Consider the following 91,235-nt stretch of genomic DNA (forward strand, 5'->3'; position numbering starts at 1 on the left):
CTTCGGGAACGAGATCGCGGCCATCGAAGTCACCTCGCGCAGCGGCAGCGCCTCGGTTGCCGCCGATGAACAGCCCGGCCAGGCCCGCCCGGACAAGATCCCGCAGCTCAAGCCTGCCTTCCGCGCGGGGGGGACGGTCACGGCGGCGAACTCTTCTTCCATTTCTGACGGCGCGGCGGCGCTTGTCCTCGCTTCGGAAGAGGCGGCAGAGGCCCAGGGCCTCAACATCCGGGCGCGTATCCTTGGCCATGCCAGCCACGCCCAGGCACCCGGTCTCTTTACCACTGCGCCTGTCCCGGCAGCGCAGAAACTGCTGGACCGCATCGGCTGGAAAAAAGAAGATGTGGACCTTTGGGAGGTGAATGAAGCCTTCGCCGTGGTGCCCATGGCTTTCATGCATGAAATGGGGATCGACCATGAGATCGTGAATGTGAACGGCGGTGCCTGCGCCCTGGGGCACCCCATTGGCGCCTCCGGCGCGCGGATCATGGTCACGTTGCTGAACGCCCTGGAAAAACGCAATCTGCGTCGCGGCATCGCCGCCATCTGTATCGGTGGTGGCGAAGGCACCGCCATTGCCATTGAACGCCTCTGATTTCTTTTTGCCAAAAATACTCGCGGGGGGTCCGGGGGGCAGACGGCCCCCCGGGTGCGCCCAATCAGGACGGATCCTATGCAAGTTGATTACCACAGTCTCGCGCAGACAATCTTTGCCCTGACCGAAGGCGAGGACGATGCCGTCGCCCTGATGGCCACCGTCGCCTGCGAGGTGCATCATGCCGACGACAGGTTCGACTGGACCGGCTTCTATCGCGTCGTGGCGCCTCAACTGCTCAAGATCGGGCCGTACCAGGGCGGGCACGGTTGCCTCGTCATCCCGTTTTCCCGCGGGGTCTGCGGTGCGGCGGCGCGCACGGGCGATGTTCAGCTCGTGCCGGATGTCGATGCCTTTCCCGGCCACATTGCCTGCGCCTCTTCCACCCGATCCGAGCTGGTGCTGCCGGTAACGGACGGGAAGGGTGGCTTGATCGCTGTCTTCGACATCGACAGCGACCAGCCCGATGCCTTCAGCCAGACGGATGCAAAGGCACTGGCCGGCATTCTCGGAACGGTTTTTGCCAACGTGAAATAGCACTGGATATTTTCATGCGCCGTGATAGCGTGAAAATTAGCGCGCAATTTTCACCGAGACAGCGATGCAGCACAGCCACCCCGACCTTCCCCCATCGCTTGGTGCGGACCTGCGCGCCCTGCGCAAGGGCCGGGATCTGACCCTGGCGGACATGGCCGCTGCGCTGGACCGTTCCGTCGGTTGGCTCAGCCAGGTCGAGAGGGGGATATCGGAACCGTCGATCACCGATCTGCGTCACATGGCGGCCTTTCTCGGCGTCTCTGTGTCGATGCTCTTCCGTCACGCCGCCCCCCCCTGCGCACGAGGCGGGGCACGTGGTGCGCCGCGGTGCGCGGCGGACCATCGGCTCGAACATGGCTGGATTGGTGGAGGAGTTGCTTTCGCCCGATCTGACCGACGATTTCGAGGTGGTCCATTCTACTTTCCAACCCCACAGCCGCATCACCGACAGTGTTATCCGACCCACGCAGGAGGTCGGCTATCTTGTCTCGGGGCAGCTTGAGGTCGAGATTGAAGGCACAACACACCTGCTGACCCCCGGTGACAGTTTCCGCGTCCGGGGCGAGGCATTCCGTTGGGCAAACCCGTTCGACACCCCCGCCGTGGCGATCTGGGTGATCGCACCACCGGTGTATTAGGAGCTGTCATGACCTTCGAAGCCTGGAGCGTCTTCGCTGTGTTCTGGGTGGTCCTGGTCATCACGCCGGGGCCGAATGCGGTCAATTGCATCACCAACGGCATGACCGTCGGTTTCCGGCGCGGACTGATCGCTGTGTTGGCGATCCTGACACAGGCCACGCTGTTTCTGCTGCTGTCGGCGCTTGGGGTCACGGCGTTGCTTGCCGCGTCAGAGACGGCATTCACGGTGGCAAAGTGGATCGGCGCGGGCTTTCTGATCTATCTCGGGGTACGCGGCTGGGTAATGGCCGGAACCCCGGTGACGGTGCCGGACCGGCCTGCGGCGTCGATCTATCTCAGGTCGCTTGCCATCGCCACGATAAACCCCAAGTCGGTCGCGGGTTATCTCGCAGCTTTTTCCCAGTTCGTGCAGCCTGATGTCCCGATCTGGCAGCAGATGGTGGTCATCCTGCCGACCGCACTGACGTTGACGGCCCTCAGCTATACGACCTTCACCGCGCTTGGTGCCGGTATCGGACGGGCGGCGCTCGGGGCTGTCTTCAACATCTGGGTGCGGCGCGTCCTCGCGCTTTGTTTCGTCCTCTACGGCGTCCTGTTGGGCGTCGTCACCACACCAGTCAGGAGTTGATCATGCTCAAAGGAAGCTGCCTGTGCGGTAAGATTACGTTCTCCGCAACCGATCTTGCCCGCGCCCCCGCGGCCTGCCATTGCAGCCAGTGCCGCAAGCAATCCGGCCATTACTGGGCCTCCGTGAATGTCTGGATGAAGGGATTCAGCATGAAGGGACCCGTGCGCTGGTATGAAGCATCAGACAGCGCCAGGCGCGGTTTCTGCCCCACGTGCGGATCCTTCCTGTTCTGGAAAAGCAATGACGAGGATGAAATCGGCGTGGCTCTGGGGGCGTTGGACGGGGACACCGGGCTGCATCTGGAACGGCACATCTTCACCGCCGACAAGGGCGATTACTACGAAATTCCGGGCGTCGGCCATCAGGAGATTCAGGCGGATGAGTGAGTTCCCGACGACCTCCCGCGGGGTGATCATCGGCGGCGGGGCGATGGGCGCAGCGACCGATGCGATGCCACCGATCCGGGATGCCCTACTGCGTGCAGGTGTGAAACCCTGTGGCAGGTGGGCATTGACCGCCAAGCGGATCGAAAAGGGCTATCGCGCGTGGAAGGGCGGCCTTTCCGGCAGGGCGGCTTTGCTGGTCGAGCAACAATCGGGCGTAAAGAAACGATACGTCACCACGCCCGTCGCGGCGGACGGCCAGGCCGCGCCCTACGTGCCCACGGTGTGCCACCGGGGCAAGGCCGTGGGCGAAACCACCAGCGACAACTGGGGCGACCGGATCGGAAAATCAATTGCGCTGGGAACCATCCACGCCGCGCTTGCCAAACCCGGCACACAGGTGCAGATCAACATCTTCGACAAACTCCGCCCGTCGGTTGTCCAACCGGACCAACCGATTTGGAACCCTGACAACGAAAGGCTGCGCGCATGAGCGTTGAGACATATCTGATCTATCTGGGGGTACTGGCCGCGTTTTTCCTGACGCCACCGGACACGAGCCAGCTGCTGATCATCTCGAATTCCCTGCGCCACGGGCTGCGGCGCAGTGTGGCCACGATCACGGGCGATCTGTCGGCCAATGCGCTGCAAATGATGGCTGCTGCTTTTGGGCTGACAGCCATCATCGCGGCTTCTGCCGATGCGATCTGGTTCATCAAATGGGGCGGTGTGGCCTACCTCGTTTGGATCGGATTGCGCCTGATGATGACAAGGGGCGGCGGGGCCGAACCAGGTGCCGCCCGTGAAGCCCGCGCAGGAGCCCTGTTCCGGCAAGGTTTCGTCACCTCCTCCGCCAACCCCTATGCGGTTGTCTTCTTTGGCGCGCTGTTTCCGCAGTTCATAGACCCGGCACAAGCCGTCCTGCCGCAGCTGCTGATCCTCGGCGTCACGTACCTGGTTGTCGATGGTGCGGTGCTGCTGCTTTGGGGGTGGACCGCGACACGGACACTGGGCCGCCTGCGCGCGTTAAGCGGGGTCTGGGTGAACCGGATTTCCGGCGCGCTGATGATCATTGCCGCAGGCTTGCTGGCCTCCCGCGACCTGAGCGCCGAGGCACAGCGATGACTGACATAACTTTGCTGGATGGTGGCATGGGCCAGGAACTGATCCACCGTTCCGGCGACAACCCGACGCCGTTGTGGTCGACCCAGGTGATGATCGACAATCCCGGCATGGTCGCGGACGTTCACCGCGATTTCGCGCAGGCCGGGGCGACGCTGGCCACCGCCAATACCTACGCCATTCACCGCGACAGGCTGGCTGGCACCCCGCTGCAGGACCGGTTCGAGGAATTGCACGCGCTTGCCTTGGCCGAGGTCCGGGCAAGCGGCGCGACACGCGTCGCGGGCAGCATCGGACCACTGGGGGCGTCGTATCGCCCCGACCTGCATCCGGACATTGATACGGGTGCGGCCCTCTATGCTGAGGTGGCCGGGTTGCTGGCGGGCCACTGCGATCTGCTGATCTGCGAATCGACCGCCTCGCTGCTCCATGCCGCCAGCGTCCTGAAAGGTGCCGCTTCTGTGAAAAAGCCCGTTTGGCTTGCGGTGACTGTGGACGATCTGGATGGCACCCGGCTCCGCTCGGGCGAGCCGCTGGCAGAGGTCCTGCCGCTGGCGAGGGATGGCGCGCAGGCGATCCTCGTGAATTGCGCCACCCCCGAGGCGATTTCGGCGGCAATGCCCATATTGACGCAGTCCGGCCTTCCCTTCGGTGGCTACGCCAATGGCTTCGAGAAGATCAGCGACGGCTTTCTGGAGGACAAGCCGACCGTGGACAGCCTGACCTTGCGTCGCGATCTGACCCCGGAACGCTACGCCGATCACGTCATGCGCTGGGTCGATGCCGGGGCGACCCTCGTTGGCGGCTGCTGCGAGGTCAGCCCCGCCCATATCGCGGAAATCGCCCAACGCCTGCGCAAGGCGGGCCACGCCATCGTCTGAGGTTTCCTGATATGGCTGCCATCCCCACCCAGGCCCGCGTCGTCATCATCGGCGGCGGTGTTATCGGCTGTTCGGTTGCCTATCATCTGACCAAGCTGGGGTGGCAGGACGTGGTGCTCTTGGAACGCAAGCAGCTGACCTCGGGCACCACCTGGCACGCGGCGGGGCTGATCGCCCAGCTGCGCGCCAGTGCCAACATGACGAAGCTCGCGAAATACTCGCAGGAGCTTTACGGCAATCTGCAGGAAGAAACCGGTGTTGCGACGGGCTTCAGGCGCTGCGGTTCCATCACCGTCGCCCTGACCGAAGACCGCCGCGAGGAAATCAACCGTCAGGCTGCCATGGCCCGCGCCTTTGGCGTGGATGTGGAGGAGATCAGTGCGACGGAGGTTAAAGAGAAATATCCGCACCTCAACATCGCGGATGTGACGGGGGCGGTATATCTCGACAAGGACGGGCAGGGCGACCCGGCCAATATCGCGCTGGCGCTGGCCAAGGGCGCGCGACAGCGCGGCGGGCAGATGTTCGAGCGGACCCGCGCCATCGGTGTGACCCGGCTGGGCCGTCGTATCACCGGTGTCGATTGGGCGCAGGACGGCGACAGCGGGCATATCGCCTGCGATCATGTGGTGAACTGCGCCGGCATGTGGGGCCGCGAGGTGGGGCAGATGCTGGGCGTGAACGTCCCGCTGCAGGCCTGCGAACATTTCTACATCGTGACGGAGGCGATTGCAGGCCTCGGCCAGCTGCCTGTCCTGCGGGTGCCGGACGAATGCGCCTATTACAAGGAAGACGCGGGCAAGATCCTGCTGGGTGCTTTTGAACCTAATGCCAAACCCTGGGCGTTGGGCGGTATTCCTGCGGATTTCGAATTTGACCAGCTGCCGGAGGATTTCGACCATTTCGAACCGATCCTCGAAGCAGCGGTGAACCGGATGCCGATGCTGGCGGAGGCGGGGATACATACGTTTTTCAACGGACCGGAAAGCTTTACCCCCGACGATGCCTATCACCTTGGCCTTGCGCCGGAGATGGACAACGTCTGGGTCGCGGCCGGGTTCAACTCCATCGGGATCCAGTCGGCAGGCGGGGCGGGCATGGCGCTGGCGCAATGGATGGATACCGGCGAGAAACCCTTCGACCTTGGCGATGTGGACATCAGCCGGATGCAGCCGTTTCAGGGCAACCGCCGCTACCTGGCAGAGCGGTCCACCGAAACGCTGGGCCTGCTATACGCGGATCATTACCCCTATCGGCAAAAGGCCACCGCGCGCGGCGTCCGGCGCAGCCCGTTCCATGCCCAGCTGCTGGAGCGCGGCGCCGTCATGGGCGAACTGGCAGGCTGGGAGCGCGCCAACTGGTTCGCCGAACCGGGACAGGACCGCGCCTATCGCTACAGCTGGAAGCGGCAGAACTTCTTTGCCAACGTGGCCGCCGAACACATGGCGGTGCGCGAGAATGTCGGCATGTACGACATGTCCTCTTTCGGCAAGATCCGGGTGGAAGGCCGCGATGCCTGCGCCTTCCTCAACCATATCGGCGGCGGGCAGTATGACGTCCCGGCGGGCAGGATCGTCTATACCCAGTTTCTGAACCCAAGGGGCGGGATCGAGGCGGATGTGACAGTCACCCGCCTGTCGGAAACCGCCTATCTGGTGGTGACACCCGCCGCGACCCGGCTGGCGGATGAAACCTGGATGCGCCGCCATCAAGGTGATTTCAACGTGGTGATCACCGATGTCACCGCCGCAGAAGGCGTGCTGGCGGTGATGGGGCCGCGGGCGCGCGACCTGCTGCAGGCTGTATCGCCGAACGACTTTTCCAATGCGGTGAACCCCTTTGGCACTGCGCAGGAAATCGAGATCGGCATGGGGCTCGCCCGCGTCCACAGGGTGACTTATGTGGGTGAATTGGGGTGGGAGATCTACGTCAGCGCCGATCAATCCGCACATGTCTTCGATGCCCTGGCAGAGGCCGGGCAGGCCATGGACCTGCGGCTGTGCGGCATGCACATGATGGACAGCTGTCGCATCGAAAAGGGGTTCCGCCACTTCGGCCACGACATCACCTCGGAGGACCATGTGCTGGAGGCGGGGCTCGGCTTTGCCGTCAAGACCGACAAGCCCGATTTCATCGGGCGCGATGCCGTGCTGCGCAAACGCGATGCGGGGCTGGATCGCCGGATGATGCAATTCCGCCTGACCGACCCCGATCCGTTGCTGTATCATAACGAACCGGTTCTGCGGGATGGCCGGATCGTCGGCTTCCTCAGCTCGGGCGCTTTCGGGCATGCGCTGGGCGGGGCGGTGGGCATGGGATACGTGCCCTGCCGGGGTGAAACACCGGTCGACCTGCTGCAGTCCACTTACGAGATCGACGTGGCAGGCACGCGGGTGCGCGCGGAGGCATCGCTGAAACCGATGTACGATCCAACCGGCGCGCGGACAAAAATGTAACTGGTACAAAGTTGGCCTTCCCTCATCCGGCCGCTTTGCCTACGGCTGGGGCAAGAGGAGATCCACGGATGCGCAACGCCGATACCCTGCCCCCCACCGGCAACGAAGACACGCCGCAGGGCCTTGCCCTTGCCATAACGGCTTATGCGCTTTGGGGGTTTCTGCCGCTTTACATGAAGCTCTTGTCCCATGTTCCACCTGCAGAGGTGGTGGCGCACCGCATCCTTTGGTCGCTGCCCATAGCCGCCGGCGTTCTGATCGTGCTGGGCCGCACCGCCACCCTGCGCGAGGCGCTGCGCAATCCCCGGATGCTGGGCATGGGCTGCGTGACCGCGGCCCTGATTTCGATCAACTGGGGCATTTACGTCTGGGCGATCAACTCTGGCCACGCGCTGGATGCGGCGCTGGGGTATTACATCAATCCGCTGTTCAGCATCTTTCTGGCCGCCATGCTGCTGGGGGAGCGATTGAACCGCGCGCAGGTGCTCGCCATCGGGCTGGCCGCCTGCGCGGTTCTGGTGCTGACGGTGGATGCGGGCCGTGTGCCCTGGGCGGCGCTGGGCCTGACGGTATCCTGGGGGTTCTACGCCCTGTGCAAGAAAAGCCTGCCTATCGGGCCGAACCAGGGCTTCTTGCTGGAGGTGTTGATCCTGATCGTGCCCGCGGTCGGTTATCTGGGCTACCTTGCCGCAACGGGCAACTCGCATTTCAAATTCGATGGGGGGCGTGATTTCTGGTTGCTGTTCGGCTGCGGCGTGGTCACGGCGGTGCCGCTGATGATCTATGCCAACGGGGCCAAGCTGCTGCGGCTGTCGACGATCGGCATCCTGCAATACATCGCGCCGACGATGATCTTTCTCTGTGCGGTACTGGCCTTCGAGGAACCGTTTGGCCGTGCCCGCGCCATCGCCTTCCCGATGATCTGGGCGGCGCTGGTGATCTACTCCACCGCGATGCTGCGGCAGATGCGTGCGGCCCGGTTGGGGTAGAGGCCGGAAACGGAAAAACCCCCGGATCGCGGCGGACCCGGGGGCATGGCACTGTTGCGACCTGAAAGCGTGGCGTCAGCCCGGCATCTTGGTGGTGCGCAGGTAAGGCAGAACGGTGGTGAATTCGCCGAACTTGGTCTTCGCGTCTTCGTCCGAGACAGTCGCCGGAATGATCACGTCATCGCCCACGTTCCAGTTCGCGGGTGTGGCCACCCCCTTGCCGGTCGAGGTCTGAAGCCCATCGAGCGCGCGCAGCACCTCGGCGAAATTGCGGCCCACTGTCATCGGGTAGGTCATCGAGAGCTTGAGCTTCTTGTCGGGCCCGATGATGAAGACGGAGCGCACGGTGGCGCTGTCATTCGGTGTGCGGCCATCGGGCATGTAGGCTTCGGCGGGCAGCATGTCGAAGGCTTTGGACACCTCCAGCCCCGCATCCGCGATGATCGGAAAGCCCGCCGTTGTTCCCGCGACCTTTTCGATGTCGCCTTTCCACTTCTTGTGGTCCTCGACGCCGTCGACGCTGACGCCCAGAACCTTGGTGCCGCGCTTTTCCCATTCATCGGACAGTTGTGCCACCGCGCCGAATTCGGTCGTGCAGACGGGCGTGAAATCCTTGGGATGCGAAAAAAGGATCATCCAGTTGTCGCCGACGAAGTCGTGCAGCGAGAGGGTGCCCTGATCGGTTTCGACGGTCAGATCGGGAATCGTGTCGTTGATGCGCAAGCCCATGATATCCTCCGGGTGATGTTCTGCTTTCCCCTAACCTAAGGATTAATTCCGGAGTTTCCATCCCCTCTCTTGCAGCCCTTCGCGCGCCCTGACACAGTAGCGCCGAACCGGGCAGGGCTGCCCTCGTCCGCCAGAACAACAAGGAGTTTTCCAATGCTCGAGAAACGTGAATTCTACATCAACGGCGAATGGGTCGCTCCCGCCAAGCAGAACGACCACCACGTCATCGACCCCTCTACCGAGGAGCCTTGCGCGGTGATCTCGCTGGGCGGGCAGGAAGACACCGACAAGGCCGTCGCCGCGGCCAAGGCCGCGCTGCCGGGCTGGATGGCAACCCCACCGGAAGAGCGTATCGCATACCTGGAAAAGCTGGTCGAAGTCTACAATGCCCGGGGCGAGGATCTGGCCAGTGCGATCAGCTCCGAGATGGGCGCGCCCATCGACATGGCGCGCTCCAGCCAGGTCGGGGCCGGCACCTACCACCTGAGCAACTTCATCAAAGCGGCAAAGGCGTTCCCGTTCGAGGCACCCTTGGGTGATCATGCGCCGAACGACCGGATCATCCGCGAGGCCGTGGGCGTCGCCGGGCTGATCACGCCCTGGAACTGGCCGATGAACCAGATCACGCTGAAGGTCGGCGCAGCCGTCGTGGCGGGCTGCACCATGGTGCTGAAACCCTCCGAGGAAAGCCCGCTGGACGCGATGATCTTCGCCGAGCTGATGCACGAGGCCGGGTTCCCCAAAGGGGTGTTCAACCTGGTCAACGGCGACGGCGCTGGCGTCGGCACGCAGCTGTCGGCGCACGAGGACGTGGACATGATCAGTTTCACCGGCTCGACCCGCGCGGGCACCGCGATTTCCAAGAACGCGGCGGACACGCTCAAGAAGGTGCACCTGGAACTGGGCGGCAAGGGGGCCAACATCATCTTTGCGGACGCGGACGAAAAGGCGGTCAAGCGCGGCGTCATTCACATGATGAACAACACCGGTCAGTCCTGCAACGCACCCAGCCGGATGTTGGTCGAGGCCAGCATCTACGACAAGACGGTCGAAGAGGCCGGAGAGGTCGCCAGCAAAGTCACCGTGGGCCCGGCCTCCGAAGAGGGCCGGCACATCGGCCCCGTCGTCAACGAAGTCCAGTTCAACAAGATTCAGGACCTGATCCAGAAGGGCATCGACGAAGGTGCGCGGCTGGTTGCCGGTGGCACGGGCCGACCGGACGGATTGAACCGGGGTTTCTTTGTCAAACCAACGGTCTTTGCCGACGTTACCCCCGACATGACCATCGCGCGCGAAGAGATATTCGGCCCGGTGCTGTCGATCATGAAGTTCGAAACAGAGGAACAGGCCGTCGAGATCGCCAATGACACGGTTTACGGCCTGACAAACTATGTCCAGAGCACCGATGGCGACCGCCGCAACCGGCTGGCGCGTCAGCTGCGGTCGGGCATGGTCGAGATGAACGGCCAGAGTCGTGCGGCGGGCTCCCCCTTTGGCGGGATGAAGCGGTCCGGCAATGGCCGCGAGGGTGGTCTTTACGGGATCGAGGACTTTACCGAGATCAAGGCGGTGTCCGGCTGGGCTGCCGAATAAGCCCGGCTGCGCCGGAGATCAGGGGCCGCCTTCGGGCGGCCCTTTTTCGTCGCGGCCAATGGCTCAGGCGTTCTTGCGCACCCATTCCTCCCAGATGAAGGGGTATTCCCAGACACAGTGATGAGTCCGCGCGAGGTCCGTGCGGATCGCGTCGCGTTGTGCGTCCTGCGCGGGGCCGTAGCGGTGGAACTGAACGGTCAGCCGGTCGATGCGCGGCATCAGTCCCGCGTCGATCAGCGCGGGCAGCAGATCGTATTCCCCGCCCTCGATGTTCATCTTGGCGCAGGCGATCCGGTTCAGGCCCAGGGTCTCGAAAACCTCAGACACCGGGCGCACCTCGCCCTTGACGGCGCTGCCCGATGCGACCAGTGCGGACGACGCATTCTCGTCGTCAGACAGCTCCAGAACGCCTGCGGACCGGCCCATCGCGTAGCCTTCGACCGCCACATCCTTGCGTCCGTCGAACCGTTCCTGAAGGTGACTGATAAACCTCGGATGCGGCTCGAAACAATGGACCTTAACACCGTAGAGCGCCGTCATACGCTCGGCCCAGTCGCCCCGGTACCCGCCAATGTCGAGGACGGTATCGCCGGGCTTCAGCCTCTCATACCGCTCCGGCGTGCCGCGCCCGTGCGCGGCATAGAAAGCCCTGATCTGACGCTTGTAAGCCCGGAAACCGGGATCGGTGGCCAGCTTCCACATCTTGTGCAGTTCGCTTGAGATCGACATGACAGCTGTTCCTTTGCATCTGGCGCAGAAGGCAATCTTTCGCATAGAAAGCGTCAAGGCAATGGCGAAAGGCACCCATGATCTATACCCGGCTGCACGGATTCCTCGGCAATCAGATGTTTCAATACGCCGCGGCGGCGCAGTTGGCGGCGCGGTTGGGGGTGCCGGTGGCGCTGGACCCGCGCCGGGCAGAGGCCAAGGGCCAGGGCAACCTGATCCGTATCTTCGACCTGCCGGTGGTGCCGCCCGCCCATCTGCCACCGGACCGCAGACGCCGACCCTTCGCCTATGCCCTTTGGCGTTATCTGGGCCGGCCCCCGCATCTGCACCGGGAAGAGGGTCTGGGATACGATCCCGATTTCGAGACCTGGGGCGACGAAAGCTACCTGCATGGTTACTGGCAAAGCGAGAAATACTTTGCCGGAATCAAGGACCACCTGCGTGAGGTTTTCACTGTGGTCCCGCAAATGTCGACCGCCAACGCCGCGATGGCCGATCGGATCGCCGGTGGGCCATCCGTGGCGCTACACGTCCGGCGCGGCGATTACGTGGCGCTGGGGGCGACGGCAGTCTGCGACCAGGCCTATTACGACGCGGCCCTGGCGGCGGTGACAGAGGGGCTGCCCAAGGCGCCGACCGTCTTTGTCTTTTCCGATGATCCCGACTGGGCACGCGATAACCTGTCGGTCCCTTTCGAAAAGGTGGTTGTGGACCTCAATGGCCGCGCCACGGCGCATGAAGATATGCGCCTGATGTCGCTGTGCCAGCATAACGTGATCGCAAATTCCACTTTCAGCTGGTGGTCTGCGTGGCTGAACGCCCATCCTGGCCGCCGCGTGGCCGCCCCGGCCCGCTGGTTCGCAAACGACCACCAGCACAATCCCGATATCCTGCCGGAAGACTGGATCGCGATCGGGTGATGCGCGGCGGTGTGTTCGAGGATTCCGGTGCGAATTGTCCGAAACATCTCAGCGCGCCACTAAGCAATGTGGTGCCTAGAAAGGGGCCTTTGCCCGAACCCTGGTCGATTTTCCGCCCTGGGGATGATTGAACCGCAGCTCTTCGGAATGCAGCATCAGGCGGGGAAAGGCACGTGCCGGACCTGTCGCATAGAACGGGTCGCCGAGGATGGGATGCCCGATGCTCAGCATGTGGACCCTCAACTGGTGGCTGCGCCCGGTCTTGGGAAACATCCGCACGCGGGCGGTGTCGCCCTCATCCTTGATCCGTTTCCAATCGGTCTGCGCAGGTTTGCCGGTGTCGTGGCAGACCTTTTGCAGCGGCCGGTTCGGCCAGTCCACGATCAGCGGCAGGTCGATGGTGCCGGCAGGATCTGACGGCACACCCCAGACCCGCGCGATGTAGGTTTTCCGCGTCATGCGTTTTTCGAACTGCAACCCCAGGTGCCGTTGCGCGTGGGGGGTCATGGCAAAGATCATTACGCCCGAGGTGTCCCTGTCCAGCCGGTGAACCAGCAAGGCTTCGGGAAACACCTGCTGTACCCGCGTCAGCAGACAGTCGGCCAGATGCGGACCCTTGCCAGGCACGCTGAGCAGACCGCTGGGTTTGTCCACCAGCAGCACCTCGGCGTCCTCGTGCAGGATCACCAGCGGGTCTTGCGGCGGGTCATAATGCGTTTCCATCCTTTCCCGTCTCAGATGTAGGGTTGGTTTACAACCCTATTGCGCCTGAGAGGTCCCCATGCACCCCACGATCGAGAAAATGCAGACTGTCGTTACCTCTGGCGACCATACCGCGATTGCGCCGCTCCTGGCGGCTGACGTGACGTTTCAGCCGCCCACCTACTGGAAGACCTGGACCGGCCGCGATGCGGTGGCCGCCGTTCTGGGGCATGTGGGCCAGGTCTTTTCCGATTTCCGGTATCGCCGGATCATGGGGGAGGGGCAGGATTGGGCGTTGGAGTTCCAGTGCAAGATCGGCGAACTGGACGCGGTCGGTGTCGATCTGATCAGATTGGACGACTCCGGGCTGATTTCGCATTTTGAAGTGGCGATGCGCCCACACAAGTCAATCGGCGCACTGCGCGATGCGATGAACGCCCGTGTCATGCGGGATCCGGCCTTTCTGAAATTCAAGGACGCGCTGTCCTGACCGAGGCGCTGCTCAGGCGCGCTGCGGCCTGGCCCTGACCCGCGCCCGATAGATCGCGCGCTGCAGTTCGCGTTTCAGTTTGCTGCCCGTGCCGGTCTTTTTCTGGATGGTTGACGCGCCGGGCAGCTCGCCCACACCACTGGGCCAGACAGTATGCACCGGCTGACCTGTGACCCAATGCATTTGCAGCGTCGTGTCGACCGGACGGTCCATCGGGTCTGTCGCCGCCAGCAGCCGCCGCGCCGCTGCCCGCCCCACAACCTGGCAGACCGTTTGCAATCCGATCACGCGAGGCAGGTACAGCGCGGCATGTCCATCCTGTGCAACGACGGCGGTACGGGCCTCGCGGTTCTTGGCGGGCAGGCGGATGAAGCTTTGCTCGGTCGCATGCCCCGCGACCAGCGCCAGCGCATGAGCCCATTGGGCCGGGTCAAGCGTCAGGTCGTCTTCGGCGATCAGCGCATAGGGGGCTGTGCCCTCCGCAATCTCCTGCCAGCATTTGCGATGACTGAGAAAGCAACCGACTTCGCCCGCGGCCATGGGAAACGGATAGGGGGGCGCGTGGCGGTCGCCACTGCGGACGTCGATGTCGGGCTGCGCCAGTGCCTCACGCCCATCCACGGCAGGCACGACCCGGGCCATCGGCAAGAACTCAAGCAGCCGCGCCACGTTGTCCGCACGCACCCCCGGACCCGGCATATGGATGATCAACGATTGCATCCGGGGAAGCCCTGTGGATCAGTGCAGCACCACCCGCGTGCCGTTGGGGACCCGATTGGCCAGGTCGATTACATGGGCATTGTACATCCGTACGCAGCCGTTCGACACGGCGTGACCCACATTCTCGGGTTGGGGTGTGCCGTGGATGCGCAGCAGTGAATCCCGTCCGCCGTTGTAGAGGTAGAGCGCGCGCGCACCCAACGGGTTGGGGCCGCCACCCGGCATCCCGGCAGCATGTTTGGCGTAGATATGAGGCTCGCGCCGGATCATGTTCTTTGTTGGCGTCCAGCGCGGCCATTCCGCCTTGCGCCCGACGCGGAACGTGCCGGGGTAATACCGCCCCTCTTTGCCGATTCCGACGGGATAGCGGACCGCCTTGCCGCCATCGAGCGTCCAGTAGAGCGCGAACTGGCCAGGATCGACATGAATTTCGCCGGGGGCAAAGCCATCACGGATGCGCACGATCCTGGCCTGCATGTGCTTGGGAATCTGATACCCTTCGGCGGCGGTACCGGCCGCAGGGGCCAGCAGAGCGGCAGCGCCGCTGATCAGAAGGTGGCGGCGGTTCATCAGTGCCATGTGTCGTCCTCACGCGCGGTTCTTAATTTCCCTCAACATAACCTGTTCACGTCACAGGGCAAATGCGGAAATCCTGACTTGAATGATACGCCCCATCCCGCAATGAAAAAGGCCCCCGCGCAGCACGCGGGGGCCTCCGGTTGGTTGGGACAAGGCCCGAGGATCAGTCCTCTGCCTTTTCCTCTTTCTTGATTTCTTCGCCGGTTTCCTGATCGACGACCTTCATCGACAGGCGCACCTTGCCGCGATCGTCAAAGCCCAGAAGCTTCACTTTCACTTCCTGACCTTCTTTCAGCACATCGGACGGATGGTTCAGGCGACGGTTCTCGATCTGGGACACATGCACCAGGCCGTCGCGCTTGCCAAAGAAGTTCACGAAGGCACCGAAGTCCACGATCTTGACCACCGTACCGGTGTAGACCGCGCCTTCTTCGGGCTCTGCCACGATGGAGTGGATCATGTCGTAGGCTTTCTTGATCGCGTCGCCGTTGGGGCTTGCGATCTTGATGATACCTTCGTCATTGATGTCGACCTTGGCACCCGACACTTCCACGATTTCGCGGATGACCTTGCCGCCCGAACCAATGACCTCACGGATTTTATCCGTCGGGATCTGCATGGTTTCGATGCGCGGGGCGTGGACCGAGAAGTCTGCCGCACCCGACAGTGCCTTGTTCATTTCACCAAGGATATGGATGCGGCCATCTTTCGCCTGCGCGAGAGCCTTCTCCATGATCTCGGGCGTGATGCCCGCGACCTTGATGTCCATCTGCAGCGAGGTGATGCCGTTTTCGGTGCCTGCGACCTTGAAATCCATGTCGCCAAGGTGGTCTTCGTCACCCAGGATATCGGACAGGATCGCGTAGGACCCGTCTTCTTCAAGGATCAAGCCCATCGCCACACCGGCCACCGCCGATTTCAGCGGTACGCCTGCGTCCATCATGGACAACGACCCGCCACAGACAGACGCCATGGAGGAGGAGCCGTTGGATTCCGTGATCTCGGAGACAACCCTGATGGTGTAGGGAAAATCAGTCGCCGCAGGCAGTACCGCCTGAAGGGCACGCCATGCCAGCTTGCCGTGGCCGATCTCACGACGGCCCGGAGGGCCAACGCGGCCCACTTCGCCGACCGAATAGGGGGGGAAGTTGTAATGCAGCAGGAAGTTGGATTTGAAGTTGCCGTGCAGCGCGTCGATGAACTGCTCATCGTCGCCGGTGCCCAGCGTGGTCACGACCAGGCCCTGTGTTTCACCACGGGTGAAAAGCGCCGAACCGTGTGTCCGGGGCAGAATACCCGTCTCAGCGACGATGTCGCGGATTTCGTCGGTGCGGCGCCCGTCGATACGCTTGCCGGTCTTGACCACGTCACCGCGCAGGATGGAAGCTTCGAGCCCCTTCATCGCAGAGCCGAGGTTCTTGTCCTCAAGCTGCTCTTCTGTGAGCTTGGACTTGATGGTTTCGCGGACCTCGGCGACAGCGGCGGTGCGCTCCTGCTTGTCGACGATCGCGAAGGCTTTGCGCATCTCATCTTCACCGGCGGCCTTAACGGCTGCAGAAAGGTCCGAATAGTCTTCCGGCTGGAAGTCGAACGGCTCTTTCGCGGCTTCCTCGGCCAGACCAATGATCAGGTCGATCACAGGCTGGATCTGCTCGTGCGCGAATTTCACCGCGCCCAGCATCTCCTCTTCCGACAGCTCATAGGCTTCGGATTCGACCATCATCACCGCTTCCTTGGTGCCTGCGACAACGAGATCAAGACGCTGATCGGGGTTCAGGCGCAGATCCTGCATGTCGTCCACGGTGGGGTTGAGGACGTAATCTCCGTCTTCGAAACCCACACGGCAACCGGCGATCGGGCCCATGAAGGGCGCGCCGGACAGGGTCAGCGCGGCGGAAGCGGCGATCATCGCCACCATGTCGGGGTCATTGACCAGATCGTGCGAGAGCACGGTGCACATCACCAGCACTTCGTTCTTGAAGCCGGGGACGAACAGCGGGCGGATCGGACGGTCGATCAGACGCGCGGTCAGCGTTTCCTTTTCGGTCGGGCGCGCCTCGCGCTTGAAGAAACCGCCCGGCACCTTGCCGGCGGCATAGTATTTTTCCTGGTAGTGCACGGTCAGAGGAAAGAAATCCTGACCGGGTTTTTGCTGACGTGCGAAGGTCACGTTGGCCATCACGCTGGTTTCGCCCAGCGTGGCAATCACGGACCCGTCCGCCTGACGGGCCACTTTTCCTGTTTCGAGCGTGAGCGTTTCCTCGCCCCACTGCATTGATTTCGTCGTTACGTTAAACATCTACGTTTCCTGTATCGGCCCGCGGGCCATTGCATAGAGGGCGAATTCCCTCTGACTCCGTCATCTTCTTTGTCTGGCGCTGGAGTCCGGGCGCCGGCTTTCAGATTTGACGCCCTTACAAGGTTTCGCGCGGGAATGGAAGCAAGAGCTGATGCGCCCTTCCGCGCAACGAACACGCACCCGAAACGGGTCGGCCCCGCCCCGCGCAAGATCGACCCCTGCGGGAAATGGCGGTTGCGCTACCCGCTATAGTTTGCGAAATCTGGAGAAGCCGAGAGGCGGTCGCGGACCCCTCCTGCTGTTTGCAACCCACCCGACGGAGGTGAGCGAAAGTTGTCCCTGTCTTCCGTTAGACGCATTCAGACGGTCTGCTTTGCCCTGTCGCATATCCCGCTTTTGACCCTTGGGGCCGTCATGGGCGCGAATGGGTTCGAGGGTGACGGCCTCATCCTGGGGGCGGCACTGGCCGCCACCGCGATCACTGCGGTGCTTCTGACGGGCTATCTGGGACGGGCGCTCCGTCGGGATTTCGTTCAGACCTGACGCGGTTTCTTCAGCCGCCGAAGATCAGCCACAGCACGCCCGCGATCACCGCCGCTTTCAACGTGATGATCCCGACAAGCAGCCCCCGGTTCTCAGGGGCGATCAGATCCTGCCACAGCGACCGTTCCGGTTCACCGAATACCTGCGCCTTCAGCCTGCGCAATACATCGGGAGAGGGCCGTTCATCTGTCTCGGCGAACATCCGCTGCAGGGACTCCTGCCAGAAACCGACCTCCGCCCGCAGGTCCGCGTCGGCTCTCATCAGGTGAAGGACACGCTGCGTTTCCTCCCGGTCGAGGAGGCCAAGGACGAATTCGCCTGCCAGATATGTGCGTTCTTCCCGGTCCAAAGCGTAATCCATGACGAGTCGGCCCCTTTCAGGCGCTGGTCAGAGTTTGACAAAATGCGTTCCGCTTCGCAACGCGGCACAGGGGCCACGCAAAAGGCCGCACCCTGTAAGGTGCGGCCCTGTAGGGTCGGACGGGTGTGCGTCGCTTAGCGGCGCAGGCCCAGGCGCTTGATCAGGTCCTGATAGCGGGCCTCGTCCTTGTTCTTCACGTAGTCAAGCAACTTGCGGCGCGTTGCCACCATCTTGAGCAGACCACGGCGGCCGTGGTTGTCCTTCTTGTGGGTCTTGAAGTGCTCGGTCAGCGTAGCGATACGCGAGCTGAGCACGGCAACCTGCACCTCGGGCGAACCGGTGTCGCCTTCCTTGGCGCCGAATTCCTTGATCAGGCGTGTCTTTTCTTCAGCAGTGATCGACATCGGGGTCTCCTTCATAAAAAGGGTTGGTCGGAATGGCGCAGGCCGGGATGTCGTCCAGCTCAGGCCCGTGGAGATATCGACCCCGAAGGGAATCGGGGTCGATGGGGGCGTATAGGAAAATCGCCGCGCTTTGGCAAAGGGTTATTCGCACCCGTCCGGGCGGTCAGTTGATAAAGCCCAGGTTCTGCGCGGTGCTCAGCGGGATCAGCGCGATATCGCCGGGGGTTACGCCGCTGTCGGCGCTGACAGTTGCCACCACCTGGCTGCCCATGACGATCTGCATCTGGCTCGTATCCTCGGGGTTGGAGATCACCGAAATTTCCGGTTCACCGGCTTCCTCGGCGCTGTCATCCCAGACGAACAGCAGAGAATCCTCGCGCTGGTCGAAATCCAGCAGTTCGGCCGCGCCGCCGTCGATCCAATCGCCAAGTATCACCTGATCGGCCCCGTCGCCGGCTGTCACGATATCACCTCGGCCTGCGACGATCACGTCGTCGCCGCCACCCCCGTTCAGGTAGTCGGCCACGTCGATATCGTCGGGACCTGCTGTATCCGGGTCGTCCACGATCCCCGACAGGGTGTCGTCGCCCCAGCCGCCGAACAGGGTGTCCTGTCCTGTCCCGCCATGCAGCATGTCGTCGTCCAGCCCGCCCAGAAGCGCGTCGTCCCCCGCTTCGCCATAAAGCACGTCATCCCCGGCGGAGCCTTGCAGGCTGTCATTACCTGCTTCGCCATGAATGACATCATCATCATTGTGGCCCGCGATTTGGTCGTCGTCGGCGCCGCCGAAAATATCGTCAGCGCCATCGTCCCCGTGAAGGGTGTCGTTGCCAGTGCCACCGTCGAGGGTGTCATCGCCCCCGGATCCGTGCAAATCGTCGTTTCCGGCGCCTGCGTCCACCAGATCATCGCCATCGTAAGCCCCGATCTGGTCGTCGCCATCGCCGCCGGTCAACGTATCGTCCCCATCGGTCCCCGACAGGATATCACCTTCGGTTTCGCCACCGACATCCACGTAAACGACGGCGCTGACCGCCATCAAACCCATCAAGCCAGCAAGGAAAAGCATCGGCACACACCATGTCCAGAAAATGGCGCACCGCGCACCACCCCACCGGCATCATCCACAGAACCACAGCCGGGTCAAAAACAAACCGGAATGGTGGTTAATGCGGCGTTTCCGCCAGCACCTCCGGGTGCCATTGAACGGGTTGCCGGGCATAGGCGAGGTATAGAGGGTGTCGTGGATGCCCGTCCTTCGACAGGCCGAGATGATAAAGCGGTACATCCAGCGCCATCAGCATCGCGGCGACCTGCGGCCCCCGCCCCAGGTGCGCGCCGTGTACGCCCCATGCTGCGATCACATGATCGGCCCAACGGGCGCCTTCCGACAGCGTGGCATCGTTGTCGGATCCCACAGGATCGGCGGCGGCGCGCATGTCGCGCGGGTCCGTCGCGCGCCAGGCAAAAATGTTCGTCACGCGGAAGCCACCGTATCCCAGGTGCCGGGCGCGCCGTTCGCAGCGTTCAACTGTCGGATCGTTCTGCACCTCTGTCGCGGTGGACGGATTGAGCATCACAAACATCACGCGGGATGCGCGGCTGTCCCAGACGCGCGTCAGGCTGTAGCGATAGCATTCGCACTCGGAATAGACTGCGGTGGAAGGCGCATCGCCCTTGGTATGGCTGCGGGTGATCATGCGTGCGGTTCGGCCTGCCTCACGAGTCGCCGCTTTGCGATGCGTTAAAGACCCGCGAAGGGTGCAGTTCGCCCGCCTTGAATCGGCCCACGGCAACGGCCTGCCCGTCGAAAGAGGCCCAGCATTCATCGCCGTATTCCACGTCGGTCGCGATCACCATGCCGGGGTTGCCGTTGCGCAGGCGGGTGGCCCCTTCTGCGGTCGCCTTGACCTCTGGCAGGTCGTCCAGCCCGTCTTCCAGCGGCCTCAGATGGGAGTCCAGTTCGGGGGTGCGCGCCAGGTCTTCGATACGGTCCATCGTCAGCCCCTCTGCGGCATCGAACGGTCCTGACCAGATGCGCCTCAGGTCGCGCACATGGCCCAGGCAGCCCAGCTTCTGACCAAGGTCACGGGCGATGGACCTGACGTAGCCGCCTTTGCCACAGACCAGTTCAAGCGTCACGTGATCCGGATCGGGCCGGTCGATCAGCAGCAGACTTTCGACAAAGAGCGGTCGCGCCGCGATATCCATCGTTTCGCCGTCCCGCGCGCGCGTGTAAGCCCGCTGACCGTCGATCTTGACGGCGGAAAACTGCGGCGGAACCTGTTCGATGTCCCCCACGAAATCCGACAGTGCCGCCTTGATCGCATCGTCGTCGGGCCGAAGGTCAGAGGTGCCCAGCACCTCGCCCTCGGCATCGTCGGTGTTGGTTGCGATGCCCAGGCGAACGGTGAATTCATAGGCCTTCAGCGCATCGGTGATGTAGGGCACGGTCTTGGTCGCCTCGCCCAGGGCCACGGCCAGCACGCCTGTCGCCTCCGGATCGAGTGTGCCTGCGTGTCCGGCCTTGCGCGCGTCCAGGGCCCAGCGGACCTTGTTAACCACGGCGGTCGACGTGGGGCCCGCCGGTTTGTCCACCACCAGCCAGCCGGAAATATCTCTGCCCTTGCGTTTGCGCGCCATGTCTCACCTGTCTGTTTCGCGTGGGAGCCTATACAGACAGGCGCCGCCACTGCCCAGCACATTTCCGGGTCTTTCCGGCGGATCAGTTTCCTTCGACCACGCCGACGATCGGGCCGATCGTCGTGAACCCCGCGTCGTCGCGCCCCAATGCGGGCGCACGCAGGCGCGACACGTTCCCATCGAGGTAGAGCGCATTGTCGATGCCCAGACCGTCGCGGAAAAAGCTGCCGAATTCGTGGAAATTCACCGTGTTGTCCGAGATGACGAAGATCGCCCGCTTTCCGTCAGCCGTGGTGCCGACCCCGTTGCGAATATGGCGCGAGGTGCCGTTTTTCAGAAAGCGCGGATGCAATTCGCCGTCGATGACCAGCATCGGTCCCGACTGCGTGGCGGACCGGCAGGCCGGTTTCGATTCGAGGAACGCCTTGGTCTCCACCACGTCCGCGCGCGCGTCGCCGATGCAGAAGATTCCGTTCGGCAGCAGCCCGAAGTTGCCGGGGCCGTCACTGCTGACCACATCCTGAAGCACGCGCCCGTTCTCCAGATAGTAGCCCACCGGCGCGCGGTTGTCGTGATACATGCCCGCATTCATCGCGAAACCGAGCCTGAGGCCCCGCGCCGCGAGCGCCTTGTCGAGGGTGCCGAAATGACCGTAGACACCGCCGCTTTCGTCGGCGAGGAAAAGCTCCAGCCGTTCGCGGGTCAGGTCCACCTCGCAGATGGAATAGCCATTCCCGGCATAGCGTTCCTGACGACATTCCGTCGCCATTGCACTACCGGCAGCCAGGGCAAGGCCAAGCCACATCAGCAATCTCATCCGTCGCTGTCCGCATCTGCGTCCCGGCGCACGACGTCCTGGTTCAGCATGCGCCGCGTCTCGTCCATCCGGTCAAAGGTCTGGTCCAGCCGAAAGCGCAGGTCAGGCGCGAACTTCAGTGTCAGTTTCTTTGCCACCTGGCGTCGCAATTCACCCTTGTTGCGGGCGAGAAGGTCGATCAGCTCGTCCTGACCCTCGCCGCCCAGGGGCAGGACATAGGCGGTTGCGATCTTGAGGTCGGGCGACACCTGCACCTCGCCAACCGTTACCGACATGCGATTCAGGTCGATGTCATGCACATCGCCCCGCGCAAGCACCTCGGACAGCGCGCGACGGATGGTTTCGCCGACGCGCAGCTGGCGTTGTGACGGGCCCGCGCCCTCGTGAAACTTGTTCTTGGCCATGCCCCTCATCTAAGGCGTTGCAAGTGTTTTGCCAAGGCGGCGAATGCAAGGTACACCGGCCCCCGGCAAAGGAGTGCAGATCATGGCAAAACTTCCCGGCGTAACGATTACCGGCGCCTCCGGGCGGATGGGGCAGATGTTGATCCGGCAGGTTCAGGCCTCCGACAGGCTGGCGCTGGTCGGTGTGGTGGAACGCCCCGGTCATTCCTGGGTCGGGCAGGACATCGGCGGTGCCCTGGGTGGCGCCGACATCGGGGTCAGGGTCACAGACGATGCACAAGCGGCGATTTCAGCTGCCGATGCGGTGATCGACTTTACCACGCCCACCGCCACGCTGGTCTTTGCGGAACAAGCCGCTGAAGTCGGGGCGGTCCACGTCATCGGCACCACCGGTATGACCGACGCGGAAATCGCTCGGCTCACATCGGCGGCGGAAAAGACCGTGATCGTCCGCGCTGGCAACATGAGCCTGGGCGTCAACCTGCTGACCCAGCTCACACGGCGCGTGGCGGCGGCGCTCGACGCCGATTACGACATCGAGATTGTCGAGGCGCACCACAACAAGAAGGTCGATTCGCCTTCGGGCACCGCGCTGATGCTGGGCGAGGCGGCGGCGGAGGGGCGGGGCGTCTCTCTGGCCGAGGTCTCGGACCGGGGGCGCGACGGGCTCACTGGTGCCCGCCGGCGCGGCGACATCGGCTTTGCGGCGATACGGGGCGGTGACATCGTAGGTGAGCACGATGTGATGTTTGCCGCCGAGGGGGAGCGCATCATCCTGCGACACGTGGCCTCTGACCGGTCGGTGTTTGCCCGCGGTGCGCTCAAGGCCGCGCTTTGGGGGATTGGCAAGGCGCCGGGCGCCTACGACATGCTGGATGTGCTGGGGCTGAATGATGCGGGCTGAACGGCCCGTTTCGGCGTGCCGGTGAAACTTTTTACTCGATTTCAGCGTGAATGATCTAGATTACGCTGAAAGGAGAGTTTCATGAGACCCCTTGCGATTACTCTTGCCGCAGTCCTGTCCCTGCCGGCGCTGCCAGCTTTCGCCGACTATCAACAGATCACCACGCGCAGCGATTTCCTGGCGCTGGTCGGTGGCAAGACCCTGACCCGTCCGCTGGTGAAAATACAGGTCCTGCCCAGCGGCCGGATCGCCGGTACCGGTGCAGCCTGGGAAGTCACGGGGCAATGGGAGTGGCAGGGCGAATATCTGTGCCGCAGCCTTGAATGGGGCGGCGACGACCTGGGCTACAACTGTCAGGAAGTGAAGGTGGACGGTACGAAAGTCCGCATCACGTCCGACAAGGGCAGAGGGCGTAGTGCGGATTTCAGCCTGCGCTGACGGCGTATCTCAGAAATCGACCGCGATTCCCTTTTTCTCCCAATCGCCATACCGAACAGGTTCGGGCCCATCGCGCCCTCCGAGCTCCGGTGGAAAATGCGGGTCTGCCGCATCTCGGCGACGGGCCTCCGCCTCGGCCAGCGCACGCTGTGCCGCTGGCGGGATCGGGCGAGGGGCCGGATCGGGCTGCGGCGGCAGGTCCGGCTTGGGCGTCGGCGTAGGGTCGTTCGGCGTATCCGGGATCGGCTTGGGCGCCGGTGCGGGGTTCGGAATATCGACGGGCTCTGACATGGCATCCTCTTGAGCGGCTGATACCTTTGATATACGCCGCCCCGAGGGCAGGACAACCCGGCCCCACATCACAAGGGCGATGGCATGGCAGACACCGGCGCAGAGGCGCGCAGAAGCGCGGTTTACCTTCTCGACCAAATTTTGGGAGATGAGCCGAGGCTGATGTCGGAGCTGCTGGCGGCAGGGGCGTTGGACAAGTTGCCGCCAGACGACCGCGCCCGCGCGCAGCGGCTGGCACAGGACACCTTGCGTGGACTGGAACGCGCTGATCGGCTCTTGCAGAAGCACCTGAGGAAACCGCCGCCGCTGACGGTGCGAAATGTTCTGCGTATCGGAACGATGGAACTGTGTCAGGGGGGGGCCGCGCACGGCGTGGTGAACACGATGGTGAACCTCGTTTCCCGTAACCGCAGTCTGAGCCACCTCAAGGGGCTGACAAACGCCGTTCTGCGCAAGGTTGCCGCGGAAGGGCCGGAGGCCTGGGACGCCCTGCGCGCCCCGCGTCTGCCGAAATGGTTGCGCGGCCCGTTGGTGGAAGCCTGGGGCGCAGAGGCGATCGCGGCGATGGAAACGGCGCATTTCGCCGGTGCGCCGCTGGACCTGACGGCCAGGGGGGATACGACGGCGCTGGCCGAGGCAACGGGCGGAGTATTGCTGCCCACCGGTTCGGTCCGGGTTGCGGACGCGGGGCAGGTTTCATTGATGCCGGGCTTTGCTTCGGGCGACTGGTGGGTCCAGGATTCCGCTGCCGCGGTTCCGGTGCGCATCCTGGACCCGCAACCGGCGGAGGTGGTGCTGGACCTCTGTGCGGCACCCGGCGGCAAGACCATGCAACTGGCCGCGGCGGGGGCAGAGGTGACTGCCGTGGATTCATCTGCCGGACGGATGGCGCGGGTTCGGGACAACCTCAGTCGGACGGGGCTGCAGGCAAAGCTGCTGACGCAGGATGCCCGCACCGTCACCGGCACCTATGATGCGATATTGCTTGACGCGCCCTGTTCCGCCACCGGGACTTTGCGCCGCCACCCGGATTTGCCCTATGCAAAGGACGGGTCAGAGTTCGGAGGGCTGATTGATCTGCAGGCCGAGCTGATCGACCACGCCTGGACCCTGCTGAAACCCGGCGGGCGGATGGTGTTCTGTACATGCAGCCTGCTGCCGGACGAAGGCGAGGTGCAGGTGGACGAGGCGCTGGAGCGGCACGGCGACATGCAGGTGGACCGGACCGCGCCCCTTGTGCAGGGGGTGGAAGCCGACTGGCTGACCGCCGAGGGGGGCTTGCGATTGCGCCCGGACTATTGGGCGGACCGGGGCGGTATGGACGGTTTCTATGTCGCCTGCCTGCGCAAGGACGGCTGATACCGGGTCGCAGGGACCGGGCCGTTTTCTTGGCCGCCTCGGAACCGGCGGGCACATTTTTCGAAGCTGAACGGCAGCTTTGGCCGCACCACCTTCTATCTCTGTTTCGCCTGGGGCAAGGTGCAGCCGTTGGTGGCGCAGATCGCTTCCCGCTGTCTCTGCCTTGCGACTGCGATATTCCGATCAACGCAAAAGAAGACATGTCATATTTGACATGTCTTCTTTTGAAGTGGGCCAGGTCAACAGGGCAGTTTCCGGCGCTGGCGCTAGGGCGGCGGTTTTCGCGGTATCACCTGTCTTCGGGCGGTGGGTTCGGGATGGCAAGATAGTCGCGAGAGGGGATGTCGGCCATACCGTTCAGCCCCAGCACCGACCGGTCTGACCTGGACAGCGCCGCCATCCCCTCGACCACCGCGGCGCAGACCGCTTCCCGGTCCATGTCCGCGCCCGTGATATAGGGCAGGCCGGGCGTCGGGGTGGTCCAGGTCAGCACCCGCAACCGGTCCGCAAATGCGTCGTACCGCCGGATCAACCGCCATGTCACCGCGTCCAGCGCCGCGATATCGGCGCGTCCTTCGACAACCGCGCTGGCCGAGTGGCGGTGCCCATGTGTCTGCAGTCGGTCGTCGAACCAGAAGCCCTCGGTCCGTGCCGTGGCGTGCATCGCGGCAAAGCCTGACTGCGATCCCGCCTCGTTGTAGGCGAATCGTGCACCGGCATAGTCGCGCAGCGCCGCCCGGGCATCGTCGGCACGCACCACCACCGCACTGCGGTAATATCCCGGCGCGCACCCGCGCACCCCGAAATCCGGCGTGCCCACCAACGTCACCTGCCCGTGCAGCCGGGTGCGGTACGGCATGCCGCAGGTCTGGCTCAGTACCAGGTCCGGGGCGGTCCAGACCGAAAATACCTCTGCCGTGTTCGACAGTTCATCGGGGGCCGGAATACCGCGCGCCCGCAGCGCCGCTTGCAGGTGCGCCCAGTAGCGCCGGTGAGCCGCCTCGGTCTCGGGTCTGAGGTACATCATCAGGCTTGCGATCATGCCTCCAGGATAGAGATCCGCCTGCACGCCGCATAGCCCGTTTGCGATCTTTCCCGGCGGTGCTGGCGCAACGGGGCAAAAAGCGGTGACACCCGACCGGTCAGACGTTATGCTGTCCGCAAACGCCAGCAGAGCGTCAAGGGCAGCATAACATGATCAGCATCCCCGGCCTGACCGCGCAACGGGCGCGGTTTCTCAACAGGTGGCACGCCCGTGCCGCCACGCGATCCCGCGCGCAGCACCAGGTCAAAGGGTTCGTGTCCTCGCCCGAGCCGCGCACGATCGGGTCTTACGCGCGTGGACGGCAGCTGATCGGGGGCAACTATCTTTTTGCGGGCACCCTGATCAACGCACCGGAGCGCACCCTGTGGGAGCTGGACGTGCCGGATGGCGCCTATGCCGACGAATTGCATGGCTTTGCCTGGCTTGACGACCTTGCGGCGGTGGGTGACGTGTCCGCCCGCCAGGTGGCGCAGCACTGGCTCTGGGACTGGATCGACAGGTTCGGCAAGGGGCGCGGACCGGGCTGGACCCCGGACCTGACCGGCAGGCGGCTGATCCGCTGGATCAACCATGCGATCTTTTGCCTGAGGGGGCAGGAGTCTGAACAAAGCCAGGACTTCTACCGCTCGCTTGAGCAGCAGACGCATTTTCTGTCGCGCCGCTGGCATGGCGCCGCTCCCGGGTTGCCCCGGTTCGAGGCATTGACCGGTCTGATCTACGCCGGTCTCGCGCTTGAGGGGCAAGAGGCTCTGGCCGATCCCGCGATCAAGGCGCTGGCCCGCGAATGCCGAAACCAGGTCGACGCCGAGGGGGGGCTGCCCACCCGCAATCCCGAGGAGCTGCTGGCCGTCTTCACCCTGCTGACCTGGGCCGCGGCGGCGCTCAGCGATGCGGGGCGGGGCACGCCAAAGGACCACTTGGCTGCCATCGCCCGCATTGCACCGACACTTCGGTCGCTGCGTCATGCCGACGGTGGCCTGGCCCGGTTTCACGGTGGCGGGCGCGGGATAGAGGGGTGGCTGGATCACGCGCTGGCGGCGGCCAAGGTGCGCGCGGCCCCCTCTGGCGGGCTGTCGATGGGCTATGCACGGCTGTCGGGGGGGCGCACCTCGGTGGTCATTGATGCTGCCGTGCCACCGACCGGTCCGGCATCCGGCAATGCCCATGCCTCCACCCTCGCTTTTGAGCTGACCTCGGGCCGGCGCCCGCTGATCGTCAACTGCGGGGCCGGTGCCTCCTTTGGCCTGGAGTGGCGCCGGGCGGGAAGGGCGACACCGTCGCATTCCGCCCTGTGCCTCGGCGGGTATTCCAGCGCCCGGCTGGCCGAGCCGGATCGCGACACAGGACGCGAGGCGCTGATCGACGGGCCCACTCATGTGCCGGTCGAGATCAGTTCCGCCGGTGACGGCATCCGCTTCCAAGGCGGGCACAACGGCTATGTGCGCTCTCACGGGCTGACACACGCGCGCACCTTCGAACTCACGCTCGACGGGCGGGGGCTTGCGGGCGAGGACATGCTGCTGGCGATGGAGGACATCGAGAAGCGCCGCTTTGACAGGGCGCTGGACGCAGCGAAACTCAAGGGCCTGCGCTTTGACATCCGCTTTCACCTGCATCCCGACGTAGACGCGACGCTGGACCTAGGTGGTGCGGCGGTGTCGATGGCGCTCAAGAGCGGTGAAATCTGGGTGTTCCGTCATGACGGCACACATAATCTCTCGCTCGAACCGGGGGCCTACCTGGAAACCACGCGTCTCAAACCCCGCGCGACGCGTCAGATCGTGCTGTCCGGCATGGCATTTACCTATGCAACGCGGGTCAGGTGGTCCTTGTCCAAGGCGCAGGAAACTGCGATTGGCGTGCGTGATCTGTCGCTGGACGACCCTTGGACCGATCACACCGACCCGGACGAACAATAGGACCCCTGCCAAATGCCCGATCTTTCCCCCGTCAAACGCGCCCTCCTTTCCGTATCAGACAAGACCGGCCTCGTTGAGCTTGGCCAGGCATTGGCCGGGCATGGGGTCGAACTGCTGTCGACCGGCGGCACCGCAAGGGCGTTGCGCGACGCGGGACTGGACGTAAAGGATGTGTCAGAGGTCACGGGCTTCCCCGAGATGATGGACGGCCGGGTAAAGACGCTGCACCCGGTCGTGCACGGTGGCCTGCTGGCGCTGCGTGACAACGACGATCACGTGGCCGCCATGAACGAACACGACATCGGCGGCATCGACCTCGTCGTGGTCAACCTCTATCCGTTCGAGGCAACCGTGGCCAAAGGGGCAGAATACGCCGAAGTGATCGAGAACATCGACATCGGCGGTCCGGCAATGATCCGTTCGGCGGCCAAGAACCACGGCTTCGTGAATGTCGTTGTGGATACCGAGGACTACGCCGCCGTGATCGAAGAGCTTGACGCCAACGGCGGGCAGACCTCCTATGCCCTGCGCCAGCGTCTGGCCCAGACCGCCTATGCCAGAACCGCCGCTTACGACACCGCTGTCAGCACATGGATGGCCGCGCAGGTGCCGGGCACACCGCGCCGCCGGACTTTTGGCGGCACACTGGCGCAACCCCTGCGTTACGGCGAAAACCCGCACCAAAGCGCCGCATTCTACACCGACGGGTCCGACCGTCCGGGCGTCGCGACGGCACAGCAGCACCAGGGCAAGGAACTGAGCTACAACAACATCAACGACACCGACGCGGCCTTTGAGCTGGTCAGCGAATTTGCCCCCGAGAACGGTCCTGCCTGCGCCATCATCAAGCACGCCAACCCCTGCGGCGTGGCCACCGGTAAGACCATGGTGGAGGCCTATACCCGTGCCTTCGACTGCGACCGCACGTCCGCTTTCGGCGGCATCATCGCGCTCAATCAGGTTCTGGACGGCGAAACCGCCGAGGCGATCAGCCGGATTTTCACCGAAGTGGTGATTGCCCCCGGTGCCGACGAAGACGCCATGAGTATTTTTGGCAAAAAGAAAAACCTGCGTCTGCTCACGACCGGCGGGCTCGCCCCCCGCGACGCGGCGGCGCTGGCGGTCCGGCAGGTGTCGGGAGGGTGGCTGGTGCAGGACAAGGACATCGGCCGTATCACCCGCGACGATTTGAAAGTCGTGACCAAACGCCAACCTTCGGCGCAGGAAATGGCAGACCTGCTTTTTGCATGGACCGTGGCCAAACACGTCAAGTCGAATGCCATCATCTACGTCAAGGACGGCGCGACGGTGGGCGTCGGCGCGGGCCAGATGAGCCGTGTCGACAGCACGCGCATCGCTGCGCGCAAGGCTCAGGACATGGCGGAGGCGATGGACCTGCCCGCGCCTTTGACGCAAGGGTCGGTTGTGGCATCCGATGCCTTCTTCCCCTTTGCGGACGGGCTGGTGACAGCAGCGGAAGCCGGGGCAACCGCCCTGATCCAGCCTGGCGGGTCCATGCGCGATGACGAGGTGATCGCGGCGGCGGACGACGCCGGACTTGCCATGGTCTTTACCGGTATGCGCCACTTCCGGCACTGAGGCGGGCGAAACATGCGCAGCTTTCTTGTCTTCGGCATCCTGGCCTTTGCGATCGACCAGATCAGCAAGTATCTGGTGATCCACACGATGGAACTGGCGCGTATCCGGTCCATCGACGTGGTGCCGCCACTTCTGAACTTCCGATACGGCGAGAACCGGGGCATCAACTTTGGCCTGTTCGGCGGTGGATCGGACGCGAGCCGCTGGATTCTGATCGCGCTGGCGGCGGTGATCTGCGTCGCGGTAACGATCTGGCTGGCGCGCTCGGCCCAGCCCCGGCTGGCCCGGATCAGCGGCGGCCTGCTGGTCGGCGGCGCGCTGGCCAATGTGCTGGACCGGCTGCTGTACGGATACGTGCTGGATTTCCTGAACATGTCCTGTTGCGGGATAGAGAACCCCTTTGTCTTCAACATCGCGGATGTCTTCATCTTTGCGGGTGCATTGGGCCTGATCTTCTTCAGCCGCGACGGGAATTCCGCTGCCGGAAAGCCGCGGAAAAAACATAAGTGACATTGCCCGCCCCCCTGCGATATTGAGGGGCAGACCCAAAGGAGACGCACCATGCGCCGTACCGTCCTGATGATCCTGATCCCGCTGGCCCTGTCGGCCTGTGCCAATCAGGGTTTGCGTGACCTCCGGACCAACTCCAAAGGGCCGGATGAATTCATGATTTCCCCCGCCGGCCCGCTGCAGGAGCCCGCAAGCTACAGCACGCTGCCGCCCCCGACACCGGGTCAGGCCAACCTGACTGATCGTTCCGCCCTCAGCGAGGGTGTCACCGCGTTTGGTGGCAACCCGCAGGCATTGCAGGGCGGAATCGACGCGCGGGACGGGGCGCTGGTCAACCACGCCAACCGCAAGGGCGTGACCCCGGGTATCCGGACGATCCTTGCAGAGGCGGACGCGGATTTCCGCCGCCGCAAGGGTCGGCTCACGCAGATCAGGATTGTGCCGGTGGACCGGTACGAACAGGCCTACAGGCGTCAGGCGCTCGACGCGTCGGCTGAGGCCGCGCGCTGGCGCCGCGCCGGGGCGCGCACGCCATCCTCGCCGCCACGGGATACGCGCTTTAACCCCAGCTGATCCGTGCCTGAGCTGAACTGACGACTCATTTATCTGTGAGTTGCCTTGATAATGCGGGCTGCGTGCGTACCTCTGTGCCAATCGGTTTCAAAGGAGCGGCCATGAAGAAAGTGCAACTTCTCGGTGTGGTCCTGGCGCTTGCCATGCCCGCCGTGGCGCAGGCCAGGGACAACGAGGCGGTCACAAGCTTTACCCTGGACAACGGTATGGATGTCGTCGTGGTCGAAGACCACCGCGCACCCGTGGTGCAGCAGATGGTCTGGTACAGGGCCGGGTCTGCGGACGAACCCAAGGGATCGTCCGGGGTGGCGCATTTTCTTGAACACCTGCTGTTCAAGGCCACCGACAAGATGGAAGCCGGCGAATTCTCGGCCACCGTCGCCGCCAACGGCGGTCGCGACAATGCCTTTACCAGCTACGATTACACCGCCTACTACCAGCGGGTCGCGGCGGACAGGCTGGAACTGATGATGCGGATGGAAAGCGACCGGATGCGCAACATCCGCCTGACCCCCGAAAACATTGCGACCGAACGTGATGTCATCATCGAAGAGCGCAAGCAAAGGACAGAGAATAATCCCGGCGCGCTGATGAGCGAACAGATGAACGCGGCTCAATACCTCAACCACCGTTATGGCAGCCCTGTCATTGGCTGGATGCATGAAATGGAGGCGTTGGATCTCGACGATGCGCTGTCTTTCTATGAGACCTACTATTCTCCCAACAACGCGATCCTCGTGGTCTCGGGCGATGTAGACCCGGATGATGTGCGCACCCTGGCCGAGGAATATTATGGTGTGATCCCCGCCAACCCGGACCTGCCGGAGCGGGTCCGCACCCAAGAGCCGCCGCAAACCGCCGAACGCCGCCTGACCTTTCGCGACGCGCGGGTGGCGCAGCCCTATGTCAGCCGGTCTTACCTTGCGCCGGAGCGCGATCCCGGCGACCAGAAAGAGGCCGCCGCGCTGACGCTTCTGGCCGAGATATTGGGCGGTGGAACCACGTCTTTCTTGGCCGAGAAACTCCAGTTTGATCAGCAGCTCGTTACCTATTCCGGTGCGTTCTACCGGGGCGTCGCGCTCGACGACACGACATTCGATCTTGCGGTTGTCCCCGCCGCCGGGGTCAGCCTGCAAGAGGCCGAAGACGCGATGGACGCGGCACTGGCCGATTTCTTGGAGGTGGGCGTGGATGCGGAGCAACTCGACCGGATCAAACTGCAGATCCGTGCCAGCCAGATCTATGCCCGCGACGATGCGGATTCCGTTGCCAACCGCTATGGGCAGGCGCTGGCCACCGGGCTCAGCGTCGAAGACGTGCAGAACTGGCCAGATGTGCTGGAGGCCGTGACCGCCGATGACATCATGGCCGCCGCGCGAAGTGTTCTTGATAAAAGGCAGTCGGTCACCGGATGGCTGATGAAACCGGAGGTCACGCAATGAAACTGATTTATGGTCTGATCGTCGCGGTCCTGATGGCGCTGCCTGCACGGGCAGAGGTGAACATTCAATCGGTTGAAAGCCCCGGCGGTGTGACCGCCTGGCTGGTAGAAGACCATTCTATCCCCTTCGTGGCGCTTGAACTGCGCTTTCGAGGCGGTGCCTCGCTGGACCGGCCGGGCAAGCGCGGCGCGGTCAACCTGATGACCGCGTTGCTGGAAGAGGGGGCGGGAGAGATGGACGCGCGGGCCTTCTCCAAGGCGTCCGAGGCGCTGGCGACTTCATTCGGCTTCGATGCCTCACGCGATGATGTGTCGGTGTCGGCCCGTTTTCTGACCGAAAACAGGGACGCGTCCATTGACCTGCTGCGTGCGGCCCTGCAGGATCCGGCATTTGATCAGGCCTCGATCGACCGGGTGCGCGGTCAGGTGATGTCGATCATCCAGTCGGATGCCAAGGATCCCGACGACATTGCCAGCGATACCTTTGACCGGATTGCCTTTGGCGACCATCCCTATGCCACGTCGCTGAACGGGACGCTGGACAGCGTGGCGGCGCTGACCCGACAGGATCTGTTGACGGCCAAGAACGATGTGCTGGCCCGCGACCGGGTCTACATCGGCGCCGTGGGCGATATCACGCCCGAGGAACTGGGCAGGTTGCTGGACGACCTGCTGGGCGATCTGCCCGAGACGGGCGCACCGATGCCGCCGCGCGCCGACGTGACGATCCCCGGGGGCGTGACGGTGGTCGATTTCCCGACGCCGCAGTCGGTCGCGGTCTTTGGTCAGAAAGGGATCGCGCAGGATGACCCCGATTTCTTTGCCGCGCTGCTTTTAAACCATGTGCTGGGTGGCGGGTCCTTTGAAAGCCGCCTGATGGATGAGGTGCGCGAGAAGCGGGGCCTCACCTACGGCGTCTACTCCTACCTTGTGGCCCGCGATCTGGCCGAGGTTTACATGGGGTCGGTCAGTTCATCGAACGACCGTGTCGCCGAAGCCATAGAGGTGATCCGTGACGAATGGGCCAAGGCCGCCGAAAACGGCCTCACGCCGGAAGAGCTGGAGGCTGCCAAGACGTACATCACCGGCGCCTATCCGTTGCGTTTCGACGGGAATGCGCCCATCGCCAATATCCTGGTGGGGATGCAGCTTCTGGGGCTGCCCATCGACTATGTCGCCACGCGCAACGACAAGGTCGAAGCGGTGACGCTGGACGATGTGAACCGTGTGGCAAACGAATTGCTGGACCCGGAAGGGCTGCAGTTCGTCGTCGTGGGTCAGCCGGAAGGTCTGAGTAGCACCACCAGCAACTGATCGGTCTATGCGCCCGAACGTGATGAAGAGTCTGTTTCCTGAGCCTTCAAGACCTCCGGAAACAGACCAGGGCGTCATTCGCCATATGGTATCCAGATGTTCTTGACCTCTGTCGCGGCCTGCAGAAACGGCATTCCTTCGCCGTCGGCGCCCATCCAGTCGCGGGCATAGCCATTGTTCACCCACGTCCGCTTGATGTTCGACGCGGCGCCCTTTTCGACGATCTTGCTGAATTCCGCCGCCCCGAAGGACCAGACCGCATCCACATCCATGTGCCGTGCCATCGTGTCGGCGACGTCAGCATGCGGCCCGGTCAGGATGTTCACCACGCCTGCAGGCACATCCGAGGTTTCCAGCACCTGTATGAAATCCGTGGCCGACAGCGGATAGGGTTCCGATGCGGCAAGGATCACGCGGTTGCCCATCGCCATCGCCGGTGCCATGACAGAGATCAGACCCAGCAGCGGGGCCTCCGCCGGGCAAAGCGCCGCGATCACCCCCACCGGTTCCTTCATCGCCAGCGCCACCCCCCGGATCGGCACGCCATGCACCTGGCCATCATATTTGTCGGCCCAGGCGGCATAGGTGAACAGCCGCCTGATGCTGGCCTCAACCTCTTTCGCGCCGGTCTTTCCGCCCAGCATCGCATCCAGACGATGCGCGAATTCATCCGCCCGCGCGGCCAGATTTTCGGCCATGTAGTACATGATCTGCGCCCGGAGGTGGCCGGTCGTCTTGCTCCAGCCCTTTGCGGCCTGCGCCGCCTCAACCGCGTTGCGCAAATCCTTGCGGTTGGCAAGGCTCGCATGGCCCAGCAGCGCGCCGTTCTTTGCCCAGACCGGGGTTGAATACCCACCATCGGGCCGCGTCTGCTTGCCCCCGATATAGAGTTTGGCTGTTCGGTCGATCGGGTCCTCCGGGGCGCCCTCGCCGGTGTGGGGCTCAATCCCTTTCAGGGGCTTGGGCGTGGTTTTCGAACGTGTGTAGGCTGTCAGCCCCTCCCAGCCGCCCTCGCGGCCGAAACCGCTTTCGCGGACGCCGCCGAAACCGGCTGCGGCATCCATCAGGTTGGTGCCGTTGATCCAGACAATTCCCGCCGCCAGCTGCGGCGCGATGTCCAGCGCCAGGTTGATGTTCTCGGACCACAGGGTCGCCGCCAGCCCGTAGCGCGTGTTGTTGGCCAGACTCACCGCCTCCGCCGGGGTGCGGAAGGTCGTTGAGACCAGCACAGGGCCAAAAATCTCTTCCTGCATCAGCGCATCCGCCGGGTTCAGGCCGGTGATCAGCGTCGGCGGGTAATAGCAGCCGTTTTCCGGCAGTGCGATGTCCGCGACAAAGCGTTCCCCGGCGGTGTTCGCTGCGACCATCTCGCTGACCGATTTCAACTGTACCGGATCGACGAGCGAGCCGACGTCGATGCTCTTGTCCAGCGGATTGCCGACGCGAAGCTTGGCCATGCGGGCGCGCAGCTTGGCATAGAAGGTCTCTGCCACCGGTTCATGCACCAGCAGACGTGATCCCGCGCAGCAAACCTGACCCTGGTTGAACCAGATCGCATCCACCAGCCCCTCGACCGCGCTGTCGAGGTCGGCGTCGTCAAAGACGATGTAGGGCGACTTGCCGCCCAGCTCCAGCGTCAGTGCCTTGCCGCTGCCTGCCGTGGCTTCGCGGATGCGACGCCCGACCGAGGTAGAGCCGGTAAAGGCGATTTTGTCGATGTCGTCGTGGCCCACGATCATCTCGCCCACCGCGCCGTCACCGGTGACGATGTTCACGACACCCTTTGGCAAACCCGCCTGACGGCAGATGTCGGCAAACAGCAGAGCGGTCAGCGAAGTGTATTCCGCGGGCTTCAGAAGCACGGTGTTGCCCATCGCCAGCGCAGGCGCGACTTTCCACGCCAGCATCAGCAGGGGGAAGTTCCAGGGGATGATCTGTCCGCAGACCCCCAGCGCCTGCGCGTCGGGCAGCTCGGCCTCCATCAGTTGCGCCATACCCGCGTGGTAATAGAAATGGCGCTGTGCGAGCGGCACGTCGATGTCGCGCGCTTCGCGGATGGGTTTGCCGTTGTCCAGCACCTCCAGCACCGCGAAAAGGCGCGCGTGTTTCTGCAACAATCGCGCCAGCGCATAGAGATATCGCGCGCGGCCATGGCCGCCCAGCTTCTCCCATTTCGGCTGCGCCTTGCGCGCAGCCTTTACGGCGGCGTCCACATCCGCCTGCATGGCCTGCGTCAGGGTCGCCAGAACCTCGCCCGTTGCCGGGTTGGTGCTGTCGAACCCCTCGCCGGGGTCGGTAAAGGCGCCGTCGATGAAATGGCCAAACCGGCTGCCCTGGTCGACCAGCCACGCCAGCGCATCCGCGGCGCTTTCGGGGGCCGGACCGTAGTCCATGGTGTCAAAGATTTCAGAGACGGTCATATGCGCCCCTTTCCCGTTAATATTTTGTATACGATTTCAACCGGGTTCCCCATGGGCTGCCCTAGCTTGCCGCATGGCGGTAGCCCGCCGAGTAGCTGCCGGTCACGTGATGTTCCAGCTGCCGCTCGATGTCGTTCAGCAACGAGGACGCGCCAAAGCGGAAGAGATCGGGCTGCATCCAGCGGTCGCCCAGTTCCTCCTTCATCAGCGCCAGATAGGTGATCGCGTCCTTGGCCTTGGAAATCCCGCCCGCGGGTTTGTAGCCGATGCGGATGCCGGTGCGGTCGTGGTAATCGCGGATCGCGCGGATCATCACCAGGCTGACCGGCAGGGTCGCGTTGACGCTTTCCTTGCCGGTGGAGGTCTTGATGAAATCCGCCCCTGCCATCATGCAGACAAGGCTGGCGCGGGCCACGTTGCGCAGGGTGCCCAGTTCGCCCGTGGCAAGGATCGCTTTCACATGCGCATCGCCGCAGGCATCGCGCATCGCGCGCATTTCATCGTAGAGCGCCTGCCAGTCGCCGGACAGCACGTGGCGGCGCGAGATCACGATGTCGATCTCCGACGCCCCGGCGGCGACGCTCATCTCGATCTCCTTGAGGCGCAGCTCGAACGGCGAAAGCCCCGCCGGAAATCCGGTGGAGACAGCGGCGACCGGGATGCCCGTGCCATCCAGCGCCGCGACGGCGGGGGCGATCATCTCGTGATAGACGCAGACGGCGCCCGTGGTGATCGGCCCCATGCCCAGCGCGTCGAGCAGTGCCGGAGCAACGGGCTGCCGCGCCTTGGCGCAGAGCCGCTCAACCCGGCGCGCGGTGTCGTCGCCCGACAGCGTTGTCAGGTCGATGCAGGTGATCGCCCGCAAAAGCCAGGCGGCCTGGTACGCCTTCTTGACCGATCTGCGGGCTGGCAAGCTCGCCGCGCGCCGCTCGATCGCCGAGGTATTGGCCCGCGCGCCCAGTACCCAGTTCAGGTCCAGCGGCATGCCCGGATTGCGCGGCAGGGCGACCTGCGGCAGATGGGTCTGCTCGGTCCGCGCGAGTTCTGTCTGGGCCTTGGCTGACGATTGTGCCATCGCGTCTCTCCGCTTCGGGGTCAGATGACGAAGGTGCCACGCAGGCCCCCCCTTTGGCAAGCGAACCTGCCGCCACGTTCCTTGCGCAAAAACTGCACAAACAACTTTCTTGGTCTGCACGACGGCTTGGCATCATGCCTCCTGATAATACGAAACGAGGGGCAAGAAAGATGAAGACATTCCTGATCCGCGGCGTGCCGCTGGCGATGCAGCAGGACGGATGGTGGCTGAACGCACCCGCCGATCCGCCAGCATCAGGCAAAGCCCGTGTAACGCGGGCTTCCGTTTGGCACGTGGCGCTGCTGGTGGCGATGATCGCGCTTGGCGATGCGCTGGTCTGGCAGGTGACGCCGGGTCTGTCGCTGGCGGTGTTCGGGGCGGCGATGGTGCTGGCCGCTGTCGTCACCGCCCGGCGCCTTCACCCAAAGCGCCTGGGGGTGGTCGTGGCGGGCAGCCTCTTGTCCTTTCTTCCGCTGGTCGAGCTGGTGCAGCCGCTCTCTCTCGCCATCGCCGTGTTGGGCGGGTCGGTGGTGCTGGCCGTGGTGGCGGGTCTGCAGGGCCGGGATATCCCCCGCGCGGCGCTCCGGCTTTGGCCGGTGGGGATGGAACAGACGGTAGAGGACGGTGCCCGCGCACTGGGGCGCCCCAATACGCACCTGGTGTCCGGCTGGGCCCGGCAGGCGATCCGGCGCTGGCTGGTTCCTGTCCTGCTGGGGGCTGTCTTCATGCTTTTGCTGCTGATGGCGAACCCGATCGCGGACCGCTGGGTGGCCGACGTCGCCGCCTGGGACCCGACCCTGCCGCAGGCCGAGCGGGCGGGCTTCTGGCTGTGCCTGCTGCCGTTGGTCTGGACGGCCCTGCGCCTGTCCGCAATGCGCGAGCGACTGGCGGCGGCACCGGCGCGGCGGCATGCCGGTCCGCGACAGGAAGGGCTGATCAATCCGGCCTCGACCGTGCGGGCGCTGGTTCTGTTCAACGGGGTCTTCCTTGTTCAGACAATGCTGGATGCGATCTACCTCTATGGCGGGGTCGGGCTGCCGCGCGGTATCACCTATGCGGAATACGCCCACCGGGGAGCCTATCCTCTGGTGGTGACTGGCCTGTTGGCGGGTGGCTTTGCCTTGCTGACCCGGCGATGGGTGCAGGGCGATACCTTGTTGCGCGGTCTGCTGCTGGCATGGGTGGCGCAGAATGTAGCGCTGGTGGTTTCGTCGTTGGTGCGGCTGGACCTGTACGTGGGGGTTTACGGGCTGACCCACCTGCGGCTGGCCGCCGCGATCTGGATGGGGATGACTGCTGTCGGGCTGGCACTGATCTTCTGGCAGGTCTGTGCCGGGCGGAACAATCTCTGGCTGATGCTGCGCGGCGGAGGGCTGTCGGTGGCGGTGGTCTACGGCTGCGCCTTCTTCAGCTTTGACGCCGCCATCGCCCGCTACAATCTGACCCATCCTGTCGCGCAGGACCGCGCCTATCTTTGCGGTCTCGGCGCGGCGGCCCGACCGGTGATCGCGGCGGCAGAGGTCGCGCGGCGCCACCGCATCTGTCCGGGCGGCCATCGCATATCCGTGCCGCGAGACTGGCGCGAATGGGGCTTTCGCACCGCACGCGCCCGCAATAGCCTTGCCGCCATCCAGTCGAAGGCCCCCAGATGACCGCCCCGCATATCCTGATCGTAGATGACGACCCCCAAATCCGCACCGTACTGCGCATGGCGCTGACCAAGGCGGGCATGACCAGCGACGAGGCGGGAGACGGCGCCGAGGGACTGACCAAGGCGCAATCGGGCCGCTTTGACCTGGTGGTGCTGGACATCGGCCTGCCGCAGATGGATGGCCTTGCCCTGTGCCGCGCCCTGCGTCGGACCGACCGGACCCCGGTGCTGTTCCTGACCGCGCGGGATGACGAGATCGACCGCGTGCTGGGGTTTGAGCTTGGCGGCGACGACTACGTGAACAAACCTTTTTCGCCCCGCGAGTTGACCGCCCGGATCGGCGCGATCCTGCGGCGCAGTGCCGGGGCGCGGGAAGAATCGAACCACAGGCTGACGCGCGGCATTCTTGCGCTGGACGTCGGGCGGCACGGGTGCACCGTGAACGAACAGGTTGTAACGCTGACGGCGCGCGAGATGAAGATCCTGGCGCAGCTCATGGCAAGGCCCGATCAGGTGATGCCGCGCCGGGCGCTGACCGATGCGGTCTATGGCGCGCATGTCCATGTCTCGGACCGCACGGTCGACAGTCACCTCCGCAACCTGCGCGCCAAGTTGGCCGAGGCAGCCTGCCCTGACGCGATCGAGACGGTGCACGGTGTCGGGATCAGGATGGGTCCATGCCGGGGGACGTAAAGCGCAAATGGCGCCCGCCGCTGGCTTTGATCGTGTGCGGCGCGATGGCGGGCATCGTCGCGGTGCCGGTCCTGGGGCTGAGCTATTTCCGGGTCGCGGGCAACGTGCTGGGTTGGGCAGAGACTGCCTGGCTCATCCTCTGGCTGGCGATCGTGTCGGCGGCAATCCTGGGCTACCTGCTGTGGCGGTTGGTGCTGCGCCCCGTGACCGCGCTGACCGTATACGCCCGCGACATGAAGGCGGGCCGCGCGGGAACCCCGCCCGCGCATTTCGGCACGCCGGAATTCTCGGATCTTGGGCATAGCGTAATCGCTATGGGCGCGACACTGCAGAACCGCGCGGCCACGATGCGGGCCTATGCCGACCACGTCACGCACGAGATGAAGTCGCCCCTGACTGCGATCACCGGGGCCGCCGAGCTGCTGAATGATGCGACCGATGACGAGCGCAGCGCACTGATGGCAACCATCGCCGCGTCTGCGGCGCGCATGGATCAGCTGCTGGGCGACCTTCGCCGACACGCGGCGGCGGGCCTTGCCCGCAGGGGCGGCGAGATTTTGCTGTCTTCGGCGGCGGGGCAGATCACCGACCTGACTGTGACAGTGAACCGCGATGGCAAAGTGCCGATGCCCGAGGAAGATCTGGTGGCGGTGCTGAAGCAGCTTTCTCAGAACGCGGCGACCCATGCGGCGGACCGGATTACGCTGGATTGGGACGCGGGCAGGCTCACGGTTGCCGACAATGGTTCGGGCGTGTCGCAAGGCAATCGTGACCGGCTGTTCGATCCGTTCTTTACCACGACCCGCGCACAGGGCGGTACCGGCATGGGCCTTGCCATCGTGCGGGCGCTGATCGGCGCGCATGGCGGCACCATTGCCCATGTGCCGACACAAAATGGAGCGGTTTTCGAGATATCTTTCTAGGGCGCGGTGAGATTGCGAATTATTCGCAATCTTGTTGACTTAGTTGCGAATCAATCTCATATAGAAGTCATGAAAAACATGATCCCCAATTTCACACTGACACGCCGTGCCACTCTGATGGGGGGGCTTGCGCTGTTTGCCACGCCACCTGCACTGCGCGCAGCGGGCGTGCTGGACGTTGTCGCCACGACAGGCATGATCGCCGATGGCGCCCGGCGTATCGGCGGGGATGCCGTGACCGTCCGGGCCCTGATGGGGCCCGGCGTCGACCCGCATGGATACCGCCAGACCCGCAGTGACATCGTTGCGATGACACGGGCGGACCTGACCCTGTGGCACGGCCTGTTCCTTGAGGCGCAGATGGAGCGGTTTTTTGAGGATCTCGGCGGCAAGCGCCGTGTCGTTGCAGTGGCCGAGGCGCTGGACAGGGGCAGGTTGCTGGAACACGCCGATTACGCGGGGCGATATGACCCGCACGTCTGGATGGCGCCCGATATCTGGACGGATGTGGTCACGAAAATCGCAAGTGCCTTGAAAGAAGCGCGCCCCGACATGGCGGAAGTGTTCGCCGCGAATGCCGCCGCCTACCAAGAAGAGCTGGCACTGCTGTCGTCCTATGCCGGTGACGTCCTGGCCAAGGTGCCGGAAGAGAGCCGCGTGCTGGTCACGGCGCATGACGCCTTCAGCTACTTCGGGCGGGCCTACGGGTTCGAGGTAATCGGTATTCAGGGCATCTCTACCAATTCGGAAGCGGGGCTGAACCGCATCTCCGAACTTGTGGACGTGCTGGTTGACCGCAAGATCGGTGCTGTTTTTGTCGAAACCTCCGTTTCGGACCGCAACATGCGCGCGCTGATCGAAGGTGCGGCGGCGCGGGGCCACGAGGTTGTCATCGGCGGATCGCTTTATTCCGACGCGATGGGGCAGGAAGGCACTTACGAGGGAACCTACATCGGCATGATCGACCATAACGTGACAACCATCGCCCGGGCTCTGGGCGCGGATGTGTCACCCGGCGGCATGACCGGCAAGCTGAGCAGCGGGAGCTGAGCCATGTCCGTCACCCTGGCCAGTGAACGTCACCCTGAGACTGGGCAGACCCGCCGGGAGGACAGCCCGCTGGCAGTCCGGGGCATGACCGTGTCCTATGGTCAGAAGCCCGCGGTCTTCTCTGTCGACATGACGGTGGAACCGGGCAGGATGACGGCGATCATCGGCCCCAACGGGGCGGGGAAATCCACCCTTCTCAAGGCCGCGCTGGGCATTCACAAACCCTTGGCCGGAACCACGACCGTTTTCGGCAAGCCGGTCGACCAGCAGCGGCACCGGATCGCTTATGTCCCGCAGCGGGCCAGTGTGGACTGGGATTTTCCTACCCGCGTGATCGACGTGGTTCTGATGGGGCTTTACCCGCAACTGGGCCTGCTGGGCCGGATCAGGCCCGCACACCGCGCGCGGGCCGAAGACTGCCTGACCCGTGTCGGCATGGAAGATTTCGCCAGCCGCCAGATCGGGCAATTGTCCGGCGGTCAGCAGCAGCGCGTCTTTCTGGCCCGCGCATTGGCGCAGGATGCAGACCTTTACCTGCTGGACGAACCCTTTGCCGGGGTCGATGCCGCTACTGAAAAGGCGATCATCAGTGTGCTGAAATCGCTGCGGGATACCGGCAAGACGGTTGTGGCGGTGCACCATGATCTGTCGACCGTGACCGACTATTTCGACAACGTCTTTCTGATCAACACCCGCCGCATTGCGGAAGGGCCGGTCAAGACGACCTTTGTCACCGCAAACCTTCAGGACGCCTACGGAGGTCGGCTCGCGGGTGCGCAGATGGATGCGCTGGCGCTGACATGATCCGGGATGCGCTGCTGCTGCAACTTGGCTATAACGCGACCCTCGTGACCCTTGGTGCGACCCTGCTGGGCATGGCGGCGGGCGTCGGCGGAACATTTCTGTTCCTGCGCAAGCGCGCGCTGGTCAGCGACGCGATCAGCCATGCCACGCTGCCGGGGGTGGCGCTGGCCTTCATGGTGATGGTGACGCTGGGTGGCACGGGCCGGAACCTTGTCGGATTGCTGTCAGGGGCGGCGCTGTCTGCGGCGGTGGGGCTGTTGCTGGTATCCTGGCTGGGCACGCGGACCCGTCTGGCCGAGGATGCGGCGATCGGGTCGGTCCTGTCGGTCTTTTTCGGGTTCGGTATCGTTCTGCTGACAGTGATCCAGACCATGTCGGCGGGCCAGCAGGCCGGTCTGGAAGGGTTTCTTCTGGGCTCGACCGCCGGCATGCTGCGCAGCGATGCGCTGGTCATCGCGGTTTCCGCTGCTCTTACCCTGGCGCTGGTGCTGCTGATGCGGCGGCCGTTGACGTTGGCCTCATTCGATCCTGACTATGCGGTATCCATCGGCCAGAACGTGCGCCGGACCGATCTTGCCATGATGGGGCTGGTTCTGGCGGTAACGGTTGTCGGCCTGAAGATCGTCGGCTTGATCTTGATCGTGGCGCTGCTGATCATTCCGCCGGTGACGGCCCGGTTCTGGACGGAACGCACCGACAGGGTTGTTCTGATCTCGGGCGCGGTCGGGGGGCTGTCGGCCTATGTCGGGGCGGCGCTTTCGGCCGCGATCCCGGCTGTGCCGACCGGGCCGATCATCGTGCTGGTGGGCTTTGTCCTGTTTATGCTGTCGCTGCTGATGTCACCGGAACGCGGCGTGGTTTCGGCGTTGGCCCGTCACCGGGCGCATCAACGCAGAGTTCATCTGCGGCAGGGGCTGCTGGCTATGGCGCAGGGGCAACCGATCTACGAAAACATGACGCTGCGGCTGTTGCAGCGGCAGGGCTGGGCGCGGCCTGACGGCGTACCGACCGAGCTGGGGCGGGGCCGCGCCGCGCGGGCCCTGCGCGACGAAAGCCGTTGGCAGGTGATCCGCAGCGACCCTGCGTTCGAGGCCGCGACGGCGCAGGACGACGGGCTGACCGACATTGAAACCGTGTTGACCGCGGACCAGCTGGCCGAGGTCGATGCACGCATTCCCAAAGCGGAGGTCATGTCATGAGCGGCGCTGAATTCGTTCCGCTCAGCCTCGTGCCGCTGTTGACCGGCATCTGCGTGGCAATCGCCTGTGCGCTACCCGGTAACTTTCTGGTGCTGCGGCGGCAGGCGCTGATCGGAGACGCGATCAGCCATGTCGTGTTGCCGGGAATCGTCGTCGCCTTTCTGATCGGCGGGACAATCACCACGCTGCCGATGTTGCTGGGCGCTGCCGGGGCGGCGGTGGTCGCCGTCGGCGCGATCGAGGCGGTGCGGCGGCTTGGGCGGATTGAGACCGGTGCCGCGATGGGCGTGGTCTTTACCACCATGTTCGCGGGCGGGGTGCTGTTGTTGGAGCAGTCCGACACGTCGTCAGTGCATCTGGATGTGGAACATGCGCTGTATGGCAATCTGGAGAGCCTGATCTGGCTGGATGCAACCGGATGGTCCTCTTTGCTGGACCCGCAGGCGCTGGCCGGTATTCCGGTGGAACTGCCGCGCATGGCGGCGACGCTGTTTGTGGTGGCGGGGTTCATCGCGCTGTTCTGGCGACCGCTGAAGATCAGCACCTTCGACGAAGGCTTTGCCCGCACCATCGGGCTGCGCACCGGGCCGCTTGGGCTGGCGTTGGTGATCATGGCGGCGATTGCCGCTGTGGCGGCCTTTGACGCGGTGGGCAGTATCATCGTGATCGCCATGTTCATTTGCCCGCCTGCCGCGGCCCGGTTGATGACCAACCGGCTGGAACATCAGATCGCCTGGTCGGTCGGGTTCGCCACGCTTGCCGCTGTGCTGGGTTACGTGCTGGCAGGATACGGCCCGCTGTGGATCGGGCTGCAGGACAGTGTTTCCGCCGCAGGAATGATCGCGACGGTATCGGGCCTGATCCTCGCGGTGACGGCGCTGGTGGGGCCGCACCGGCAGCGCGGTTCAGCTGCCCCTGTAGGTTGAATAACCAAAGGGCGACAGCAAAAGCGGCACATGGTAATGCGCCGTCGCATCCGAAATGCCGAAGCGGATCGGGATGTCCTGGAGGAAACGGGGGTCCTCCGCCGGGCTGCCGATCCGGTCGAGGTAGGCCCCGGCGGCGAAGACCAGTTCATAGGTTCCCGCCGCGAAGCCCTCACGCGGGAGGATCGGCGTATCCGTCCGTCCGTCAGCATTGGTCTGCATCTCGGCCAGCTTGACTCGCGCCTCGCCTTCCAGCCGGTAGAGCGTCACATCCAGCGCCCGCGCAGGCTGGCCCAACGCGGTGTCGAGCACGTGGGTCGTCAGGTATCCGTCTGGCATCGGGGTCTCCTGTGAGTGGTTCGAGAACCGGCTGCAGGATAAGGCCGCAGCAGGCGGCGTCAATGCGCCGTGCTGCCGATTCGGGCTGCATCGGTGGTCGATTCGCATTTTCCGGGCAAAGTGATTCGTTTTCCTTTGACCTGCGAATCATCCTTTGCCTATATATGGGGCCAACCCCGAAGCCTGCACGCCAAACGTGTATATCTTGAGGGGGCTGAATATCGTCTGGGGGGACGCCGCCTTGATTTGTGTCAGGTCCGATTTTTCTGAACAGATTCGCGATAGGCATCCTGCCCCGGCAGTCACTCAGGTTGGCCCGCGCCTAATAATCCCAGTCTAACGCATAAACACAGGCAGCAGCAGTCAATCTGGCGTCGGGCTGCATCCTTGGCGGGATGCAGCCCGACTGCTTTTGCACCCAAAGGCAAATTGCGTCGTTCGCGGGATTTGTGCAGTGTGAGCCGCGCAAGACAAGGACATCCGACATGAACCGCTATCCCCGCGATTTCCACGGCTACGGCCCCACGCCCCCCGACGCCCGATGGCCCGGAGGCGCGCGTATCGCGGTGCAATTCGTGGTGAACTACGAAGAGGGCGGCGAGAATTGCCTGCTGCACGGGGATGTGGCATCCGAAGCCTTCCTGTCGGAGATCGTCGGCGCGCAGCCTTGGCCGGGGCAGCGGCACTGGAACATGGAAAGCATCTATGATTTCGGCGCGCGGGCAGGGTTCTGGCGGCTGCACAGGCTGTTCACCGATGCAGGCATCCCTGTGACCGTCTACGGCGTGGCCAGCGCGCTCGCCCGCGCCCCGGGTCAGGTCGAGGCAATGAAGGACGCCGGCTGGGAAATCGCCAGCCACGGGCTGAAATGGATCGACTACAAGGACCACACCGCAGAGGCCGAAAGGGCCGATATGGCAGAGGCGATCCGCCTGCACACCGAGGTCGTCGGCACCGCGCCGCGGGGCTGGTATTGCGGGCGCACCTCGGTAAACACCGTGTCGTTGGCCGCAGAAACGGGGCAGTTCGATTACGTTTCCGATACCTACGACGATGATCTACCCTACTGGATGGAGGTTGGCGCCCGGGACCAGCTGATCATCCCCTACACGCTCGACTGCAACGACATGCGCTTCGCGACACCACAGGGGTTCAACTCCGGCGACCAGTTCTACGCGTATCTGCGCGATACTTTCGACACGCTCTATGCCGAAGGTGCAGAGGGCGCGGCAAAGATGATGTCGGTCGGGCTGCATTGTCGGCTGGTGGGCCGACCGGGCCGGATCAGGGCGCTGAAACGGTTCGTCGAATACATCAAGGGGTTCGAGGGCGTCTGGACCCCCCGGCGCATCGACATTGCCGATCACTGGCGCGCCGTTCACCCTCCGCAGCGCCGCGCGGTTCGCCCCAGCCTGATGGACCGCGACAGCTTTGTCGCCACCTATGGGGGGGTGTTCGAACATTCCGGCTGGATCGCCGAACGTGCCCATATGCTCGAACTTGGGCCTGCCCATGATACGCCTGCGGGGCTGCACAACGCGCTGGTGCGGATGTTCCGTTCAGCCAGTGAGGAAGAACGCTTGGGGGTCCTGCGGGCGCATCCGGACCTTGCGGGCAAGCTGGCGGCGGCCAAACGGCTGACTGCCGAGAGCACGGCGGAACAGGCCAGTGCCGGTCTGGACGCCCTGACGGATGCGGAACGCGCCCGTTTCGAAGCCTTGAACGCGGATTACATGAGCAAACACCGGTTTCCTTTTATCATTGCGGTCAAGGACCATGACAAAGCGGGTATCCTTCGGGCCTTCGAAGCGCGGCTGGCCAACGATACCGACACCGAGTTCACAACCGCCTGCGGGCAGGTCGAACGAATTGCACGGCTGCGGCTGGAGGACATGTTATGAGCTACGCTTTTCCCCCCGGCGGCTTGCCGGACCAATCGACCGACCCCGAAAGCACTGCGGTTTTCACAAATGCCTATGCGGTGCTGCCAGCTCTGACCCAGCGGGACATTGTCACCAGCTACCTGCCCGGCTGGCGCGACATGCGGATGTGGGTGCTGGCGCGGCCGCTGTCGGGCTTTGCCGAGACCTTTTCGCAATACGCGGTGGAATTGCGGTCCGGTGGCGGGTCCGACGCGCCCGAGACGGACCCGGAGGCGCAGTCGGTGATCTTCGTGGCGCAGGGACAGGTGACGCTGAACATCGACGGCCAGCGGCATGTGCTGGCGTCGGGCGGTTATGCCTACATCCCGCCCGACACTGTCTGGACCATCTGGAACGATGAAGATGTGGCTGCGCAGTTTCACTGGATCAGGAAACGCTATCAGCCCACCGAAGGGGTCGGAATGCCGGAGGCTTTCGTCACGTCCGATGCCGAAGTTGCCCCCATTGAGATGCCCGATTGCGATGGCGTCTGGGCAACGACCCGCTTCGTCGATCCGGCGGACCTGCGCCACGACATGCACGTGAACATCGTGACCTTCAGGCCCGGTGGCCGCATCCCCTTTGCCGAAACCCACGTGATGGAGCACGGGCTCTATGTTCTGGAGGGCACGGCGGATTACCTGTTGAACAAGGATTGGGTCAGTGTCGGGCCCGGCGACTTCATGTGGCTGCGCGCCTTCTGCCCGCAGGCCTGCATCGCCACCGGAGAGGGCCCGTTCCGCTATCTGCTCTACAAGGACGTCAACCGGCACATGCCGCTATGAATGTGCCGCGCGAGATTGTTGCGCAGGCGCTGACCCCTGCCGCTTTTGCCCCTTTCGGAGATGTGCTGGATTGCGCGGGCGCGCCGGACAAGCTGATCAACGCGGGGCTCTGCGGGCGCTACCATGACCGTGCGGCCCTTGATTTCGGGCCGGAGGGGCGCGCCGGACTGAGCATCTTCAATGCGGTGCCGCGTCAACTGCCCTATCTGCTGGACCTGCTGGAGCGGCATCCCGAAGGCTCGCAGGCATTTCTGCCGATGACCTCGAACCCATTCCTTGTAATCGTCGCGCCGGACCGGGGCGACCGACCGGGTGAGCCGCAAGCCTTTCTCACCGCGCCGCATCAGGGGATCAACTTTCACCGGGGAACCTGGCACGGTGTGCTGACGCCTTTGGCGGGGCCGGGTATTTTTGCCGTGGTAGACCGGATCGGGACCACGCCGAACCTTGACGAATACACGTTGGACCGGCCCTATATGATCAGGGCAAAGCCTGCGTAACGGATCGTCCCGTCAGAGGGCGACCTCTTCGACAAGGGACAAGAACATGACATCCACCTCCATCGGGACGCCGGAGCAGCTGCGCGATCCCAATTACACCCCTGCATTGACGCGGGCGATTCCGCTGGGCATCCAGCATGTGCTGGCGATGTTCGTCAGCAATGTGACACCCGCCATCATCATCGCCGGTGCGGCGGGCTTCGGGTTTGGCTCAAACTCGCCCGATTTCCCGGAACTGCTGTACCTGATCCAGATGTCCATGCTGTTTGCCGGGGTTGCGACGCTGCTGCAGACCATCACCATCGGCCCGGTGGGCGCGGCGCTGCCGATCGTGCAGGGCACCTCCTTTGCCTTTATCCCGATCATGATCCCGCTGGTTGCGGGCAAGGGGGTCGACGGGCTGGCCGCCCTGTTCGGCGGCATTGTCGTGGGGGGGCTGTTTCATGCCTGTCTGGGGCTGTTCATCGGCAAGATACGCTTTGCCCTGCCACCGCTGGTGACGGGACTGGTTGTCACAATGATCGGCCTCGCGCTGGTGCAGGTGGGCATCCAGTATGCCGCCGGCGGGGTGCCTGCGATCGGCACGCCGGAATATGGCAGTCTGCTGAACTGGTCGGCGGCGCTGGTGGTGATTGTGGTCACGCTGGGGCTGAAGTTCTTTACCCGCGGGATGCTGTCGATCTCTGCCGTGCTGATCGGGTTGATCGCGGGCTATTTCTATGCCGTCGCGGTTGGCATGTTGTCGTTTGGCGGCGACCGTGGAGTGATCGCCAGCTGGAACAGCGCCGCATGGGTCGCCCTGCCAGACCCGTTCCGCTATGGTTTTGAATTCTCGGCGGCAGCTGTCATCGGGTTCTGTCTGATGGCCTTCATCTCGGCCATCGAAACCGTGGGCGACGTGTCGGGGATCACTAAGGGCGGCGCGGGCCGAGAGGCCACGGAGACCGAGATTGCTGGTGCGACCTATGCCGATGGACTGGGCACCGCCGTTGCCGGTGTCTTTGGCGGCCTGCCCAATACCTCGTTCAGCCAGAACGTCGGTCTGATCGCCATGACCGGCGTGATGAGCCGCCATGTTGTCACCTGCGGCGCGGTCTTCCTGATCATCTGCGGCCTGGTGCCCAAAGTGGGCGGATTGATCCGCACGGTGCCGATCGAAGTACTGGGCGGCGGTGTGATCGTCATGTTCGGCATGGTGGTCGCGGCAGGCATGTCAATGCTGTCAGATGTGGACTGGAACCGGCGCAACATGGTGATCTTTGCGATTTCGATCTCGGTCGGTCTGGGCCTGCAGCTGGAGCCGGGTGCGGTGCAGCATCTGCCCGACACCATGCGCATTCTGATGACCAGCGGGCTGCTGCCTGCGGCGCTGATCGCGATCATCCTGAACCTGGCCCTGCCGGAGGAACTGGCCGAGGAATCCACCGAAGAAGTCTCAGGCGGCCTTCAGGGTCATTCAAGGGGCAGCCTGCCGCACTAGCAAATGGGAGAGGGGCAAGGCGTTGAGCCGCCGCTCCCTTTTTCCGGTTCTGAACTGCAACGCGAAGCTGCGCCGCGATAATCAAAGTTTCCGAAAGGGCAACCATGTACGACCTTGCCGCCATGTCCTCCTGGATCGAGTTCGCGGTCCGCTGGACCCATGTGATCGTGGGCATTGCCTGGATCGGGTCCTCGTTCTACTTCATCGCGCTGGACCTCGGGCTGCACCGGGACCGCGACCTTGCCTCCGGTGCCGATGGCGAGGAATGGCAGGTGCATGGCGGCGGATTTTACCATGTGCAGAAATACCTGATCGCGCCCGACAACATGCCGGACCATCTGGTGTGGTTCAAATGGGAAAGCTATTCGACATGGCTCAGCGGTTTTGCCCTGCTGGTGCTGGTCTATTACCTGGGGGCGGAGTTCTATCTGATCGACCCGGCGGTGATGGAGCTTTCCACCTTTCAGGCGATTGCCATCTCGATGGCGTCGCTGGCGTTTGGTTGGGTCGCCTATGACCGGATCTGCAAGAGCCGGTTTGGCGAGGACAACACCCGGCTGATGATCCTGCTCTACGTGATCCTCGTGGGAATGGCCTGGTTCTACACCTCCGTCTTCTCGGGGCGGGCGGCGCTGCTGCATCTCGGCGCCTTTACCGCGACCATCATGTCGGCCAACGTGTTCTTTATCATCATGCCGAACCAGCGGATCGTGGTCGCGGACCTCAAGGCGGGGCGCAAGCCCGATTCCAAGTACGGCAAGATCGCCAAGCAGCGCAGCACGCACAACAACTACCTGACGCTGCCGGTGATCTTCCTGATGCTGTCGAACCATTATCCGCTGGCCTTTGCATCCGAAATGAACTGGCTGATCGCGTCACTGGTGTTCCTGATGGGGGTGACGATCCGGCATTACTTCAACAGTATGCACGCCCGCGCGGGCGACCCGATCTGGACCTGGCTGGCGACCGCATTGCTGTTCATCGCGATCATGTGGCTGTCCACCGCGCCGATGTTCCGGGCTGATGAGCCGACAGAAGCGACGGGGCCCGCCGCGCAGCGGTTCGCGCAGGCGGATGGGTTTGACCGGGTGCAAGACATCGTGACGGGCCGCTGTTCGATGTGCCATGCGGCAGAGCCATCCTGGGAGGGCCTGCACTGGCCGCCCAAGGGGGTGCGGCTGGAAACCGGGCACCAGATCGCGATGGCGGCGAAACAGATCTATTTGCAGGCCGGTCTGACCCATGCCATGCCGCCCGCGAACCTGAGCTATATGCAGGCCGCCGAACGGGCCGAGATCGTGGCCTGGTACAGGTCCGCGACGTCCCGCTGACCGCCGGTTTCCCGCTGGCAGAATCGCGGTATCCCATGCTAGGTCTTGGGGCATGTCAGTCGCCAACCCCCAGATAGCCGAAAATCGCCCCGTCATCCGCCAATTGGATGATGCCGCGATCAACCGCATTGCCGCGGGCGAGGTGGTGGAGCGGCCCGCCTCTGCGGTCAAGGAACTGGTGGAGAACGCTATCGACGCGGGCGCACGGCGCATCACGGTGGAATACGCCGATGGCGGCAAGACATTGATCCGCGTGACCGACGACGGCTGCGGCATGACGTCCGAGGATCTGGCGTTGGCGCTGTCGCGCCATGCGACGTCCAAGATCGACGGATCGGACCTTTTGAACATCCGGACCTTCGGCTTCAGGGGTGAGGCGCTGCCGTCGCTGGGGGCGGTGGGCAGGCTGTGCATCACCAGCCGCGCGGCGGGTCATGACGGGGCCGAGATCACGGTGGCGGGTGGCAAGCAGGGCGACCTTCGGCCAGCGGCGCTGAATGGCGGTACGGTTGTCACCCTGCGCGACCTGTTCCACGCCACGCCCGCGCGGCTGAAGTTCCTGCGGACCGACCGGGCGGAGGCCCAGGCGATTGGCGACGTGATCAAGCGACTTGCCATGGCCGAACCCTTTGTCCGCTTCACCCTGCGGGACGTGTCGGGCGACGGACCGGGCCGCGAGGTGTTTCGCGCCGATGCCGAACAGGGAGACATGTTCGAGGCGCTGCATGGCCGTCTGGCGCAGGTGCTGGGTCGCGAATTTGCCGAGAATGCGCTGCCGATCGACGCGCAGCGCGAGGGGCTGCATCTGACCGGCTTTGCCGCGCTCCCGACATACTCTCGCGGCTCGGCGGTGGCGCAGTATCTTTTCGTCAATGGCCGCCCGGTGCGGGACAAGCTGCTGATCGGCGCGCTGCGCGGCGCCTACCACGATTTCCTGAGCCGCGACCGGCATCCGGCGGCGGCGCTGTTCATCGACTGCGACCCGATGCTGGTGGACGTCAACGTGCACCCGGCGAAATCCGAGGTGCGGTTTCGCGATCCGGGCTTGGCGCGTGGATTGATCGTGTCGGCCCTGCGCCATGCGCTGGCAGAGGCGGGGCACCGCGCCTCCACCACCGTTGCGGGGGCGACGCTTGGCGCGATGCGGCCCGAACCCACGGGCGCGCGGGTCTATCAGATGGACCGGCCCAGCCTTGGCGCAAGGGGGGCGGCGCATCAGGCGCAGGCCCCTGCCGGCTTTGCCGAGACGGCTGGCATGTGGGGACGGGTGGAGACACCCGCCGAGCCTGTGAGCGAAGCCGTTGAGCCGGCACAGGACTATCCGCTGGGCACCGCACGCGGGCAGGTGCATGAGAATTACATCATTGCCCAGACGGCGACGGGCATGGTCATCGTGGACCAGCATGCCGCGCATGAGCGGCTGGTCTATGAAAAGCTCAAACGCCAGATGGCAGAAAATGGCGTGGCGGCGCAGGCGCTGCTGATCCCGGAGATTGTGGAGCTTTCGACGGGAGATTGCGCGCGCCTGCTGGAGGTCGCCGACGATCTGGCGCGGCTGGGTCTGGGGATCGAGGCATTCGGCGGCAACGCCCTTGCGGTGCGTGAGACGCCCGCGATCCTGGGCACGGTCAATGCCCGCGCGATGCTGCTGGATATACTGGACGAACTGGCCGACCAGAGCGACAGCACCATCCTACAGGCCCGGATCGAGGCGATCCTGAGCCGCATCGCCTGCCACGGTTCGATCCGCTCGGGCCGCTGGATGCGGGCGGAAGAAATGAACGCCCTGCTGCGCGAGATGGAGGCGACGCCCCATTCCGGCCAATGCAACCACGGGCGACCCACCTATGTCGAGCTCAAGCTGGCCGATATCGAACGGCTGTTCGGGCGCACATGATCGAGATCGGCGGCGAAATCTACCAGTGGAATGATCCGCTCGGGCTGGCTGTCCTTGGGGCGGCGGCGCTGGTGGCGCTGATCGTGATCCTGCTGATCGTGGCGGTACGCGCCGCCGGGCGGACGGCGCGTCTGGCGGCACCGCTTTCACAGCAGATGCAGGTGCTGGGTGGCCATGTGCAGCAGCTTGGCGCGGGGCAGGAGCAGCTGCGCGGCGGTTTGCAGATGGTGTCCGACACCCAGGCCAATGCGCAAAGCCAGCTGATCCAGTCGGTCGAGACGCGGCTGAACACCGTGCAGTTGCAGATGCAGGAGCGGCTGGCAGACAACGCCGCCCGGTCCCAGCGTGCCCTGGCCGAGATGCAGGAACGCATGAACCAGACCCTGCATGGGTCAGCCAAACAGACCACGACCAGCCTGACCCAGTTGCAGGAACGTCTGGCGGCCATCGACAAGGCGCAGGACAATATCACCAAGCTGTCGGGCGATGTGCTGTCCTTGCAGGACATCCTGAGCAACAAGCAGACCCGCGGCGCGTTCGGAGAAATCCAGCTGCGCGATATCGTGTCCAAGCAGCTGCCGTCGGACAGCTACAGCCTCCAACACACCTTGCCGAACGGCAAGCGGGCCGATTGCCTGATCCACCTGCCCAACCCGCCGGGTCCCATCGTGATCGACAGCAAGTTTCCCTTGGAAGCCTACGAGGCCCTGCGCAATGCCAAGACAGACTGGGACCTGAAGAACGCGGTCGCGGCGATGAAAGTGGCGGTAAAGAAGCACATCCGCGATATTTCCGAGAAATACATCCTCGAAGGCGAAACGGCAGACGGTGCGCTGATGTTCCTGCCGTCAGAGGCGGTCTATGCCGAGCTGCACGCCAATTTCCCCGAACTGATCCGCGAAGGGTTTGCCGCACGGGTCTGGATCGTGTCGCCCACCACCTGCATGGCCACGTTGAACACCATGCGCGCCATTCTCAAGGATGCGCGGATGCGCGAGCAGGCCGGTGCCATCCGCAAGGAACTGGGCGCGCTGCATGCCGATGTCGAGCGGCTGGTGACACGGGTCGGCAATCTGGACCGTCATTTCGGACAGGCCCGCAAGGATGTGGACGAGATCATGATCAGCTCGGAGAAGGCATCCAAACGTGCAGGGCGTCTGCACAACTTTGATTTCGAGGAACTGGCAAAGGACGAGCCGCCGCGCATGGCCGTGCCTCTGGAAAAGAAGTAGCGCCGCTATCCCGGACACGGTGCTCTCACGAAGACGTCAGAATCTTGAACCCTCAATATCCGGGCTATTCTCTGAAACATGGGCGCAGATGCTGAATATGCGCTCTCGCGGGCAGTTGCGCTTTGCCAAGGTCCGATTATTTGCAACTCTTGGCGGTGCGGTCTCGTACATACGGGGTAACATATCCGGCAAACGACCAACGACAGACAGGAACACATTACCCTATGCCATTTGAAGCTGTAGCAATGGAGCCGGTGCAAGGCGGATCGCCCCGGCGCAGGATTGCCGTGATCGGCGCTGGGATTTCGGGCATGGGGGCAGCGCACAGGCTGGCGGACACGCATGACGTCACACTGTTTGAAAGCGGTGCGCGGCTTGGTGGCCACGCGCGCACGGTGATCGCGGGCAAGAACGGTGATCAGCCTGTGGACACCGGGTTCATCGTGTTCAACTACGCCAACTACCCCAACCTTGCCGCCCTGTTCGAGGAACTGGACGTGCCGGTGGTGCCGTCGAACATGAGCTTCGGCGCATCCATCGACGGGGGGCGGATCGAATACGCCCTGACCAGCCTCAACGCGGTCTTCGCGCAGCGCCGCAACGTATTGAACCCGCGTTTCATAGCCATGCTGCGCGACATTCTAAGGTTCAACAAACATGCAACCCGCATCGCCGGCGAGGACCAGAGCCGGACCATCGGGGAGTTTCTGTCCGTTCTGGGAACGGGCCGGTATTTCAAGGACTATTACCTGTCTCCGCTTTCTGGCGCCATCTGGTCCACGCCCACCGAAAAGATCATGGATTTCCCCGCCTATGCCATGGTGGATTTCTTTCGCAATCATGCGCTTCTGGGCTATTCGGGTCAGCACCAGTGGTACACGGTTCAGGGCGGCTCTTTGAGCTATGTCAGCCGACTTGACACCGCGATGCGGGCCATGGGCGTGAACATCCGCCTGAGCGCCCCGGTGCAGGCGGTGCGGCGGCTGGCGCCTGGCGTGGACGTAAAGACGTCGGGCGGCGAATGGGAACATTTCGACGAGGTCGTCTTTGCCACACATTCCGACGATACGCTGGCGCTGCTGGCCGACGCGGATGGGGCGGAGCAGGCCAATCTGGGGGCGATCCGGTATCAGCCCAACGATGTCACCCTGCATGCCGACGACCGGATGATGCCGCGGCGGCGATCCACCTGGGCTTCGTGGGTCTACACCGAAGACCGCGCTGCAAAATCCGACCGGATCGACCTGACCTATTGGATGAACTCGCTGCAGCAGATCCCAATGGACGACCCGCATTTCGTGACCCTGAACACCAAGCGCACGATTCGCGAAGAACTGATCTACGATCAAGTTACCCTGCGCCATCCGGTCTACGACCTGGCGGCGCTGCACGCGCAGAAGCAGATCGCGGCGCTGAACGGCAATCGCAACACCTGGTTCTGCGGCGCCTGGATGCGCAACGGCTTCCACGAAGACGGTCTGGCCAGCGCGCTGGACGTGGCCGACCGGATCGAACGCGGTGCCGCCCTGCCCATCGCCGCCGAATGACAGGTATGGTCGAGCATATCGCCGGACAGACCTTTCACGGGCGCAAGGGAGCCGTCGAAAACGCCTTTCGCTATTCCATCGACTATGTGCTCTGCGATGCGGAAGCACCGCCAAGAACGCCGCTGCTGTTCCGCCGCAACCGGGTTGGGGTAACGTCATTGCTGGACCGTGACCACGGCGGGGCACCGCATCAGGGGCGCGGTGCCACCTGGGTACGCGAGGTGCTTGCGGCGCATGGCATCGCGGGCATCGCAACCATCGAGCTTCTCGCGCAGCCAAGGGTGTTGGGGTTCGTCTTCAACCCGGTGAGCTTCTGGCTTTGCCGCGACGGGAAGGGCGCGCTGACCTGCGTGATCGCCGAGGTCACGAATACATATGGCGACAGGCATTGCTACCTGTGTCACCACGACGATCTGCGACCAATCACGGCCGAGGACCAACTGAAGGCAACCAAGGTCTTTCACGTCTCGCCATTCCAGCCGATCGAAGGGTCCTATACCTTTCGGTTCGATATCAAGGCCGATAGGATCGGCATATGGATCGACTACAGCGCCGGGAACGGCGGACTGGTCGCCACGTTGACCGGCAAGCGCAAACCGCTGACCAACGCGGGCATCCTGCGCGCGATGCTGCGGCGCCCGCTGGGCGCCCGGCGGGTTCTGGCGCTGATCCACTGGCAGGCGATCAAGCTGTGGTGGAAAGGCGCGACATTTCGCGCACGCCCCCTGCCACCCGAGAAAGAAGTCAGCCGCTGATGAGGCTCTTGGCGCAGCGGCTGCCCGCTTATGCGCTGTTTGCGGCGCTGCTGTCCGCCGCGGGACTGCCCATCTATATCCACGCGCCCAAATTCTATGTCGATGAATACGGCGTTTCGCTGGCGGCGCTGGGTGCGGTGCTGTTCGGGTTGCGCCTGCTGGATGTGGTGCAGGACCCGCTACTGGGCTGGCTGTCGGAACGTCTGCGGGCGCATCGCGGGGTTGCGGTGGCGCTGGGTGCTGGCGTGATGGCCATTGCCATGCTGGGCCTCTTTGCGGTGCCGCCACCGATCCTGCCCATTGTCTGGTTCGGCCTCACGCTGACGCTGGTCTTCTCGGGCTTCAGCTTTCTGACCATCTGTTTCTACGCGCAGGGCGTGTCGAAGGCTGACAGCCTGCCGGGGCGGGGGCATCTGTTGCTGGCCCGGTGGCGAGAAACCGGTGCGCTGCTGGGGGTTTGTGCGGCCTCGGTGGCTCCGGTGGCGCTGGGCGCGGTTCTGGGCGCACCCTTTGCCGGGTTCGCGGTGGGTTTCGCGGTGCTGGCGCTGGCCAGTGTTCTGGCGATGGCGGGCGAATGGCGCGACGTCGGCCTGCCACCAGCGACGGGCTTTGCCACTGTGCTGCGTGATCCTGTGGCGCGGCAGCTGCTGTTGATCGCGCTCTTCAATGCCGCGCCGGTCGCGGTGACATCGACCCTGTTCCTGTTCTACGTGGAAATCGCGCTTGAGGCGCAGGGATGGGAAGGGCCGCTTTTGTTGTTGTTCTTTCTGTCCGCTGCGGGGGCTGCCCCGCTTTGGGGCAAGCTGGCCGAGACCTTTGGCGGCAAGCGCGTGCTGCTGGCGGCGATGGCGCTGGGCATCCTGTCTTTCGGCGGCGCACTTTTTCTGGGGCCGGGCGACATCTGGATATTCGCCGTGGTCTGCGTCGCATCCGGCGCGGTGCTGGGGGCGGACCTGACGCTGCTGCCAGCCATGTTCGCCAGCCGCATGGCCCGTATTTCACCCTCAGCCGCCGAGGGGTTCGGCTTGTGGTCGTTTGTATCCAAGTTCACGTTGGCATTCGCCGCTGTCGCCCTACTTCCCCTGCTGGAGGCGGCGGGACTGCGCGGCGGCGCCGACGAGAGTCCGCAGCAGGCGGTCAGATTGCTGACCATCTTCTATGCTGGTGTTCCCTGCGTCCTGAAGTTGCTCGCGATTGGGCTTCTGAGCCGTTTGAAGACATCCGAGGACGTCTGATGGAGAATTTTATCTTTCTTGCACTTGGGATCGCTCTGGCGATGTTCGGGGTGCTGGTGCGACGGCGTTTTGCCGAATTTCCGGGTCAAAGCCCGGACGACTACAGCGAGGGATTCCCGGCCTTCGATCTGAAGAAACACCTGACGGGCAAAATGGTCTGCGAAGGGGTGATCTTCGGGCCTCTGGGGCGCATGACGAGTTCCTTCGTGGCGGATTTCGATATCTCGTGGTCCGGTGACACCGGCCTGATGGCCGAGCGGTTCCGCTATAACGACGGGTCCATCCAGCACCGGGAATGGCATATCACGCTGGGCGAAGACGGTGCATTCGCCGTCAGGGCGGACGACGTGCCGGGTGTGGGCAGCGGTCATCTCTCTGGCTCGACCGCACAGCTGCGCTACGAAATTGTTCTGCCGCCGGAAAGTGGCGGACACCGGTTGCGGGCGGAGGACTGGATGTATCTGACGCCGGACGGAACAATCGTGAACCGCAGTCAGTTCCGCAAGTACGGATTCAAGGTGGCGGAACTCGTCGCAACGATCAGACCGAAGGAGTGACCATGAAGAGCTTTCAGTCGAAACGTTATTGGCTGGTCGGCGCCAGCGACGGTTTGGGTGCGGCGTTGGCCCGCAAACTGAGCCGCGCCGGGGCCGAAGTGATCGTCTCGGCCCGGTCGGAGGAAAAGCTGGCCGATCTGGTGAAGGAACTGCCGGGCAAGGCGAGCTACCAGCTGATCGACGTGACGGATGACGAAAGCGTCCGATCCGCGACCGAAGCGGTGGGCGAGATCGACGGCATTGTCTACCTCGCCGGGGCCTACTGGCCTTTCAGCGCGCGGGAGTGGAATGCCGAACAGGCGACGACCATGGCGGACGTGAATTTTACCGGTCTGATGCGGGTGATGGGGCAGGTCGTGCCCGCGATGGTCGCGCGGGATGCAGGCCATATCGTCATCACGTCCAGCCTGACGGGTTTTCGCGGCCTGCCCGGCTCCATCGGATATACGGCGTCCAAGGCCGGGACGATGTCACTGGCGGAGTGTATGCACGCCGACCTGCGCAAGACCGGGGTACAGGTACAGGTCATCAACCCGGGCTTTATCAAGACCCAGCTGACCGACAAGAACGACTTTCACATGCCTTTTATCATGGAGCCGGAAGAGGCCGCGCAGGAGGTGGTCGAGCACATGGGGACTGACACTTTCAAGAAGAGCTTTCCCTGGCTGTTCTCTCTGGTGTTCCGGGTCAGCCAGTTTCTGCCGGACTGGCTGTATTTCCGCATCTTCTCCTGAAGGGCGGGGTCATAGCATCCCGGTTTCCCGCATCTTTTTGACGCTGGCGCGCGCTTCCATCCGGGCCAGGAACGCTTCGATGCGGGGAAAATCCGACACGATGACCTCGTCTCCCCTGAGCCAGTTGCAGACGATGAACAGGTAGGGGTCCGCGATGCTCAGCGCATCGCCGCAGACGTAGTCTCCGCGCAGGCAGTCGGCCTCGACATACTCGGCGCAGGCGCGCATGGTTTGCGGCACTTTCGCCGTCATGTCGTCGAAGCTGGCTTGTGAGTCCGCCCAACGATGGCCGCGCATCTTGTGTGCGTGGGCGACATGCATCGTGGACGCGATGTAGTACATCACCCCGCGCATGTGAACCGCCGTCACCGCGTCCGGCGGCAGCAGCCCCGCATCCGGTGCGATCGCGGCGATGTATTCCAGCAGCGCACCGGTTTCGGTCATGATCCTGCCGGCGTCGTCCACCAGCGCAGGCACGCGGCCTTTCGGGTTCACGCTGAGGTAGGGCGGTTTCGTCTGTTCGGCGCTGGCGAAATCGACCTTGATCGGGTCAAAGGGCAGGCCCGCTTCTTCGAGTGCGATTGCAACCGCGATGGAGATCGTACCGGGGGTGTAGTAGAGTTTCAGCATCGGAACCGTTCCTTCAGATATGGGTTTGCGCGCTGCGCCGGTCGGGCCGGTCCAGATGCGGCACGGCATTGAACAGCACAGGCGACCAGTGCCCGCCGATCGGAAACAGCCGGTGCATGGACGTATGCATGATCGCCAGCGCGATGCGGGCCATCGCCGGGATGCCAAGGCCCATCGCCTGGGCCATCACCATAGAGATCAAGCCGCCGGATGTGACGACCAGCGCGGGCCCCTGACCGGCAGCGATTTCCCTCAGCGCATCTTCGATTCGACTATGGAAATTGTCCCAGGTTTCCGGCGCCTCCTCGATCATGCCGTCCTGCCAGTGCTGGAATACCGTGGGAAGATGCGAGGTGAACGCGCCCTGTTCCGCGGGAAACGCGATGCCGTGTTGCGCCTCAAGCAGGGTGGCAAGCGTGAAATACTCCAGCTCGTTCAGACGCGGGTCGCGAATGGGGTCCAGACCGGTCCCCATCCCCTCGGCGGTTTCCACATGCCGGGTCAGCGTGCCGGTATAGAGCCGGGTGTGGTGGGTTTCGCTCTCGCGCAGGTGGTCGCCCAGCCATGCGGCCTGTTCGTGGCCCAGCGGGCTGAGCTTGTCGTAGCTCAGTTCGTCCTTGGCCTGCGAATTGGCCTGACCATGACGGATAAGCGTGATGTGAGACATGTGGCACCTGATCTTTTCCGCCTTGATAGGCGACGGGGCAGCCGGGGGAAAGTGCGGTATAGACCCGGAACCGGCCAAGCGCGCGAAACCGTGACCCCTATCGGAAACCCTACGTGGCGCAAAACCGGGTGGGTGTGTCGGGAATGGGACTCCTGCAGTGGCACGGTTTTCGCTATATGTCGGGCACAGATGCGAGGAGACGGCGATGGCTGAGAAGATCACATTCACGCTCGACGGTGAAACCGTGGAGGCAGAAGCCGGCCTGACAATCTGGGAGGTCGCGAACGGGCGCGGGCTGAAGATCCCGCATTTGTGCCACAAGCCCGCTCCCGGTTATCGCCCGGATGGCAACTGCCGGGCCTGCATGGTCGAGATCGAAGGTGAGCGCGTGCTGGCGGCCAGCTGCATCCGTGAACCGCAGGAGGGCATGGTCGTCACCACCAACAACGCCCGCGCGGAAAACGCCCGCAAGATGGTCGTGGAGTTGCTGATGGCAGATCATCCCGCGCAGGAGGTCAGCCACGACAAGTCCAGCCACATGTGGGACATGGCGGCGATGAACGGGGTCGAAGCCAGCCGCTTCCCGAAGCTGGAAGAAGGCCGCATCCCCCTGCTGGACGACAGCCACGTCGCGATGCGCGTCAACCTGGACGCCTGCATCCAGTGCGGGCTGTGTGTGCGGGCCTGCCGCGAAGTGCAGGTGAACGACGTGATCGGCATGTCTGGCCGGGGCCACGACGCCTATCCGACCTTCGACATGGCCGATCCGATGGGGGCCTCCACCTGTGTGGCCTGCGGCGAATGCGTGCAGGCCTGCCCCACCGGCGCGCTGATGGAAGCGACCGTGCTGGACGAAAATCAGGTCGGGGATTCCGCCGATTTCGATTCTGAAGTGGACAGCATTTGTCCCTTCTGCGGCGTGGGCTGTCAGATTTCGCTCAAAGTCAAGGATGGCAAGGTCAAATATGTCGACGGCATCAACGGCCCCGCCAACGAGGGTCGGCTGTGCGTGAAGGGGCGCTTTGGGTTCGACTATATCCACCACGACCACCGCCTGACAAAGCCTCTGATCCGCCGCGAGGACGCGCCGCCCAAGGGGCTGAACGTCGACCCCGGCAATTGGTCGCAGTTCTTTCGCGAGGCCAGCTGGGACGAGGCGCTGGATTTCGCCGCCAAGGGGCTCAAGGACATCGGCGGCAAGGGGGTCGCCGGATTCGGTTCGGCCAAATGCACCAACGAAGAGGCGTATCTGTTCCAGAAACTGATCCGCCAGGGGTTTGGCCACAACAACGTCGATCACTGCACCCGGCTTTGCCATGCTTCCAGTGTGGCGGCGCTGATGGAAAACGTCGGTTCCGGCGCGGTGACTGCGACCTTCAACGAAATCGAGAACGCGGATGTGGCGATTGCCATCGGCTGCAACCCGATCGAGAACCACCCCGTTGCCGCGACCTATTTCAAGCAGTTCACCAAGCGCGGCGGCAAGCTGATCGTGATGGACCCGCGCGGCCAAGCGCTGAAACGGTTCTCCAGCCACATGCTGCAGTTCCGGCCCGGCACCGATGTGTCGATGCTGAACGCGATCATGCATGTGATCGTGGAAGAAGGGCTGTATGATCAGCAGTACATCGAAGCCTACACCGAGAACTGGGAGGCGGAGAAAGAGCATCTGAAGGATTTCTCCCCCGAGAAGATGGCCCCGATCTGTGGCATAGACGCCGAAACCCTGCGCGACGTGGCGCGGACCTTTGCCGGGGCAAATGCTGCAATGATCTTCTGGGGCATGGGGGTCAGCCAGCACATCCACGGCACCGACAACTCGCGCTGCCTGATTTCACTGGCGCTGATGACGGGGCAGGTGGGCCGCCCCGGCGCCGGGCTGCACCCCCTGCGGGGACAGAACAACGTGCAGGGCGCGTCCGATGCGGGTCTGATCCCGATGTTCCTGCCAGACTACCAGTCGGTCATGGACGACGGTGTGCGGTCGGCGTTTGCCGAGGTCTGGAAATCCGGCGATTTCTCTGCCGAGAAGGGGCTGACCGTGACCGAGATCATGGATGCGGTCCATGATGGCGATATTCGCGGCATGTATGTGCTGGGCGAAAACCCCGCCATGTCCGACCCGGATGTGGAGCATGCGCGCGACGCGCTGGCCAAGCTGGATCATCTGGTTGTGCAGGACATCTTCATCACCGAGACGGCGAATTATGCCGATGTGATCCTGCCCGCCAGCGCCTTTGCCGAAAAATCCGGAACCGTGACGAATACCAACCGGCAGGTCCAGATGGGCCGGGCGGCGGTGGCGCCTCCGGGCGAGGCGCGCGAGGACTGGTGGATCGAGGTGGAGCTGGCCAAGCGTCTGGGGCTTGGCTGGACCTACGAGAACCCGGCGGATGTTTTTGCCGAGATGAAGCTGAACATGCGCTCGCTGAACAATATTACCTGGGACAGGCTGGCACGGGAAAACGCGGTGACTTACCCGTCGCTGAGCGAGACTGATCCCGGCCAGGCGATTGTCTTTGCCGACGGGTTCCCACGCCCGGATGGCCGCGCGAAGTTCACGCCCGCGTCGATCATCCCGCCGGACGATGTGCCAGACGCGGAGTTCCCGATGATCCTGACCACCGGGCGGCAGCTGGAGCACTGGCATACGGGTTCCATGACACGTCGGGCCAGCGTGCTGGACGGTCTGGAACCGGAGGCGAATTGTTCGCTGCACCCCAGCACCCTGCGCAAGCTGGGGGTGACGGCCGGAGAGCACGTGCGGCTGAGCACCAAGCGCGGCAGCATCGAGATCATGGCGCGCGAGGACCGGGCCGTGTCGCCCGACATGGTGTTCCTGCCCTTTGCCTATGTCGAGGCGGCGGCGAACATCCTGACCAACCCGGCGGTGGACCCCTACGGCAAGATCCCCGAGTTCAAGTTCTCGGCCGTCCGGGTCGAACCGGTACAGGATACCGTCGGGGCGGAGTGAGCGGCTTGCAGATGCGATCTGCCGGTGCGCGCCCCTGTGGGGCGCGCATTCGATTTTATCCTTGCTGATGAGGGGCGCTGCCCCTCAAACTCCCCGGAGTATTTTGGGCAAAAAGAAAGGGGGGCGTCGTGCAGATCAACAGCGACAGATTTCTGGCGGACCTTCATGCCTTGCGGGCCATAGGCGCAGCGGGTGTCGGCAAGGGGGTGGTGCGGCCCGCGTATACGGAAGCCGACGTTGCGGCGCGGCGCTGGCTCGCGGAGCGGTTCCAGGACGCAGGGCTGGAAGTTGCGGTCGACGGGATGGGCAATCTTTTCGGCCTGACCGAGGGGCCATCTCTGTTGATGGGATCACATTCGGACAGCCAGCCCGAGGGCGGCTGGCTGGACGGCGCGCTGGGCGTGGTGGCGGCGCTGGAGGTGGCGCGGGCCAGCCGTGAGGCGGGCGGGCCCGCGGTTTCGGTGGTATCGTTTCAGGACGAGGAAGGGCGTTTCGGTGTCACCACGGGCTCCGCCGTCTGGTCGGGGCATCTGTCGCAGCCTGAGGCGGATGTGCTGACCGATCACGCGGGTGTCGCGCTGGCCGATGCGCGGGCGGCGATGGGCAAGATGGTCACCGGGCCGGTGGACCCGGCGCGCTTCACCGGTTTCATCGAAATGCACATCGAGCAGGGGCCGACGCTCGACAGTGCCGGAGAGCAGATCGGCGTGGTGTCGGACATTGTCGGTATTCGGGACATGAAGGTGACATTCGAGGGTCAGCAGAATCACGCGGGCACCACGCCGATGCATTTGCGCAAGGACGCTTTTCAGGCGGTGTCGGCGTTCAACAGCTTGCTTGAGGAGCGGTTCCGGAACGTGGTGTCCCCGGCGACGGTCTGGACCATCGGGCATGTATCGCTGCATCCGAATGCATCGTCGATCGTGCCGGGGCGGGCGGTGTTTTCGATGCAATGGCGCGACGGGGACAGCGACCGGCTGTCCCGGATGGAAGCGATTATCCGCGATACCGCGCAGCAAGTGGCGCAGGACCGGGGGATGGAGCTGTCTTATGGGCCGCTGCTGGGGCTCGATCCGGTGAAAATGGATGCCCGGCTGCGGGGCGCGCTGGAAGCGGGGGCCGAAGCGGTGGCGCCGGGAAAGTGGCGGGCGATGCCCTCTGGCGCGTTGCACGATGCCACCAATGTCTCGCGGCTGATGCCGGTGGCGATGTTGTTCGTGCCGTCGATCAACGGGATCAGCCATGCGTTCGAGGAAGACACGGCGGAGGAGGACCTTGTCGCCGGGGTGGAGGTGCTGGCGCGTGCCGTGTCCGCTTTGGGCTGATGCATCAGCGGCCCAGGACCTTGGCAAAGCTGACGGAGGTCGGGCGGGTGAAGCCCGGATGCGCGGTGCGCGCCGTTTCGGTGTACCCGCAAGCGACGAAGAGCGCGTGGTTCTCCACCAGTTCGACGCGGCATTGCAGCTCTATTACCGGCAGGCCCAGCGCCCGCGCGCGGGTTTCAGCGTGGTCGATCATATGCCGGGCCAGGCCCTGCCGCCGGGCCTTTGGGTCCACGGCCAGCTTTCCCAGGTAGAGCGCCGCCGGTTTCGGCGTCAGGATCACGCAGGCCAGGGGTGGGGTGCCCAGCGACCACACTTCGGCGCGGGCGGCATCCTTGCGCAGGCTTTCCAGCGTCATCCTCTGCATGGAGGACGGCGGGTCGATCCGGTTTTCCATCTGGGCAAAGGCCGCGCGGATCAGCCCGAGAACCCCTGGCAACGCCGGGTCGTCCGGCCCAAGTCGCCGCGGGGTCAGCTCCATGTAACGTCGCCCAGGAAAATGTAGCCGGCGCCATAGATCGTCTTGATCAATTGCGGGTTCTTCGGATCCTCGCTGAGCTTGGTCCGGAGGCGGGAAATGCGCACGTCCATCGCCCGGTCGAAGCTCTCCGACGCCGCGCCGCCCAGGCTTTCCTGCATCTGCGCCCGGCTGATCAGGCGCTTCGGGCTGTCGAGAAACAGGCGCAGGACCTCGCCTTCGGCATGGGAAAACGGGGTTTCGTCGCCTTCCGCGTTCTCCAGCACGTAGCGGTCGAAATGCGCGGTCCAGCCGTTGAACCGGGCGGTACTGCCGGATTGGGGGCTGGGCCGGGCGCCGCGCAGGCGGGCGCGGATGCGCGCGACAACCTCGGCCGGCTCGAAAGGTTTGATGATGTAGTCGTCCGCGCCCAGTTCAAGGCCGGTCACGCGGTCCTGTACTTCGGCCCGGCCCGAGATGATGATCACGATTGCGCCCTGTTCCAGCGCGAGGCGGTGCACCAGTGTCAGCCCATCCGTGTCCGGCAGGCTGAGGTCCACCAGGCAGACATCGGGGCGGTACCTGGCCAGGGCCGCTTCGAACGCGCGGGCGCGGCCAAAACTGAGCGTGTCGAAGCCCGCCTCCTCCAATGCTTCGCCCAGCATGGTGCGGATCTCGGGTTCGTCGTCGAGGATGGTAACGAGCGGGCGGTCCTTGGCGGTCATGGTCATGCGCCTTTTTGCAGGGCCGGCTGGATCAGCGCGGCGAGGTCCTGGTCATCAAAGGGTTTGCGCAGCACCGGGGCAAGGCGCTGGGCCGCCGTGAACAGCTGGTGGTCTGCGGGCAGGGAAGTCATCAGGCAGATCGGCGTGGTTCCCGCGATGCGCCTGGCGAGGTCAAGGCCTGTCGCCTCTCCCATCAGCTGGATATCGGAGAGCACGAAGGCGATGTCGGGCAGATCGGCGAGCAGCGCCGTCGCCTCGTCTGCGCTCGTCGCCTCGATGACCGAATGGCCGATGCCGGTCAGCATGTCCCGGACCGAGGCGCGGATGTCGTCGTGGTCCTCCACCAGCAGGACGAGCCCGCCGGTGGCCGGGATCGCGGCCCGGTAGGGCAGGCGCAGGGTCACTTGCGCGCCGCCTGCGGGGTCATTGGACAGGCGCAGGTTTCCGCCAGCGGATTTGGTCATGTCGTAGACCATCGGCAGGCCCAGCCCTGATCCTTCGCTGCCTTTGGTGGTGAAGAACGGGTCGAGACCGCGTTCCAGGGCCGAGGGCGAGAACCCCGGTCCGCTGTCCGTCACCACCCATTCGATCCAGGTATCATGCACCAGGCGCTGGGTCAGGCTGATGGTGCCGGTCGTGCCGATGGCATCGCGGGCGTTGAGGATCAGGTTCAGCAGGCTGTCGTTCAGGCGGCCCCGATCCAGCAGGGCGGTGATGCCCGGTGCTTCGTTCGTGATGAGAAGCCGGACATTGGCGGGAAGCGTCGGGGCGGCCAGAGTGTGAAGGTCGGCGATCAGGGCGTCGAGATCGACCGAGACGGGGCGCAGATTTCCCGGCCCGGTCATGTCGGCGATGGTGGACAGCAGCGCGCCGCCCCGGCGGGCGGCGGCGAGGGTGCCGTGGATCAGCGTTCCTCCCTCGGCCGGGAGGCCGGGAAGGCGGGCCAGCCGCGACTGAAGGCCCATAATAATCGTCAGCAGGTTCGAGAAATCATGCGCCAGACCCGAGATCATCTGCGCGGCCAATTCACGTTTGCGGGTCTGCTGCAGGGCTTCGCGGGTCTGTGTCTCTTCGGTGATGTCCATCGACATGACGTAGGCACCGGCCTGACCGTCCGGGGTAAAGGACCCGCGAATGCGCCGCGCGCTTTCCGGGTCGGTGAATTCAACGATGGAAGACTCGCCCCGGAGGGCCCGTTCCAGATCCGGCTTGATCCGGGAAAAGGCACGGGGACCGAGCGCCTCGGAGATATGCAGGCCGACTATGTTGCGGGGCCTGCCGGGCATCACACTGCTGAGACGGCGGTTGGAGTAGGTGTAGCGCGCCCCGGCGTCCACGTGGGCGATATGCGCGGGCATCATCTCGGTCGTGAGGCGCGTGCGGGCTTCGCTTTCGGTCAATTGCCGCTTGGTCTCTTCCAGGGCGGAAATCATCGCGGCGCGTTCGCGGTTGGTTTGCGACAGTTGTTCGGCGTGCGCGAGCACCTGATCCGAAAGCGCACCGGCCCTTGCGCGCAGCAGAGCCTCCTGCGTCTTGGCGGCGGTGATGTCGGTGTAGACCGTGACCCAGCCCCCCTGGGGCAGCGGCGATCCTTCGACAGAGATGGTGCGCCCGTTGGCGCGGGTCCGCTCCATGTAGTGGGGTTCGAACGCGCGGGCCTGTTCGACGCGTTCTTGCACGAAGGTCTCGATGTCCGCGACTTCGCCGTATTCGCCTTTGGTCGCGAGGTGATGGATCGTCTCTCTGAAGGTGGCGCCCGGAGTGACCAGCCTGTCGGGCAGATCGAACATTTGCTGAAACGGCGCGTTGCACACCGCGAGCCGCAGGTTGGAATCGTAGATCGTCAAGGCCTGGGCGATCAGGTTCAGGCCCGCGGTTGTCATCGCCTTGGTCTGGTCGTCGGTGATTTGCATGGCCCCTCCCTGTTTGGAGGTAGCACCGCCATCGACCCCGCGCCAAGCGCAATTCGATCTGGTTACAATTCGAAAGGATTTGGAAATCATCGGGAAAAATTTGACCTCCAGCATCAAATCCTCACCTTGGAGGGGTGAAAGAATCGCGCAAAGTGATCGCGCCGCCTGAAGGCGGCACTGGGAGGAGAAGAATTTGGCCAAGCCGCTGACGCGCGCCGACGGACCCGCATCCGTGCCGGCCCTGTTGCACCGCAATGCACGGGAGTTCGCAAACGCGCCCGCGTATCGCGAAAAGGAATACGGCATCTGGCAGAGCTGGACCTGGTCGCAGACCCGCGACGAGGTCGAGGCGCTGGCCCTGGGGCTGATGGAGATGGGCGCGCAGGAGGGCGACTTCATCGCGATCATCGGGCGCAACCGGCCCTATCTGTATTGGGTCATGATGGCCGCGCAGATGGTGGGGGCAATTCCCGTCCCGCTGTACCAGGACTCCAACGCGGACGAGATGGCCTATGTCATGGACCACTGCGGGGCGCGGTTTGCCGTGGTGGGCGATCAGGAACAGGTGGACAAGATCATCGAAGTGCAGGACCGGCTGACCGGGTTCGAGCAGATGATCTATCTCGATCCGCGCGGCCTGCGGAAATACGACCATTCCGCCCTGACCCAGTACAGCAGGGTACAGGAAATCGGGCGCGAGACCCGCGAGAAGCACATCAAGGAGATGGAAGCGCGTCAGGCCAGGCTGGACTACGACAGTACCGGTGTGATGCTCTATACCTCCGGCACCACGGGCAAGCCCAAGGGCGTGGTGCTGTCCAACCGCAACATCATCGAAACGGCGAAATCCTCGTCCGAGTTCGACGGGCTGCGCCAGACCGATGACATCCTCGCCTATCTGCCGATGGCCTGGGTGGGCGATTTCATCTTTTCCGTGGGTCAGGCGCTTTGGACCGGGTTCTGCACCAATTGTCCCGAATCGGCGGACACGATGCATGTGGACCTGCGCGAGATCGGGCCGACTTACTACTTCGCACCGCCACGGGTGTTCGAAACGCAATTGACCAACGTGATGATCCGCATGGAGGATTCGGGCCGGTTGAAGAAATGGCTTTTCGACACCTTCATGGCCCATGCCCGAAAGGTCGGCCCGGCTATTCTGGACGGCGGCAGGGTGGGCACCTGGGATCGCCTGAAGTACAGGTTGGGCGAAATGCTGATCTATGGCCCGCTCAAGAATACCCTGGGCCTGAGCCGGGTGCGCGTGGGCTACACCGCGGGCGAAGCGATCGGGCCCGAGATTTTCGACTTCTACCGGTCACTGGGGATCAATCTCAAACAGCTCTACGGTCAGACCGAGGCGACGGTTTTCATCACCGCGCAGCCGGACGGCGAGGTGCGCAGCGACACCGTTGGTGTGCCGTCACCCGGTGTCGAGCTGAAGATCGCGGAGAATGGCGAGGTTTTCTACCGGTCGCCTGGCGTCTTCGTCGAATACTACAAGAACCCGGAAAGCACTGCGGACACCAAGGATCCCGAAGGCTGGGTCGCCACCGGCGACGCCGGTTTCATCGAAGAGGACACCGGCCACCTGCGGATCATCGACCGGGCCAAGGACGTGGGCAAGATGGCGGACGGATCGCTGTTCGCGCCGAAGTACGTCGAGAACAAGCTGAAGTTCTTTCCCAACATCCTTGAGGCCGTGGTCTTTGGCAACGGTCGCACCGAATGCACCGCCTTTATCAACATCGACCTGACGGCGGTGGGCAACTGGGCCGAGCGCAACAACATCGGCTATGCGTCCTATCAGGAGCTGGCGCGCCATCCGCAGGTGATGGATACGATCCAGTCCCATGTGGAGGAGGTCAACGCCAGCATTGCCGAGGATGAGATGCTATCGGGCTGCCAGGTCCACCGGTTTGTCGTGCTACACAAGGAATTGGACGCCGACGACGGCGAATTGACCCGCACCCGCAAGGTGCGTCGAAAGATCATCAGCGAGAAATACGACGACATCGTTGTGGCGCTCTATGATGGGTCGAAAACGATCAGTACCGAGACCGAGGTGACATACGAGGACGGGCGCAAGGGCAGCATCAAGGCGACGCTGGAAGTCCGCGATGCGAAGGTGTTCGCGGATAACCGCAAGAAAATGGCGGCAGAGTGATGGAGATGCGCCGCGCGCGTGCCGCGACGCCCCGCCCGCCATCCCGCGCCGGGTGTGCCGTGAAACAGGATAAGGGGAGCAAGCTGTGAAGGATAACGCAGAAAGCTACCAGACCGCCGACGGCCGCACCATCGGCCCGGTCGTGATGGAGATGAAGAACATCACGCTGCGCTTTGGCGGGGTAGAGGCGATCAAGGACATATCCTTTGACATCCGGGAGGGCGAGATCCGTGCGATCATCGGCCCGAACGGCGCCGGGAAATCGTCGATGCTGAACGTCATCTCCGGCTTCTACGTCCCGCAGGAAGGCGAAGTCTGGTACAAGGGCTCCCGCCGCCCGGCGATGAAACCGTTCCAGGTGGCGGAGCAGGGCATCGCCCGGACGTTCCAGAACATCGCGCTCTTCGAAGGGATGAGCGTGCTGGACAACGTGATGACCGGTCGCCTGCCGCATATGAGCACCGGCATGTTCTGGCAGAGCCTTTGGAAGGGCAAGGCCGAGCGGGAAGAGATCGAGAACCGGGAAGCCGCCGAAAAGATCATCGACTTTCTGGAGATCCAGGCGATCCGCAAGACGCCGGTGGCACGTTTGCCCTATGGCTTGAAGAAACGTGTCGAACTGGCCCGCGCGCTGGCCGCCGAGCCGTCGATCCTGCTGCTGGATGAGCCGATGGCGGGCATGAACGTCGAGGAGAAGGAGGACATGAGCCGCTTTATCCTGGACGTAAACGACGAATTCGGCACCACCATCGCGCTGATCGAGCACGACATGGGCGTGGTCATGGACCTCTCCGACCGGGTGGTGGTGATGGATTACGGCAAGAAGATCGGTGACGGCACCCCGACAGAGGTGCGCAACAACCAGGACGTGATCGACGCTTATTTGGGGGTAGCCCATGACTGATAATGCCGAGCGGACAATCTGCGCCCTGCTACGGTTTGACGGAGGGCCGATCAATGCCTGAGCAGCTGGTTTATACCGCCGAAGTCTTTCTGAACGGCCTGATGGCAGGCGTGCTTTATGCGCTGGTCGCGCTGGGTTTCGTGCTGATCTACAAGGCCTCGGGCATCTTCAACTATGCGCAGGGCGTCATGGCGCTGTTCGCTGCGATGACACTGGTGGGCATTCAGAACGGGCAGGTGCCCTTTGCGCATCTGATCAACGCGATCTTCGGCACCGATGTGCACGGTTTCGGGTGGACGGTGCACAGTTTCCTCGCCATCCTGCTGACGGTTCTGGTGATGATCGTGCTCGCCTGGGCGGTGCAAAGGTTCGTATTCCGGCACCTGGTCGGGCAGGAACCGATCATCCTGTTCATGGCCACCATCGGCCTGGCCTATTTCCTCGAAGGGGTCGCGGACCTGATGTGGGGATCCGAGCTCAAGGCGCTGGACGTATGTGCGGCCCAAGGAGCCTGTCTGCCGCAGGGCATGAACATGTGGCTGGACGAAACCACCTATGAAGCGTTTGGCACGGGCGTCTTTATCGACAACCTGGATATCGTCGCCTCTATCGTGGCCGCGGTGCTGGTGATCGGGCTGGTCGTGTTCGCACAGTACACGAAACAGGGCCGCGCGATGCGGGCCGTGGCGGATGACCATCAGGCGGCGCTGTCGGTGGGTGTGTCGCTGAACTACATATGGGTCTTGGTCTGGTCGCTTGCGGGATTCGTGGCGCTGGTGGCCGGGATCATGTGGGGGGCAAAGTCGGGCGTGCAGTTCTCGCTGTCGCTGATTGCGCTCAAGGCGCTGCCGGTGCTGATGCTGGGCGGGTTCACCTCGATCCCCGGCGCCATCGTGGGCGGGCTGATCATCGGCGTGGGCGAGAAGCTGTTCGAATTTCTGATCGGGGCGCCGTACCTCGGCGGGGCCACGGAGAACTGGTTCGCCTACATGCTGGCGCTGCTGTTCCTGGTGTTCCGCCCGCAGGGCCTGTTCGGGGAGCGGATCATTGAGCGGGTTTGACAAATTATGCCTATAGAAAATGTGCGTCGCTACAAACAAAGGGGAGCTGCAGACTGCGGAATAGCCTGCTTGCGAATGATATCGCGAGTTTCGTTTGAAGAGGCTCGGAATGCCTTCAGAAACCCCGATGTGATCGAGCGAAAGGGCGCTGACGATACAGAGATCCGTCAAGCCTTTGAAGAAATGGGCTATCGGGTGGGTTACTCTAGAAAGTTAAGTGGCTCAGCTGAAGAAAAAGAGCGGTATCTCAGGGAACTAAATGAGACGTGCTTGGTCGAATATAAAACACACTGGCTCGTTTGGGACGCTGCAAACGAGCGACTCCTTTGCCCCCAGGATCCTGAGCCGAATTGGCGTCGCGTAGTTGGGTGTTATACTGTCAGAGAGGCCGATTGATGTTCTACCGTGAAGCGGGCGATTTCCGGACCACCTATGCCGAAGATCAGCAGACCTTTCCGATCAGGTTCGACCGGTATCGCTATTATCTGGTCCTGTTTGCGGCGATTTTCGTCGTGCCCTTCGTCATCAACGACTACTGGGCCAACTCGCTGCTGCTGCCCTTCCTGATCTATGCCATTGCAGCGATCGGGCTGAACATACTCGTAGGGTATTGCGGACAGGTGAGCCTGGGCACCGGGGGGTTCATGGCGGTAGGGGCCTATGCCTGCTACAAGCTGATGACGGCGATGCCCGACGTCAGCATGTTCGTTCATGTGATCCTGGCAGGGGTGATCACCGCCGGGGTTGGGGTGCTGTTCGGCCTGCCGTCCCTGCGGATCAAGGGGTTCTACCTGGCGGTGGCGACGCTGGCGGCGCAGTTCTTTCTGGTCTGGCTCTTCAACCGGTTTCCGTGGTTCTACAACTACTCGGCCTCGGGCCAGATCAACGCGCCGGAGCGGGACGTGTTTGGCGTTGTCATCACCGGCCCCAATGCCGAAGCTTGGGCAACCTACGCGTTCTGCCTGATTTTCACGATCTTCAGCGCCATCGTGGCGCGGAATTTGACGCGCGGGTCGGTGGGGCGCAAGTGGATGGCGATCCGCGACATGGACATCGCGGCCGAGATCATCGGTGTGAACCCGCTGCGGGCCAAGCTGACGGCCTTTGCGGTCTCGTCGTTCTTCATCGGGATTTCCGGGGCATTGTTCTTTGCGATCTATCTGGGCGCGGTCGAGGTGGGCGAGGCTTTCGGCATCCAGAAATCCTTCCTGGTGCTCTTCATGATCATCATCGGCGGGCTGGGCAGTATCTTCGGATCCTTCGCGGGGGCGGCCTTCCTGGTGCTGTTGCCGGTCCTTCTGAAGGTTGTCGGCGTGGATTGGCTGGGCTGGCCGACCGACATCGTGGCGCATCTGCAGCTGGTGATCGTGGGGGCGCTGATCGTGCTGTTCCTGATCGCCGAGCCGCATGGCATCGCGCAGCTCTGGCGCGTGGCCAAGGAAAAACTCAGATTGTGGCCCTTCCCGCATTAGGATCGGGACTACTGAACCGAGGTGGGGCGGAACCCTGCCCTCAAACGTAACAAGTCGGAAATTATCCAAGGGAGGAAACACCGATGAAACTGAAACTGGCAACACTGGCGGTCGCGGGCATGATGGCCGCCGCCCCGGCGATGGCGGAACTCGTCTTTCCGTCGCTGAGCTATCGGACCGGCCCCTACGCCGCGGGCGGGATCCCCTTTGCTGACGGGTACGCCGACTATTTCACCATGCTGAACGAACGTGATGGCGGCATCAACGGGGTGATGACAAGCGTTCCGGAATGCGAGACGGCCTATAACACCGAGAAGGGTGTGGAGTGCTATGAATCGCTGAAGGACAGTGGCGGTCTGGTTTATCAACCGCTGTCGACCGGAATCACCTATCAGCTGATCCCCAAAACGACGGCTGATGACATCCCGATGCACACGATGGGCTATGGCCGGACCTCGGCCAAGAACGGCGAAGTGTTCACCCACACGTTCAACTATCCCGCCAACTATTGGGACGGTGCGTCGGGCGCCATCAATTATCTGCTGGAGGAGAACGGCGGCGACCTGAGCGGCAAGAAGATCGCGCTGGTCTACCACAACTCCGCCTATGGCAAGGAACCGATCCGGACCCTTCAGGAACTGAGCAAAAAGCACGGCTTCGAACTGTCGGAAGTGCCGGTCGATCATCCGGGCCAGGAACAGAAATCCCAGTGGCTGCAGATTCGCCGGGACAAGCCCGATTACGTGATCATGTACGGCTGGGGTGTGATGAACCAGGTCGCGGTTCAGGAAGCGGCGAACATCCGGTTTCCGATGGAAAACTTCATCGGCATCTGGTGGTCCGGTTCCGAAAATGACGTGCTGGCAGCCGGTGCAGCGGCGGATGGCTACAAGGCGCTGACCTTCCACGGCGTGGGCAGCGACTTCCCGGTCTTCGACGACATTCAGACACATGTTGTTGACAAGGGCTTGGCCGCCGGTGCTGGCGACCAAATCGGCACCGTGCTGTATAACCGTGGCCTCTATGCCGCGATGCTGGCTGCCGAAGCTGCCAAGAACGCAATGGAGATCCATGACACCAAGGACATCACGCCTGCAATGATGCGTGACGGCATGGAAGCCCTCGACATGACCGAAGAGAAAATGACCGAGCTGGGTCTGCCCGGCTTTGGCCCGACCTTCAAGGTGAGCTGCGAGAACCATGGCGGCAACGGTCTTGTCGGTGTGACGCAGTGGGACGCGGAAGCCAAGGAGTGGACGCTGATCTCTGACTTCTCGGAAACCGACCGCGACGTGATCGGCCCGCTGATCGAGGAAGACTCGACCGCCTATGCGGCCGAGAACAACATCGAGCCTGGCTGCAGCTAAGGCGCAGTTTCCGGCCCGCGCCATGGTGCGGGCCGGGCATCATCCCCGATCCTGTTGGAAAGACGAAACCCATGCTGGACGACACCGATACCGCTGACGTGGCCGTGGACAACGTGCTGGAAGTCAACAACATCGAGGTAATCTACAACCATGTGATCCTCGTGCTGAAAGGCGTCAGCCTGAACGTGCCCAAGGGCGGCATCACCGCGCTGCTGGGCGGCAACGGGGCGGGCAAGACGACCACGCTCAAGGCGATCTCGGGGTTGCTGGCGAGCGAGCGGGGCGAGGTCACGAAAGGGTCGATCAAATATCGTGGCGCACCCATCCACCATGCCGACCCTGCCGAGACGGTAAAGAAGGGGGTCGTCCAGGTGATGGAAGGTCGCCACTGTTTCGAACACCTGACCATCGAGGAGAATCTGCTGACGGGCGCCTATACCCGCACCGATGGCACCGGCGCTATCAATGCCGATCTTGAAATGGTCTATAATTACTTTCCGCGCCTGAAAGAGCGGCGGAGGTCCCAGGCGGGCTATACCTCGGGCGGGGAGCAGCAGATGTGCGCCGTCGGACGTGCGCTGATGAGCCGCCCGGAAACGATCCTGCTGGACGAGCCGTCGATGGGCCTGGCCCCGCAGCTGGTAGAGCAGATTTTCGAGATCGTGAGGTCGATCAACGACGAGCAGGGCGTGACGTTTCTGCTGGCCGAGCAGAACACCAATGTGGCCCTGCGCTTTGCCCACTACGGCTATATCCTGGAATCCGGCCGTGTGGTCATGGACGGCCCCGCAGCCGACCTGCGCGAAAATCAGGACGTGAAAGAGTTCTACCTCGGTCTGTCGGACGAAGGCCGCAAGAGCTACCGCGAGGTGCGCAGCTACCGCCGCCGCAAACGCTGGCTATCCTGACGGCCGGCAAAGGCCGCGTAGGCAGAAACGAACGTCATCGGGGCGCCATGCTCCTCATTCAAGTTCAAGAGCAACAAGGGTCGAAGTCATGTCCGATTCCCATTTCGATGATCTGGAAACCCGCAGCGCCGACGCACGGGCGGCAGCGCAGGCCGGACAACTGCGGCAAATCCTGGCAGGCATCACCGGTGCGCCGGAGAGCTGGCGCATGGCGGCCGCGGGGGTTTCGGGGCCGGATGACTTGCCGAAACTGCCGGTCCTGCGCAAGTCCGACCTCAGCGGCTGGCAAAAGGCGGCCCCGCCGTTCGGCGGGATCGCGGTGCATAACGCGACGCATGTGTTCCAGTCGCCAGGCCCGATCTACGAACCCGGTGGCAGCAGCCCCGATTGGTTTCGCATGGGCCGCTTCCTGCATGCGGCGGGATTGGGGCCGGAAGACATCGTTCAGAATTGCTTTGGCTACCATCTGACCCCAGCGGGCCATATGTTCGAAAGCGGTGCGCGGGCAGTGGGCGCAATGGTCTTGCCCGCTGGTGTCGGCCAGACCGAATTGCAAGTCACCGCGGCCCGAGACATCGGCACCACGGCCTACGCGGGGACACCGGATTATCTGAAGGTGATCCTGGAGAAAGCTGATGAGATGGGGGTGAAACTGGGCATCACCAAAGCTGCGGTGGGCGGCGGTGCGCTGTTTCCCTCGCTGCGGCAGTACTACACCGATCGGGGTATTGCCTGCCTGCAATGCTATGCAACCGCCGACCTCGGCAATGTCGCCTATGAAAGCCAGGCGATGGAAGGAATGATCGTGGACGAAGGCGTGATCGTCGAAATCGTGACCCCCGGCACCGGCGATCCGGTCGCAGCGGGCGAGGTCGGCGAGGTCGTCGTCACGTCCTTGAACCCGGATTACCCCCTGATCCGCTTCGCCACCGGCGATCTGTCAGCAGTCATGGAGGGGCAAAGTCCTTGCGGGCGGACGAATATGCGCATCAAGGGTTGGATGGGCCGCGCCGATCAGACCACCAAGATCAAGGGCATGTTCGTGCGCCCGGAACAGGTCGCGGCGCTGGTGGCCCAGCACGATGAAATCAGCAAGGCGCGCGTCGTTGCCAGCCGCGCGGGCGAAAAAGACGTCATGACCGTTCACATTGAGGCGGCGGGCGGAGATGCAGCCCTCTATGCACAGTCGGTCACAAATCTGCTGAAGCTGAAGGGCGAGGTCATCGTAGTCGACCCCGGAACCCTGCCCAAAGACGGGCTGGTGATCGAGGATCAGCGAAATTACGACTGAGTTACAGCGCCGTCGCCGCCATCCAGATCGCCATTGCGACCATCATCAGGTTCTCGGTGAGCGAGATAAACCCTAACGGCACATTGCTGTCGCCGCCAACACAGGCGCATTTCAATTCGCGTTTGTCGATATAGACCGCCTTGAATACTGACAACGCGCCGATTGTGCCGATGAAGAGTGCGACCGGGGCAGACAGCCAGGTGGCGACGCCTGCCAGCATCAATACACCTGCCAGCCCCTCGGCATATGGATAGATTTTCCCGTAGGGCACCCAACGGCGCGCCAAAAGATCGTAGTTCAGGAACATGGTGGAGAAACTCTCGACGTCCTGAAGCTTTTGCAGGGCGAGCAGGCACATCGCAATCGCGATGAACTTGGGGATGACCATGACGGTCAGAAGTGTTCCGAAAGACAGCCAGCACAGCGCCATGCTCATGGCGAAAGCCATGGCGAACAATGCGATGACCGGCCGATAGCTCTTGCCGTCGTCCTTCGCGCTGTCGTGGCCAAGGTGAACGCGCAGGTCGTCGTAGCCGCCGATCCGTTTGCCGCCGATGTAGACCTGCGGGGTCGTATCGACATTTTCCCGCTCCTGAAAGCGGTCGGTTTCTTCGCGGGTTTCGAGATGGTGATCTTCGACCGCAAACCCTTCGCGCTCAAGAAGGTCTTTCGCTTTCAAACCGAAGGGGCACAGATGGTCAGGCATGACCATACGATAAAGCTTGGCCGTTTGGTGCGTGGACGTGCGTTCATCAGTCATACCAGATGAACCCGGGGGTGCGTTGAATTGTTCCGGTCTGAAGACTGGCTGGGTCTGGCAATCCTGACTGAAATCATCGAAATAGGGGCATGACCCAGACGACAGCTCTGACCCTGCAAAAGCACGCCGCCCAGACGGACCGAACGCGAAGCTTGGCCGTCGCTGCGGTGTTTGTCGCCGTGACCTGTGCCTTGCCGATGATCGCAGTGCTGATCGCGGCGCTCAGCGGAGGGACGGACACAGTGCGGCACCTCATCTCGACGGTGCTGGGGGGCTATACCTGGACGACCTTCAAACTGGTCGTGCTGGTTGCAGCGGGCACCTTTGCCGTTGGGGTCGGCGCGGCCTGGCTGGTGACGATGACCCGCTTTCCCGGGGTGCGTCTGTTCGAGATCCTGCTGGTTCTGCCACTGGCCTTTCCGGCCTATGTGCTGGCCTACGCATATACCTATATCCTGGATCACCCCGGGATCGTGCAAAGCATGCTGCGCGACGTGACCGGATGGGGGCCGCGGGACTACTGGTTTCCTGATGTCCGCTCGTTGGGCGGGGCAGCGATCATGCTGATTCTGGTGCTGTACCCCTATGTCTATCTGCTGGCCCGGGCGGCGTTCCTCCAGCAGAGCGGGACGACCTTCCTTGCGGCGCGGGCGCTGGGGTCTTCTGCCTTTGCGGCGTTCTTCAAGGTCAGCCTTCCGCTGGCGCGCCCCGCGATTGCGGGGGGTGTCCTGCTGGCGGTGATGGAAACCATCGCGGATTTCGGCACTGTCGCCTATTTCGGCGTACAGACCTTTGCCACCGGCATCTATACCTCCTGGTTCTCTCTGTATGACCGGGCGGGGGCGGCGCAGCTGGCGCTGTGCCTGCTGTCGGTTGCCCTGTTGCTGGCGATGCTTGAGCGGGTTCAGCGGGGCAAGGCCAAATACCATGACCCCGCGAAACGCGCCCCCAGCATGCCCCCGATCAGACTGCAGGGCTTTGCGGGAATCGCGGCGCTCTTGCTTTGTGGCATTCCGGTCATCTTTGGCGCGGTGTTGCCGGTCATCATCCTGTTCACGATGGGCCTGGGGGCCGAGCAGGACCTGTTGAGCCCCCGCTATCTGGGTTTCATGCGGAACTCCGTCACGCTTGCGGGTGTGGCGGCCGTGGTCACGGTGATCGGTGCGGTCTGCGTGGGGTTCTTTCGCAGGCTGCGGCCCGGACGGTTGTCACGCGGGGCAGCCTATGTGGCGCGGCTGGGCTACGCGGTGCCGGGCGGGGTGATCGCGGTAGGGCTGATGGTGCCCTTCGCCGCCTTCGACAACGCGCTGGACGCCTGGATGCGCGCGACTTTCAACATCTCTACCGGGTTGCTGATAACGGGGTCGATCTGGCTGCTGGTGGCGGCCTACATGGTGCGTTTCATGGCGGCGGCGCTTGGCGCCTACGAAGGCGGACAGGCGATGGTTCATGCCAATATGGACGCCGCCGCGCGGTCATTGGGCGAAGGGCCGATGGGCACGCTGCGCCGGGTTCATCTGCCGATCCTCGCGCCCAGCTTGCTGACCGCGCTCCTGATCGTCTTTGTCGATGTCATGAAAGAGCTGCCCGCGACGCTGATCATGCGGCCGTTCAACTACGATACCCTTGCGGTACAGGCCTATCGGCTGGCAAGCGACGAACGGCTGGGTGGCGCGGCGGTGCCCAGCCTTGTGATCGTAGCGATGGGGCTGCTGCCCGTGATCCTGATCTGCCGCCAGGTGGGCCGGGGCAGGCGGGTCTGAGGCGCGGCGCGCCCCGGACCCTGTGCAGCCGAACCTAGCCTTCGTTGTCCTGCAGCTTGTCCTGCGTCCGGGTTTCAAAGTCGCTCGCATCGTGCCGCTCGCGCAGTTGCATCGACAGATCGTCGCCGAAAGCACGGTTGACCATGCGGCCCCGCTTGACCGCCGGACGGGCGTCGATGGCCTCTGCCCAGCGCAGGACGTTCTTGTAGGACTTCACGTCAAGGAAGGTTCCGGCATCGTAGAGACGCCCCAGCACGAGTTGGCCATACCACGCCCAGATTGCCATGTCGGCAATGGAATAGCTGCCCGCCATCCAGTCCTTGTCCGCCAGATGCCGGTCCAGCACGTCAAGCTGGCGCTTGGTTTCCATCGTGAAGCGGTCGATGGGGTATTTCCATTTCTCGGGCGCATAGGCGTAGAAATGGCCGAACCCGCCACCGAGGTAGGGCGCGCTGCCCATTTGCCAGAACAGCCAGCTGAACATCTCGGTCCGGTCCGAAGGGGTCTCGGGGATGAATGCACCGAATTTTTCCGCCAGGTGCATCATGATCGACGCCGATTCGAAGACGCGCTGCGGCGCGTCGCCGGAGTGATCCATCAATGCCGGAATCTTGGAATTCGGGTTAGCCTCGACAAAGCCGGAGCCGAATTGATTGCCTTCGGAAATGTCGATGATCCAGGCGTCATATTCCGCGCCCTGGTGCCCTGCGGCAAGCAGTTCCTCGAACAGGACAGTCACCTTTACCCCGTTGGGCGTGGCAAGTGAGTAGAGCTGGAAGGGATGTTTGCCGACGGGCAGTTCCTTGTCATGGGTCGGCCCCGCGATCGGGCGGTTGATCGACGCGAAGCGCCCGCCGCTGGCTTCGTCCTGGGTCCAGACCTCTGGGGGGGTATAGGTTTTCATGTGGTGGCCTTTTCTGTTTGCAGCTTTTCTGGCACCCTATTCCTTGTCGCCCCGGTGGCAAGGCCGGGGCGACGCTGCTGAACCAGCTGTGAGACATCCGATGGCCATGCCGTTGCGTCGAAATCTGACCTATCTCCTGATTGTCCTGGCCTGGCTGCTGGCCGTCCTGGCAACGCCCTCCCGCGCGACGCCGGAACCGGGGCTGATGTGGAACCGCTCTGGCTTGCCTGCGGTGTTTCCGCTGCAGCTGCGCACGCACCCCGGGTTGGACTACCTGCTGATGCTGACACCGGTAAACGAAGATGCCGCGGTATTGGCGGCCTATGCGCGGGGTGGGGAATTTTTCCGCGTTCTGGTGCCGCCGGGCGAATTCGAGGTCTCCATTGCCGCAGGGCGGGAATGGCAGGGTGAGAAGCGTCTCTTTGGCCCTGATACGCGCTTTTTCAACCTTGAGGCGCCGCTGACCTTTCGGGTGAAAGGGTTGAGTCGGCGTCAGGGCCATGTGATCGACCTGCGGCGGGTATTGGAAGATCCCGAAGCCATCGAGACGGCGTCGAGGAGCCTGTGCCAGACGCTCCGGCTTGCGCCGGACGAGAGGTGGCTGGCGGTGCCCGGTCCGGACCCGGACGGACCCGACGACAGGATTCCGCGTTACGAGGTGCGCCCCAGGCTGTGCTGACCCCAAAAGAAAAAGGCTGCCCCGGAGGACAGCCTTGAACAGCAATTGCTGGCAAAGTTCAGCCCTGGCGGGCTTTGAACCGGCGCTGCGTCTTGTTGATCACGTAAACGCGGCCTTTGCGACGCACAACGCGGCAATCACGGTGCCGGTTCTTGAGCGAGCGGAGCGAGTTGCGAACTTTCATGTCCACCTCCATCTTTCTGTCTGGCGCGAACCAGCGCCGGGTTGCGGGCAGCCAGACACGCCTGGGCGTCCGGCCGGTGAATTTCGGTGGTGGGCGATACTGGGATCGAACCAGTGACCCCTTCGATGTCAACGAAGTGCTCTACCGCTGAGCTAATCACCCACACTGAAACACGGGATAAACACGGCCCCAAACAAAATGGGGCGCGAAAACCCGCGCCGTGAGGGGTGCTATAAAAGGAGTCGGAGCCATGATCAAGGGCTTTTGGCATCTCAATTTTCTGCGCTATGTTCGAACCGAAAGGGGCCGCCATGCCAAAGTCCGCCTATGAAGTTCTGCACCCTGAGCGCAACCGGTCCTGTGTGGTCTTTGCCTCGCCCCACTCGGGGCGGGATTACCCCTGGTCCTTTCTGCGCAATACAGTGCTGGACGAACACGCGATCCGGTCTTCCGAGGATGCTTTCGTCGACATGCTGTTTGACAGTGCCCCGCGTTTCGGTGCCGCTTTCATAAAGGCTGGCGCGCCTCGGGCCTTTGTCGATCTGAATCGGTCGTCCGATGAACTGGATCCGGCCCTGATCGAAGGGGTGCGCCGACAGGGGCACAACCCGCGGGTGGCGTCCGGCCTTGGCGTGGTGCCGCGCGTGGTGGCGAATGGGCGGGCGATCTATCGTGGCAAGATCACGCTGGAAGAAGCGCAGCGTCGCATCGACAGGTATTGGCAGCCGTATCACGACATGCTGCAAAAGCTGTTGGACACCGCGCACCGGCGGCACGGGCAGGCGGTGCTGCTGGATTGCCATTCCATGCCGCACGAGGCGATGGATGGTGTGGCGCGGTCCGGCATGCGCCGTCCGGACGTTGTGCTGGGCGACCGTTTTGGTGCCTCGGCGACCGCTGAGGTGGTGGATCGCATCGAAGCGGCCTTTGCGGCAGCTGGCTTTGTCGTGACCAGAAACACCCCCTTTGCCGGGGCCTATATCACTCAGGCCTATGGACGTCCGTCGCGCGGGCAGCATGCCGTTCAGGTGGAAATCGACCGTTCGGTTTATATGAACGAGGCGCTGATCCGGCCCAATGGCGATTTCGAAGCCGTGCGCGGGGCGTTGCAGCAGGTGGTGCGCGAAATTGCGCAGATCGGTCAGGGGCGTCAGCCGCTCGCGGCGGAATAGCTGCTTACCTTCTTTTCGGCCAGAAAGGCCATGCCAAGGCAGAGCAGCCCGAGCCCTGTCGCCACGGTGCGTGCCTGATTCCAGAATTGCCAGTCGGCGGAGTATTCCTGCCAGATTCGGCGGGCATCCTCGATATCTTCGGGAACGCTGAGCGCACCGAGAGCCTCGTTCATCGGCACGTTAACGGCCATCGTCAGAAGAACACCGGGAAATACCACCAACAGGGTGGTGGCCAGGGTCCAATACGCGGCGGTTCGCTGCGCTGACGAAAACAGGCACAGCGTGGTGATCGCCAGCGCCACAGGCGTTCCAAAAAAGGCGGGCGCGAAAACCGCGTTTCGCACGGAGGCGTTCATGGCCTGCATCGCCGAGATGGCAACCCGCGGGTCCGCCTGATCCAGGCCCCACATCGTCGAGCAGACCCAAGCATAGAAGAAGCCGAAGAGCGCCCCGCACAGGAGCAGAGACAACATCAACAATGGGCGGGTCAGGGTAGAGGTCATCGTATTTCCGTATTTATGTGTACGCTTTGTTATCCGTACTTGTATGTACGGTTATCTGTCAAGAGGGATCAGGCATGGTGCGCGTCGGGACAAACGCGCAGATTTGCGGCGGTCGGACAGGCTGTGTTCGGGTTGGTGCAAGGCGAATCGCAGTCCGGCGCAAAGGGCGCCCGCATAGGCGGTGCGTGGGGTGTTAATTCAATTAGCTTGCCTGTGCCGTGGCCAGCGGCTGCACGTCAGCGTAGCGCCCGCCCCTTGACGATGGCCTTTTCCCCGAAGCGGCGCCGGATGCTGTCGGTGGCTCTTTCCGCGCGGCTGCGCTGTCCGGCCTGCGGGTCCAGCAGATCGCCCGCCAGGTCCGCACCATCGGGTGTGCCGAGATCCGAAATGCCGACGCCAATCAGCCGGAAGGGACCGGGATCGTCCAGTTGGACGAACAGGGCGTGGGCCTGACGGTAGATGCGATCGGCAAGCTGAGTGTGATCCGGCAGGGACACCCGGCGCGTGACCGTCTTGAAATTCGCGTGCTTCAGTTTCAGCGTCACGATACGTCCGGCCATCCCCTTGGCCTTGGCCCGGTCCGCCACCTGCACCGACAGGCGCCAGATATGACCGTCGAGGATATCGGCATCGCCCGTATCCTCCCCGAAAGTCGTCTCCTTGGAGATCGATTTGACCGGCTCATGCGCGGACACGCGGCGGCGATCCTGCCCGCGCGCCAGATGCCACAGCCGTTCGCCCATGCCGCCGAAACGCAGGATCAGGTCGTCCTTTTCCCAGCGCAGGAGATCCGAAAAGGTGCGCACGCCAGCCTTTTCCAGCGCCGCCTGCGTCACCGCCCCGACGCCCCAGATCATGCTGACGGGCTTGTCCCGCAGAAAGGCGCCGGTCTCGGCCCGCCCGATTACGGAAAAGCCATGCGGTTTGTCGATGTCCGAAGCGATCTTGGCCAGAAACTTGTTGTGGCTCAACCCGATGGAGCCGGTCAGCCCCAGCTCGGTTTTCATGCGCCGCACCAGCCGCGCCAGCATCATGGCGGGTGCCGCACCGTGCAGCCGAGTGGTGCCTGTCATGTCCAGAAACGCCTCGTCCAGCGAGAGGGGTTCGATGGCCGGGGTCAGATCCTGCATCATCTCGCGGATGGCGCGCGAGGCTTCGACATAGGCTGCCATCCGGGGCTTTATGATCACCGCCTCGGGACACAGCTGAAGTGCCTTGAACATCGGCATGGCAGATCGCACGCCCCGGATGCGCGCCACGTAGCACGCGGTAGAGACGACGCCGCGCCGTCCGCCGCCGATGATCACGGGCTTGCCCGCCAGCGCCGGGTTGTCTCGCTTCTCCACCGAGGCGTAGAAGGCGTCGCAATCCATGTGGGCGATGGTCAGTTCCATCAACTCGGGGTGGGTCAGGACGCGCGGGCTGCCGCAGGCGGTGCAGCGCGCCACGGCAGGCAGTTCTTTCAGACAGTCACGACAGAGGCTCGCCATCTTGGCACACACGACAAAAGGGTTATGTAGGCAATGTAGCGTTCGTGCGAAGGAAAGAACATGGGGCACGAAGACGCCTTTGACGGTGCCAAGCTCGCCCTGTTCATCGGCGGGAAACTGGCCGTGATCCTGCGGGATGACATCCCCGAACTGCCCTTTGCGGGGTATTGGGATCTGCCCGGAGGGGGGCGGGAAGGCGCGGAAGGGCCGCTGGCCTGTGCCTTGCGTGAATGTCGCGAGGAACTGGGCCTGCAGGTGCCCGAAGAGGCGGTCACATGGCAGCAGCGGTTCACCGAGGATGGCCGGGTCAAGTGGTTCTTCGTCGCGGAGCAGCCGTCACGGATTGCCGAGGACATCGTGTTTGGCGATGAAGGTCAGTGCTGGACCCTGATGACACCCGAAGAATTCCTGATGCACCCCAAAGCGGTGCCGGCGTTTCAGGCCCGGCTTCGCTTGTTCCTCAATCCCGGCAGAAGAGATGAGGTCTGAATCGCCATGCGTTTTTGCAAGAAAGCCCCCCGCTGTCTGAAGCGGGGGGAGTTGACGAACTTCAGGAAGAACCAGTTCGTCGGGGAGTATCACCTGGCAAAAGGTTAACACTACCTCGCCATTTCCACCTAGTCGGGAATTCCTGACCCCGCCGATCAGAACGCCCTTGTTGTCATTTATGTTACAGTCTGTGGTTGAATTCTGGGCGGGCCAGGCGGCGTTTCACTTCACCGCAGGGCGTTTGGCCGCACCACCTGTGGGCTGCGCATCTCCGCCAGAATGTCCTCTGTTGCCTGCCGGGGGTCGGGCGCCTGCCATACCGGGCGACCGACAACCACGTGGTCTGCCCCCGCCGCGATGGCCTGGGCAGGTGTCATGATGCGTTTCTGATCCCCTGCGGCACTGCCCACGGGCCGAACGCCGGGGGTAACGATCAGCTTGCCCGCCGCTTCGGGCAGGGCGCGGACCATGGCCGCCTCGTGCGGGGAACATATGATGCCATCCGCCCCGGCCTCAAAGGCATGCGCAGCGCGGGTCTGGACAAGGTCGGCGATGGTCCCGTCGCGGATCAGGGCGCCGTCCAGATCGGCGCGGTCCAGAGATGTGAGTATGGTAACGGCGAGGATCTTGGTCTCGCGCTGGCCCACACCCGCGCGCGCGGCGGACACGACGTAGGGGTCGCCATGCACGGTCAGGAAATCAAGGTCGAACTGGGCCAGGCCGCGCACTGCCGCCTCGACCGTGGCCCCGATGTCAAAGAGCTTCATGTCGAGAAAGATGCGCTTGCCATGCTCCTGCTTGAGTTCATTGGCCAGCGCGAAACCGCCACCCGTCAGCATGCCCAGGCCGATCTTGTAGAAACTGACTGCATCCCCCAGCTTTTCCGCAAGGGACAGCCCCGAAAGGGCATCGGGAACATCAAGGGCAACGATCAGGCGGTCATCGGTCATCTGGGATCCTTGGCTGGCGCGGGCAAACGCCTGGGACGTAGACGGTTTCAGCGCAGCCTGTCCAGTGAAAACGCGGCGATACAATAGGCGCCAGTGTATTCCGGCAAAAAAAGACCCGGATCCGCTTGTGCGCGATCCGGGTCAGTGTGTCAGAGACAGTGCAGGCAGGCATTCGTCTCTGATGGTGGGGCGGCTACGGGACAGAATAGCAGCGGCACCCCACAATTCGCGCGGTCAGGCAGGTGATGCGCGAAAACTCATTCGGTAGGTCAGGCGGCGCGGTTGCCGGGGAGGGCTATCAGGCTTTCCAGCCAACGCCGCGGGTCGAAGCTTGGCCGACCGGCACGCTGTTTGGCGGCGCGACGGACCCTCTCGGAGTACATTCCCGTACCCCTGTCGTCGCGGCGTTCGGCCTGCGTGCGAAGCCCTTTGGCTGCCTGTTCGAAGCTCATGGTGATCGGGGCGCTGATGGCGCAGGGATATTTCCGGCTTTTGCCATCGCGGGTCACTGTGACCAGCGCCTCGAAGGTCTGCTCCGCAGGATTATAGATCACGTCTGACAACTGAATACTGGTATTCTGCATGATGGTTACCTCGTGGGTTCATGATCACTATCGCATGACGTCTTATTTTCTAAAGGTATAAACGATTGTGTTGCGAAATGGTTTCATCTTTCTCACCGCTTTCTGTTAATAAACAGGATTTATCCTTTAATAACAGTAAAATAATTGTGCATAACTTTTTTGTTGCAGATATCTAAAGTGGTGATAACCGGACGTTTCTTCTGCAATCTCAACGCGTTCAGGTTGTGGGCAGCGTCCGCCGAAGCCACAACATGTAGTGGCCCTGCGCGAACTTAATATGACGTCAGGCTCTTGATTTCAGCGGCCTGCTCCCCAAATCCAGATCGAGGTCCGACAGGATGCATGCCGCCAAGCCGGGTGTATCCGCCCACGGACGCTTTGCAAAAGGAGAGACCCATGGACTTTAGCAAGTTCACGGAAAGATCGCGCGGCTTCATCCAGGCTGCGCAAACGATAGCCATTCGCGAAAGCCACCAACGGCTGGCTCCCGAACATGTACTGACGGCACTGCTTGATGACGATCAGGGCTTTGCAGCCAATCTGATTTCGGCTGCGGGCGGCGATATCCGTCGCGTGACCGAAAACCTTGCGCTGGCGTTGGGTAAGCTGCCCAAGGTGACGGGGGATGCGGCACAGGTGTATCTGGACAATTCCACAGCCAAGGTGCTGGCCGAGGCAGAGGCGCTGGCCAAGAAGGCGGGCGACAGTTTCGTTCCGGTCGAGCGGTTGCTGATGGCGCTGTGCATGGTCAAATCTGCGGCCAAATCCGCACTGGAAGCCGGGCAGGTGTCGGCGCAGGCGTTGAACGGCGCTATTAACGATGTACGCAAAGGGCGCACGGCGGACACGGCAAGTGCCGAGGACGGCTATGAAGCCTTGAAGAAGTACAGCACGGATCTGACCGCCCGCGCCGAGGAAGGCCGCATCGACCCGATCATCGGGCGCGATGAGGAAATCCGCCGCGCCATGCAGGTGCTGTCCCGTCGTACAAAGAACAACCCGGTCCTGATCGGTGAACCCGGCGTCGGCAAGACGGCGATTGCCGAAGGTCTTGCCCTGCGTATCGTCGATGGCGACGTGCCTGAAAGCCTGCGCAACAAGCGGTTGCTCGCGCTGGATATGGGCGCGCTGATTGCCGGGGCGAAATATCGTGGCGAATTCGAGGAGCGGCTCAAGGCCGTGCTGACCGAAGTGACCGAGGCCGCGGGCGAAATCATCCTGTTCATAGATGAGATGCACACGCTTGTGGGGGCCGGCAAGACGGATGGCGCGATGGACGCATCCAACCTGCTGAAACCTGCGCTGGCGCGCGGTGAGCTGCATTGCGTGGGCGCCACGACGTTGGACGAATATCGCAAGTACGTGGAGAAAGACGCGGCACTTGCCCGCCGGTTTCAGCCTGTCATGGTGCAGGAGCCGACGGTCGAGGATACCGTGTCCATCCTGCGGGGCATCAAGGAAAAGTACGAGCTGCACCACGGGGTGCGGATCAGCGACTCCGCTCTTGTGGCAGCGGCGACGCTCAGCAACCGTTACATCACCGACCGGTTCCTGCCGGACAAGGCGATTGACCTGATGGACGAAGCCGCCAGCCGGCTGCGCATGGAAGTTGACAGCAAGCCCGAGGAGCTGGACGCGCTCGACCGCCAGGTCCTGCAGCTTCAAATCGAGGAAGAGGCGCTCAAGCTGGAGGACGATCAGGCGTCCAAGGACCGGCTGGCAACCCTTCAGAAGGATCTGTCCGAGCTGCAGGAGCGGGCATCGGAGATGACCGCCGCCTGGCAGGCCGAGCGTGACAAGCTGGCCGGTGCCCGCGACATCAAGGAAAAGCTGGACCGTGCCCGCGCGGATCTGGACATTGCCAAGCGCGAGGGCAATCTCGCCCGTGCGGGTGAATTGTCCTATGGTGTGATCCCACAGCTTGAGAAGGATCTTGAGGCCGCTGAATCCCGCGAGGACGGCATGATGGTCGAAGAGGCGGTGCGCCCCGAGCAGATCGCAAGCGTGGTCGAACGCTGGACCGGCGTGCCCGCAGGCAAGATGCTGGAGGGCGAGCGGGACAAGCTGCTGCGCATGGAGGATCAGCTGCACGCCCGCGTGATCGGACAGGATTCCGCTGTCAAAGCGGTGGCAAATGCCGTGCGCCGTGCACGGGCCGGTCTGAATGACGAGAACCGCCCGCTGGGCAGCTTCCTGTTCCTGGGGCCGACCGGTGTGGGCAAGACCGAGCTGACCAAGGCGGTGGCGGAGTTCCTCTTTGACGATGACAACGCCATGGTGCGCATCGACATGTCCGAATTCATGGAAAAGCACTCTGTCGCGCGGCTGATCGGCGCCCCTCCGGGGTATGTCGGATATGACGAGGGTGGCGTCCTGACCGAAGCGGTGCGGCGCAGGCCTTATCAGGTCGTGCTGTTCGACGAGGTCGAAAAAGCGCATCCCGATGTGTTCAACGTGCTGCTTCAGGTGCTGGACGACGGGGTTCTGACAGACGGGCAGGGTCATAGGGTCGATTTCAAGCAGACACTGATCGTCCTGACGTCGAACCTGGGTGCGCAGGCATTGAGCCAGCTGCCCGAGGGTGGCGACATGGCACGGGCCAAGCGTGACGTGATGGATGCCGTGCGGGCGCACTTCCGCCCCGAGTTCCTGAACCGGCTGGACGAGACGATCATTTTCGACCGGCTGAGCCGGGAAAACATGACCGGGATCGTCGATGTGCAGCTTCAGCGCCTGCTCAAGCGGCTTGCCGGACGCAAGATCGTGCTCGACCTCGACGATGGGGCGAAGAAGTGGTTGGGCGACGAAGGGTATGACCCGGTGTTCGGGGCCCGGCCGCTCAAGCGGGTGATCCAGCGCACACTTCAGGATCCGCTGGCAGAGATGATCCTGGCAGGCGACGTGCGGGACGGCGACAGGATCACCGTCACCGCGGGCGCCGATGGGCTGATTATCGGGGACCGGGTTGCCGCCAGCAACCGGCCCAAGCCGGACGACGCCACGGTGCATTGAGCCGCGCTATATATATGCAAGCGAAAAAGGCCGGGGTTTTCCCGGCCTTTTCAGTCGGTGACGGGGCAGGAGGGCGGCGAGAAAGCCGCGTGTTTCTGCACTCAGTCGTTTGAGACCTTCCATTCTTCAGTTGGAAACTCCTGACCGGGGTTCCGCGAGGTTCAAAAGGTCGCCGCGGCGGCTTTTTTTCTGTCTCACGGCCGACCTGACGGCAAAGCGGGTTCACAGGCGGTGACCTTACCGCGACCTCTGCGCCTCTGGCCTTCGGGCAGGCCGGTGCCGCGCGGACGGGGGCTGACAATCTGGTGTTCTGGGTGAAATGTAATGCGAAAGTCTTTGGTATTGCGGCTCTGCAACCCTACCTCTTGTGCAACGGAGTAAGAGGAGGAGGCCCCGATGGCCCATCGCTGGATCAATACGCTGAAGGAAAACGACGTCACCCCGGAGGCCGTATATCTGAACCGCAGACAGCTGATGGCGGGTGCGGTCGCGGGCATGGGGCTGGCCGGTATGGGGGGCAGCCGGGCCATGGCGCAGGACGCGCTTGAGCCCAACAGCTTCGAAGACATCACCAATTACAACAACTACTACGAATTCGGCACCGGCAAGGGTGATCCGGCCCGTTATGCCGATGCGCTGACGACCGAACCCTGGTCGGTCAAGATCGACGGTCTTGTCGACAAGCCGGGCGATTACGCCTTTGAAGACATCATGAAGGCGATGACGATTGAGGAACGGATCTATCGGTTCCGCTGTGTCGAGGCCTGGTCGATGGTGGTGCCGTGGAACGGTTTCGAACTTGCCGACCTGCTCGACATGGCCGGGGTTCAGTCCGGCGCCAAATATGTCGCCTTCGAGACGGCGCTACGCCCTGACGAGATGCCGGGCGTAAGCTTTCCGGTCCTGGATTGGCCCTATGTCGAGGGGCTTCGCCTGGACGAGGCGATGCATCCGCTGACCATCATGGCGACCGGCATTTACGGCAAGGACATTCCAAATCAGAACGGCGCACCGTTGCGCCTGGTCGTGCCGTGGAAGTACGGGTTCAAGTCGATCAAGTCGATCGTGCGGATCACGCTGACCGACAGCGAACCGCCGACCGCCTGGAACAAGGCCAATCCGCGCGAATACGGGTTCTACAGCAACGTGAACCCCGAGGTGAGCCACCCGCGCTGGTCGCAAGCGACAGAACGCCCGCTGGGCGGCGGCCTGTTCGCTGGCCGCAAGGATACGCTGATGTTCAACGGCTACGGTGACGAAGTTGCCAGCCTGTACGAAGGCATGGACCTGGTCCAGAATTTCTGATGCGGTTCTGCGCAGTACAACGCGGTGCGGGCAATCCGACCGACGCGCCGTATTTGCCGACAAAGGCAGGCAGGGGCATGCTCCGATGAACGGCTTCATCGACCGCTTTAACGGCGCCGCCCGTCGCATCCCGACGTGGGTTGTATATAGTGTGCTGCTGGTCCCCGCGATCTGGCTCTTTTACAAAGGGGTGACTGGGGATCTGGGCGCCGACCCGGTCAAGTCGCTGGAGCATGAGTTTGGCGAAATCGCGCTTCAGCTTCTTATCGCTGGTTTGTGCATCACACCTCTGCGCCGCTTTCTCGGCCTGAATCTTCTCCGGTTCCGCAGGGCCATCGGTCTTCTGGCCTTTACCTACGTTACATTGCATCTGCTGACTTGGGCGTTTCTGGACGTGCAGGCGCTGTCCCGGGTGGTCGAAGACATCATCAAGCGTCCCTATATCACGATCGGCATGGCGGCGTTCATCGTGCTGCTGCCGCTCGCGGCAACGTCGAACAACTGGTCCGTGCGCAAGCTGGGTCCGAAATGGCGCCAACTGCACAAGCTGACGTACCTGGCCGTGATACTCGGCGGCATTCACTACGTCTGGCTCGTGAAGGGAATTCAACTGGAGCCGCTGATCTACATGGCCGTAATTCTGGGGCTGCTTGCCCTGAGGCTGCCGTTTGCAGCCAAAACGCGCACTGCCCGCGGGTGAACCGGTGGTCTGTTCCACTTCGGCTTAGCCAGAGCCGCGAATCCGGGATCGATTTCGCCACTTAATCGCGCTTTCCGCTCCCTCTTTAGGCGATATTCGAAGAATCCCAGGCGGCAAGTGGCGATTCACGGCGGGGATTTACGTGAATCGCCGGGTCGGCTTACCCCGAATCCGCAGTCGAACCCGGTGACTCGCCCCCGACTCGGGCGTGAATCGCGGAATCACGACCGAGAATGTTCGCGCAAACGGGGTGAGTCTCGATCCCGCTTGG

At 63.4% G+C, this 91,235-nt stretch carries 87 protein-coding genes, 1 tRNA gene and 1 pseudogene (1 of these 89 only partly in view); 58 read left to right on the forward strand and 31 right to left on the reverse strand.

Going from position 1 to position 91,235, the window contains the following annotated elements; genetic code table 11:
- The 10 genes and pseudogenes from FIU94_RS06675 to rarD all read left to right on the forward strand — a co-directional run.
- A protein-coding gene (locus tag FIU94_RS06675; RefSeq protein WP_152465041.1) for a thiolase family protein crosses the window boundary here: on the forward strand, window positions 1–595 show its 3' portion. The gene continues 578 nt to the left of window position 1, outside the view; 595 of the gene's 1,173 nt are visible here — the last part of the coding sequence; its start codon lies off the left edge, out of view; the stop codon is at window positions 593–595.
- Window positions 596–673: 78 nt separating this feature from the next.
- Window positions 674–1,132, forward strand: a complete 459-nt coding sequence (locus FIU94_RS06680; protein WP_152465042.1) for a GAF domain-containing protein — start codon at window positions 674–676, stop codon at window positions 1,130–1,132.
- 64 nt (window positions 1,133–1,196) lie between these two features.
- Window positions 1,197–1,770, forward strand: a pseudogene (locus FIU94_RS06685) (helix-turn-helix domain-containing protein).
- An 8-nt stretch (window positions 1,771–1,778) separates the two neighbouring features.
- Window positions 1,779–2,399 carry a LysE family translocator gene (locus FIU94_RS06690; RefSeq protein WP_152465043.1) on the forward strand — a complete coding sequence of 207 codons (621 nt, stop codon included), beginning with the start codon at window positions 1,779–1,781 and terminating at the stop codon, window positions 2,397–2,399.
- Between the two features lie 2 nt (window positions 2,400–2,401).
- Window positions 2,402–2,785, forward strand: a complete 384-nt coding sequence (locus FIU94_RS06695; protein WP_172975861.1) for a GFA family protein — start codon at window positions 2,402–2,404, stop codon at window positions 2,783–2,785.
- Window positions 2,778–3,275, forward strand: coding sequence for a glycine cleavage T C-terminal barrel domain-containing protein (locus FIU94_RS06700; protein WP_172975862.1), 498 nt, complete (start codon window positions 2,778–2,780; stop codon window positions 3,273–3,275). Before FIU94_RS06695 ends, FIU94_RS06700 begins: the two co-directional genes overlap by 8 nt.
- The gene (locus FIU94_RS06705) at window positions 3,272–3,907 is read left to right on the forward strand and encodes a LysE family translocator (RefSeq protein ID WP_152465045.1); all 636 of its coding nucleotides are present in this window, start codon (window positions 3,272–3,274) and stop codon (window positions 3,905–3,907) included. The genes FIU94_RS06700 and FIU94_RS06705 overlap by 4 nt, the downstream gene beginning before the upstream one ends.
- Complete coding sequence (locus FIU94_RS06710; RefSeq protein WP_152465046.1) at window positions 3,904–4,785, forward strand: homocysteine S-methyltransferase family protein; 882 nt, start codon at window positions 3,904–3,906, stop codon at window positions 4,783–4,785. Before FIU94_RS06705 ends, FIU94_RS06710 begins: the two co-directional genes overlap by 4 nt.
- An 11-nt stretch (window positions 4,786–4,796) precedes the next feature.
- Window positions 4,797–7,241, forward strand: coding sequence for an FAD-dependent oxidoreductase (locus FIU94_RS06715; protein ID WP_152465047.1), 2,445 nt, complete (start codon window positions 4,797–4,799; stop codon window positions 7,239–7,241).
- Between the two features lie 68 nt (window positions 7,242–7,309).
- A complete protein-coding gene (gene rarD, locus FIU94_RS06720; protein WP_152465048.1) occupies window positions 7,310–8,230 on the forward strand; it encodes an EamA family transporter RarD in 921 nt (306 codons plus the stop codon).
- Between the two features lie 75 nt (window positions 8,231–8,305).
- Here rarD and FIU94_RS06725 read toward each other — a convergent pair whose 3' ends face one another.
- The gene (locus FIU94_RS06725; RefSeq protein WP_152465049.1) at window positions 8,306–8,959 is read right to left on the reverse strand and encodes a peroxiredoxin; all 654 of its coding nucleotides are present in this window, start codon (window positions 8,957–8,959) and stop codon (window positions 8,306–8,308) included.
- Window positions 8,960–9,112: 153 nt separating this feature from the next.
- Here FIU94_RS06725 and FIU94_RS06730 point away from each other — a divergent pair, with 153 nt between their 5' ends.
- Window positions 9,113–10,552, forward strand: coding sequence for an aldehyde dehydrogenase family protein (locus FIU94_RS06730; RefSeq protein ID WP_152465050.1), 1,440 nt, complete (start codon window positions 9,113–9,115; stop codon window positions 10,550–10,552).
- A gap of 63 nt (window positions 10,553–10,615) precedes the next feature.
- On the opposite strand, the gene FIU94_RS06735 is transcribed toward FIU94_RS06730, so the two are convergent.
- Window positions 10,616–11,281 carry an FkbM family methyltransferase gene (locus FIU94_RS06735; RefSeq protein WP_172975863.1) on the reverse strand — a complete coding sequence of 222 codons (666 nt, stop codon included), beginning with the start codon at window positions 11,279–11,281 and terminating at the stop codon, window positions 10,616–10,618.
- Between the two features lie 77 nt (window positions 11,282–11,358).
- Between FIU94_RS06735 and FIU94_RS06740 the strand changes: the two genes are divergently transcribed.
- The gene (locus FIU94_RS06740; protein WP_152465052.1) at window positions 11,359–12,201 is read left to right on the forward strand and encodes an alpha-1,2-fucosyltransferase; all 843 of its coding nucleotides are present in this window, start codon (window positions 11,359–11,361) and stop codon (window positions 12,199–12,201) included.
- A gap of 75 nt (window positions 12,202–12,276) precedes the next feature.
- Here the strand turns inward: FIU94_RS06740 and FIU94_RS06745 are convergent, their stop codons facing one another.
- Window positions 12,277–12,924, reverse strand: a complete 648-nt coding sequence (locus tag FIU94_RS06745; RefSeq protein WP_152465053.1) for a pseudouridine synthase — start codon at window positions 12,922–12,924, stop codon at window positions 12,277–12,279.
- Between the two features lie 58 nt (window positions 12,925–12,982).
- Here FIU94_RS06745 and FIU94_RS06750 point away from each other — a divergent pair, with 58 nt between their 5' ends.
- Entirely contained in the window at window positions 12,983–13,393 is a 411-nt protein-coding gene (locus tag FIU94_RS06750) for a nuclear transport factor 2 family protein (RefSeq protein ID WP_152465054.1), read from the forward strand.
- 12 nt (window positions 13,394–13,405) lie between these two features.
- Here FIU94_RS06750 and FIU94_RS06755 read toward each other — a convergent pair whose 3' ends face one another.
- The 3 genes from FIU94_RS06755 to pnp all read right to left on the reverse strand — a co-directional run bounded on the left by FIU94_RS06755 (window position 13,406) and on the right by pnp (window position 16,991).
- A complete protein-coding gene (locus FIU94_RS06755) occupies window positions 13,406–14,113 on the reverse strand; it encodes a glycosyltransferase family 25 protein (protein WP_152465055.1) in 708 nt (235 codons plus the stop codon).
- An 18-nt stretch (window positions 14,114–14,131) separates the two neighbouring features.
- Window positions 14,132–14,692 (reverse strand): L,D-transpeptidase, encoded by a 561-nt coding sequence (locus FIU94_RS06760; RefSeq protein WP_254702630.1) that lies wholly within the window; start codon window positions 14,690–14,692, stop codon window positions 14,132–14,134.
- A 163-nt stretch (window positions 14,693–14,855) separates the two neighbouring features.
- Entirely contained in the window at window positions 14,856–16,991 is a 2,136-nt protein-coding gene (gene pnp, locus FIU94_RS06765) for a polyribonucleotide nucleotidyltransferase (RefSeq protein WP_152465056.1), read from the reverse strand.
- A gap of 333 nt (window positions 16,992–17,324) precedes the next feature.
- On the opposite strand from pnp, the gene FIU94_RS06770 reads away from it, so the two are divergent.
- Entirely contained in the window at window positions 17,325–17,534 is a 210-nt protein-coding gene (locus tag FIU94_RS06770; protein ID WP_152465057.1) for a hypothetical protein, read from the forward strand.
- 10 nt (window positions 17,535–17,544) lie between these two features.
- Here FIU94_RS06770 and FIU94_RS06775 read toward each other — a convergent pair whose 3' ends face one another.
- The 7 genes from FIU94_RS06775 to rbfA all read right to left on the reverse strand — a co-directional run bounded on the left by FIU94_RS06775 (window position 17,545) and on the right by rbfA (window position 22,163).
- Window positions 17,545–17,895, reverse strand: a complete 351-nt coding sequence (locus tag FIU94_RS06775; protein ID WP_152465058.1) for a hypothetical protein — start codon at window positions 17,893–17,895, stop codon at window positions 17,545–17,547.
- 134 nt (window positions 17,896–18,029) lie between these two features.
- Entirely contained in the window at window positions 18,030–18,299 is a 270-nt protein-coding gene (rpsO, locus tag FIU94_RS06780) for a 30S ribosomal protein S15 (RefSeq protein WP_152465059.1), read from the reverse strand.
- Between the two features lie 163 nt (window positions 18,300–18,462).
- On the reverse strand, window positions 18,463–19,368 hold the full coding sequence (locus tag FIU94_RS06785; protein ID WP_152465060.1) for a calcium-binding protein: 906 nt from the start codon (window positions 19,366–19,368) through the stop codon (window positions 18,463–18,465).
- A gap of 97 nt (window positions 19,369–19,465) precedes the next feature.
- The gene (locus FIU94_RS06790) at window positions 19,466–19,999 is read right to left on the reverse strand and encodes a DUF1643 domain-containing protein (RefSeq protein ID WP_152465061.1); all 534 of its coding nucleotides are present in this window, start codon (window positions 19,997–19,999) and stop codon (window positions 19,466–19,468) included.
- Window positions 20,000–20,018: 19 nt separating this feature from the next.
- Window positions 20,019–20,942, reverse strand: a complete 924-nt coding sequence (truB, locus tag FIU94_RS06795) for a tRNA pseudouridine(55) synthase TruB (RefSeq protein ID WP_152465062.1) — start codon at window positions 20,940–20,942, stop codon at window positions 20,019–20,021.
- Between the two features lie 82 nt (window positions 20,943–21,024).
- The gene (locus FIU94_RS06800; RefSeq protein WP_152465063.1) at window positions 21,025–21,759 is read right to left on the reverse strand and encodes a phosphodiester glycosidase family protein; all 735 of its coding nucleotides are present in this window, start codon (window positions 21,757–21,759) and stop codon (window positions 21,025–21,027) included.
- Entirely contained in the window at window positions 21,756–22,163 is a 408-nt protein-coding gene (gene rbfA / locus FIU94_RS06805) for a 30S ribosome-binding factor RbfA (protein ID WP_152465064.1), read from the reverse strand. Before rbfA ends, FIU94_RS06800 begins: the two co-directional genes overlap by 4 nt.
- A gap of 82 nt (window positions 22,164–22,245) precedes the next feature.
- Between rbfA and dapB the strand changes: the two genes are divergently transcribed.
- Both dapB and FIU94_RS06815 read left to right on the forward strand, forming a co-directional pair.
- A complete protein-coding gene (dapB, locus tag FIU94_RS06810; RefSeq protein WP_152465065.1) occupies window positions 22,246–23,067 on the forward strand; it encodes a 4-hydroxy-tetrahydrodipicolinate reductase in 822 nt (273 codons plus the stop codon).
- 81 nt (window positions 23,068–23,148) lie between these two features.
- A complete protein-coding gene (locus FIU94_RS06815) occupies window positions 23,149–23,505 on the forward strand; it encodes a dihydrodipicolinate reductase (protein ID WP_152465066.1) in 357 nt (118 codons plus the stop codon).
- Window positions 23,506–23,514: 9 nt separating this feature from the next.
- Here FIU94_RS06815 and FIU94_RS06820 read toward each other — a convergent pair whose 3' ends face one another.
- Window positions 23,515–23,703 carry a DUF1674 domain-containing protein gene (locus tag FIU94_RS06820; RefSeq protein WP_254702647.1) on the reverse strand — a complete coding sequence of 63 codons (189 nt, stop codon included), beginning with the start codon at window positions 23,701–23,703 and terminating at the stop codon, window positions 23,515–23,517.
- Window positions 23,704–23,880: 177 nt separating this feature from the next.
- Here FIU94_RS06820 and FIU94_RS06825 point away from each other — a divergent pair, with 177 nt between their 5' ends.
- Window positions 23,881–25,155 (forward strand): RsmB/NOP family class I SAM-dependent RNA methyltransferase, encoded by a 1,275-nt coding sequence (locus FIU94_RS06825; protein WP_152465068.1) that lies wholly within the window; start codon window positions 23,881–23,883, stop codon window positions 25,153–25,155.
- A gap of 289 nt (window positions 25,156–25,444) precedes the next feature.
- On the opposite strand, the gene FIU94_RS06830 is transcribed toward FIU94_RS06825, so the two are convergent.
- Window positions 25,445–26,197, reverse strand: a complete 753-nt coding sequence (locus FIU94_RS06830) for a phosphate/phosphite/phosphonate ABC transporter substrate-binding protein (protein ID WP_152465069.1) — start codon at window positions 26,195–26,197, stop codon at window positions 25,445–25,447.
- Window positions 26,198–26,349: 152 nt separating this feature from the next.
- Here FIU94_RS06830 and FIU94_RS06835 point away from each other — a divergent pair, with 152 nt between their 5' ends.
- The 6 genes from FIU94_RS06835 to FIU94_RS06860 all read left to right on the forward strand — a co-directional run bounded on the left by FIU94_RS06835 (window position 26,350) and on the right by FIU94_RS06860 (window position 33,556).
- Complete coding sequence (locus FIU94_RS06835) at window positions 26,350–28,119, forward strand: heparinase II/III family protein (protein ID WP_152465070.1); 1,770 nt, start codon at window positions 26,350–26,352, stop codon at window positions 28,117–28,119.
- Between the two features lie 12 nt (window positions 28,120–28,131).
- Window positions 28,132–29,718, forward strand: coding sequence for a bifunctional phosphoribosylaminoimidazolecarboxamide formyltransferase/IMP cyclohydrolase (gene purH, locus FIU94_RS06840; RefSeq protein ID WP_152465071.1), 1,587 nt, complete (start codon window positions 28,132–28,134; stop codon window positions 29,716–29,718).
- A gap of 12 nt (window positions 29,719–29,730) precedes the next feature.
- Window positions 29,731–30,228 carry a signal peptidase II gene (gene lspA, locus FIU94_RS06845; protein WP_152465072.1) on the forward strand — a complete coding sequence of 166 codons (498 nt, stop codon included), beginning with the start codon at window positions 29,731–29,733 and terminating at the stop codon, window positions 30,226–30,228.
- Between the two features lie 51 nt (window positions 30,229–30,279).
- Window positions 30,280–30,801, forward strand: a complete 522-nt coding sequence (locus FIU94_RS06850; RefSeq protein ID WP_152465073.1) for a DUF3035 domain-containing protein — start codon at window positions 30,280–30,282, stop codon at window positions 30,799–30,801.
- Between the two features lie 143 nt (window positions 30,802–30,944).
- Window positions 30,945–32,243 carry a pitrilysin family protein gene (locus tag FIU94_RS06855; protein WP_254702648.1) on the forward strand — a complete coding sequence of 433 codons (1,299 nt, stop codon included), beginning with the start codon at window positions 30,945–30,947 and terminating at the stop codon, window positions 32,241–32,243.
- Window positions 32,240–33,556: a pitrilysin family protein gene (locus FIU94_RS06860; protein WP_152465075.1), complete on the forward strand. Its 1,317-nt coding sequence runs from the start codon at window positions 32,240–32,242 to the stop codon at window positions 33,554–33,556. Before FIU94_RS06855 ends, FIU94_RS06860 begins: the two co-directional genes overlap by 4 nt.
- A gap of 74 nt (window positions 33,557–33,630) precedes the next feature.
- Here the strand turns inward: FIU94_RS06860 and FIU94_RS06865 are convergent, their stop codons facing one another.
- Window positions 33,631–35,976, reverse strand: coding sequence for an aldehyde dehydrogenase family protein (locus FIU94_RS06865; RefSeq protein WP_152465076.1), 2,346 nt, complete (start codon window positions 35,974–35,976; stop codon window positions 33,631–33,633).
- Between the two features lie 61 nt (window positions 35,977–36,037).
- Complete coding sequence (gene deoC / locus FIU94_RS06870; RefSeq protein ID WP_152465077.1) at window positions 36,038–37,051, reverse strand: deoxyribose-phosphate aldolase; 1,014 nt, start codon at window positions 37,049–37,051, stop codon at window positions 36,038–36,040.
- Window positions 37,052–37,221: 170 nt separating this feature from the next.
- On the opposite strand from deoC, the gene FIU94_RS06875 reads away from it, so the two are divergent.
- The 7 genes from FIU94_RS06875 (at window position 37,222) to FIU94_RS06905 (ending at window position 44,297) form a co-directional block, all read left to right on the forward strand.
- Window positions 37,222–38,703, forward strand: coding sequence for a DUF4153 domain-containing protein (locus tag FIU94_RS06875; RefSeq protein WP_172975864.1), 1,482 nt, complete (start codon window positions 37,222–37,224; stop codon window positions 38,701–38,703).
- The gene (locus tag FIU94_RS06880; protein ID WP_152465079.1) at window positions 38,700–39,395 is read left to right on the forward strand and encodes a response regulator transcription factor; all 696 of its coding nucleotides are present in this window, start codon (window positions 38,700–38,702) and stop codon (window positions 39,393–39,395) included. Before FIU94_RS06875 ends, FIU94_RS06880 begins: the two co-directional genes overlap by 4 nt.
- Window positions 39,380–40,318: a sensor histidine kinase KdpD gene (locus FIU94_RS06885; protein ID WP_152465080.1), complete on the forward strand. Its 939-nt coding sequence runs from the start codon at window positions 39,380–39,382 to the stop codon at window positions 40,316–40,318. The genes FIU94_RS06880 and FIU94_RS06885 overlap by 16 nt, the downstream gene beginning before the upstream one ends.
- 117 nt (window positions 40,319–40,435) lie before the next feature.
- The gene (locus tag FIU94_RS06890) at window positions 40,436–41,368 is read left to right on the forward strand and encodes a metal ABC transporter solute-binding protein, Zn/Mn family (RefSeq protein WP_254702649.1); all 933 of its coding nucleotides are present in this window, start codon (window positions 40,436–40,438) and stop codon (window positions 41,366–41,368) included.
- Between the two features lie 3 nt (window positions 41,369–41,371).
- Window positions 41,372–42,172 carry a metal ABC transporter ATP-binding protein gene (locus FIU94_RS06895; protein ID WP_152465082.1) on the forward strand — a complete coding sequence of 267 codons (801 nt, stop codon included), beginning with the start codon at window positions 41,372–41,374 and terminating at the stop codon, window positions 42,170–42,172.
- Window positions 42,169–43,371, forward strand: a complete 1,203-nt coding sequence (locus tag FIU94_RS06900) for a metal ABC transporter permease (protein ID WP_152465083.1) — start codon at window positions 42,169–42,171, stop codon at window positions 43,369–43,371. The genes FIU94_RS06895 and FIU94_RS06900 overlap by 4 nt, the downstream gene beginning before the upstream one ends.
- Window positions 43,368–44,297: a metal ABC transporter permease gene (locus FIU94_RS06905; protein ID WP_152465084.1), complete on the forward strand. Its 930-nt coding sequence runs from the start codon at window positions 43,368–43,370 to the stop codon at window positions 44,295–44,297. The genes FIU94_RS06900 and FIU94_RS06905 overlap by 4 nt, the downstream gene beginning before the upstream one ends.
- Here the strand turns inward: FIU94_RS06905 and uraH are convergent.
- Entirely contained in the window at window positions 44,277–44,636 is a 360-nt protein-coding gene (uraH, locus tag FIU94_RS06910; protein ID WP_152465085.1) for a hydroxyisourate hydrolase, read from the reverse strand. The two genes, FIU94_RS06905 and uraH, sit on opposite strands and share 21 nt — an antisense overlap.
- Window positions 44,637–45,121: 485 nt before the next feature.
- On the opposite strand from uraH, the gene puuE reads away from it, so the two are divergent.
- The 12 genes from puuE (at window position 45,122) to FIU94_RS06970 (ending at window position 58,611) form a co-directional block, all read left to right on the forward strand.
- Window positions 45,122–46,537, forward strand: a complete 1,416-nt coding sequence (puuE, locus tag FIU94_RS06915) for an allantoinase PuuE (protein ID WP_152465086.1) — start codon at window positions 45,122–45,124, stop codon at window positions 46,535–46,537.
- Window positions 46,534–47,343, forward strand: coding sequence for a bifunctional allantoicase/(S)-ureidoglycine aminohydrolase (locus tag FIU94_RS06920; RefSeq protein ID WP_152465087.1), 810 nt, complete (start codon window positions 46,534–46,536; stop codon window positions 47,341–47,343). Before puuE ends, FIU94_RS06920 begins: the two co-directional genes overlap by 4 nt.
- A gap of 2 nt (window positions 47,344–47,345) precedes the next feature.
- Complete coding sequence (locus FIU94_RS06925) at window positions 47,346–47,843, forward strand: ureidoglycolate lyase (protein WP_172975936.1); 498 nt, start codon at window positions 47,346–47,348, stop codon at window positions 47,841–47,843.
- 46 nt (window positions 47,844–47,889) lie between these two features.
- The gene (locus FIU94_RS06930; RefSeq protein WP_152465089.1) at window positions 47,890–49,323 is read left to right on the forward strand and encodes a nucleobase:cation symporter-2 family protein; all 1,434 of its coding nucleotides are present in this window, start codon (window positions 47,890–47,892) and stop codon (window positions 49,321–49,323) included.
- Between the two features lie 104 nt (window positions 49,324–49,427).
- The gene (locus tag FIU94_RS06935) at window positions 49,428–50,654 is read left to right on the forward strand and encodes a urate hydroxylase PuuD (RefSeq protein ID WP_152465090.1); all 1,227 of its coding nucleotides are present in this window, start codon (window positions 49,428–49,430) and stop codon (window positions 50,652–50,654) included.
- Window positions 50,655–50,706: 52 nt separating this feature from the next.
- A complete protein-coding gene (gene mutL / locus FIU94_RS06940; protein ID WP_152465091.1) occupies window positions 50,707–52,551 on the forward strand; it encodes a DNA mismatch repair endonuclease MutL in 1,845 nt (614 codons plus the stop codon).
- Complete coding sequence (locus tag FIU94_RS06945; protein ID WP_152465092.1) at window positions 52,548–53,783, forward strand: DNA recombination protein RmuC; 1,236 nt, start codon at window positions 52,548–52,550, stop codon at window positions 53,781–53,783. The genes mutL and FIU94_RS06945 overlap by 4 nt, the downstream gene beginning before the upstream one ends.
- 224 nt (window positions 53,784–54,007) lie before the next feature.
- The gene (locus FIU94_RS06950) at window positions 54,008–55,330 is read left to right on the forward strand and encodes an NAD(P)/FAD-dependent oxidoreductase (protein ID WP_152465093.1); all 1,323 of its coding nucleotides are present in this window, start codon (window positions 54,008–54,010) and stop codon (window positions 55,328–55,330) included.
- Window positions 55,327–56,085, forward strand: coding sequence for a DUF1365 domain-containing protein (locus FIU94_RS06955; RefSeq protein WP_152465094.1), 759 nt, complete (start codon window positions 55,327–55,329; stop codon window positions 56,083–56,085). Before FIU94_RS06950 ends, FIU94_RS06955 begins: the two co-directional genes overlap by 4 nt.
- Window positions 56,085–57,320, forward strand: a complete 1,236-nt coding sequence (locus FIU94_RS06960; RefSeq protein WP_152465095.1) for an MFS transporter — start codon at window positions 56,085–56,087, stop codon at window positions 57,318–57,320. Before FIU94_RS06955 ends, FIU94_RS06960 begins: the two co-directional genes overlap by 1 nt.
- Complete coding sequence (locus FIU94_RS06965) at window positions 57,320–57,877, forward strand: DUF3833 family protein (protein WP_152465096.1); 558 nt, start codon at window positions 57,320–57,322, stop codon at window positions 57,875–57,877. The genes FIU94_RS06960 and FIU94_RS06965 overlap by 1 nt, the downstream gene beginning before the upstream one ends.
- 2 nt (window positions 57,878–57,879) lie before the next feature.
- Window positions 57,880–58,611 carry an SDR family oxidoreductase gene (locus tag FIU94_RS06970; RefSeq protein ID WP_152465097.1) on the forward strand — a complete coding sequence of 244 codons (732 nt, stop codon included), beginning with the start codon at window positions 57,880–57,882 and terminating at the stop codon, window positions 58,609–58,611.
- A 9-nt stretch (window positions 58,612–58,620) separates the two neighbouring features.
- Here FIU94_RS06970 and FIU94_RS06975 read toward each other — a convergent pair whose 3' ends face one another.
- Complete coding sequence (locus FIU94_RS06975) at window positions 58,621–59,241, reverse strand: glutathione S-transferase family protein (protein WP_152465098.1); 621 nt, start codon at window positions 59,239–59,241, stop codon at window positions 58,621–58,623.
- Window positions 59,242–59,254: 13 nt separating this feature from the next.
- Complete coding sequence (locus FIU94_RS06980) at window positions 59,255–59,908, reverse strand: histidine phosphatase family protein (protein WP_152465099.1); 654 nt, start codon at window positions 59,906–59,908, stop codon at window positions 59,255–59,257.
- Window positions 59,909–60,113: 205 nt separating this feature from the next.
- Between FIU94_RS06980 and fdhF the strand changes: the two genes are divergently transcribed.
- Together fdhF and FIU94_RS06990 are read left to right on the forward strand one after the other, a co-directional pair.
- On the forward strand, window positions 60,114–62,882 hold the full coding sequence (fdhF, locus tag FIU94_RS06985; RefSeq protein WP_152465100.1) for a formate dehydrogenase subunit alpha: 2,769 nt from the start codon (window positions 60,114–60,116) through the stop codon (window positions 62,880–62,882).
- A 128-nt stretch (window positions 62,883–63,010) separates the two neighbouring features.
- Window positions 63,011–64,207 carry a Zn-dependent hydrolase gene (locus tag FIU94_RS06990; RefSeq protein ID WP_152465101.1) on the forward strand — a complete coding sequence of 399 codons (1,197 nt, stop codon included), beginning with the start codon at window positions 63,011–63,013 and terminating at the stop codon, window positions 64,205–64,207.
- Window positions 64,208–64,211: 4 nt separating this feature from the next.
- On the opposite strand, the gene FIU94_RS06995 is transcribed toward FIU94_RS06990, so the two are convergent.
- The 3 genes from FIU94_RS06995 to FIU94_RS07005 are packed head-to-tail and all read right to left on the reverse strand — an operon-like array spanning window position 64,212 to window position 67,299.
- On the reverse strand, window positions 64,212–64,685 hold the full coding sequence (locus FIU94_RS06995; RefSeq protein ID WP_152465102.1) for a GNAT family N-acetyltransferase: 474 nt from the start codon (window positions 64,683–64,685) through the stop codon (window positions 64,212–64,214).
- Window positions 64,676–65,386 (reverse strand): response regulator transcription factor, encoded by a 711-nt coding sequence (locus FIU94_RS07000; RefSeq protein WP_152465103.1) that lies wholly within the window; start codon window positions 65,384–65,386, stop codon window positions 64,676–64,678. The genes FIU94_RS06995 and FIU94_RS07000 overlap by 10 nt, the downstream gene beginning before the upstream one ends.
- Before the next feature lie 2 nt (window positions 65,387–65,388).
- Window positions 65,389–67,299 carry a PAS-domain containing protein gene (locus tag FIU94_RS07005; RefSeq protein WP_152465104.1) on the reverse strand — a complete coding sequence of 637 codons (1,911 nt, stop codon included), beginning with the start codon at window positions 67,297–67,299 and terminating at the stop codon, window positions 65,389–65,391.
- A gap of 193 nt (window positions 67,300–67,492) precedes the next feature.
- Between FIU94_RS07005 and FIU94_RS07010 the strand changes: the two genes are divergently transcribed.
- The 7 genes from FIU94_RS07010 (at window position 67,493) to FIU94_RS07040 (ending at window position 76,469) form a co-directional block, all read left to right on the forward strand.
- The gene (locus tag FIU94_RS07010) at window positions 67,493–69,466 is read left to right on the forward strand and encodes an AMP-binding protein (protein ID WP_172975865.1); all 1,974 of its coding nucleotides are present in this window, start codon (window positions 67,493–67,495) and stop codon (window positions 69,464–69,466) included.
- An 85-nt stretch (window positions 69,467–69,551) separates the two neighbouring features.
- Window positions 69,552–70,370: an ABC transporter ATP-binding protein gene (locus tag FIU94_RS07015; protein ID WP_152465105.1), complete on the forward strand. Its 819-nt coding sequence runs from the start codon at window positions 69,552–69,554 to the stop codon at window positions 70,368–70,370.
- Window positions 70,371–70,423: 53 nt separating this feature from the next.
- Complete coding sequence (locus FIU94_RS07020) at window positions 70,424–71,431, forward strand: branched-chain amino acid ABC transporter permease (protein ID WP_152465106.1); 1,008 nt, start codon at window positions 70,424–70,426, stop codon at window positions 71,429–71,431.
- A gap of 395 nt (window positions 71,432–71,826) precedes the next feature.
- Complete coding sequence (locus tag FIU94_RS07025; protein WP_152465107.1) at window positions 71,827–72,903, forward strand: branched-chain amino acid ABC transporter permease; 1,077 nt, start codon at window positions 71,827–71,829, stop codon at window positions 72,901–72,903.
- A gap of 83 nt (window positions 72,904–72,986) precedes the next feature.
- Complete coding sequence (locus FIU94_RS07030) at window positions 72,987–74,270, forward strand: ABC transporter substrate-binding protein (protein ID WP_152465108.1); 1,284 nt, start codon at window positions 72,987–72,989, stop codon at window positions 74,268–74,270.
- Window positions 74,271–74,341: 71 nt separating this feature from the next.
- The gene (locus FIU94_RS07035) at window positions 74,342–75,178 is read left to right on the forward strand and encodes an ABC transporter ATP-binding protein (RefSeq protein ID WP_152465109.1); all 837 of its coding nucleotides are present in this window, start codon (window positions 74,342–74,344) and stop codon (window positions 75,176–75,178) included.
- A gap of 88 nt (window positions 75,179–75,266) precedes the next feature.
- Window positions 75,267–76,469, forward strand: coding sequence for a phenylacetate--CoA ligase family protein (locus tag FIU94_RS07040; RefSeq protein ID WP_152465110.1), 1,203 nt, complete (start codon window positions 75,267–75,269; stop codon window positions 76,467–76,469).
- 1 nt (window position 76,470) lies between these two features.
- On the opposite strand, the gene FIU94_RS07045 is transcribed toward FIU94_RS07040, so the two are convergent.
- Complete coding sequence (locus FIU94_RS07045) at window positions 76,471–77,229, reverse strand: glutaredoxin family protein (RefSeq protein ID WP_216643258.1); 759 nt, start codon at window positions 77,227–77,229, stop codon at window positions 76,471–76,473.
- Between the two features lie 89 nt (window positions 77,230–77,318).
- On the opposite strand from FIU94_RS07045, the gene FIU94_RS07050 reads away from it, so the two are divergent.
- Window positions 77,319–78,992, forward strand: a complete 1,674-nt coding sequence (locus tag FIU94_RS07050) for an iron ABC transporter permease (RefSeq protein WP_152465111.1) — start codon at window positions 77,319–77,321, stop codon at window positions 78,990–78,992.
- 34 nt (window positions 78,993–79,026) lie between these two features.
- Here FIU94_RS07050 and yghU read toward each other — a convergent pair whose 3' ends face one another.
- Window positions 79,027–79,896 (reverse strand): glutathione-dependent disulfide-bond oxidoreductase, encoded by an 870-nt coding sequence (gene yghU, locus FIU94_RS07055; protein WP_152465112.1) that lies wholly within the window; start codon window positions 79,894–79,896, stop codon window positions 79,027–79,029.
- Window positions 79,897–79,996: 100 nt separating this feature from the next.
- Here yghU and FIU94_RS07060 point away from each other — a divergent pair, with 100 nt between their 5' ends.
- Entirely contained in the window at window positions 79,997–80,575 is a 579-nt protein-coding gene (locus tag FIU94_RS07060) for a hypothetical protein (RefSeq protein WP_152465113.1), read from the forward strand.
- 58 nt (window positions 80,576–80,633) lie between these two features.
- Here the strand turns inward: FIU94_RS07060 and ykgO are convergent, their stop codons facing one another.
- Together ykgO and FIU94_RS07070 are read right to left on the reverse strand one after the other, a co-directional pair.
- Window positions 80,634–80,759: a type B 50S ribosomal protein L36 gene (gene ykgO / locus FIU94_RS07065; protein ID WP_005850168.1), complete on the reverse strand. Its 126-nt coding sequence runs from the start codon at window positions 80,757–80,759 to the stop codon at window positions 80,634–80,636.
- Between the two features lie 87 nt (window positions 80,760–80,846).
- Window positions 80,847–80,921 (reverse strand) — tRNA-Val (locus FIU94_RS07070).
- 149 nt (window positions 80,922–81,070) lie between these two features.
- Here FIU94_RS07070 and FIU94_RS07075 point away from each other — a divergent pair.
- Window positions 81,071–81,931: an N-formylglutamate amidohydrolase gene (locus tag FIU94_RS07075; RefSeq protein WP_152465114.1), complete on the forward strand. Its 861-nt coding sequence runs from the start codon at window positions 81,071–81,073 to the stop codon at window positions 81,929–81,931.
- On the opposite strand, the gene FIU94_RS07080 is transcribed toward FIU94_RS07075, so the two are convergent.
- Window positions 81,910–82,434, reverse strand: coding sequence for a DUF1772 domain-containing protein (locus tag FIU94_RS07080; protein WP_152465115.1), 525 nt, complete (start codon window positions 82,432–82,434; stop codon window positions 81,910–81,912). The two genes, FIU94_RS07075 and FIU94_RS07080, sit on opposite strands and share 22 nt — an antisense overlap.
- Before the next feature lie 236 nt (window positions 82,435–82,670).
- Window positions 82,671–83,924, reverse strand: coding sequence for a DNA polymerase IV (locus FIU94_RS07085; RefSeq protein ID WP_152465116.1), 1,254 nt, complete (start codon window positions 83,922–83,924; stop codon window positions 82,671–82,673).
- Between the two features lie 60 nt (window positions 83,925–83,984).
- On the opposite strand from FIU94_RS07085, the gene FIU94_RS07090 reads away from it, so the two are divergent.
- The gene (locus tag FIU94_RS07090) at window positions 83,985–84,413 is read left to right on the forward strand and encodes an NUDIX hydrolase (RefSeq protein ID WP_152465117.1); all 429 of its coding nucleotides are present in this window, start codon (window positions 83,985–83,987) and stop codon (window positions 84,411–84,413) included.
- A gap of 227 nt (window positions 84,414–84,640) precedes the next feature.
- Here the strand turns inward: FIU94_RS07090 and pyrF are convergent, their stop codons facing one another.
- Both pyrF and FIU94_RS07100 read right to left on the reverse strand, forming a co-directional pair.
- Entirely contained in the window at window positions 84,641–85,363 is a 723-nt protein-coding gene (gene pyrF, locus FIU94_RS07095) for an orotidine-5'-phosphate decarboxylase (RefSeq protein ID WP_152465118.1), read from the reverse strand.
- Window positions 85,364–85,632: 269 nt separating this feature from the next.
- Entirely contained in the window at window positions 85,633–85,947 is a 315-nt protein-coding gene (locus tag FIU94_RS07100) for an orotidine 5-phosphate decarboxylase (RefSeq protein ID WP_152465119.1), read from the reverse strand.
- 396 nt (window positions 85,948–86,343) lie between these two features.
- Here FIU94_RS07100 and clpB point away from each other — a divergent pair, with 396 nt between their 5' ends.
- From clpB to msrQ, 3 genes are all read left to right on the forward strand, one after another.
- Window positions 86,344–88,959, forward strand: coding sequence for an ATP-dependent chaperone ClpB (gene clpB, locus FIU94_RS07105; protein WP_152465120.1), 2,616 nt, complete (start codon window positions 86,344–86,346; stop codon window positions 88,957–88,959).
- A 396-nt stretch (window positions 88,960–89,355) separates the two neighbouring features.
- Entirely contained in the window at window positions 89,356–90,264 is a 909-nt protein-coding gene (gene msrP / locus FIU94_RS07110) for a protein-methionine-sulfoxide reductase catalytic subunit MsrP (RefSeq protein WP_152465121.1), read from the forward strand.
- An 85-nt stretch (window positions 90,265–90,349) separates the two neighbouring features.
- Entirely contained in the window at window positions 90,350–90,964 is a 615-nt protein-coding gene (msrQ, locus tag FIU94_RS07115) for a protein-methionine-sulfoxide reductase heme-binding subunit MsrQ (protein ID WP_152465122.1), read from the forward strand.
- Window positions 90,965–91,235: the final 271 nt, after the last annotated feature.

It is taken from the genome of Sulfitobacter sp. THAF37 (assembly GCF_009363555.1).
Taxonomy (GTDB): Bacteria; Pseudomonadota; Alphaproteobacteria; order Rhodobacterales; family Rhodobacteraceae; genus Sulfitobacter.

What these genes read in the sequence shown, in the direction of transcription:
- FIU94_RS06850 (WP_152465073.1), top strand. Translation starts at nt 30,280, where the DNA reads ATGCGCCGTACCGTCCTGATGATCCTGATCCCGCTGGCCCTGTCGGCC.
- FIU94_RS06960 (WP_152465095.1), top strand. Translation starts at nt 56,085, where the DNA reads ATGAGGCTCTTGGCGCAGCGGCTGCCCGCTTATGCGCTGTTTGCGGCG.
- yghU (WP_152465112.1), bottom strand. Translation starts at nt 79,896, where the DNA reads ATGAAAACCTATACCCCCCCAGAGGTCTGGACCCAGGACGAAGCCAGC.
- FIU94_RS06980 (WP_152465099.1), bottom strand. Translation starts at nt 59,908, where the DNA reads ATGTCTCACATCACGCTTATCCGTCATGGTCAGGCCAATTCGCAGGCC.
- lspA (WP_152465072.1), top strand. Translation starts at nt 29,731, where the DNA reads ATGCGCAGCTTTCTTGTCTTCGGCATCCTGGCCTTTGCGATCGACCAG.
- FIU94_RS06690 (WP_152465043.1), top strand. Translation starts at nt 1,779, where the DNA reads ATGACCTTCGAAGCCTGGAGCGTCTTCGCTGTGTTCTGGGTGGTCCTG.
- msrQ (WP_152465122.1), top strand. Translation starts at nt 90,350, where the DNA reads ATGAACGGCTTCATCGACCGCTTTAACGGCGCCGCCCGTCGCATCCCG.
- FIU94_RS06680 (WP_152465042.1), top strand. Translation starts at nt 674, where the DNA reads ATGCAAGTTGATTACCACAGTCTCGCGCAGACAATCTTTGCCCTGACC.
- FIU94_RS06700 (WP_172975862.1), top strand. Translation starts at nt 2,778, where the DNA reads ATGAGTGAGTTCCCGACGACCTCCCGCGGGGTGATCATCGGCGGCGGG.
- deoC (WP_152465077.1), bottom strand. Translation starts at nt 37,051, where the DNA reads ATGGCACAATCGTCAGCCAAGGCCCAGACAGAACTCGCGCGGACCGAG.
- FIU94_RS06825 (WP_152465068.1), top strand. Translation starts at nt 23,881, where the DNA reads ATGGCAGACACCGGCGCAGAGGCGCGCAGAAGCGCGGTTTACCTTCTC.
- rpsO (WP_152465059.1), bottom strand. Translation starts at nt 18,299, where the DNA reads ATGTCGATCACTGCTGAAGAAAAGACACGCCTGATCAAGGAATTCGGC.
- FIU94_RS06815 (WP_152465066.1), top strand. Translation starts at nt 23,149, where the DNA reads ATGAGACCCCTTGCGATTACTCTTGCCGCAGTCCTGTCCCTGCCGGCG.
- FIU94_RS06995 (WP_152465102.1), bottom strand. Translation starts at nt 64,685, where the DNA reads ATGGAGCTGACCCCGCGGCGACTTGGGCCGGACGACCCGGCGTTGCCA.
- purH (WP_152465071.1), top strand. Translation starts at nt 28,132, where the DNA reads ATGCCCGATCTTTCCCCCGTCAAACGCGCCCTCCTTTCCGTATCAGAC.
- FIU94_RS07045 (WP_216643258.1), bottom strand. Translation starts at nt 77,229, where the DNA reads ATGACTGATGAACGCACGTCCACGCACCAAACGGCCAAGCTTTATCGT.
- FIU94_RS07030 (WP_152465108.1), top strand. Translation starts at nt 72,987, where the DNA reads ATGAAACTGAAACTGGCAACACTGGCGGTCGCGGGCATGATGGCCGCC.
- FIU94_RS06950 (WP_152465093.1), top strand. Translation starts at nt 54,008, where the DNA reads ATGCCATTTGAAGCTGTAGCAATGGAGCCGGTGCAAGGCGGATCGCCC.
- truB (WP_152465062.1), bottom strand. Translation starts at nt 20,942, where the DNA reads ATGGCGCGCAAACGCAAGGGCAGAGATATTTCCGGCTGGCTGGTGGTG.
- fdhF (WP_152465100.1), top strand. Translation starts at nt 60,114, where the DNA reads ATGGCTGAGAAGATCACATTCACGCTCGACGGTGAAACCGTGGAGGCA.
- FIU94_RS07040 (WP_152465110.1), top strand. Translation starts at nt 75,267, where the DNA reads ATGTCCGATTCCCATTTCGATGATCTGGAAACCCGCAGCGCCGACGCA.
- FIU94_RS06865 (WP_152465076.1), bottom strand. Translation starts at nt 35,976, where the DNA reads ATGACCGTCTCTGAAATCTTTGACACCATGGACTACGGTCCGGCCCCC.
- FIU94_RS06705 (WP_152465045.1), top strand. Translation starts at nt 3,272, where the DNA reads ATGAGCGTTGAGACATATCTGATCTATCTGGGGGTACTGGCCGCGTTT.
- FIU94_RS06965 (WP_152465096.1), top strand. Translation starts at nt 57,320, where the DNA reads ATGGAGAATTTTATCTTTCTTGCACTTGGGATCGCTCTGGCGATGTTC.
- FIU94_RS06900 (WP_152465083.1), top strand. Translation starts at nt 42,169, where the DNA reads ATGATCCGGGATGCGCTGCTGCTGCAACTTGGCTATAACGCGACCCTC.
- dapB (WP_152465065.1), top strand. Translation starts at nt 22,246, where the DNA reads ATGGCAAAACTTCCCGGCGTAACGATTACCGGCGCCTCCGGGCGGATG.
- FIU94_RS06710 (WP_152465046.1), top strand. Translation starts at nt 3,904, where the DNA reads ATGACTGACATAACTTTGCTGGATGGTGGCATGGGCCAGGAACTGATC.
- pnp (WP_152465056.1), bottom strand. Translation starts at nt 16,991, where the DNA reads ATGTTTAACGTAACGACGAAATCAATGCAGTGGGGCGAGGAAACGCTC.
- FIU94_RS06895 (WP_152465082.1), top strand. Translation starts at nt 41,372, where the DNA reads ATGTCCGTCACCCTGGCCAGTGAACGTCACCCTGAGACTGGGCAGACC.
- FIU94_RS06935 (WP_152465090.1), top strand. Translation starts at nt 49,428, where the DNA reads ATGTACGACCTTGCCGCCATGTCCTCCTGGATCGAGTTCGCGGTCCGC.
- rbfA (WP_152465064.1), bottom strand. Translation starts at nt 22,163, where the DNA reads ATGGCCAAGAACAAGTTTCACGAGGGCGCGGGCCCGTCACAACGCCAG.
- FIU94_RS06830 (WP_152465069.1), bottom strand. Translation starts at nt 26,197, where the DNA reads ATGATCGCAAGCCTGATGATGTACCTCAGACCCGAGACCGAGGCGGCT.
- FIU94_RS06970 (WP_152465097.1), top strand. Translation starts at nt 57,880, where the DNA reads ATGAAGAGCTTTCAGTCGAAACGTTATTGGCTGGTCGGCGCCAGCGAC.
- FIU94_RS06750 (WP_152465054.1), top strand. Translation starts at nt 12,983, where the DNA reads ATGCACCCCACGATCGAGAAAATGCAGACTGTCGTTACCTCTGGCGAC.
- FIU94_RS07060 (WP_152465113.1), top strand. Translation starts at nt 79,997, where the DNA reads ATGGCCATGCCGTTGCGTCGAAATCTGACCTATCTCCTGATTGTCCTG.
- FIU94_RS06725 (WP_152465049.1), bottom strand. Translation starts at nt 8,959, where the DNA reads ATGGGCTTGCGCATCAACGACACGATTCCCGATCTGACCGTCGAAACC.
- uraH (WP_152465085.1), bottom strand. Translation starts at nt 44,636, where the DNA reads ATGCCAGACGGATACCTGACGACCCACGTGCTCGACACCGCGTTGGGC.
- FIU94_RS06885 (WP_152465080.1), top strand. Translation starts at nt 39,380, where the DNA reads ATGCCGGGGGACGTAAAGCGCAAATGGCGCCCGCCGCTGGCTTTGATC.
- FIU94_RS06880 (WP_152465079.1), top strand. Translation starts at nt 38,700, where the DNA reads ATGACCGCCCCGCATATCCTGATCGTAGATGACGACCCCCAAATCCGC.
- FIU94_RS06800 (WP_152465063.1), bottom strand. Translation starts at nt 21,759, where the DNA reads ATGAGATTGCTGATGTGGCTTGGCCTTGCCCTGGCTGCCGGTAGTGCA.
- FIU94_RS06715 (WP_152465047.1), top strand. Translation starts at nt 4,797, where the DNA reads ATGGCTGCCATCCCCACCCAGGCCCGCGTCGTCATCATCGGCGGCGGT.
- pyrF (WP_152465118.1), bottom strand. Translation starts at nt 85,363, where the DNA reads ATGACCGATGACCGCCTGATCGTTGCCCTTGATGTTCCCGATGCCCTT.
- FIU94_RS06875 (WP_172975864.1), top strand. Translation starts at nt 37,222, where the DNA reads ATGAAGACATTCCTGATCCGCGGCGTGCCGCTGGCGATGCAGCAGGAC.
- FIU94_RS07000 (WP_152465103.1), bottom strand. Translation starts at nt 65,386, where the DNA reads ATGACCGCCAAGGACCGCCCGCTCGTTACCATCCTCGACGACGAACCC.
- puuE (WP_152465086.1), top strand. Translation starts at nt 45,122, where the DNA reads ATGAACCGCTATCCCCGCGATTTCCACGGCTACGGCCCCACGCCCCCC.
- FIU94_RS06890 (WP_254702649.1), top strand. Translation starts at nt 40,436, where the DNA reads ATGGGGGGGCTTGCGCTGTTTGCCACGCCACCTGCACTGCGCGCAGCG.
- rarD (WP_152465048.1), top strand. Translation starts at nt 7,310, where the DNA reads ATGCGCAACGCCGATACCCTGCCCCCCACCGGCAACGAAGACACGCCG.
- FIU94_RS06755 (WP_152465055.1), bottom strand. Translation starts at nt 14,113, where the DNA reads ATGCAATCGTTGATCATCCATATGCCGGGTCCGGGGGTGCGTGCGGAC.
- FIU94_RS06860 (WP_152465075.1), top strand. Translation starts at nt 32,240, where the DNA reads ATGAAACTGATTTATGGTCTGATCGTCGCGGTCCTGATGGCGCTGCCT.
- FIU94_RS07100 (WP_152465119.1), bottom strand. Translation starts at nt 85,947, where the DNA reads ATGCAGAATACCAGTATTCAGTTGTCAGACGTGATCTATAATCCTGCG.
- FIU94_RS07050 (WP_152465111.1), top strand. Translation starts at nt 77,319, where the DNA reads ATGACCCAGACGACAGCTCTGACCCTGCAAAAGCACGCCGCCCAGACG.
- FIU94_RS07005 (WP_152465104.1), bottom strand. Translation starts at nt 67,299, where the DNA reads ATGCAAATCACCGACGACCAGACCAAGGCGATGACAACCGCGGGCCTG.
- FIU94_RS06760 (WP_254702630.1), bottom strand. Translation starts at nt 14,692, where the DNA reads ATGGCACTGATGAACCGCCGCCACCTTCTGATCAGCGGCGCTGCCGCT.
- FIU94_RS06975 (WP_152465098.1), bottom strand. Translation starts at nt 59,241, where the DNA reads ATGCTGAAACTCTACTACACCCCCGGTACGATCTCCATCGCGGTTGCA.
- FIU94_RS06835 (WP_152465070.1), top strand. Translation starts at nt 26,350, where the DNA reads ATGATCAGCATCCCCGGCCTGACCGCGCAACGGGCGCGGTTTCTCAAC.
- mutL (WP_152465091.1), top strand. Translation starts at nt 50,707, where the DNA reads ATGTCAGTCGCCAACCCCCAGATAGCCGAAAATCGCCCCGTCATCCGC.
- FIU94_RS06735 (WP_172975863.1), bottom strand. Translation starts at nt 11,281, where the DNA reads ATGTCGATCTCAAGCGAACTGCACAAGATGTGGAAGCTGGCCACCGAT.
- FIU94_RS06785 (WP_152465060.1), bottom strand. Translation starts at nt 19,368, where the DNA reads ATGCTTTTCCTTGCTGGCTTGATGGGTTTGATGGCGGTCAGCGCCGTC.
- msrP (WP_152465121.1), top strand. Translation starts at nt 89,356, where the DNA reads ATGGCCCATCGCTGGATCAATACGCTGAAGGAAAACGACGTCACCCCG.
- FIU94_RS06775 (WP_152465058.1), bottom strand. Translation starts at nt 17,895, where the DNA reads ATGGATTACGCTTTGGACCGGGAAGAACGCACATATCTGGCAGGCGAA.
- FIU94_RS06945 (WP_152465092.1), top strand. Translation starts at nt 52,548, where the DNA reads ATGATCGAGATCGGCGGCGAAATCTACCAGTGGAATGATCCGCTCGGG.
- FIU94_RS06695 (WP_172975861.1), top strand. Translation starts at nt 2,402, where the DNA reads ATGCTCAAAGGAAGCTGCCTGTGCGGTAAGATTACGTTCTCCGCAACC.
- FIU94_RS06920 (WP_152465087.1), top strand. Translation starts at nt 46,534, where the DNA reads ATGAGCTACGCTTTTCCCCCCGGCGGCTTGCCGGACCAATCGACCGAC.
- clpB (WP_152465120.1), top strand. Translation starts at nt 86,344, where the DNA reads ATGGACTTTAGCAAGTTCACGGAAAGATCGCGCGGCTTCATCCAGGCT.
- FIU94_RS06855 (WP_254702648.1), top strand. Translation starts at nt 30,945, where the DNA reads ATGCCCGCCGTGGCGCAGGCCAGGGACAACGAGGCGGTCACAAGCTTT.
- FIU94_RS07035 (WP_152465109.1), top strand. Translation starts at nt 74,342, where the DNA reads ATGCTGGACGACACCGATACCGCTGACGTGGCCGTGGACAACGTGCTG.
- FIU94_RS06730 (WP_152465050.1), top strand. Translation starts at nt 9,113, where the DNA reads ATGCTCGAGAAACGTGAATTCTACATCAACGGCGAATGGGTCGCTCCC.
- FIU94_RS07025 (WP_152465107.1), top strand. Translation starts at nt 71,827, where the DNA reads ATGTTCTACCGTGAAGCGGGCGATTTCCGGACCACCTATGCCGAAGAT.
- FIU94_RS07020 (WP_152465106.1), top strand. Translation starts at nt 70,424, where the DNA reads ATGCCTGAGCAGCTGGTTTATACCGCCGAAGTCTTTCTGAACGGCCTG.
- ykgO (WP_005850168.1), bottom strand. Translation starts at nt 80,759, where the DNA reads ATGAAAGTTCGCAACTCGCTCCGCTCGCTCAAGAACCGGCACCGTGAT.
- FIU94_RS06930 (WP_152465089.1), top strand. Translation starts at nt 47,890, where the DNA reads ATGACATCCACCTCCATCGGGACGCCGGAGCAGCTGCGCGATCCCAAT.
- FIU94_RS06740 (WP_152465052.1), top strand. Translation starts at nt 11,359, where the DNA reads ATGATCTATACCCGGCTGCACGGATTCCTCGGCAATCAGATGTTTCAA.
- FIU94_RS07080 (WP_152465115.1), bottom strand. Translation starts at nt 82,434, where the DNA reads ATGACCTCTACCCTGACCCGCCCATTGTTGATGTTGTCTCTGCTCCTG.
- FIU94_RS06955 (WP_152465094.1), top strand. Translation starts at nt 55,327, where the DNA reads ATGACAGGTATGGTCGAGCATATCGCCGGACAGACCTTTCACGGGCGC.
- FIU94_RS07085 (WP_152465116.1), bottom strand. Translation starts at nt 83,924, where the DNA reads ATGGCGAGCCTCTGTCGTGACTGTCTGAAAGAACTGCCTGCCGTGGCG.
- FIU94_RS07075 (WP_152465114.1), top strand. Translation starts at nt 81,071, where the DNA reads ATGCCAAAGTCCGCCTATGAAGTTCTGCACCCTGAGCGCAACCGGTCC.
- FIU94_RS06790 (WP_152465061.1), bottom strand. Translation starts at nt 19,999, where the DNA reads ATGATCACCCGCAGCCATACCAAGGGCGATGCGCCTTCCACCGCAGTC.
- FIU94_RS06745 (WP_152465053.1), bottom strand. Translation starts at nt 12,924, where the DNA reads ATGGAAACGCATTATGACCCGCCGCAAGACCCGCTGGTGATCCTGCAC.
- FIU94_RS07090 (WP_152465117.1), top strand. Translation starts at nt 83,985, where the DNA reads ATGGGGCACGAAGACGCCTTTGACGGTGCCAAGCTCGCCCTGTTCATC.
- FIU94_RS06905 (WP_152465084.1), top strand. Translation starts at nt 43,368, where the DNA reads ATGAGCGGCGCTGAATTCGTTCCGCTCAGCCTCGTGCCGCTGTTGACC.